The organism is Burkholderia sp. LFS061 (assembly GCF_047978125.1).
GTDB classification, from domain to species: Bacteria; Pseudomonadota; Gammaproteobacteria; order Burkholderiales; family Burkholderiaceae; genus Burkholderia; species Burkholderia pyrrocinia_C.
This window is the reverse complement of sequence record NZ_JBFPFS010000026.1, coordinates 1-101,842: the sequence shown is the minus strand read 5'-3', so window position 1 is coordinate 101,842 and position 101,842 is coordinate 1. Positions and strand designations below refer to the sequence as shown.

Annotated in this window: 86 protein-coding genes, 1 tRNA gene and 3 pseudogenes; 46 read left to right on the top strand and 44 right to left on the bottom strand. The window is 64.6% G+C overall.

All coding sequences use genetic code 11. The features are described from left to right. On the top strand, window positions 1-3,923 hold a 3,923-nt coding region (locus ACNQQL_RS22340; protein ID WP_347065729.1), incomplete at its 5' end, for a DNA translocase FtsK. A gap of 100 nt (window positions 3,924-4,023) precedes the next feature. On the opposite strand, the gene ACNQQL_RS22335 is transcribed toward ACNQQL_RS22340, so the two are convergent. After that, a complete protein-coding gene (locus ACNQQL_RS22335) occupies window positions 4,024-5,268 on the bottom strand; it encodes a lactonase family protein (protein WP_347065727.1) in 1,245 nt (414 codons plus the stop codon). Window positions 5,269-5,431: 163 nt separating this feature from the next. On the opposite strand from ACNQQL_RS22335, the gene ACNQQL_RS22330 reads away from it, so the two are divergent. Beyond that, a complete protein-coding gene (locus ACNQQL_RS22330) occupies window positions 5,432-7,261 on the top strand; it encodes a glycoside hydrolase family 15 protein (protein WP_347065725.1) in 1,830 nt (609 codons plus the stop codon). 211 nt (window positions 7,262-7,472) lie between these two features. Next, window positions 7,473-8,945, top strand: coding sequence for a polyhydroxyalkanoate depolymerase (locus ACNQQL_RS22325; RefSeq protein ID WP_204423998.1), 1,473 nt, complete (start codon window positions 7,473-7,475; stop codon window positions 8,943-8,945). A gap of 81 nt (window positions 8,946-9,026) precedes the next feature. Here ACNQQL_RS22325 and ACNQQL_RS22320 read toward each other — a convergent pair whose 3' ends face one another. Beyond that, window positions 9,027-9,659: a TetR family transcriptional regulator gene (locus tag ACNQQL_RS22320; protein ID WP_047898676.1), complete on the bottom strand. Its 633-nt coding sequence runs from the start codon at window positions 9,657-9,659 to the stop codon at window positions 9,027-9,029. Between the two features lie 156 nt (window positions 9,660-9,815). On the opposite strand from ACNQQL_RS22320, the gene rsxB reads away from it, so the two are divergent. After that, complete coding sequence (gene rsxB / locus ACNQQL_RS22315) at window positions 9,816-10,820, top strand: electron transport complex subunit RsxB (protein ID WP_347065737.1); 1,005 nt, start codon at window positions 9,816-9,818, stop codon at window positions 10,818-10,820. Further along, window positions 10,817-11,461 carry an endonuclease III gene (gene nth / locus ACNQQL_RS22310; protein ID WP_072440806.1) on the top strand — a complete coding sequence of 215 codons (645 nt, stop codon included), beginning with the start codon at window positions 10,817-10,819 and terminating at the stop codon, window positions 11,459-11,461. The genes rsxB and nth overlap by 4 nt, the downstream gene beginning before the upstream one ends. Before the next feature lie 80 nt (window positions 11,462-11,541). Here nth and ACNQQL_RS22305 read toward each other — a convergent pair whose 3' ends face one another. After that, window positions 11,542-12,471 carry a DMT family transporter gene (locus ACNQQL_RS22305; protein WP_347065722.1) on the bottom strand — a complete coding sequence of 310 codons (930 nt, stop codon included), beginning with the start codon at window positions 12,469-12,471 and terminating at the stop codon, window positions 11,542-11,544. Between the two features lie 300 nt (window positions 12,472-12,771). On the opposite strand from ACNQQL_RS22305, the gene ACNQQL_RS22300 reads away from it, so the two are divergent. Further along, window positions 12,772-13,206, top strand: a complete 435-nt coding sequence (locus ACNQQL_RS22300) for a DUF1841 family protein (RefSeq protein ID WP_034184813.1) — start codon at window positions 12,772-12,774, stop codon at window positions 13,204-13,206. 99 nt (window positions 13,207-13,305) lie between these two features. Here ACNQQL_RS22300 and ACNQQL_RS22295 read toward each other — a convergent pair whose 3' ends face one another. Further along, window positions 13,306-13,665 carry a c-type cytochrome gene (locus ACNQQL_RS22295; protein WP_021158558.1) on the bottom strand — a complete coding sequence of 120 codons (360 nt, stop codon included), beginning with the start codon at window positions 13,663-13,665 and terminating at the stop codon, window positions 13,306-13,308. A 40-nt stretch (window positions 13,666-13,705) separates the two neighbouring features. After that, on the bottom strand, window positions 13,706-14,065 hold the full coding sequence (locus ACNQQL_RS22290) for a c-type cytochrome (protein WP_347065719.1): 360 nt from the start codon (window positions 14,063-14,065) through the stop codon (window positions 13,706-13,708). A gap of 245 nt (window positions 14,066-14,310) precedes the next feature. Between ACNQQL_RS22290 and ACNQQL_RS22285 the strand changes: the two genes are divergently transcribed. From ACNQQL_RS22285 to ACNQQL_RS22265, 5 genes are all read left to right on the top strand, one after another. Next, a complete protein-coding gene (locus ACNQQL_RS22285; RefSeq protein WP_034184811.1) occupies window positions 14,311-15,153 on the top strand; it encodes an AAA family ATPase in 843 nt (280 codons plus the stop codon). Window positions 15,154-15,179: 26 nt separating this feature from the next. Further along, the gene (locus ACNQQL_RS22280) at window positions 15,180-16,355 is read left to right on the top strand and encodes a VWA domain-containing protein (RefSeq protein ID WP_347065717.1); all 1,176 of its coding nucleotides are present in this window, start codon (window positions 15,180-15,182) and stop codon (window positions 16,353-16,355) included. 57 nt (window positions 16,356-16,412) lie between these two features. Further along, window positions 16,413-17,624 (top strand): benzoate/H(+) symporter BenE family transporter, encoded by a 1,212-nt coding sequence (locus ACNQQL_RS22275; protein ID WP_347065715.1) that lies wholly within the window; start codon window positions 16,413-16,415, stop codon window positions 17,622-17,624. Window positions 17,625-17,804: 180 nt separating this feature from the next. Beyond that, the gene (gene tal / locus ACNQQL_RS22270) at window positions 17,805-18,758 is read left to right on the top strand and encodes a transaldolase (RefSeq protein ID WP_347065713.1); all 954 of its coding nucleotides are present in this window, start codon (window positions 17,805-17,807) and stop codon (window positions 18,756-18,758) included. Between the two features lie 240 nt (window positions 18,759-18,998). After that, window positions 18,999-19,451 carry a VOC family protein gene (locus ACNQQL_RS22265; protein WP_072440943.1) on the top strand — a complete coding sequence of 151 codons (453 nt, stop codon included), beginning with the start codon at window positions 18,999-19,001 and terminating at the stop codon, window positions 19,449-19,451. 89 nt (window positions 19,452-19,540) lie between these two features. Here the strand turns inward: ACNQQL_RS22265 and mctP are convergent, their stop codons facing one another. The 3 genes from mctP to ACNQQL_RS22250 form a co-directional block, all read right to left on the bottom strand. Continuing rightward, entirely contained in the window at window positions 19,541-21,091 is a 1,551-nt protein-coding gene (gene mctP / locus ACNQQL_RS22260; protein WP_204424008.1) for a monocarboxylate uptake permease MctP, read from the bottom strand. Continuing rightward, window positions 21,088-21,330, bottom strand: coding sequence for a DUF3311 domain-containing protein (locus ACNQQL_RS22255; protein ID WP_347065710.1), 243 nt, complete (start codon window positions 21,328-21,330; stop codon window positions 21,088-21,090). Before ACNQQL_RS22255 ends, mctP begins: the two co-directional genes overlap by 4 nt. A 199-nt stretch (window positions 21,331-21,529) precedes the next feature. Continuing rightward, complete coding sequence (locus ACNQQL_RS22250; protein ID WP_347065708.1) at window positions 21,530-22,447, bottom strand: spermidine synthase; 918 nt, start codon at window positions 22,445-22,447, stop codon at window positions 21,530-21,532. A 298-nt stretch (window positions 22,448-22,745) separates the two neighbouring features. Between ACNQQL_RS22250 and ACNQQL_RS22245 the strand changes: the two genes are divergently transcribed. Together ACNQQL_RS22245 and ACNQQL_RS22240 are read left to right on the top strand one after the other, a co-directional pair. Next, window positions 22,746-23,549: a hypothetical protein gene (locus ACNQQL_RS22245; RefSeq protein WP_072440944.1), complete on the top strand. Its 804-nt coding sequence runs from the start codon at window positions 22,746-22,748 to the stop codon at window positions 23,547-23,549. 189 nt (window positions 23,550-23,738) lie between these two features. Continuing rightward, complete coding sequence (locus ACNQQL_RS22240) at window positions 23,739-25,541, top strand: alkaline phosphatase D family protein (RefSeq protein WP_347065706.1); 1,803 nt, start codon at window positions 23,739-23,741, stop codon at window positions 25,539-25,541. A 100-nt stretch (window positions 25,542-25,641) separates the two neighbouring features. Here ACNQQL_RS22240 and ACNQQL_RS22235 read toward each other — a convergent pair whose 3' ends face one another. The 4 genes from ACNQQL_RS22235 to ACNQQL_RS22220 all read right to left on the bottom strand — a co-directional run bounded on the left by ACNQQL_RS22235 (window position 25,642) and on the right by ACNQQL_RS22220 (window position 30,241). Next, a complete protein-coding gene (locus tag ACNQQL_RS22235; protein WP_105391009.1) occupies window positions 25,642-26,118 on the bottom strand; it encodes a DNA-deoxyinosine glycosylase in 477 nt (158 codons plus the stop codon). Next, window positions 26,118-26,717: a chorismate--pyruvate lyase family protein gene (locus ACNQQL_RS22230; RefSeq protein ID WP_072440946.1), complete on the bottom strand. Its 600-nt coding sequence runs from the start codon at window positions 26,715-26,717 to the stop codon at window positions 26,118-26,120. Before ACNQQL_RS22230 ends, ACNQQL_RS22235 begins: the two co-directional genes overlap by 1 nt. A gap of 8 nt (window positions 26,718-26,725) precedes the next feature. Then, window positions 26,726-28,624: a molecular chaperone HtpG gene (gene htpG, locus ACNQQL_RS22225; RefSeq protein ID WP_072440822.1), complete on the bottom strand. Its 1,899-nt coding sequence runs from the start codon at window positions 28,622-28,624 to the stop codon at window positions 26,726-26,728. A 159-nt stretch (window positions 28,625-28,783) separates the two neighbouring features. Beyond that, window positions 28,784-30,241, bottom strand: a complete 1,458-nt coding sequence (locus ACNQQL_RS22220; protein ID WP_072440824.1) for a PLP-dependent aminotransferase family protein — start codon at window positions 30,239-30,241, stop codon at window positions 28,784-28,786. 231 nt (window positions 30,242-30,472) lie between these two features. On the opposite strand from ACNQQL_RS22220, the gene ACNQQL_RS22215 reads away from it, so the two are divergent. The 7 genes from ACNQQL_RS22215 (at window position 30,473) to ACNQQL_RS22185 (ending at window position 38,817) form a co-directional block, all read left to right on the top strand. Further along, window positions 30,473-31,165: a VOC family protein gene (locus ACNQQL_RS22215; protein WP_347065703.1), complete on the top strand. Its 693-nt coding sequence runs from the start codon at window positions 30,473-30,475 to the stop codon at window positions 31,163-31,165. A 46-nt stretch (window positions 31,166-31,211) separates the two neighbouring features. Further along, complete coding sequence (locus ACNQQL_RS22210) at window positions 31,212-32,120, top strand: DMT family transporter (protein ID WP_034184796.1); 909 nt, start codon at window positions 31,212-31,214, stop codon at window positions 32,118-32,120. Window positions 32,121-32,272: 152 nt separating this feature from the next. Beyond that, window positions 32,273-33,454 carry a PLP-dependent aminotransferase family protein gene (locus ACNQQL_RS22205; RefSeq protein WP_174418161.1) on the top strand — a complete coding sequence of 394 codons (1,182 nt, stop codon included), beginning with the start codon at window positions 32,273-32,275 and terminating at the stop codon, window positions 33,452-33,454. A gap of 44 nt (window positions 33,455-33,498) precedes the next feature. After that, the gene (locus ACNQQL_RS22200) at window positions 33,499-33,957 is read left to right on the top strand and encodes a RidA family protein (RefSeq protein ID WP_034208050.1); all 459 of its coding nucleotides are present in this window, start codon (window positions 33,499-33,501) and stop codon (window positions 33,955-33,957) included. 13 nt (window positions 33,958-33,970) lie between these two features. Next, entirely contained in the window at window positions 33,971-34,852 is an 882-nt protein-coding gene (locus ACNQQL_RS22195) for a PhzF family phenazine biosynthesis protein (RefSeq protein ID WP_347065701.1), read from the top strand. Between the two features lie 217 nt (window positions 34,853-35,069). Then, window positions 35,070-37,409 (top strand): EAL domain-containing protein, encoded by a 2,340-nt coding sequence (locus tag ACNQQL_RS22190; RefSeq protein ID WP_347065699.1) that lies wholly within the window; start codon window positions 35,070-35,072, stop codon window positions 37,407-37,409. Window positions 37,410-37,611: 202 nt separating this feature from the next. Next, window positions 37,612-38,817: a chromate transporter gene (locus tag ACNQQL_RS22185; RefSeq protein ID WP_347065697.1), complete on the top strand. Its 1,206-nt coding sequence runs from the start codon at window positions 37,612-37,614 to the stop codon at window positions 38,815-38,817. 54 nt (window positions 38,818-38,871) lie between these two features. Here ACNQQL_RS22185 and ACNQQL_RS22180 read toward each other — a convergent pair whose 3' ends face one another. Continuing rightward, complete coding sequence (locus tag ACNQQL_RS22180; protein ID WP_072440835.1) at window positions 38,872-39,318, bottom strand: multidrug/biocide efflux PACE transporter; 447 nt, start codon at window positions 39,316-39,318, stop codon at window positions 38,872-38,874. A 112-nt stretch (window positions 39,319-39,430) separates the two neighbouring features. On the opposite strand from ACNQQL_RS22180, the gene ACNQQL_RS22175 reads away from it, so the two are divergent. Then, window positions 39,431-40,315 (top strand): LysR family transcriptional regulator, encoded by an 885-nt coding sequence (locus ACNQQL_RS22175; protein WP_347065694.1) that lies wholly within the window; start codon window positions 39,431-39,433, stop codon window positions 40,313-40,315. Between the two features lie 48 nt (window positions 40,316-40,363). On the opposite strand, the gene ACNQQL_RS22170 is transcribed toward ACNQQL_RS22175, so the two are convergent. From ACNQQL_RS22170 to ACNQQL_RS22150, 5 genes are all read right to left on the bottom strand, one after another. Then, the gene (locus ACNQQL_RS22170; protein WP_047898700.1) at window positions 40,364-40,822 is read right to left on the bottom strand and encodes a CopD family protein; all 459 of its coding nucleotides are present in this window, start codon (window positions 40,820-40,822) and stop codon (window positions 40,364-40,366) included. Window positions 40,823-41,079: 257 nt separating this feature from the next. Next, window positions 41,080-43,401 carry a DNA topoisomerase IV subunit A gene (gene parC, locus ACNQQL_RS22165; protein ID WP_347065692.1) on the bottom strand — a complete coding sequence of 774 codons (2,322 nt, stop codon included), beginning with the start codon at window positions 43,399-43,401 and terminating at the stop codon, window positions 41,080-41,082. Between the two features lie 66 nt (window positions 43,402-43,467). After that, window positions 43,468-45,450, bottom strand: a complete 1,983-nt coding sequence (gene parE / locus ACNQQL_RS22160) for a DNA topoisomerase IV subunit B (protein WP_034184787.1) — start codon at window positions 45,448-45,450, stop codon at window positions 43,468-43,470. Between the two features lie 241 nt (window positions 45,451-45,691). After that, the gene (locus ACNQQL_RS22155; protein WP_347065690.1) at window positions 45,692-47,641 is read right to left on the bottom strand and encodes an ATP-binding cassette domain-containing protein; all 1,950 of its coding nucleotides are present in this window, start codon (window positions 47,639-47,641) and stop codon (window positions 45,692-45,694) included. Window positions 47,642-47,924: 283 nt separating this feature from the next. Beyond that, window positions 47,925-48,329: a DUF4399 domain-containing protein gene (locus ACNQQL_RS22150; protein WP_204424036.1), complete on the bottom strand. Its 405-nt coding sequence runs from the start codon at window positions 48,327-48,329 to the stop codon at window positions 47,925-47,927. A gap of 198 nt (window positions 48,330-48,527) precedes the next feature. Here ACNQQL_RS22150 and ACNQQL_RS22145 point away from each other — a divergent pair, with 198 nt between their 5' ends. From ACNQQL_RS22145 to ACNQQL_RS22135, 3 genes and pseudogenes are all read left to right on the top strand, one after another. Beyond that, a complete protein-coding gene (locus tag ACNQQL_RS22145) occupies window positions 48,528-48,710 on the top strand; it encodes a rubredoxin (RefSeq protein WP_006398668.1) in 183 nt (60 codons plus the stop codon). 132 nt (window positions 48,711-48,842) lie between these two features. After that, window positions 48,843-48,917 (top strand) — tRNA-Arg (locus tag ACNQQL_RS22140). A 154-nt stretch (window positions 48,918-49,071) separates the two neighbouring features. Further along, window positions 49,072-49,407 (top strand): annotated as a pseudogene (locus ACNQQL_RS22135) (Arm DNA-binding domain-containing protein); the annotation flags it as partial. Between the two features lie 156 nt (window positions 49,408-49,563). Here ACNQQL_RS22135 and ACNQQL_RS22130 read toward each other — a convergent pair. The 6 genes from ACNQQL_RS22130 to ACNQQL_RS22105 all read right to left on the bottom strand — a co-directional run bounded on the left by ACNQQL_RS22130 (window position 49,564) and on the right by ACNQQL_RS22105 (window position 56,819). Next, complete coding sequence (locus ACNQQL_RS22130; RefSeq protein ID WP_347065687.1) at window positions 49,564-50,454, bottom strand: hypothetical protein; 891 nt, start codon at window positions 50,452-50,454, stop codon at window positions 49,564-49,566. Between the two features lie 806 nt (window positions 50,455-51,260). After that, window positions 51,261-52,472: an MFS transporter gene (locus ACNQQL_RS22125; protein ID WP_416392690.1), complete on the bottom strand. Its 1,212-nt coding sequence runs from the start codon at window positions 52,470-52,472 to the stop codon at window positions 51,261-51,263. A 31-nt stretch (window positions 52,473-52,503) separates the two neighbouring features. Continuing rightward, window positions 52,504-52,932, bottom strand: coding sequence for a chromate resistance protein ChrB domain-containing protein (locus ACNQQL_RS22120; protein WP_347065733.1), 429 nt, complete (start codon window positions 52,930-52,932; stop codon window positions 52,504-52,506). Between the two features lie 120 nt (window positions 52,933-53,052). Beyond that, the gene (locus ACNQQL_RS22115) at window positions 53,053-54,231 is read right to left on the bottom strand and encodes a chromate transporter (RefSeq protein ID WP_347065685.1); all 1,179 of its coding nucleotides are present in this window, start codon (window positions 54,229-54,231) and stop codon (window positions 53,053-53,055) included. Continuing rightward, window positions 54,228-55,205, bottom strand: coding sequence for a chromate resistance protein ChrB domain-containing protein (locus ACNQQL_RS22110; protein ID WP_347065683.1), 978 nt, complete (start codon window positions 55,203-55,205; stop codon window positions 54,228-54,230). The genes ACNQQL_RS22115 and ACNQQL_RS22110 overlap by 4 nt, the downstream gene beginning before the upstream one ends. Window positions 55,206-55,460: 255 nt before the next feature. Beyond that, the gene (locus tag ACNQQL_RS22105; protein WP_347065681.1) at window positions 55,461-56,819 is read right to left on the bottom strand and encodes a right-handed parallel beta-helix repeat-containing protein; all 1,359 of its coding nucleotides are present in this window, start codon (window positions 56,817-56,819) and stop codon (window positions 55,461-55,463) included. 78 nt (window positions 56,820-56,897) lie between these two features. On the opposite strand from ACNQQL_RS22105, the gene ACNQQL_RS22100 reads away from it, so the two are divergent. Next, window positions 56,898-57,425 (top strand): hypothetical protein, encoded by a 528-nt coding sequence (locus tag ACNQQL_RS22100; RefSeq protein ID WP_347065679.1) that lies wholly within the window; start codon window positions 56,898-56,900, stop codon window positions 57,423-57,425. Between the two features lie 42 nt (window positions 57,426-57,467). Here the strand turns inward: ACNQQL_RS22100 and ACNQQL_RS22095 are convergent, their stop codons facing one another. Further along, the gene (locus ACNQQL_RS22095; protein ID WP_034184783.1) at window positions 57,468-58,208 is read right to left on the bottom strand and encodes an SDR family NAD(P)-dependent oxidoreductase; all 741 of its coding nucleotides are present in this window, start codon (window positions 58,206-58,208) and stop codon (window positions 57,468-57,470) included. A 115-nt stretch (window positions 58,209-58,323) separates the two neighbouring features. Here ACNQQL_RS22095 and ACNQQL_RS22090 point away from each other — a divergent pair, with 115 nt between their 5' ends. Continuing rightward, window positions 58,324-58,938 carry a TetR/AcrR family transcriptional regulator gene (locus ACNQQL_RS22090; RefSeq protein ID WP_072440861.1) on the top strand — a complete coding sequence of 205 codons (615 nt, stop codon included), beginning with the start codon at window positions 58,324-58,326 and terminating at the stop codon, window positions 58,936-58,938. A gap of 33 nt (window positions 58,939-58,971) precedes the next feature. Here ACNQQL_RS22090 and eco read toward each other — a convergent pair whose 3' ends face one another. After that, window positions 58,972-59,472, bottom strand: coding sequence for a serine protease inhibitor ecotin (gene eco / locus ACNQQL_RS22085; protein WP_347065677.1), 501 nt, complete (start codon window positions 59,470-59,472; stop codon window positions 58,972-58,974). Between the two features lie 143 nt (window positions 59,473-59,615). Between eco and ACNQQL_RS22080 the strand changes: the two genes are divergently transcribed. Next, complete coding sequence (locus tag ACNQQL_RS22080) at window positions 59,616-59,930, top strand: hypothetical protein (protein ID WP_072440865.1); 315 nt, start codon at window positions 59,616-59,618, stop codon at window positions 59,928-59,930. 206 nt (window positions 59,931-60,136) lie between these two features. Here the strand turns inward: ACNQQL_RS22080 and ACNQQL_RS22075 are convergent, their stop codons facing one another. Then, a complete protein-coding gene (locus ACNQQL_RS22075; RefSeq protein WP_034184779.1) occupies window positions 60,137-60,538 on the bottom strand; it encodes a hypothetical protein in 402 nt (133 codons plus the stop codon). A 117-nt stretch (window positions 60,539-60,655) separates the two neighbouring features. On the opposite strand from ACNQQL_RS22075, the gene ACNQQL_RS22070 reads away from it, so the two are divergent. Continuing rightward, window positions 60,656-61,036: a DUF5594 family protein gene (locus tag ACNQQL_RS22070; RefSeq protein ID WP_047898717.1), complete on the top strand. Its 381-nt coding sequence runs from the start codon at window positions 60,656-60,658 to the stop codon at window positions 61,034-61,036. A gap of 185 nt (window positions 61,037-61,221) precedes the next feature. Beyond that, a complete protein-coding gene (locus ACNQQL_RS22065) occupies window positions 61,222-62,589 on the top strand; it encodes an MFS transporter (protein WP_204424066.1) in 1,368 nt (455 codons plus the stop codon). A gap of 34 nt (window positions 62,590-62,623) precedes the next feature. On the opposite strand, the gene ACNQQL_RS22060 is transcribed toward ACNQQL_RS22065, so the two are convergent. The 3 genes from ACNQQL_RS22060 to ACNQQL_RS22050 form a co-directional block, all read right to left on the bottom strand. Next, a complete protein-coding gene (locus ACNQQL_RS22060) occupies window positions 62,624-63,220 on the bottom strand; it encodes an AAA family ATPase (RefSeq protein ID WP_347065672.1) in 597 nt (198 codons plus the stop codon). Continuing rightward, window positions 63,213-64,634 carry an alpha,alpha-trehalose-phosphate synthase (UDP-forming) gene (gene otsA / locus ACNQQL_RS22055; protein WP_347065670.1) on the bottom strand — a complete coding sequence of 474 codons (1,422 nt, stop codon included), beginning with the start codon at window positions 64,632-64,634 and terminating at the stop codon, window positions 63,213-63,215. Before otsA ends, ACNQQL_RS22060 begins: the two co-directional genes overlap by 8 nt. A 135-nt stretch (window positions 64,635-64,769) precedes the next feature. Further along, complete coding sequence (locus ACNQQL_RS22050; protein WP_175962816.1) at window positions 64,770-64,967, bottom strand: hypothetical protein; 198 nt, start codon at window positions 64,965-64,967, stop codon at window positions 64,770-64,772. A gap of 246 nt (window positions 64,968-65,213) precedes the next feature. Between ACNQQL_RS22050 and ACNQQL_RS22045 the strand changes: the two genes are divergently transcribed. Further along, a complete protein-coding gene (locus tag ACNQQL_RS22045; protein WP_083534159.1) occupies window positions 65,214-65,804 on the top strand; it encodes a hypothetical protein in 591 nt (196 codons plus the stop codon). Continuing rightward, window positions 65,801-66,295 carry a hypothetical protein gene (locus ACNQQL_RS22040; protein ID WP_175749798.1) on the top strand — a complete coding sequence of 165 codons (495 nt, stop codon included), beginning with the start codon at window positions 65,801-65,803 and terminating at the stop codon, window positions 66,293-66,295. Before ACNQQL_RS22045 ends, ACNQQL_RS22040 begins: the two co-directional genes overlap by 4 nt. A gap of 66 nt (window positions 66,296-66,361) precedes the next feature. On the opposite strand, the gene ACNQQL_RS22035 is transcribed toward ACNQQL_RS22040, so the two are convergent. Beyond that, the gene (locus ACNQQL_RS22035) at window positions 66,362-67,699 is read right to left on the bottom strand and encodes an AAA-associated domain-containing protein (protein ID WP_034184771.1); all 1,338 of its coding nucleotides are present in this window, start codon (window positions 67,697-67,699) and stop codon (window positions 66,362-66,364) included. 22 nt (window positions 67,700-67,721) lie between these two features. Next, window positions 67,722-69,479 (bottom strand): ABC transporter permease, encoded by a 1,758-nt coding sequence (locus ACNQQL_RS22030; RefSeq protein WP_072440878.1) that lies wholly within the window; start codon window positions 69,477-69,479, stop codon window positions 67,722-67,724. Window positions 69,480-70,010: 531 nt separating this feature from the next. Here ACNQQL_RS22030 and ACNQQL_RS22025 point away from each other — a divergent pair. Then, window positions 70,011-70,277, top strand: a complete 267-nt coding sequence (locus tag ACNQQL_RS22025; RefSeq protein WP_027786765.1) for a hypothetical protein — start codon at window positions 70,011-70,013, stop codon at window positions 70,275-70,277. Between the two features lie 42 nt (window positions 70,278-70,319). On the opposite strand, the gene ACNQQL_RS22020 is transcribed toward ACNQQL_RS22025, so the two are convergent. Then, complete coding sequence (locus ACNQQL_RS22020; protein ID WP_347065666.1) at window positions 70,320-71,636, bottom strand: ATP-binding protein; 1,317 nt, start codon at window positions 71,634-71,636, stop codon at window positions 70,320-70,322. Further along, window positions 71,620-72,345 (bottom strand): response regulator, encoded by a 726-nt coding sequence (locus ACNQQL_RS22015; RefSeq protein WP_009693256.1) that lies wholly within the window; start codon window positions 72,343-72,345, stop codon window positions 71,620-71,622. The genes ACNQQL_RS22020 and ACNQQL_RS22015 overlap by 17 nt, the downstream gene beginning before the upstream one ends. Before the next feature lie 224 nt (window positions 72,346-72,569). Here ACNQQL_RS22015 and ACNQQL_RS22010 point away from each other — a divergent pair, with 224 nt between their 5' ends. The 5 genes from ACNQQL_RS22010 (at window position 72,570) to ACNQQL_RS21990 (ending at window position 76,758) form a co-directional block, all read left to right on the top strand. Then, a complete protein-coding gene (locus ACNQQL_RS22010) occupies window positions 72,570-73,118 on the top strand; it encodes a Spy/CpxP family protein refolding chaperone (protein WP_347065664.1) in 549 nt (182 codons plus the stop codon). 430 nt (window positions 73,119-73,548) lie between these two features. After that, window positions 73,549-74,331 carry an ABC transporter substrate-binding protein gene (locus tag ACNQQL_RS22005; RefSeq protein ID WP_143155758.1) on the top strand — a complete coding sequence of 261 codons (783 nt, stop codon included), beginning with the start codon at window positions 73,549-73,551 and terminating at the stop codon, window positions 74,329-74,331. A gap of 229 nt (window positions 74,332-74,560) precedes the next feature. Then, the gene (locus tag ACNQQL_RS22000; RefSeq protein WP_034184766.1) at window positions 74,561-75,250 is read left to right on the top strand and encodes an ABC transporter permease; all 690 of its coding nucleotides are present in this window, start codon (window positions 74,561-74,563) and stop codon (window positions 75,248-75,250) included. Then, complete coding sequence (locus ACNQQL_RS21995; protein ID WP_072440885.1) at window positions 75,247-75,960, top strand: ABC transporter permease; 714 nt, start codon at window positions 75,247-75,249, stop codon at window positions 75,958-75,960. The genes ACNQQL_RS22000 and ACNQQL_RS21995 overlap by 4 nt, the downstream gene beginning before the upstream one ends. Before the next feature lie 18 nt (window positions 75,961-75,978). After that, a complete protein-coding gene (locus ACNQQL_RS21990; RefSeq protein WP_347065661.1) occupies window positions 75,979-76,758 on the top strand; it encodes an ABC transporter ATP-binding protein in 780 nt (259 codons plus the stop codon). Window positions 76,759-76,812: 54 nt separating this feature from the next. On the opposite strand, the gene ACNQQL_RS21985 is transcribed toward ACNQQL_RS21990, so the two are convergent. Continuing rightward, window positions 76,813-77,310, bottom strand: coding sequence for a GNAT family N-acetyltransferase (locus ACNQQL_RS21985; protein ID WP_347065659.1), 498 nt, complete (start codon window positions 77,308-77,310; stop codon window positions 76,813-76,815). A gap of 133 nt (window positions 77,311-77,443) precedes the next feature. Here ACNQQL_RS21985 and ACNQQL_RS21980 point away from each other — a divergent pair, with 133 nt between their 5' ends. Continuing rightward, window positions 77,444-78,370 (top strand): LysR family transcriptional regulator, encoded by a 927-nt coding sequence (locus tag ACNQQL_RS21980; protein ID WP_347065731.1) that lies wholly within the window; start codon window positions 77,444-77,446, stop codon window positions 78,368-78,370. Between the two features lie 556 nt (window positions 78,371-78,926). Beyond that, the gene (locus ACNQQL_RS21975; protein WP_072440952.1) at window positions 78,927-80,012 is read left to right on the top strand and encodes a porin; all 1,086 of its coding nucleotides are present in this window, start codon (window positions 78,927-78,929) and stop codon (window positions 80,010-80,012) included. Between the two features lie 140 nt (window positions 80,013-80,152). Here the strand turns inward: ACNQQL_RS21975 and ACNQQL_RS21970 are convergent, their stop codons facing one another. Together ACNQQL_RS21970 and ACNQQL_RS21965 are read right to left on the bottom strand one after the other, a co-directional pair. Continuing rightward, complete coding sequence (locus tag ACNQQL_RS21970; protein ID WP_006398637.1) at window positions 80,153-80,491, bottom strand: P-II family nitrogen regulator; 339 nt, start codon at window positions 80,489-80,491, stop codon at window positions 80,153-80,155. Between the two features lie 89 nt (window positions 80,492-80,580). Beyond that, window positions 80,581-82,302, bottom strand: a complete 1,722-nt coding sequence (locus tag ACNQQL_RS21965) for an NAD+ synthase (RefSeq protein ID WP_347065657.1) — start codon at window positions 82,300-82,302, stop codon at window positions 80,581-80,583. A 109-nt stretch (window positions 82,303-82,411) separates the two neighbouring features. Here ACNQQL_RS21965 and ACNQQL_RS21960 point away from each other — a divergent pair, with 109 nt between their 5' ends. The 3 genes and pseudogenes from ACNQQL_RS21960 (at window position 82,412) to ACNQQL_RS21950 (ending at window position 84,885) form a co-directional block, all read left to right on the top strand. Beyond that, on the top strand, window positions 82,412-83,590 hold the full coding sequence (locus ACNQQL_RS21960; RefSeq protein WP_347065656.1) for a GNAT family N-acetyltransferase: 1,179 nt from the start codon (window positions 82,412-82,414) through the stop codon (window positions 83,588-83,590). Window positions 83,591-83,687: 97 nt separating this feature from the next. After that, window positions 83,688-83,951 (top strand): annotated as a pseudogene (locus ACNQQL_RS21955) (helix-turn-helix transcriptional regulator); the annotation flags it as partial. Between the two features lie 49 nt (window positions 83,952-84,000). Beyond that, window positions 84,001-84,885 carry a GIY-YIG nuclease family protein gene (locus ACNQQL_RS21950; RefSeq protein ID WP_347065655.1) on the top strand — a complete coding sequence of 295 codons (885 nt, stop codon included), beginning with the start codon at window positions 84,001-84,003 and terminating at the stop codon, window positions 84,883-84,885. A gap of 111 nt (window positions 84,886-84,996) precedes the next feature. Here ACNQQL_RS21950 and ACNQQL_RS21945 read toward each other — a convergent pair whose 3' ends face one another. The 4 genes from ACNQQL_RS21945 to ACNQQL_RS21930 are packed head-to-tail and all read right to left on the bottom strand — an operon-like array spanning window position 84,997 to window position 90,161. Beyond that, the gene (locus ACNQQL_RS21945; RefSeq protein ID WP_124597700.1) at window positions 84,997-85,512 is read right to left on the bottom strand and encodes a hypothetical protein; all 516 of its coding nucleotides are present in this window, start codon (window positions 85,510-85,512) and stop codon (window positions 84,997-84,999) included. Beyond that, a complete protein-coding gene (locus ACNQQL_RS21940; RefSeq protein WP_347065653.1) occupies window positions 85,481-87,586 on the bottom strand; it encodes a hypothetical protein in 2,106 nt (701 codons plus the stop codon). Before ACNQQL_RS21940 ends, ACNQQL_RS21945 begins: the two co-directional genes overlap by 32 nt. After that, window positions 87,583-89,184 carry a hypothetical protein gene (locus ACNQQL_RS21935; protein WP_347065651.1) on the bottom strand — a complete coding sequence of 534 codons (1,602 nt, stop codon included), beginning with the start codon at window positions 89,182-89,184 and terminating at the stop codon, window positions 87,583-87,585. Before ACNQQL_RS21935 ends, ACNQQL_RS21940 begins: the two co-directional genes overlap by 4 nt. Beyond that, window positions 89,181-90,161 carry a site-specific integrase gene (locus ACNQQL_RS21930; RefSeq protein ID WP_347065649.1) on the bottom strand — a complete coding sequence of 327 codons (981 nt, stop codon included), beginning with the start codon at window positions 90,159-90,161 and terminating at the stop codon, window positions 89,181-89,183. Before ACNQQL_RS21930 ends, ACNQQL_RS21935 begins: the two co-directional genes overlap by 4 nt. 1,527 nt (window positions 90,162-91,688) lie before the next feature. On the opposite strand from ACNQQL_RS21930, the gene ACNQQL_RS21925 reads away from it, so the two are divergent. Further along, entirely contained in the window at window positions 91,689-93,716 is a 2,028-nt protein-coding gene (locus ACNQQL_RS21925) for an AAA family ATPase (RefSeq protein WP_347065647.1), read from the top strand. A gap of 157 nt (window positions 93,717-93,873) precedes the next feature. Here ACNQQL_RS21925 and ACNQQL_RS21920 read toward each other — a convergent pair whose 3' ends face one another. Continuing rightward, window positions 93,874-94,431, bottom strand: coding sequence for a hypothetical protein (locus ACNQQL_RS21920; protein ID WP_347065645.1), 558 nt, complete (start codon window positions 94,429-94,431; stop codon window positions 93,874-93,876). After that, entirely contained in the window at window positions 94,409-95,143 is a 735-nt protein-coding gene (locus ACNQQL_RS21915) for a hypothetical protein (RefSeq protein ID WP_347065643.1), read from the bottom strand. Before ACNQQL_RS21915 ends, ACNQQL_RS21920 begins: the two co-directional genes overlap by 23 nt. Before the next feature lie 764 nt (window positions 95,144-95,907). Between ACNQQL_RS21915 and ACNQQL_RS21910 the strand changes: the two genes are divergently transcribed. From ACNQQL_RS21910 to ACNQQL_RS21900, 3 genes are read left to right on the top strand one after another with little or no spacing between them, the layout of a single operon-like run. Beyond that, window positions 95,908-98,730, top strand: coding sequence for a type VI secretion system tip protein VgrG (locus ACNQQL_RS21910; protein ID WP_347065641.1), 2,823 nt, complete (start codon window positions 95,908-95,910; stop codon window positions 98,728-98,730). Then, the gene (locus tag ACNQQL_RS21905; protein ID WP_347065638.1) at window positions 98,727-100,319 is read left to right on the top strand and encodes a hypothetical protein; all 1,593 of its coding nucleotides are present in this window, start codon (window positions 98,727-98,729) and stop codon (window positions 100,317-100,319) included. The genes ACNQQL_RS21910 and ACNQQL_RS21905 overlap by 4 nt, the downstream gene beginning before the upstream one ends. Then, a complete protein-coding gene (locus tag ACNQQL_RS21900; RefSeq protein WP_347065636.1) occupies window positions 100,319-101,353 on the top strand; it encodes a PoNe immunity protein domain-containing protein in 1,035 nt (344 codons plus the stop codon). The genes ACNQQL_RS21905 and ACNQQL_RS21900 overlap by 1 nt, the downstream gene beginning before the upstream one ends. A gap of 68 nt (window positions 101,354-101,421) precedes the next feature. On the opposite strand, the pseudogene ACNQQL_RS21895 reads toward ACNQQL_RS21900, so the two are convergent. Further along, a pseudogene (locus ACNQQL_RS21895) lies at window positions 101,422-101,625 on the bottom strand (H-NS family nucleoid-associated regulatory protein); the annotation flags it as partial. Window positions 101,626-101,842 lie beyond the last annotated feature (217 nt).

The following is a 101,842-nucleotide window of genomic DNA, read 5'->3' as shown; positions in this document are numbered from 1 at the left end:
GCGCACTACAGCCGCGCCCGCCCGTGCGACCGGCGGCGGGAATCGGCGCGGCCGGCCTGCCGCCCGACACCGCGCGACGCCGCCCGGCATCGCAAACGCCGGTGCGCGCGCCACTCTATGCATGGACGGAAAAACCCGCGGCGCCGATCACGCCGGCGCCGAGCGTTCACGACACGCTGCGCTCGATCGAGGCCAGCACCGCGCAATGGGCCACGCTCGGCGGTTCGCAGTCGACCGATGCCGCGCACGCGGCGGCAGCCGCCGCAACCGTGGCCGGTATGGCAGCGACAGCCGCCAGCGTTGCCGCGCCGGTGTCGGCTGCCGTGTCGAACGGGTTCGCCTCCGCGACGCACGGCGTCGCAGCCCATGACGCCGGCGCCACGGTCGAACACGATGCAGCGCCCGCTTACGACGACAACGCGCCGATCATTCTGGATGCGTTCATGCCGGCAGCGTCCGGCGCGGCGCATGCTCCGGTTGCCGATACGGGCACCACGACGTTCGACGATGTCGTCCCGCAGACGCTGCCGGATACCGGCATCGACAATGCGGTGTTTTCGCATCACGGCGCCCCCGAGATCCGGCACGCCAACGATGCGCCCGTCGCGCCGGCATTCGGAATCGCACCCGCGCCGTCGTTCGACGCGCCAATCGACCTCGCTCCTTGGGAAGACCTCGCCAGCCGGCCGGTTTTCGCGTTCGACGGGTCGGCCGGTAGCCCGATCGCTGCGTCGCCGGCGGACGCGACGGGATCGGAGCCGACCGATGCGGCCTCCGCGCAACCGCAAGACGAGGCGGTTCACGACATCGCTGCAAGCAAACCGGTAGCGTCCGTCGATACCGATGACAAGTACGACGCGCAACCGGCTCCTGCGATCGATCGCCTTGCGCCGGCCCATGCGCCGCAGGGCATCGCCGATGCTCACGCCGACGGCCAACCCGCCGCGGAGATCGTTCCGCTTGCTGACCTCCCCGCTTCTTCGATCGCAGAATCGTCGGCACGCGCCGTTTCCGACGCCGTGCCGCTTGCGGCAGGGTCGGCACTGACTGCATCGCGTATCGCATCTGAAACCGTCGAGCCGAAAGCAGCCGAACGTCCCGCGCCGCTGTCGGCACTCGCGCAAGGCGCCACGCCCGCGACAGATTGGACGCGGACAACGTCGATTCCGCCGACGGCGCAACCTGCAACGGTAAATACGTCCGTCTTCGCAGGATTGCCGAAATCGCAGGCAGCTCAACCGTTTGCCGCAGCACCGACGGCTTCGGCCTCCGTTGCTTCGCCGCTCGGCGGCGGCGCCCACGGGGCGACCACGCAGGTACCTGCAGCTGCATCGAGCATGGCGCCCGACACCGCTGCGGCTGCACCGGCCGGTGTTACCGGTACTGAATCCGCTTCGCTTTCGCAGCTGGCCGCATCGGCATCGACCGTTCCATTGGCCGCGTCGACTTCATCGGTCGGCGTAACCGGCACTGCGCCCGCTTCGCTTTCGCAGCTGGCAGCCTCGGCACCGACCTTTGCACCGGCCACTTCGACTTCACCGGTCGGTGCAACCGGCCCGGCATCCGCTCCACTTTCACAGCCAGCCGCATCGGCACCGGCCGTCGCATCGGTAGTATCGGCGGCGCCGGTCGGCGTTTCGGGCGAGACTTACGGTTCACTCTCCCGCGAATTAACGCCCGCATCGACCGCTGTACCCGCCACGGCACCATCGACGGCCGGCGCGTCGGATTCGACATTCAGTTCGACCGCGCAAGCGCCTGCACCGGCGGCAACGCCTACGCCCGCTCCCGCGGCGCCCGTGAGTTTCGCGTCCGGCTCGATCGCCGCACAGCCTTTCGCGCCCGCATCGACTCTGTCGGCCAACCCGGCAGCCTCGTCGACCGGCACGACATTCGGCAGATCCGGCTCAACCACACCGCAGCCGGCGGCCAGCCCGCCGGTTCCGCCAGCCGCTTCCGTCGTAACGACATCGTCCTCGGGCGCAATCACCCCGATGACCACGACCGCGGCGGCCCCGGTTCAACCGGTCGCAAGCGCGCCTGTCATCGCGGCCGGATCGCTGGCGTCCATCGCGGCAACGACCGCGACGCAGCCCCTGCCGATCGCATCGGCGCCTGCGGCAACCGCAACTACGACGTTCGCTACACCGCCCGCCCCTGCCGCATCGTCGGCGAGCTGGTCGGTGCCGAATGTGTCCGCGACACCGACTGCCGCATCGATCGCAGCACCACAACCGGCAACAACCGTTCCCGGCGCGGGCCTGCCCACGCCGGCGACTGCCGCTGCCGCGCCGACGCTCCCCGTTGCCGCACCCGTCGGCGCAATCGCCACCGTGGCAACCGAACCGGCCGCGCCTGCCGCGGCCGACACAAACGCGGCCCCCGACACCCCCGCGCGCCAACCGCGCCCGAACGCGTTCGAATTCCACGCGCCCGCGTCGTTCAACGTCGAACTGCCGACGCTCGACCTGCTCGAGCCCGCGTCCGACGACGTCGAAATGATCACCGAGGAACACCTCGCGCAGACGGCCCAGGTGATCGAACAGCGGCTGCAGGAATTCAAGGTGCCGGTGGCGGTCGTCGGCGCGTCGGCCGGCCCCGTGATCACGCGCTTCGAGATCGAGCCCGCGCTCGGCGTGCGCGGCAGTCAGATCGTCGGCCTGATGAAGGACCTGTCGCGCGGCCTCGGCCTCACGTCGATCCGCGTCGTCGAGACGATCCCCGGCAAGACCTGCATGGGCCTCGAACTGCCGAACGCGAAGCGCCAGATGATCCGCCTGTCGGAAATCCTTGCCGCGCGCGAGTACCAGCATTCGCCGTCGCAACTGACGATCGCGATGGGCAAGGACATCACCGGCCACCCGGTCGTGACCGATCTCGCGAAGGCGCCGCACATGCTCGTCGCCGGCACGACGGGCTCGGGCAAGTCGGTCGCGATCAACGCGATGATCCTGTCGCTGCTATACAAGGCGACGCCCGAGGACGTGCGGCTCATCATGATCGACCCGAAGATGCTGGAACTGTCGGTCTACGAAGGCATCCCGCACCTGCTCGCGCCGGTCGTCACCGACATGAAGCTCGCGGCAAACGCGCTGAACTGGTGCGTCGGCGAAATGGAAAAGCGCTACCGGCTGATGTCGGCCGTCGGCGTGCGCAACCTCGCGGGCTTCAACCAGAAGATCCGCGACGCGGAAGCGAAGGAAAAGAAGATCGGCAACCCGTTCTCGCTGACGCCCGAGGATCCCGAGCCGCTGTCGAAGCTGCCGCTGATCGTCGTCGTGATCGACGAGCTGGCCGACCTGATGATGGTCGCCGGCAAGAAGATCGAAGAACTGATCGCGCGCCTCGCGCAGAAGGCGCGCGCGGCCGGCATCCACCTGATCCTCGCGACGCAGCGCCCGTCCGTCGACGTGATCACGGGCCTGATCAAGGCGAACATCCCGACGCGCGTCGCGTTCCAGGTGTCGTCGAAGATCGACTCGCGCACGATCCTCGACCAAATGGGCGCCGAATCGCTGCTCGGAATGGGCGACATGCTGTTCCTGCCGCCGGGCACCGGTTACCCGCAGCGCGTGCACGGCGCGTTCGTCGCCGACGAGGAAGTGCACCGGATCGTCGAGTACCTGAAGCAGTTCGGCGAGCCGCAGTACGAGGAAGGGATTCTCGACGGCCCGGCCGCCGACGGCGCGACGCAGGACCTGTTCGGCGAAGCGCCGGACGCGGAAGCCGATCCGCTGTACGACGAAGCCGTCGCGTTCGTCGTGCGCACGCGGCGCGCGTCGATCTCGTCGGTGCAGCGGCAGTTGCGCATCGGCTACAACCGCGCCGCGCGCCTCGTAGAGCAGATGGAAGCGGCCGGGCTCGTATCGGCGATGGGCATCAACGGCAGCCGCGAGGTGCTCGTGCCGGCCGCGGCCGACTGAGCAAGGCGGCCGCCCGGCCGCGATCGGCCGGCGCGGGCGCGCCGCGAAACCGGCCGCCCCGGAACACGAAGGGCGCTGCATCGGCAGCGCCCTTCGTCGTTTACAGCGCCGGCACCAGCTTGAAGTCGACCGGCTTGCCGACCGCGACCTTCTGCGGATTCGCGCCGAGCTGCCCCGTTTCGGCATCGCGGCTGAACACGTAGAACGTATCGCTGTCCTGGTTGCCGACGATCAGCCACTTGCCGGTCGGATCGATCAGGAACTCGCGCGGTGTCTTGCCGAGGCTCGACTGGCGGCCGACGTGCTTGAGCCGCCCGTCGGCCTTGTTCACCGCGTAGATCACGATGTCGTTCGCGTCGCCGCGGTTGCTTGCATACAGGAAGCGGCCGTCCGGCGACAGATGAATCGCGCCGCCGCCGACCTTGCCCTTGAAGCCCGGCGCCGTCATCGGCACCGTCTCGACCGGCGTCAGCTTGCCGTCGTGGTAGCCGAACACCTCGACCGACGCGTTCAGCTCGCTCGTCACATATGCGAACCGGCCGTCGGCGCCGAACACCATGTGACGCGGGCCCGAACCGGCCTTCACCGTCGTGTAGCGCGTGTCGGTCGGGCCGATCAGCCCGCGGCTGCCGTCCACCGTATAGCGGTAGCCGTAGAGCTTGTCCGCGCCGAGATCCTGCACGAACAGGTAACGGCCGTCCGGCGAAAACACCGTCGAGTGCACGTGCGCGCCGTCCTGGCGGCCCTTCACGGGCCCCGTGCCTTCATGGTGCACGGTCAGCACGGCCTGGCCGACCGCGCCGTCGTCGCGCAGCGGGAACACCGCGAAGCTGCCGCCCGGATCCGCCGCAACCGAATAGTTGGCCGTCACGAGGTACTTGCCGTCCGGCGACAGCGCGAGATAGCAAGGATCGTTCCCCTCCGACGACACGCGGTCGATGAAGGTCAGCGCGCCCGTCTTCGCGTCGAAGCGGAACGCGCTGACGCCGCCGCGCTGCGTCGCCGGCCCGTCGTCGCCGGGCAGTTCGTTGACCGCGTAGACGGTGCGACCGTCGCGGCTCGGCAACAGATACGACGGATTCACGGTCTTCGCCGACGACACCGGCGCGACGCTGCCGGTTTTCGTATCGAAGCGGTAAACATAGATCCCGTCGCTGCCGCCCCCCGTATAGGTGCCGACGAGCAGGTTGTAGACGCCGTCGGCCGGGGCGGGCGATTGCTGCGCAAATGCGTGGGTCGCGGACAAGGAAAGCACGATCGCGAAACCTTTTATCCAGTGAGCGAGCCTAAGCGGGAACCCTCGTGTCGAAGCGCGTGCGTCATGCTCGCGTAAACGGTTGGGCATTGAATCCTCCTTGCATCGAGTCGCTTCAAGTGTTGAGATAGGACGAAACGCCGGCCGTTCACGCGCTCCGCCGCCCGGCCGAGTATACGGGGCGCAGCGCCGGCACGTGAAGCCCGGGCGCCGCCGTCCGCATTGTGAACTCGAAACCAAGGATCGCCTGCCCATGCCCGCCCTGATCGAAGACTACGCCCTCGTCGGCGACGGCCACACCGCCGCGCTGATCGCAAAAGACGGCTCCGTCGACTGGCTGTGCTGGCCCCGCTTCGATTCGGGCGCCTGCTTCGCGGCGCTCGTCGGCACGCCCGAGCACGGCCGCTGGCTGCTCGCGCCGGCCGCCGACGCCGCGATCACGCACACGACCCGCCGCTATCGCGGCGACACGCTGGTTCTCGAAACCGACTACGAAAGCGCCGACGGCGCCGTCACCGTGATCGACTTCATGCCGCCCGGCAACGGCTGGTCCGAACTCGTGCGGATCGTCGTCGGCCGCCACGGCACGATGAAGATGCGCATGGAGTTCGTGTTGCGCTTCGACTACGGCTTCTCGGTCCCGTGGGTCACGCAACTGACCCGCGAGGACGGCATGAAGGCGATCGCCGGCCCCGACACCGTCGTGCTGCGCACGCCGGTGCCGCTCACCGGCAAGAACCTTCATACGATTGCGGAATTCACGGTGAGCGCCGACGAACGCGTGCCGTTCTCGCTCAGCTACGCGGCATCGCACATGCGGCTGCCGCCCGCGCGCGATCCGCTGTCGATGCTCGCGCGCACCGAGAACTACTGGCTCGAATGGTCGGGCCGCTGCCAGGTGCAGGGCCGCTACGCGGCCGCCGTGCGCCGTTCGCTGATCACGCTGAAGGCGCTCGCGTACGAGCCGACCGGCGGCATCGTCGCGGCGCCGACCACGTCGCTGCCCGAGAAGATCGGCGGCAACCGCAACTGGGACTACCGCTACTGCTGGCTGCGCGACGCGACGATCACACTGCTCGCGCTGATGCGCGGCGGCTACTACGACGAGGCGCGCGCATGGCGCACGTGGCTCGGCCGCGTGATGGCCGGCTCGCCCGAGCAGATCCAGATCATGTACGGGATCGCCGGCGAACGCCGGCTGCCGGAAATGGAACTCGACTGGCTGCCCGGCTATCAGGACTCGAAGCCCGTACGCATCGGCAACGGCGCCGCGAACCAGCTCCAGCTCGACGTGTTCGGCGAGGTGATGGCCGCGCTGCACCTCGCGCGCGTGGGCGGGCTGCAGGCCGACGACACGGTCTGGTCCGTGCAGTGCGCGCTGCTCGACCATCTCGAGAAGATCTGGCAGGAACCCGACGAGGGGGTCTGGGAAACGCGCGGCGGCCGCCGTCATTTCACGTTCTCGAAGGTGATGGCGTGGGTTGCGTTCGACCGCGCGATCAAGTCTGCGGAAATGTTCCGGCTGCCCGGCTCGCTCGACCGCTGGCGCGCGCTGCGCGAGCGGATCCATGCCGACGTATGCGACAACGCGTGGCACAAAGACAAGCAGGCGTTCGCGCAGAGCTACGGCAGCGACGAACTCGACGCGAGCGTGCTGCTGATGCCGCTGCTCGGCTTCCTGCCGCCGGAAGACCCGCGCATCGTCGGCACGGTCGAAGCGATCGAGCGGGAATTGCTGCACGACGGGCTCGTGATGCGCTACCGCACGACCGAATACGACGACGGCCTGCCGCCCGGCGAAGGCACGTTTCTCGCGTGCAGCTTCTGGCTGGTCGACAACTACGCGCTGCTCGGCCGGATCGACGACGCGCACCGCCTGTTCAGCCGGCTGCTCTCGCTGTCGAACGATCTCGGGCTGCTCGCGGAAGAGTACGACCCGGTTGCCGGGCGGCTCGTCGGCAACTTCCCGCAGGCGTTCTCGCACGTGGCGCTCGTGCATACCGCGATGAACCTGATGCACCACGAAGACGCAATGGCGCGCGCGGCCGGCCAGCCCGCACCGGCGATGGCCACGGGGCGCTGAACGAGGCGCGGGCGGCTTTTTCAGAGAACGTCAAATCGCAAAATTTTGATGAAAAATCGCGGAAATGTTGCATTGCAACATTCATCGTTGTCCGATATGATCGACACGATTGACCGGCCGCAGTGCAACATGGCCGGCCGCTGACCCCCACGGCACGCCGCGACGCCTCACGCCGCCCTTGCGCACCGTCCCCCACGCGGGAGTAGTCTGCATGCTTTACCAACTGCACGAATTCCAGCGGGCGATGTTGAGCCCGCTCACGGCCTGGGCCCAGGCCGCCTCCAAGTCGTTCGCCAATCCGTCCAGCCCGTTCTCGCTGATGCCGGGCGCGACGCGGATGGCCGCCGCGTACGAACTGATGTACCGGCTCGGCAAGGATTACGAGAAGCCCGAATTCAACCTTCACCAGATCGTCAAGGACGGCCACAACATCCCGATCGTCGAGCAGACGATCGTCGAGAAGCCGTTCTGCCGGCTGCTGCGTTTCAAGCGCTATTCGGACGACGCGGACGCCGTCACGCAGTTGAAGGACGAGCCGGTCGTGCTGGTCTGCGCGCCGCTGTCGGGCCACCACTCGACGCTGCTGCGCGACACGGTGCGCACGCTGCTGCAGGATCACAAGGTCTACATCACCGACTGGATCGACGCGCGAATGGTGCCGGTCGAAACCGGCCCGTTCCACCTGCACGACTACGTCGCGTACATCCAGGAGTTCATCCGTCACATCGGCGCGCGCAACCTGCACGTGATCTCGGTATGCCAGCCGACGGTGCCGGTGCTCGCGGCGATCTCGCTGATGGCGAGCCGCGGCGAGGACACGCCGCTCACGATGACGATGATGGGCGGCCCGATCGACGCGCGCCGCAGCCCGACGTCGGTGAACTCGCTCGCGACGCAGCATTCGACCTCATGGTTCGAGAACAACGTGATCCACACGGTGCCTGCGAACTATCCGGGAGAAGGCCGCCACGTGTATCCGGGCTTCCTGCAGCACACGGGTTTCGTCGCGATGAACCCGGAACGGCACGCGCAATCGCACTGGGATTTCTACCAGAGCCTGCTGCGCGGCGACGAGGACGACGCCGAAGCGCACCGCCGCTTCTACGACGAATACAACGCGGTGCTCGACATGGCCGCCGAGTATTACCTCGAGACGATCCGTGTCGTGTTCCAGGAATTCCGGCTGGCCGAAGGCACGTGGGATGTCGAAGGCGAGCGTGTGCGTCCGCAGGACATCAGGCACACCGCGCTGATGACGATCGAGGGCGAACTCGACGATATCTCGGGCAGCGGGCAGACGCACGTCGCGCACGAACTGTGCACGGGCATCCCGCAGGACCAGCGCCGCAGCCTGACTGCCGAGAAGTGCGGTCACTACGGGATCTTCTCGGGCCGCCGCTGGCGCACGATCATCTACCCGCAGCTGCGCGACTTCATCCGCGAGCATGCGCCGGAACCGAAGCCCGGCGCGACGAAGGTGCAGCCCGTCGCACCGGCGGCCGCGACGCTCGCGGCCGTGCCGGCCGGCAACGCGCAAGCCGAAACGACACGTGCCACCACGGCGAAGCGCGCGCGCGAGAAGGCAACGGTCACGGCCGCGGCACCCGCCAAGGCCGCACCGGCGGCGAAACGTGCCGGCAGCAGCCCGCGCGCAAAGGCCGTACGCACGCGCAAGGCCGCCTGACGCACCGCGTTCCGACGAAAAAACGCCGCCGTTGCCTGCGCACGGCGGCGTTTTTGCATCCGGCGGGCGCTGGTCGGCGCGTCAGCGCCGCAGCAGATACGCGAGCAGCACCTCGGTGTTCATCCGGACCATTTCCGCGCGCTCGTCGGTGTCGGTGAAGTCGCGGCCGAGCGTCGCGGCGAGCGTGAAGCGGTTCGACACGATGTAGTAGCCGAGCCCCGACAGCGTCACGTAGAAGCGCAGCGGATCGACGTCGCTGCGGAACAGCCCGGCCTTCTGGCCGCGCATCAGCACGTTGCCGAGCTTTGCGACGATCGGCGACATCATCTCGCGGATCCGCGTCGACTTGTGCAGGTAGCGCGCTTCGTGCAGGTTCTCGTTGTTGATGAGCCTGAGCAGCTCCGGGTGGTCGCGGTAGTAGTCCCAAACGAAATGCGCGAGCCGCGTGACGGCTTCGACCGGTGCGACGCCGTCGAGATCGAGCACGCGCTCGGCCTCGGTCAGCGCGGAGAACGCGTGTTCGAGCACGGCCGTAAACAGCTGCTCCTTGCTGCCGAAGTAGTAATAGAGCATGCGCTCGTTGGTTTCGGCCCGGCGCGCGATCTGGTCGACGCGTGCGCCGAACAGCCCTCCACTTGCGAACTCTTCGGCTGCCGCCATCAGGATGCGACGGCGCGTACCTTCAGGATCTCTTTTGATTTTTGGCTGATTCATGGTGGCGTTTTGCTATGTGAGCCGCGTGATCCGGACCGGCACCCCCACCGCCTCGGCGCCGGCCGCCGTGGAACGGGCGCGCCGCGTGCGGCCGCCCTCCTGCTGAGCCCCTGCAAAAAAGCGGTTCGATTATGCGCACAGACGGCGTCCAGCGCAATGCGGGAAATCGGCGATAATCGAGCTTTGGCAAACCTTTCCGGCCGCGCCCCGTGCGGCCGAGAGCCATTCGGCGCCGCTGCGCCCGTTGTCACCGTGACCGACTCCAAAACACTCGCGGATCGTATCGAAGATCTGCTTCCCCAGACGCAATGCACGAAGTGCGGCTATAACGGCTGCCGCCCGTATGCCGAGGCAATCGCCGCCGGCGATGCGAACTACAACCAGTGTCCGCCCGGCGGCGCCGAAGGCATCGCGCGCCTCGCCGGCCTGCTCGGCAAGCCGGTGATTCCGCTGAACCCCGTCAACGGCAGCGAGCATCCGCGTGCCGTCGCATTCATCGACGAAAGCCTGTGCATCGGCTGCACGCTGTGCATGCAGGCGTGCCCGGTCGACGCGATCGTCGGCGCACCGAAGCAGATGCATACGATCGTCGAGTCGCTCTGCACGGGCTGCGACCTGTGCGTGCCGCCATGCCCCGTCGACTGCATCGCGATGCTGCCCGTGACCGGGGATCGCACGGGCTGGGACGCGTGGTCGCAGGAACAGGCCGATGCCGCGCGCGAACGCCATGACCTCCGGCTCGCCCGCCAGCGCCGCGAACGCGAGGCCGCCGAAGCGCGCGCCGCCGCACGCCGCGCGGCCAGTGCCGGCGCTGCGAAGCCGGCCGCAGAACAACCCGCAGCGCAGCCGGGCACGCCGGCCACCGCACCGGCCGCCGACGATGCCGACGCGAAGAAACGCGCGATCATCGCCGCCGCGCTCGAACGCGCGCGCAAGAAGAAGGAAGAACTCTCCGGGCAAGGCGCCGGGCCGAAGAACACCGAAGGCGTGAGCGCGGCCGTCCAGGCGCAGATCGACGCGGCCGAGGCCCGCCGCAAACGGCTCGCCGAACAGCAGGCGCAGCGCGACGCCGAAGCCGCCGCGGCGGATGGCGACGACCACGACGCAGGCAACGACGACCAAGGCGGCCCGGCCGCACCGCCCGACCAGAACGCTCCATGAACGCCAGCAAAAGACACGCGATCTACGAAACGCTGCAGAGCCTCAATCCGCATCCGACCACCGAGCTCGAATACACGACGCCGTTCGAGTTGCTGATCGCCGTGATGCTGTCCGCGCAGGCGACCGACGTGTCGGTCAACAAGGCGATGCGGAAGATGTTTCCGGTCGCGAACACCCCGCGACAAATCGTCGCGCTTGGCGAGGAAGGCGTCACCGAGTACATCAAGACGATCGGTCTTTACCGAACCAAGGCGAAGAACGTGGTCGCGACGTGCCGGATCCTGCTCGAGCGCTACGACGGCGAGGTGCCGGCCGATCGCGAAGCGCTCGAAAGCCTGCCGGGCGTCGGCCGCAAGACGGCAAACGTCGTGCTGAACACCGCGTTCGGCCAACCGACGATCGCGGTCGACACGCACATCTTCCGTGTCGCGAATCGCACGGGGCTCGCGCCGGGCAAGGACGTGCGCGCCGTCGAGGCCGCGCTGGAGAAGTTCACGCCGAAGGAATTCCTGCAGGACGCGCATCACTGGCTGATCCTGCACGGGCGCTATGTGTGCAAGGCCCGCAAGCCCGAATGCTGGCACTGCGCGATCGAGCCGCTGTGCGAATTCAGGCCGAAGACGCCGCCGCCCAACGAATAAGCGTCAGGCGCGACAGAGGCGCATCGCGCCGGCCCGCCACGCAGGCTCCGTCACGACGTACACGCCCTTCCCCTCCCCGACTACGCGTTGGACGTCGCGGTCGTATCGTCGGCCGCCGCGCCTCCCGCGCGCACGAGCGCCAGCACGGCCGCAAGGATCGCGACGCCGCCCGCCCACTGCAGCGGCGACAGCGCTTCACCGAACAGCAGCGCCGCGAGCGCGACCGTCACGACCGGTTCGAGCGTCGACAGCATCGACGTGCGCGCGGCCCCGAGCCGCTCGAGCCCGGCGAAGAACGCGAGCATTGCCGCGACCGTCGAGACGAGCGCGATCGCGAGCATCGACGCCCAGCCGCCGGCCGTCGCGGGCCAGCGCGGCGGTGCGCCGAACGCCGCGGTCCGCACGACGGCGATCGCCACGAGCGTCGCGGTCGCCGACAGGCAGATGATCGCGGTGGTCGCGAGCGGATCGACGCCACGCGTCGCCTTCGTGCCGCCGACGATGTACAGCGAATAAATCACCGCGGCGGCCAGCGCGAGCGCGATCCCGAGCGGCTCGCCGTGCCCGCCGCCGACCATCAGCGCCGAACCGGCGACGCACAGCACGAGCGCGACGGCCTTCGCGCGCGTGAGGCGCTCGCCGAGCCACCACGCGGCCAGCAGCGTGACGAACGCCGGATACAGGTACAGCAGCAGCGCGACGAGGCTCGCCTGCGCGTGCTGCAGCGCGCTGAAATAGCAGAATGACTGGCCGACGTAGCCGAGCGCGCCCATCGCCACGAGCGGCGCGAGCGCGCGTCCGCGCGGCCACGCGACACGGCGGTGCCGCGCGATCGCGGCGAGCACCGCGCCGCCGATCGCGAAGCGCACGATCAGCAGCCCGAGCACGTCGACGCCGGCCGCGTATGCGTACCGGCCGAAGATCGCCATCGCGCCGAACGCGGCGGCGGACAGCGCGACGTAGAGCGTGCCCTGCAGGGCGGCGGACGATGAGCGGGCGGTGGCGGTCATGACGGAACGGATGAGAACGGCTCGGTGAAGGGAATCGTCGGAGTTTAGCGGCGCGGCGGCGGCAAGCCTAGGGCCTGTTCACGCTTACCCGTTTCGCCGACCGGTACGGAGCGGCCGCAACCGGCTGCGGATTCAACCGGCCATCGCCGCGCACCCGCACCGCCAGGCAGTCCGCCCCGCTGCCGCTTGCCGCGCCAACCGCTCCAGCCTGCCGCCGGGCCGTCTCCAGCGCCGTCCGCCGACCCGGCGTACAATGCGCGACGCGGCACGACGCCGCCCGAATCACGACGTTCCCCCACCATGTTCAATCCAAGCCGCGACGAAGTGCGTCGCTTTTTCACCGAGACCTGGCGCAAGCAGCGCGCGGGCGAGATCCTGACGCCGCTGGAAGCGATGGCGGCCGACTGGATCGTCGAGCATCCCGAGTACCACGCCGAACTCGACGATGCCGACGGCGCGGCCGCGCGCAACTACACGCCCGAGGAAGGCCGCACGAACCCGTTCCTGCATCTGTCGATGCATCTCGCGATCAGCGAGCAGTTGTCGATCGACCAGCCGCCCGGCATCCGCGCCGCGCACGACAAGCTGGCGGCGAAACTCGACTCGACCCACGACGCGCAGCACGCGATCATGGAATGCCTCGGCGAGACGATCTGGGAAGCGCAGCGCACCAACACGCCGCCCGACACCGACGCGTACCTGCAGCGCATCCTGCGCCGCGCGTCGCGCGACTGAGCGCCGCGGCGCCGGCACGCAGCCCCCGGGCCGCGGACAAAAAAATACCCCGCCTCGGCGGGGTATTTTTGCTGCGCGGGCCCGACAGGCCCGTCGCGCTTACTTCTTGAACACGAGATCGGTCTCTTTCAGCGATTCGATGTAGGCCGCGATGTCCTTCATGTCGCTGACCGACAGGCTCTGCACCTGCGCCTGCATGATCGCGTTGTTGCGGCCGATCAGCGGGTTCGTCAGCCCCATCTGGTACTGGCGCATCGCCCACACGAGGTAGTCGGCATGCTGGCCGGCGAGGCGCGGATATTCGGCGTTGATCGGCTTGTTCATCTGCGCGCCGTGGCAGGCCGCGCAGTTGTGCGATTCGACCAGTTCCTTGCCCTTCGTGATGTCCGCTGCGTGCGCGGTACCGATCGCGAGGCCGGCCGCCAGTGCAACCGCCGCCGTCTTGAATGCGTTGTTCATGAATGCTCCTGTCCCGCCGGAGAGATCGGCGGCGCGCGCTTTACTTGTAGGGATTGTCCTTCGTGTCGGCCTTCTGGGCGGCGTAGTAGGCCGCCAGATCCGCGATGTCCTGGTCCGTCAGCGAACCGGCGACCGCGTTCATCGACGGGAAGTGACGATCCTTCTTGCGGTAGGCCTTCAGCGCGTTCTCGAGGTATTGCTGGTTCTGGCCGCCGAGGACAGGCACCCGGTAGACCTCCGGGTACGCCGCGCGGTAGTCCTGGATGCCGTGGCAACCGATGCACATGGCGGCCTTGCTCGCCCCGTCCTTCGGGTTGCCGACCACACCGGCCGCCTGCGCGCTGCCCGCGAGCGCCACGAGCGCTGCGACAACGACGTGTTTGCCGACGAATTTGTTCATAGCTCTTGTAACCTAGCTTGAGGGGAAACTGGCGCCTAAGCGGCAACGGCCCGCGCCGTTTTGCTTATCGGATCGCCACGCAGGCCAAAAAAAACGGCCAGATTGTACCGCGTCGGCGGGGAACGCGTCCACCAGGCGCCCCGGTCCGCCCCGCCACAGCCCCGCTACGATACGCGGGCGCGGCCCAACCGCACAGCCCTTCTGACTTATACTGGGTTTTTTTCCCGAGAAAGAAGAGCGCCGCCATGCGTTTCGAAGGGTCCTCGCACTACGTCGCCACCGACGATCTGAAGCTCGCGGTCAATGCCGCGCTGACGCTGCAACGCCCGCTGCTGATCAAGGGCGAGCCCGGCACCGGCAAGACCATGCTCGCCGAGGAAGTGGCCGCCGCGCTCGACATGCCGCTGTTGCAGTGGCACATCAAGTCGACGACGAAGGCGCAGCAGGGCCTGTACGAATACGACGCGGTGTCGCGGCTGCGCGACTCGCAGCTCGGCGACGAGCGCGTGAAGGACATCTCGAACTACATCGTCAAGGGCGTGCTGTGGCAGGCGTTCGACGCCGAGCACCCGAGCGTGCTGCTGATCGACGAGATCGACAAGGCCGACATCGAATTCCCGAACGACCTGCTGCGCGAGCTCGACCGGATGGAATTCCACGTGTACGAGACGCGCGAGACGGTACGCGCGAAGCACCGCCCGCTCGTCATCATCACGTCGAACAACGAGAAGGAGCTGCCCGACGCGTTCCTGCGCCGCTGCTTCTTCCACTACATCCAGTTTCCCGACCCGTCGACGATGCAGAAGATCGTCGCGGTCCACTTCCCCGACATCCGCGAGGAACTGCTGCGCGCGGCGCTCGAGAGTTTCTTCGAATTGCGCGGCGTGTCGGGCCTGAAGAAGAAACCGTCGACGTCCGAGCTGCTCGACTGGCTGAAGCTGCTGCTCGCCGAGAACCTCCCGGCCGACGCGCTGCGCGGCACGGACGCGAAGCAGATCGTGCCGCCGCTCGCGGGCGCGCTGCTGAAGAACGAGCAGGACCTGAGCCTGCTCGAACGGCTCGTCTACATGAACCGGCACAACCGGTAATCGTCCCCACCCGCGAAGGCCCGGCCATGCTGCTCAATTTCTTCTACGCGCTGCGCGCAGCCAAGCTGCCCGTCTCGGTGAAGGAATACCTGACGCTGCTCGAAGCGCTGAAGGCCGGGCTGATCTCGCCGTCGATCGACGCGTTCTACTTCCTCGCGCGGATGACGCTCGTCAAGGACGAGCAGTACTTCGACAAGTTCGACCAGGCGTTCGGCGCGTATTTCCACGGCGTGTCCGCGCTGCCGTCCGAAGCGTTCGACATTCCGCTCGACTGGCTCGAGAAGCGCCTCGAGCGCGAGCTGTCGCCGGAGGAAAAGGCGCAGATCGAAGCGATGGGCGGGCTCGACAAGCTGATGGAGCGTCTGAAGGCGCTGCTCGACGAGCAGAGGGAACGCCACGAAGGCGGCAACAAGTGGATCGGCACGGGCGGCACGTCGCCGTTCGGGCATGGCGGCTACAACCCGGAAGGCGTGCGCATCGGCGGCCCGTCGAACGGCAACCGCACCGCGGCGAAGGTGTGGGAAGCGCGCGCATACCGCGACTACGACGATTCCGTCGAGATCGGCACGCGCAACATCAAGGTCGCGCTGCGGCGGCTGCGCCGCTTCGCGCGCGAAGGCGCAGCCGAGGAGCTCGACCTGCCCGGCACGATCCGCAGCACGGCCGCGAACGCGGGCTGGCTCGACCTGCGGATGGTGCCCGAGCGCCACAACAACGTGAAGGTGCTGATGCTGCTCGACGTCGGCGGCTCGATGGACGACCACATCAAGCGCACCGAAGAGCTGTTCTCGGCCGCGAAGGCCGAATTCAAGCACCTGGAATTCTTCTACTTCCACAACTGCGTGTACGACCACCTGTGGAAGAACAACCGCCGCCGCCACTCGGAGCGCACCGCGACGTGGGACGTGCTGCACAAGTTCACGCCCGACTACAAGCTGATCTTCGTCGGCGACGCGACGATGAGCCCGTACGAAGTGCTGCAGCCCGGCGGCTCGGTCGAATACAACAACCCGGAAGCCGGCGCCGTATGGCTGCGCCGCCTCGCCGACCAGTTCCCCCATCATGCATGGCTGAACCCCGAGCCCGAGCGGCTGTGGGAATACCGGCAGTCGGTCGCGGTCATCCGCGACCTGCTCGGCCATCGCATGTATCCGCTCACGCTCGCGGGCCTCGAAACCGCGATGCGCGCACTCAGCAAGTAACGCATCCAACCAGCAGACACGAAGGCCGCGTCCAGGCGGCCTCCTCCCGGAGATAGCATGAACCCCTCGCCCACCGCGAGCGCGGGCCGCGCCGGCGGCCGCCGCTTTTTCGCCGACACGTCCGTCTCGGCGCTCGTCGCCGGCTTCGTCGCGATGATGACGGGCTACACGAGTTCGCTCGTGCTGATGTTCCAGGCCGGCCGCGCCGCGCACCTCACCGATGCGCAGATCTCGTCGTGGATCTGGGCGCTGTCGATCGGCATGGCGCTGACGACGATCGGCCTGTCGCTGCGCTTTCGCGCGCCGGTCGTCGTCGCGTGGTCGACGCCCGGCGCAGCGCTCTTGATCGCGTCGCTGCCCGGCGTGCCCTACGCCGAGGCGATCGGCGCGTTCGTCGTGTGTGCGCTGCTGCTGACGGCCATCGGCGTAAGCGGCCTGTTCGACACGCTGATGCGCCGGATTCCGGCCGGCATCGCAGCCGCCTTGCTCGCGGGCATCCTGTTCGAGATCGGCATCGAGATCTTCCGCGCCGCGCAGTTCCAGACCGCGCTCGTGCTCGCGATGTTCTTCACGTACCTGATCGTCAAGCGGCTCGCGCCGCGCTATGCGATCGTAACGACGCTGATCGTCGGCACGGCGGTGGCCGGCGGCCTCGGCCTGCTCGACTTCAGCCGCTTCCACGTCGCGCTCGCGCAGCCCGTGTTCACGATGCCCGCGTTTTCGATCGCGTCGATCGTCAGCATCGGCATTCCGCTGTTCGTCGTCGCGATGGCGTCGCAGAACGTGCCGGGCATCGCGGTGCTGCGCGCGGACGGCTATCAGACGCCGTCGTCGCCGCTGATCGCGACGACCGGCCTCGCGTCGCTGCTGCTCGCGCCGTTCGGCTCGCACGGCGTGAACCTCGCGGCGATCACCGCCGCGATCTGCACGGGCCCCGAAGCGCATGAAGATCACGCGAAGCGCTACACGGCCGCCGTGTGGTGCGGCACGTTCTACCTGGTCGCCGGAATCTTCGGCGCGACGATCGCCGCGCTGTTCGCGGCGCTGCCGAAGGCGCTCGTCGTGTCGGTCGCCGCGCTCGCGCTGTTCGGCTCGATCATGAGCGGGCTCGCGAACGCGATGCAGGACGTGAAGCAGCGCGAAGCCGCGCTCGTCACGTTCATGGTCACCGCGTCGGGCCTCACGCTGCTGTCGATCGGCTCGGCGTTCTGGGGGCTCGTCGCGGGGATCGTCACGCAGGTGATCCTGAACGCGCGACGCCCGGCGTGACGCGGTTCGCCGCCCGCCGCGGCGGTTGACGTGCACACCGCGGGACGTCCCAAAACGTGCCCGACACGAATCGGGCCTAAAATGATGGATCGAAAGCGGCGCCCGGCGCCGCTTCGCTTCGCCGCCGCGCTCGCGCGGCCCGTGAGAACCCGGCGCCCCGCGCCCTTCTTCCGAATCGCCATGACTACCGCACTCGACCAGCTGAAGCAGTACACGACCGTCGTCGCCGACACGGGCGACTTCCAGCAGCTTGCGCAATACAAGCCGCAGGACGCGACCACGAACCCGTCGCTGATCCTGAAGGCCGTCCAGAAGGATGCGTACAAGCCGATCCTCGAGAAAACCGTCCGCGATCATCGCAACGAAAACACCGCCTTCATCATCGACCGCCTGCTGATCGCGTTCGGCACCGAGATTCTGAAGCTGATCCCGGGCCGCGTGTCGACCGAGGTCGACGCGCGCCTGTCGTTCGACGCAAAGCGCTCGATCGACAAGGGCCGTGAGCTCATCAAGCTGTACGAAGCAGCCGGCATCGGCCGCGAACGCATCCTGATCAAGCTCGCGTCGACGTGGGAAGGCATCCGCGCGGCCGAGGTGCTGCAGAAGGAAGGGATCAAGTGCAACATGACCCTGCTTTTCTCGCTCGTGCAGGCCGCCGCGTGCGCGGAAGCCGGCGCACAACTGATCTCGCCGTTCGTCGGCCGCATCTACGACTGGTACAAGAAGCAGGCCGGCGCGGAATGGGATGAAGCGAAGGACGGCGGTGCGAACGACCCTGGCGTGCAGTCGGTGCGCCGCATCTACACGTACTACAAGACGTTCGGCTACAACACCGAAGTGATGGGCGCGAGCTTCCGCACGACCAGCCAGATCACCGAACTCGCCGGCTGCGACCTGCTGACGATCAGTCCCGATTTGCTGCAGAAGCTGCAGGACAGCAACGAGACGGTTTCGCGCAAGCTGTCGCCGGAAGCGCTGCAGGACAAGCCGGCCGAACGCGTGGCGATCGACGAGGCGTCGTTCCGCTTCCAGTTGAACGACGAAGCGATGGCAACCGAAAAACTCGCCGAAGGCATCCGCGTGTTCGCCGCCGATGCGGTGAAGCTCGAGAAGCTGATCGACGCGCTGCGCTGAAGCGTGCCGCGCGTCAGCGGCTGTCAGCAGCACTGACAACAGCCGTCAGCAAGCGCGCCGCAAACGGCCGCGAACGTGATGTTCGCGGCCGTTTTATTTTTCATTCCATCGTCAAGCACGCGCACTACAATCCACGTCACGGGTGCGCCGGCCGCCTCTCGACGTGCCCCTTCCCAGTCAATCTTGCACGACGCCGAACCCGCGCCGACGCGCGGGCCCGGCTCATTACAGGAGACAACGATGCAAGTTCAACCGTACCTGACGTTCTACGGTCGCGCAGACGAAGCCCTTCGATTCTACGAAAAGGCGCTCGGCGCGAAGACGATGTTCAAGATGCATTTCAAGGATGCGCCGCCGAATCCCGAACACGCGATCACGCCCGAGATGGCCGACAAGGTGATGCATGCGAGCTTCACGATCGGCGACTCGATGATCATGTGCTCGGACGGCGACTGCAGCCAGCCTGCCGGCACGCACGCCGGCTATTCGCTGTCGCTGAACCCGGCGACGGTCGAGGAAGGCAAGAAGCTGTTCGATGCGCTCGCCGACGGCGGCGAAGTGACGATGCCGTTCGGCAAGACGTTCTGGGCGCTCGGCTTCGGGATGGCGAAGGACCGTTTCGGCGTGCACTGGATGGTCAACGTCGAGGATCTGTCGCAACGCGAGGAACTCGCGAAGCGCGCACAGGGCTGACGTAAAAAACACGCCCGCCACCTCACGGTGGCGGGCGTGTTCATTGTTGCGTCGCGCGAGCCGCGGCGGCGGCCGCCGCGCCGCCCGCGTCAGCCTTCGACGACGTCGAGATAATCCTCCGGCCGCGTGCGATCCTCCGCATGCGCCATGCCCAACACGCGCACCAGCACGCTCACCACGATCGACACCACGAGGTTCACGATCAGCGACCACACGGCCGCGTAGCCGGGAATCGCGAGGCCGAACAGGTGGATCGTGAAGATCGAGCTCGCGAGCTTCAGCGACACCGCCATCCACGTGCCGCACACGATGCCGGCCGCCCAGCCGATCAGCAGGCCGCGATGGTCGAGCAGGCGCGTGTACAGGCCGAGCACGATCGCGGGCAGCGTCTGGATGATCCAGATCCCGCCGAGCAGCTGCAACTGGATCGCGTAGGTCAGCGGCAGCCCGAGGATGAACGCGACCGCGCCAACCTTCACGATCAGCGAAGTGAGCTTCGCGACGTGCGTCTCCTGGTCGTGCGTCATGTTGCGGTTGATGAACTCGCGGTGGATGTTGCGCGTGTACAGGTTCGCGGCCGCGATCGACATGATCGCCGCCGGCACCAGCGCGCCGATGCCGATCGCCGCGAACGCGACGCCGACGAACCACGACGGGAAATACTCGAGGAACAGCGCGGGCACCGCGAAGTTCGGGCCGAACGCCTTGAAGTACGGCGCGTACTGCGGCATGTCCTTCACGCCCGCCGCAAGCGCCATGTAGCCGAGCAGCGCGAGCAGGCCGAGCACGAACGAGTAAGCGGGCAGCATCGCCATGTTGCGGCGGATCGAGTTGCCCGACGACGACGACAGGATGGCCGTGACCGAGTGCGGATACAGGAACAGCGCGAGCGCCGAGCCGATCGCGAGCGTCACGTACGCGCTGTAGCCGTTCAGGCTCGCCGCGTCCGGCGCCTTCAGCAGCAGCTTCGCGGGCGGCACGTGAGCGAAGATCTGCCCGAAGCCGCCGAGCTTCGCGGGAATCACGATGACCGCCGCGGCAATCGTGATGTAGATCAGGACGTCCTTCACGATCGCGATCATCGCGGGCGCGCGCAGCCCCGACGTGTACGTGTACGCGGCGAGGATCGCGAACGCGATGATCAGCGGCAGGTCGCCGACGAAGCCGGTCGTGTCGAAACCGAGCGCGCCGATCACCACTTCGATGCCGACGAGCTGCAGCGCGATGTACGGCATCGTCGCGAGGATGCCCGTCACCGCGATCGCGAGTGCGAGCATCCGGCTGCCGTAGCGCGCATTGACGAAGTCGGCGGCCGTCACGTAGCCATGCCGCTTCGCGATGCTCCACAGCTTCGGAAACACGACGAACGCGAACGGATAGATCAGGATCGTGTAAGGCAGCGCGAAGAAGCCCATCGCGCCGGCGCCGAACACGAGCGCGGGCACCGCGACGAACGTATATGCCGTGTAGAGGTCGCCGCCGAGCAGGAACCATGTGACGATCGTGCCGAAGCGGCGTCCGCCGAGGCCCCATTCGTCGAGATGGGCAAGATCGCCGCGCCGCCAGTTCGCGGCCAGGAAACCGATGATCGTGACGCCGATGAACAGCAGGACGAAGACGAAGGTTGCGCCGAGATTCATCGCGCACCTCCCTGCGGGCCGCTCGCCTTCCACGCGTTCCTGGTCTTGAAGTACACGAATGCGGTGATCGCCGCGCTAATGAAGACCCACAGCAACTGGTACCAGTAGAAAAACGGAAAGCCGAGCCATTGCGGATCGACCTTGTTGTACGACGGCACCCAGACCATCGCGATCAGCGGCAGTACCAGCAGCCAGAGCCAGCGCTTGGCGGCTCGGTTGGCGTCGGCATCGTGAGCCATGACGTCTCCTCATCTTTCCCGGTTATCGATCTTGTTGAGCGGGTACGGCGGCGAGAGGAGCGGCAAAACGGGTAGGCTGCGGCTCCGCTGGCTTCGCGCCAGTATAGGAGCCGCGAGCACGCGGTCAAGCGGGGGCGAACCCGAGGTGATCCGCCCCTTGTCGCGCGGTTGCACCGGCATGCCGCCGGTGCATGAAGCGTCAGATCGCGAACGACGCGTCGCGTGCGCCGATCGTTTCTTTCAAAGCTTTCACCCACTTGCGCGCGGGCAGCTTCAGCGTGTCCTCGATCAGCTTCGCGCGTGCGTCGAGCTGCGCGAACGGCACGTCGAGCGCGGGGCCCGAGAACGCGATCGCGATCCGGTTGCCGTCGTGCACTTCGGGCAGCGCGATCACGCGATGATCGAACGCCGCGTTCAGGTGCTTCATGTTGCGCACGAAGCTCGGATGATCGCCGAACAGATTGATCGTCGCGATGCCCGCGTCGGCGAGACAGCCGCGCACCGCGCGGTAGAACGCGACGCTGTCGAGCACTGGGCCGCGCGCGGTCGCGTCGTACAGGTCGATCTGGATCGCGCCCGTCGTGCCGCGATTGGCCGGATCGTTGACGAAATCCCAGGCGTCGGCTTCGTGCACGGCGAGGCGCGCGTCGTCAGGCGGCATCGCGAACATCGTGCGCGCGGCGACGATCACGGCCGGGTTCAGCTCGACGGCCTCGACCTTCGCGTGCGGCAGGAAGCGGTGCGAGAACTTGGTCAGCGCGCCGGTGCCGAGCCCGAGCTGGACGATCCGCTCGGGCGTTTCGAGGAACAGCAGCCACGCCATCATCTGCTGTGCGTATTCGAGTTCGATATGCAGCGGCTTCGAAATCCGCATCGCACCCTGCACCCATTCGGTGCCGAAGTGCAGGAAGCGCACGCCGCCCTCTTCGGAGAACGTGACGGGCGCGAAGCGCGGCTTGCGCGGCGCTTCGAGCACGGGCACGTCGTCGTGTTCGTCGATTTCCGGGCGGCGCTTCACGCGCGGCGGCTGGAGTTTTTCGGAGCCGTTGTAGGAGGACGGCTTGCCTTGCTTGAACGCACGCGCCTCGGCGGACGCACGCTTGATCAGTCGGGTCATGATTGAATCTCGTTGGGTGACGCTGGATGAGCGGACGAGAGGATAGCATTGGTGCGGGTGGGGGCCGCCGAGACGGATCGCCCCTTGCGCTCCGTCGACCGACCGACGTGCAACCGCGCTCGGCGTGAACGATAATGCATCGCATCGGCGTTAGAGGAAGTTGCCTGATGAAGACCGCCACCTTTCCGCCCGTCCACGTCGAGCCACTGCGGCTCGCTGCTACGACGAGGGACCACATGGCCTCGAACGACAAGAAGAGTTGCTGGAATGGCTCATACTGGAAAACCTGGAGGTTTCAATGGCCGATCACGACAGACAACATCCACTACGCCCGTTCCTGAAAAACTGGGTTTGGGAGCACGGTCGAATCGGGACTCGCTATCTCGACTGCGTCGATGGCGAAATCAAGTTCGATGAAGGCAAGAAATCGCATTTCGCTGCCGAGAAATATATCTACGTGCCCCTGGGTAAGAACGCTGACGACGATGCATCTGCGGATGGTCCTGCGATCCACGAGTCGGGACTCGCCCGCTTTTTGCGGGCTGCGCAGTTGGGCACGCCAGAGGAAGCCGGTTCCGTAGCGGAGGTTCAGCGCGCAGTGCAGGACTGCGTGGAGATCGGCATGTTCAGCGCGTATCAATGGGAGGCTCGAAAGGCATTTGCCCGCTACGCGCAGGAACCCATGTTCGAGGACGAGATCCGCGCGGCGGTTGTCGACGACATCCGGCGAATTTACGTCGGCATGAGAGAGCAGCTGGCGCTGTACGATTTCAGTGTGCTCTACGGCTTGCCCACGCCGCTGCTGATCAGCGATACACCCTTCATCGACTGGCGCGTGATCGCCAGTCCGGCACTTCCGTTCGTATCGCTTCCGCTGGGACCTTACTGCCTGCTGGTAGGCGCGCCGTCGGGCAGGAGTAGCCGAGTCGGCCCGGTGGTCTGGAAGGCCGCTGCCGCGATGGGTCCATTGAAGGACCACAACCGTCGGATCGAGGAGCACGCACGTCTGTGGCTGGTGGCGACCACCGATGACCAACTCGTCGCAGCACAAAGTCGCATTGCCGCGGCCATGGGCGCCAAGCAAGGCGATGCGAAGCCCTAACCTGTGGAGTCGAGTCGTGGCGCGGCAGCTTCGGGTTCGGTTTGTCTGTTGCCGCTCCTTTCGATTTCGCAACCGGCCGTTCGGCGCGGAGAAGTCGAACGGCACTGAAGGTTCGCGAGGCACGATCGCGTACTGCAGCATCGCGACGCGCCTCTCCCGGCATCCATAGTATGCCGATCGGGAGGATCGATGGATCGCCGCCATTTCCTCAAGTCGTCGACCTTTTTCACGATTGCGGCAGCCACCGGTACGCTTGGCGTTCCTCGGTCGGTCCCGTCTGCCGACACAGTGCGCAAAGGCCGGTATCGGTTCCCGCAGGGCATCGCCAGCGGTGATCCGCGCGATCGCTCCGTCGTGTTCTGGACGCGATGCGTGCCAGTCTTCGAGGACGCGCGGCACCGCGCAAAAGGCGTCGCGCACACGATACCGTTACGGCTCGAAGTATCGACGCGGCCGGATTTCTCGACTCTCGTCGCTAGCGTACCGTTGAGAGCACGCGCCACCTATGACTTCACCGTGCGCGCGAAGGTCACGGAGCTCTCACCGAATATCACGTACCACTACCGGTTCGTCGCCGGCGACGACGCGAGTGCCAGCGGCGTCGCGCGCACGGCTCCGGATGCCGATGAGGCCAACGACCGCGTTCGCTTCGCATGGCTCACCTGCCAGGACTGGAGCATCAATCACTGGCAAGCCATGAGCCTGCTGGCAGCCGAAAGCGATCTCGATTTCGTCGTGCATGTGGGCGATTACATCTATGAAACGGTTGCGGCCTCGAGACCCGGCGCGGTCGAGGCGGCGCATCCTCCGCTGCGCCTGCCTGACGGAGAACCTCTCGCCGATGGCCGCGTGTATGCCGATACGCTCGAAGACTATCGGACGCTCTACCGTACCTATCGTACCGACCCGCGCTTGCAGACGCTGCACCGGCGCCTGCCGATGATCGCGATATGGGACGACCACGAATTTTCCGACGACTGCTGGCAGGATCGTCAGGTCTACACCAACGAGGAAAGGCAGGAGACGCAGCGTCGCCGCAACGCCAGTCGCGCATGGGCGGAGTACATGCCGGTGGACTGGAGCGACGTGCGCTTCGAACCGGACAATCCGTCGTACACCAACATTCGCATCTATCGCGAATTTCGCTTCGGCATGCTGATGCATCTCGTGATGACGGACGAGCGGCTGTATCGCGACGACCATGTCGTAAGCGAGGCGGCTGTCGCGCGCACACACGGGCACGACCCGGTCAATGGCGATGACGCAGCCGGCTCGCGCTACTTCGTCAACCAGGATGTGCTGCAGCGCTTCGAGGCGCGGGATACCGCGCAGCTTGGTCGCGCGCCGTCGATGCTCGGCCCGGAGCAGACGCAATGGTGGAAGGCCACGCTAAAGGGTTCGCCCGCGACCTGGAAGGTGTGGGGCAACGAGGTGATGTTGAACCGTCTGTGGGCCGTGATGCCAGGCGCGCCGAAGACACCGGCAGCACGCCTCGTGGTCGATTGCGACGCATGGGACGGTTATCCGGCACACAAACACGAACTGCTCTCATACTTGAACGAACAGGGGATCCGCAACGTCGTCGCGATCAGCGGGGACCTGCATGCGTTTCAGTGCGGCGTCGTGCGGGACGACCCCGATCCTGCAAAAGGTACGCCCGTGGCAGTCGATTTCGTCTGCGCAGGCATCAGCAGCGCGTCCTTCTATTCCTACGTGAAAGCCGCATGGGGCGGCACGCCGCTTGTGTCGCTGGCCGCCACCCCGGCCAAACTCGACACCTTCCTGATGACGAACAATCCCGACCTGCGCTACGCCGACCACGACGCACAGGGTTATGCGTCGGCCACCGTCACGCCGGAGCGTTTTTCCGTGGTGTTCAACAAAGTGAGGCCGTTGAACCCGGACGGCACCGCGCCCGCGGATGCCCTGCTCGACCGCACGCGGCTGACCGTGCCCAAGGACTCGGTCGAGGTACGCGTCGAGCGCTTCTAGCTTCACGCTTCAGCGATGGCGCATGCTCGCGCAGCGCATCGAAGTCATTCGAACTGGTTGAGGTCTGGGCTGATTCGACACTCGGAGACCATCCGTGCAATCAGGATTCGACTTCGCGCCAACGCAGCAGCTTTTGCTCGAACGAAAGCGAAGCATTTGCCGGGCTCGAAGACGGCAGAACGAGCGTTTCGTAACCGGCGGCGCCGATCACTTCAGCAAACCGCCCTGCCGTCTTGCCGTTGAAGCAGACCTTCTTCAGCAACGGCGCATGCTCACGCAATGAGTCGAAGTCGTTCGGCTTCGCATTCCGAATCGCCGAATCGAGACTGCCTTCGCGATGGCACGCGGCGAGCACGTCCCAGATGCCGATGCCGTGCTTCAGCACGCGTTCGAGCCGCGCATCGTAATCGAGCGCGTGCAGTTCCGGCTCACGCAGAACCGCCCCCAAAAGCCGCCAGAACTGATTGCGCGGATGCGCGTAATACTGCGCGGCATCGAGCGATGCCTCGCCCGGAAAGCTGCCGAGGATCATCGTATGCGTATTCGGCCCGACCACCGGCCCGAAGCCCTGCAGCATCACGCGCCTCCGCCCTGGCCGCCCGAGCGCGGCCCGTCGCCATGCGCGTCGAGATGACGCCACAGCGCCGGCAGCATGCACTCGGTGACCATCAACGGTTTGCCGTGACGCTGGAACACCGAGCGCCGCGCCACGAACGCGTGCGGCGCTCGCGCGCCTGCGCCAAGCGCATGACTGGCAAGCGCATACAGCGGATGGCCCGCGATCACGCGCCGGCTGACGAGCGCCGAGCGCTCGACCTGCGGATCGCTGTACAGCAGCTCCGCCAGCGGCCGCGTGCGCAGCCGCCGCATCGCCTGCCATACGCCCTTGCTTGCGGCGAGCGGCGCGATGCTGTGCGCGGCGACGTACGGCGTACCGTCGACCGACAGGAGCACCTCGCGCACCCACATCGGTGCGCGCGGCGAACTGGCGAGCGCGTCGGGCTCGTCGAACCACGGACAGTCGACGGCCTCGCGCGTCACGCGCACGTTCACGCGGCCGAGCCGCGCGAGATGCGCGGTCAGCGATCCGCCGCGCGTCAGCCAGTCGCGCTGATCGAGCGTGCAGCCAGGCCGCGGCGTCTCGCGCCAGCCGGCCTGACCGCCGTCGAATCGCATGCGCGCGTTCACGCGGCGCGCGACAGCAGCAGCGCGTTGGTCCGCTTCACGAAGCTCGCCGGATCGTCGAGCATGCCGCCTTCTGCCAGCAGCGCCTGGTCGAACAGCAGATGGCACCAGTCGCCGAAATCCGCGCTGTCGGCGTTCAGCTGCTTCACGAGCGCGTGCTCGGGGTTGATCTCGAGGATCGGCTGCATCGCCGGCGCGTTCTGGCCGGCCGCCTTCAGCATCCGCTGCAGGTAGCCGCTCATGTCGTTGTCGTCCGCGACGAGGCACGACGGCGAATCGGTCAGGCGGAACGTGACGCGCACTTCCTTCACCCTGTCGCCGAGCGCTTCCTTCATCTTCTCGACCACGGGCTTGATCGCCTCGCCCGCCTGTTCCTGCGCCTTCTTCTCTTCGTCGTTCAGTTCGCCGAGATCGAGGTCGCCGCGCGCGACGCTCGCGAGCGGCTTGCCGTCGAACTCGTTGAGGAACGACAGCATCCATTCGTCGACGCGGTCGGTCAGCAGCAGCACCTCGACGCCCTTCTTGCGGAACACTTCGAGATGCGGGCTGTTCTTCGCGGCCTGCCACGTATCGGCCGTCACGTAGTAGATCTTGCTCTGCTCGGGCTTCATGCGCGACACGTAGTCGGCGAGCGACACGTCCTGCGCATCGGTGTCGCCGTGCGTCGACGCGAAGCGCAGCAGCTTCGCGATGCGCTCGCGGTTCGCGTGATCCTCGCCGAGGCCTTCCTTCAGCACCTGGCCGAACGCGCCCCAGAACGTCTTGTACTTTTCCTTGCCGGCATCCTCTTCCGCGTTCGCGAGCTCTTCGAGCATCGACAGCGCGCGCTTCGTCACGCCTTCGCGGATCGCCTTCACGTCGCGGCTTTCCTGCAGGATCTCGCGCGACACGTTCAGCGGCAGGTCCGCCGAATCGACGACGCCCTTCACGAAGCGCAGGTATTGCGGCAGCAGTTGCTCGGCGTCGTCCATGATGAACACGCGCTTCACGTACAGCTTCAGGCCGCCGCGATAGTCGCGGTTCCACAGGTCGAACGGCGCGTGCGACGGCACGAACAGCAGTTGCGTGTATTCGCTGCGGCCCTCGACGCGGTTGTGCGTCCACGTGAGCGGATCCTGGTGGTCGTGCGCGACGTGCTGGTAGAACTGCGTGTACTGCTCGTCGGTGATGTCGCTCTTCGAACGCGTCCACAGCGCGCTCGCCTGGTTGACGGTCTCGTCCTCGTCCTTCAGGACCATCTCGCCCTTTTCCTGATCCCATTCTTCCTTCTGCATCAGGATCGGCAGCGCGATGTGGTCGGAGTACTTCTGGATGATCGACTTCAGGCGGTGCGACGACAGCAGCTCGTCCTCGCCTTCGCGCAGATGCAGCGTGATCGTCGTGCCGCGCTGCGCGCGCTCGATCGCGTCGATCGTGAAATCGCCCTCGCCCGCGCTTTCCCAGCGCACGGCTTCGTTCGCCGGCAGGCCCGCGCGGCGCGTCTCGACGGTGATCCTGTCCGCGACGATGAAGCCCGAGTAGAAGCCGACGCCGAACTGGCCGATCAGCGCCGCGTCCTTCTGCTGGTCGCCGGACAGTTTCGTGAAGAATTCCTTGGTGCCCGAACGCGCGATCGTGCCGAGGTTCGCGATCGCCTCGTCGCGGCTCATGCCGATGCCGTTGTCGTCGATCGTGATCGTGCGCGCGGCCTTGTCGTAGCCGATGCGGATGCGCAGGTTCGGATCGTTCTCGTACAGCGCGTTGTCCGCGAGCCCCTCGAAACGCAGCTTGTCGGCCGCGTCGGACGCGTTCGACACCAGTTCGCGCAGGAAGATTTCCTTGTTGCTGTAGAGCGAATGGATCATCAGGTGGAGGAGTTGCTTGACCTCTGCCTGAAAGCTCATCGTTTCATGTGCCATGGATATTGTTTCCTCTTACTTGAACTTGAATGGTGTGGCGCAGGCGGTCGGCGCGCGATGCCGCGAGGCCCGCGCACGGGCGACCGCCCGGCGCCGGCGGTTCGCGCGCCTATCTGGGGCCGGTGCGCCCGATTTCAAGGGCCGGCGTGCCGCGCCGCGTCACGACGCGCGCCGCACCGCCGAATCGATATAGCGCGCGAGAAACCCCGGCAACGCCGGATCGCCGCAGTTCGCGACGTTGAAGCGTGTCCACGTCGACGGCGACTGCTGCGGCGAAAACAGGCTGCCGGGCGTCAGCAGGAACCCCTCTTCGTGCGCGGCGGCCGCGAGCGCGTCCGAATCGACGCCCGTGTCGGCCCACAGGAACATCCCGGCCGCCGGCATCGCGAAGAGCCCCAGCCCGGTGCGTTCGAGCATCCGCGCGGTCTTGTCGCGCACGCCGTCGAGCCGCGCGCGCAGCCGTTCGACATGGCGCCGGTAATGCCCCTCGGTCAGGATCTTGTAAAGCACGCGCTCGTTGAGTTCGGGCGTCGTCATCCCGACCAGCATCTTCTGGTCGGTGACCGCCTTCGCGATCTCCGGCGCGCACGCGACGTAGCCGACCCGCAGGTTCGCCGCGAGCGTCTTCGAATAGCTGCCGAGGTAGATCACGCGCTTCAGCTGGTCGAGGCTCGCGAGCCGCGTGGCCGGATAGCTCGGCGGGCACAGGTCGCCGTACACGTCGTCCTCGACGACGAGGAAGTCGTACGCCTCCGCGAGCTTCAGGATCCGGAATGCCTGCGCGGCCGACAGCGACGTGCCGGTCGGGTTCTGCAGCACCGAGTTGATCACGAGCATCTTCGGCCGCCACATCTGCACGAGCGTCTCGAGCGCGTCGAGATCGGGGCCGTCCGGCGTGTACGGCATCCCGACGAGCTGCGCGCCCTGCGACGCGAAGCGGCCGAACATCTGGAACCACGCGGGATCGCCGACGATCACCGCGTCGCCCGGCCGCACATAGATCCGCGAGATCAGGTCGATCGCCTGGGTGATCCCCGATACGAGCACGAGCTGGTCGGGCGTCGCGCCGATCTCGACTTCGGCGAGGCGCGTCTGCAGTTGCTGGCGCAGCGGCAGGAAACCCTGCGCGGTGCCGAAGCCGAGCATCTGCGCGCCGGACTGGCGCCCGAGCGCGCGCAGCGCGCCGGTGATCAGCTCGCCGTCGAGCCAGCGGCCCGGCAGGTAGCCGAGACCGGGCCCCTTTTCCGGGCTGACGGTGTGCAGCATGTTGCGCAGCAGCCAGACGACGTCGATCGTGTTGTGCACGGGCGCGGCTTCGGATACGCGCGCCACGTTGTCGACCGGCTGCGGGCCGGCCGTGCGCTCGCGCACGTAGAAGCCGGAGCCGCGCCGCGAGTCGAGGTAACCCTGCGCGACGAGGCGCTCGTACGCCTCGACGACGGTAAAGCGCGACACGCTCTTGTCCAGCGCGAGCTTGCGGATCGACGGCATCCGCATGCCGGGACGGAACACGCGCTCGTCGATGCGCCGCCGGGCCCACTGGACCAGCTGGTCGACGAGCGTGAGCGTGGCCGTATCGTGCGGCACGGGAATCTGGGCGAGGGGGACGGTGGACATGAGGCGGCAACTCCAACTGTACCGAAGGCTATCGCGCCGATTGTACCGTTACTGTGCCGGTGCCGACGATTACAGTTGACCGCAATGGCGACCGTGCGGCCGCCGTTCCGGCCCCGCCGCACCTGGAGCCGCGCCGGCCGGCCTGATCCGCGGCCCGTGCGCCGGCCGGTCCGGCAACCGCCCGGCGCAACGCCCGCCTACCATGACACTTTCGCTCCCCGACCGACGTTCATGCCAGCCCGTTCCCTGACACTCGACCATCTCGTGATCGCCGCGCGCACGCTCGACGAAGGCGTGCGCCATGTCGCCGACGCGCTCGGCATCGAACCGGCCGGCGGCGGCCGCCACCCGCTGATGCGGACCCACAATGCGCTGTTCGGCGCATGGGGCGGGCTCTACCTCGAAGTGATCGCGATCGACCCCGATGCCCCCGCCCCGGACGACGGTGCAGGGCCGCCGCGCGCGCGGCTGTTCGGGCTCGACGATCCGGCGATGCACGCCCGGCTCGCGCTGGGCCCGTTTCTCGCGCACTGGGTTGCGCGCGTCGACCGCCCGCGGCAGCTCGCGCTGTGGCAGAGCCAGTACCCGGCCCGCATCCCGCCCGTCGTCGCGATGCGACGCGGCGACCTGAGCTGGGGCCTCACGGTGCCCGACGACGGCGCGTTCCCCGCATGGCAGGGTGCGGGCGACGGCCTCGTGCCGTCGCTGATCCAGTGGGACAGCCCGCACCACCCCGCCGAATCGCTGCCGCAAGACGGCGTCGCGCTGAAGTCGCTCAAGGGCGTCCACCCGCGCGCGGAGGTCATCCGCGAGCAGCTCGACTGGCTCGGCGCCGCCCACCTGCTCGACCTGGAAACCGGCGACGGCCCGCCCGCGCTGGTCGCCGAATTCGATACGCCGCAGGGCTCACGCTCGCTGCGCTGAAAGCCCGTCCATTACAACCACCCTGCAATTCGGAGACACCTTCGACATGAATTCGCGCGAAACCCGGGGCATGCTGCTCGGCCTGATCGGCGTGATGATCTTCAGCCTGACGCTGCCGATGACGCGCATCGTCGTGTCCGAACTCAATCCGCTGCTCAACGGGCTCGGCCGCGCGCTCGCCGCCGCCGTGCCGGCCGGCCTGCTGCTGTGGTGGCGCCGCGAGCCGCTGCCGACGCGCGCGCAGCTGAAAAGCCTCGCGATCACGTCGGCCGGCGTGATCATCGCGTATCCGGTGTTCTCCGCGTGGGCGATGAAATCCGTGCCGGCCTCGCACGGCGCGGTCGTCAACGGGCTGCAGCCGCTGTTCGTCGCGTTGTATGCGGCATGGCTGTCGCACGAGCGGCCGTCGAAGGCGTTCTGGGCCAGCGCGGTGGCCGGCAGCGCGCTCGTGATCGCGTTCGCGCTGCGCGACGGCGGCGGCACCGTACAGGCCGGCGACGCGCTGATGCTCGTCGCGGTCGGCATCGGCGCGCTCGGCTATGCGGAAGGCGCGCGCCTCGCGCGCCAGATCGGCGGCTGGCAGGTGATCTGCTGGGCGCTCGTCGTGTCCGCGCCGTTCCTCGTGCTGCCGGTCGGCTGGCTCGCGTGGCTGCAGCATGCCGCGCATCCGGGCCCGCTCGCGCTGCGCACGTGGCTCGCGTTCGGGTACGTGACCCTCTTTTCGCAGTTCATCGGCTTCTTCGCGTGGTACGCGGGGCTCGCGATGGGCGGCATCGCGCGCGTCGGCCAGGTGCAGTTGCTGCAGATTTTCTTCACGATTGCATTTTCCGCGCTGCTGTTCGGCGAAACGGTCACGCCGTCGACGTGGCTGTTCGCGGCCGCCGTGATCGCCACCGTGGTGCTCGGGCGCCGCTCGGCGGTCGCCACCGCCGCGCAACCGGCTCGCGCCGGCTGAACAGGTGCGCCATAATGGCTGTTTTGCCTGATCGGTTTTGCCCACCCAGCCGCGAAGGCTCGACCGCGCTCGCGCATGCCCACCCGGCAGCGTCGAAGCGATCCGCCCGAACGACCTTTCTTGACTGACCACGATATCCGAACGAGGAGACTATGAATCCGAGCGACCTGCATCCGCCGCACTGGCAGCTTTCCGAACGCGCCCGCAAGCTGACGAGCTCTGCGATCCGCGAGATCCTGAAGGTCACGGAACGCCCCGAGGTCATCTCGTTCGCCGGCGGCCTGCCCGCCCCCGCGACGTTCCCGGCCGAGCGCATGCGCGCCGCCGCCGACCGCGTGCTGCGCGACGCGCCGGCCGCCGCGCTCCAGTACAGCGCGACCGAAGGCTACCTGCCGCTGCGCGAGTGGATCGCCGAGCGTTACAGCGTGCGCGTGTCGCAGGTGCTGATCACGACCGGCTCGCAGCAGGCGCTCGACCTGCTCGGCAAGGCGCTTATCGATCCGGGCAGCCCGATCCTCGTCGAAACGCCGACCTACCTCGGCGCGCTGCAGTCGTTCTCGCTGTACGAACCGCGCTACGTACAGGTGCCGACCGACGAGCAGGGCCTGCTGCCGGAAGGCCTCACGCCCGAACTCACGCAAGGCGCGCGCCTCCTGTACGCGCAGCCGAACTTCCAGAACCCGACCGGCCGCCGCCTGCCCGTCGAGCGCCGCCGCGCGCTCGCCGCGTTCGCGCAGACGAGCCCGTTCCCGGTGCTGGAAGACGATCCGTACGGCGCGCTGAACTACCGCGGCGAGCCGCTGCCGACGATGCTGTCGATGGCGCCCGACCACGTCGTGCACCTCGGCACGTTCTCGAAGGTGCTCGCACCGGGCCTGCGGATCGGCTACATCATTGCCCCCGAGGAACTCCACTTCAAGCTCGTGCAGGCCAAGCAGGCCACCGACCTGCACACGCCGACGCTGACGCAGCGCATCGCGCACGAAGTGATCAAGGACGGCTTCCTCGACGAACACATCCCGACGATCCGCGAACTGTACAGCGCGCAATGCGACGCGATGCTCGGCGCGCTGGCACGCCACATGCCGGAAGGCGTCACGTGGAACCGCCCGGAAGGCGGGATGTTCATCTGGGTGAACCTGCCCGCGCAGATCGACAGCATGAAGCTGCTCGCCGCGGCCGTCGACAACCACGTCGCCTTCGTGCCGGGCGCGCCGTTCTTCGCGAACGACGCGCAGCAGAACACGCTGCGCCTGTCGTTCGTCACGGTGCCGCCCGAGAAGATCGAGGAAGGCGTAGCTCGCCTCGGCAAGCTGCTGCGCGAGCGCCTCTGATCCCACCCTTTTCCTGTCACGACTCTCTACGAGGAATCGAACGCATGGCTAACGTCTACGACAAACTGAAGTCGCTCGGCATCGAGCTCCCGACCGCCGGCGCACCGGCTGCCGCCTACGTGATGAGCGCGCAAAGCGGCAACACTGTCTACCTGTCGGGCCACATCGCGAAGAAGGACGGCAAGGTCTGGGCCGGCAAGCTCGGCGCGGATCTGCAGACGGAAGACGGCAAGGCGGCCGCGCGCTCGATCGCGATCGACCTGCTCGCCACGCTGCACGCGCACACCGGCGACCTGAACAAGGTCACGCGCATCGTCAAGCTGATGAGCCTCGTCAACTCGACGCTCGACTTCACCGAACAGCACATCGTGACGAACGGCGCGTCGGAGCTGATCGCCGAAGTGTTCGGCGATGCGGGCAAGCACGCACGCTCGGCCTTCGGCGTCGCGCAGATCCCGCTCGGCGCGTGCGTCGAGATCGAGCTGATCGCCGAAGTCGCGTAACGGGCGCAGCGCGATGCCCGGTCATCTCGTCCGCTTCAAGCAGGTCGACGTGTTCACGTCGGTACCGTTCAAGGGCAACCCGCTCGCCGTGGTGTTCGACGCCGATTCGCTCGGCAACGACGACATGCTCGCGATCGCCCGCTGGACCAACCTGTCGGAGACGACGTTCGTCTGCACCCCGACCGATCCGGAAGCCAACTACCGCGTGCGAATCTTCACGCCGGGCGGCGAACTGCCGTTCGCCGGCCACCCGACGCTCGGCACCGCGCACGCGTTCCTGGAAAGCGGCGCGCGGCCGCGCACGCCGGGCCGGCTGATCCAGCAGTGCGGGGTCGGCCGGGTCGCGCTGCGCGAGCAGGCCGACGGCTGGGCGTTCGCCGCGCCGCCGGCACGCGTCACGCCGCTCGACCGTTCGGACTACGCGGCGCTGGCTGCCGCGTTGCGCAGCGACGCGCTCGACCTGGATGCGCAGCCGTGCGCGGTCGACAACGGCGCGCCGTGGCTGGTCGTGCGGCTGACGTCGGCCGACGCATGCATCGGCCTGTCGCCCGATCCGGCCGCGCTGGAAGCGATCACGCACCGCTACGGCACGCACGGCCTCGCGGTCTATGCGCCGCACGCCGACGGCGGCCCCGCCACGTTCGAAATCCGCTGCCTGATGACGGGCGGCAGCTTCGGCGTCGGCGAGGACCCCGTCACGGGCAGCGCCAACGCCGCGCTGGCCGGGCTGCTGACGCGGCAGGAACGCCGCCCCGGCAGGTCGTATACGGCCCGCCAGGGCACGGCGATCGGCCGCGACGGCCGCATCTTCGTCAGCTACGACGAGGACGGCACGACGTGGATCGGCGGCCACACCGTCACGGTCGTCGACGGCACGTTCCGGTCACCTGACTGACATTTCGCGATGTGCGATGGCGCCGGCCCGTCCGGCGCCCCTCCGATTCGCCCAACTATCGCAAAAACCCTCCAGCCAGTAATATCGGGCCTAATCCGTTGTTTCGGAGGTCTGTCGATGGTTGCGCATCCCGCGAACGAACAGACGCCGGGGCGACCCGAACCATAGCCGGCCATCCCGACGGATGGCGCACGCGAGCAGGACGCCACCCTCTTCGATGAGCTCCGCCCGGTCCAACCCTACGCCGCCTACCCGGCCGCTGCGCGCGCCGCGCAAATCGCGCCGGCGTGCGCTATTCGCGATCCCGCTGCTCGGGATGCTGGCGCTTGCGCTGCTGTGGGCCGTGATCGTCGCGCGTCTGTCGGTCGAGAAGGACAGCGCGTACAAGGAAGCGGCGGCGTCCGCGGCGATCCTGTCCTCCGCGCTCGAGCAGCATACGGTCAAGGCGATCCACCAGGTCGACCAGATCACCCGCTTCGTCAAGTTCGAGTTCGAGAAGTCGCCCGCGCGCTTCAATCTCGCGAGCACCGTCGAGAAAGGCGTCGTGCCGAGCGATACGCTGATCCAGGTGTCGCTCGTCAACGCCAGGGGCATCCTGTTCGCGAACACCGCCGAAATCCATCCGCAGCCGATCAACCTGTCCGATCGGGAGCACTTCAAGGTCCACCTCGCGCACAACGACGACCGCCTCTATATCAGCAAGCCCGTGCTCGGCCGCGTGTCGAGCCACTGGACGCTGCAGATGACGCGGCGCCTGAACAACCCGGACGGCAGCTTCGCGGGCATCGTCGTCGTGTCGGAAGACCCGAGCTATTTCACGAACGACTTCTACAACAACGCGGCGATCGGCAAGGAAGGCGTGATCGCGGTCGTGTCCGACACGGGCGGCGTGCTCGCGCGGCGCACGGGCTCGCTCAGCAACGCGCCGGGCGCGTTTTCGGCATCGGGCGTCTACCCGATCGCCGAGCGCGTGACGGGCACGATCATCGACCCGATCGACGGCGTGACACGCATCGTGTCGTACCGCCACCTCGACGGCTACCCGCTCGCGGTGATGGTCGGGCTGTCGCAGACCGAGGAATTCGCGGATTACTACCACACGCGCAACGTCTACCTGCTGATGACGAGCTTCATCACGCTCGCGATGCTCGCGTTCTTCGGCGTCGCGACGGGCCTGATCGGCAAGCTGCTCGGCCGCGAGCGCGAGATGACGCAGCTCGCGGAATTCGACCTGCTCACCGGCCTCGCGAACCGCTATGCGACGCTGCGCGGGCTGCGCAACGACGTGTCGATGCCGACGAGCCTGTCGCGGCTCGGCCTGCTGTTCATCGATCTCGACAACTTCAAGACCGTCAACGACACGCTCGGCCACAACGCCGGCGACATCGTGCTGCAGATGACCGCGTCGCGCCTGTCCGATGCGGTCGGCGACGAAGGCTCGCTCGCTCGCATCGGCGGCGACGAGTTCGTCGTCGTGATGAAGGGCGACGACGTCGAGCGGCGCGCGGTGCGCCTCGCCGAAGCGATCATCCGGATGTTCGCCGAGCCGTTCGACGTGCGCGGCAGTTCGTTCGTGCTGCATGCGAGCATCGGCATCGCGCTGCACTCCGTCGCGAACGAGAGCGAGATCGACCTGCTGAAGAAGGCCGACCTCGCGATGTACAGCGCGAAGGACGCAGGCAAGAACTGCTACCAGTTCTATGCGCCGCACCTGTCGCACCGTGCCGACCACCTGATGCGCTGGGAACAGCAATTGCGCGTCGCGCTCGCCGAGGGGCAGCTGTTCCTCGCATACCAGCCGAAAATCGACCTCACGCACCGCACCATTACCGGCTTCGAGGCGCTCGCGCGCTGGGACCACCCCGAGCACGGGATCATTTCCGCGAACGAATTCATTTCGATCGCCGAATCGACGGGCCTGATCGTGCCGATCGGCGACTTCGTGATCCGCACCGCGTGCGAGCAGATCGCGCGCTGGCGCGACGAGGGCCACGACACGCTGACGCTCGCGGTCAATATCTCGCCCGTGCAGTTCTGGCGCGGCGACCTGATCGAGACGATCTCGAGCACGCTGCAGGAAACCGGCATCGACGCGAACCGGCTCGAACTCGAGATCACCGAAACCGCGATGATGGAATATCCGGAACTCGTGTCCGAGAAGATCGTCGCGCTGAAGAAGCTCGGCATCCGGATCGCACTCGACGATTTCGGCACCGGCTATTCGTCGCTGTCGTACCTGCACCGCTTCTCCGTCGACACGCTGAAGGTCGACCGCTCGTTCGTGCAGGCGATCCCGACCGATCGCAGCGTGTGCGTGATGGTGTCTTCGATCGTGCATCTCGCGCGCTCACTCGGCCTGACCGTCGTCGTCGAAGGCACGGAAACCGAGGAGCAGATCACGTGGCTGTCCGCGCTCGGCGAGATCGAGGCGCAGGGCTTCCTGTTCTCTCGCCCGGTGCCGGCCGACGCGATTCCCGCGCTGATCGCGCGCTTCGGCGTGCGCGGCGGCCATCCGAACGTCATCGCGCACCGCGCGACCGGCAGCACGGGCGCCTGAGCGCACCGTGGCCCGGCCGCGGCGTGCGTTGCGCACTGCCGCAATTATTTCGTTTTCCGATCCGATTGTTTAGTTCATTAACTAGCGTTTTCGCGCATGGCGATGTCACGATGCGCGGCGGACAATTGGGAGGGCCAACGTATCGGCGGGCCGCCGGCACGCCCACATGCACGAGATCCGGCCCTGCGCCAACACCACAATCATGACAACCGTCGAAGTCGAAGCGACCGCTCGTGTCGAAGAGGCACCGGCATCCCTATGGACCTTGTTCAAGGTCGTCGCCGGCATTTCGGCGATCTCGTGGGGCGGGCTTTCGATGATGGCGCAACTCGAACGCCACTACGTGGAACGGCTGCAGCGCATCGAACCGCACGTATTCGGCGATCTCGTCGCGCTCGCGTGGCTCGTGCCGGGCCCCGTCGGCTGCAATGTTGCGGTGCAGGTCGGCCAGACGCTGCACGGCCGCGCCGGCGCATGGGTCGCCGGCCTCGCGAGCGTGCTGCCGTTTTCCATCCTGATGACGCTGTTCGCGATCTTCTATCGCACGCCGCTCGTGCGCTCGCTTGCCGCGCCGATGCTGATCAATCACTTCGGGATGGTGCTCGCCGCACTGATCGGCGTCACGTGGGTCAAGCAGTTGCGCATGCTCGCGCGCACGCGGCTCGAACAGGCGATCGCCGCGCTGTCGACGATTCTGCTCGCTTTCGCGCATAGTCCGGCTGCTTTCGTCGGGATTCTTTTCGCTGCGTTTGCAGCGGGCTGGCTGACTGGGCCGACGCAACGCGACGCGGTCGATTTCACGCTGTCGAGACGCGACCGCAACCTGCTCGTGCTGCTCGGCGTGCTCGTCGCGTTGTTCGCCGTGCCGCTGCCAGGCGATTACCAGGAGCAACTGCTGTGGCCGCGCCTCGCGGGCGCCGGCATGACGCTGTTCGGCGGCGGCTTCTCCGCGCTGCCGGTGCTCAAGACGCTGTTCGTCTCGCCGGCCACGGGCATCTCCGATCACGACTTCACGCTGGCGTTCGCGCTGTCCCCCGTGGCGCCGGGGCCGCTGCTGAACGTCGTGCCGTTTCTCGGCTACCTGACCGACGGCTGGGTCGGCGCGCTGCTCGCCACGGCCGCGCTGTTCATTCCGTCGGGTTGTCTCGTCGTGTTTGCTCAGAACCACCTGTCCCGGCTCAAGCGCCATTCGCGCTTCGAGCACGGGATGCGCCTGCTGCGCGCGGCGACGACGGGCTTTCTCGTCGTCGCCGTCGTGAAGATTCTGCATCGCGAGCCGGCCGACCCGATTTACTGGCTGACGGGCGCGTTCGCGACGCTGTGCTTCACGCGCCTCAGGGTGCCCGTCTATGCCGTCTACGGCGCGGTCGCGGTTGTCTGCGGCGTGTGGCTGTGGGCCGCGCGCTGACGGGCGGCCGTCACTCTACCGGACTCGACCGGCACTCACCGGCACCAGGCGACTTCACCCCGCCTGCACCGCGACCCGGCGTGCCATCCAGCGGGCGCGCAGCGCGTCGTACGCGAGGTTGAAGCAGAACGTGTACGGCAGGAAGAACAGCACGATGCCGAGGTCGAGCAGCAGCGCCTCGACGAGGCTCACGTTCAGCCACCACGCGGCAACCGGCACCACCATCGCGACGAGGCCGAGCTCGAAGACGACCGCGTGTGCGATCCGCATGCCGAGCGTGCGCGACAGCCCCGCGCGCCGTTCGAAGCGGTCGAACAGCGTGTTGAAGGTCATGTTCCACGCCATCGCGATCAGCGACACCATCACCGTCAGCACGCCGACGTGCGATACCGGCATGTCGAGCAGCCACGCGCCGATCGGCGCGCACAGCGCGATCGCGACCAGCTCGAACGTCAGCGCATGCAGCAACCGTTCCGTCACCGTTTTGTTCATCTGTTTCATGGTTCCCTCCGATTCGTTACGTCATTCATGTCGGTCATTTTGATCGGCGCAACCGTATGAATCCAGTTTGATATCATCGGTTTTACCGATACTACAAAGTCTGGAGCGCCACATGCGCCACGCCCCCGAAGCCCTGCTCGCATTCGCCGAAGCCGCGCTGCTCGGCTCGTTCACTGCCGCCGCGCGCAAGCTCGGCAAGCGCCAGTCGACCGTGTCGGAGGCGATCGCGAACCTCGAGATCGATCTCGGCGTGCAGTTGTTCGACCGCTCGACGCGCGCACCGACGCTGACCGACGCCGGGCGCGCGCTGCTGCCGCAGGTGCAGCGCACACTCGAGGCCGGCGCGGCGATCGACCGCACGGCCGCGCGGCTCGCACGCGGCGAGGAAGCACGGCTGACGCTCGTCGTGTCCGATACGTACCAGTCGAAGCGCTACGAGGAAACGTTGATGGCACTCGAACGGCGCTTTCCGGCGCTCGAGCTCGAATGCCAGATCGCCGAGCACGAAGACGTGCTCGACCTGATCCAGCAGGGTCGCGCGCAGCTCGGGCTGATGGCCGCGCGCGCTGCCTACCCGGCCGATATCGGCGCGGCGACGGTGGCGGAGGAATCGGAGATCGGGCTGTTCGTCGGGCGCACGCATGCGCTTGCGGAATACGGCGGTACGGAAGTGCCGCACGCGGCGCTGCGCGACGTGCGCGAACTGCGCCTCAACACCTATGTGAAAACGGAAGGCCGCAGCGCCGACGACCGGATCGTCGTCGGCACGCAGCACTGGCTGGCGCCGAGCTACCTGATGCTGCTGGAGATGGCGGTGCTGGGGTTCGGCTGGGCCGAACTGCCGCGCTGGATGGTCGACCACTTCGCGCGCGATCGCCTGTGCGAACTGCGCGCACGCGGCTGGCCGCGCCGTGTGCGGGTGGATGCGGTATGGTCGCGCAACCGCCCGCTCGGCCCGGCCGGCGCCTGGCTGCTCGACGCGATGCTGGCCGCGTAGCGGCGCATGCCGGCGCGCCCGCGGTTGGCGCCGGCATGCGCCTGAAGATCAGAAGCCGCGCGACAGCACGGCCGCACCGACCGTGACGACACCGAGCACGAGATTGACGACGACGAGCAGGCGCACCGCGTTCACCGCACGCGCGCCGTCCGGCCAGTTCTGCGCCTGCACCGCGCGGCGGATGCGCGGAAACAGCGCGAAGCGGATGTGCCCGAAGATCAGCATCATCACGACGCCGAGCCCGGCCATCGCGTGCAGCGACCACGTCGCGTGCGCGCCGCCGAATTCCACGAGCAGGAAGCCGCCGGACAGCAGGATCACGATCACGGAACCCGCCACCCAGTTGAAGAAGCGGCCGAACACGCCTTCGATCAGCGGCAACCGGAGCTGCGGCGACAGGTCGGACAGTGCCGGACGCAGGCAGAAGTTCGCGAAGACCATCCCGCCCACCCACACGGCAACGGCCAGCAGATGAAGAAACAGCGCGACGGCAACAGCGTGGGACATGGCGACAATCCTGTGATGGGGTGGGTGCTGCGAACGGCCGCGTCGCACGCGGCACATCGAACGTCGTTCGACCGGCCTGTCGCCGCGCGGTTCAGGCCCCAGGCGCGATTTCACAATATTTTGCAAGTTCCGCGTGACAGCGCCACGCTTGCTTACCCGAATCACCCGAATCCGCGGTCCCAAAGAAAAGGCCGCACGTCCGCCGAAGCGGAAGTGCGGCCTTCGATCGCGGCCGAACCGGACGATCGTGCGCGGCGTCAGCCGAGCAGCGGACGCAGCTCGTTGACGACCTTGAGCTTCGTGTCCGGCGCGCGGCCCTTGCGTGCGCGCTTGCCGATATGCGGCGCGAGCCCCGCATACGACAGCGTGTCGTCCTGCGCCTTGCCGCCGCGGCCGGTGCCGATCAGCACGACGCCCGCCGGATCGATCGCGAGCGCCTGCACGAGCGTTTCCTTGTCGTCGAGCGCCATCAGGATCACGCCGCGGCCGCCGCCGGACAGCGTCTTCATCTCGTCCATCCCGAACACGAGCAGGCGGCCGCCGCTCGACAGGCACGCGACCTGCGTCGCGTTCGGCAGCACGGGCATCGGCGCGAGCGGCACCGCGCCCGTATCGATCGTCATGAACGACTTGCCGGCCTTCACGCGGCTCACCATGTCGCCGACCTTCGCGAGGAAGCCGAAGCCGTTGCTCGATGCGAGCAGCAGTTGCTGGTCGGCCGGCGCCGCATAGTAGTGCATCAGGTGCGAACCCGATTCGAGTTCGATCAGCGACGTGACCGGCACGCCGTCGCCGCGCCCGCCCGGCAGCACCGACACGTCGACCGAATACACGCGGCCGCTGCTGCCCCATGCGATCAGGCGATCGGGCGTGCGGCACTGGAACGCCGCATACAGATGGTCGCCGGCCTTGAACGTGAAGCCGGCCGGGTCGAGCCCGTGGCCCTTCAGCGCGCGTACCCAGCCCTTCTGCGACACGACGACCGTCACCGGCTCGTCGACCACCTTCGCCTCGAACGTCGCGCGCTTTTCCTGCTGGATCAGCGTGCGGCGCTCGTCGCCGTACTGCTTCGCGTCGGCCTCGATCTCCTTGATCATCAGCCGCTTCATCGCGCTTTCGTTCGCGAGCAGTTCCTCAAGCTTCGCCTTCTCGTCGCGCAGCGCTTCGAGTTCCTTCTCGATCTTGATCTTCTCGAGCCGCGCGAGCTGGCGCAGCCGGATTTCGAGAATGTCCTCGGCCTGCCGCTCGGAGAGGCCGAACGCGCTCATCAGCGCAGCCTTCGGCTCGTCCGACTCGCGGATGATGCGGATCACCTCGTCGATGTTCAGGAAGACGATCATCCGCCCTTCGAGGATATGGATGCGGTCGTCGACCTTCGCGAGACGATGGCGCGTGCGCCGCGTCATCGTCAGCTGGCGGAACTTCACCCATTCGTCGAGGATCGTCAGCAGGCCCTTCTGGCCCGGCCGGCCGTCGGCGCCGATCATCACGAGGTTCAGCGTCGCGTTCGATTCGAGACTCGTGTACGCGAGCAGCGTGTTCACGAATTCCGTCTGGTCGATCGTGCGCGACTTCGGCTCGAACACGAGCCGCACCGCCGCTTCCTTGCCCGACTCGTCGCGCACCGCGTCGAGCAGGTCGAGCATCGCCTTCTTCGTGTTGAGCTGTTCGGGCGTCAGCGTCTTCTTGCCGAGCTTGAGCTTCGGGTTGGTCAGTTCCTCGATTTCCTCGAGCACCTTCTGGCCCGACGTGCTCGGCGGCAGCTCGGTGACGACGAGCTGCCACTGGCCGCGCGCGAGATCCTCGATCTTCCAGCGCGCGCGCACCTTCAGGCTGCCGCGGCCCGTTTCGTAGGCCGCCGCGATTTCCGTGTCGCTCGAAATGATCTGGCCGCCGCCCGGGAAATCCGGGCCGGGGATCAGGTTCATCAGCTCCGCGTGCGAAAGCTTCGGATTGCGGATCAGTGCAACCGCCGCGGCCGCCACTTCGCGCAGGTTGTGCGACGGGATTTCCGTCGCGAGGCCGACCGCGATGCCCGACGCGCCGTTCAGCAGCACGAACGGCATGCGGCTCGGCAGCGTCTTCGGTTCGTCGAACGAGCCGTCGTAGTTCGGCATGAAGTCGACCGTGCCCTGGTCGATCTCGTCGAGCAGCAGCTTCGCGATCGGCGTGAGCCGCGCTTCGGTGTAACGCATTGCCGCCGCGCCGTCGCCGTCGCGCGAGCCGAAGTTGCCCTGCCCGTCGATCAGCGGGTAGCGCAGCGAGAAATCCTGCGCGAGACGCACGAGCGCGTCGTATGCCGACTGGTCGCCGTGCGGGTGGTATTTACCGAGCACGTCGCCGACCACGCGCGCCGACTTCACCGGCTTCGCGTCCGGGCCGAGGCCCATTTCGTTCATCGCGAACAGAATCCGGCGCTGCACCGGCTTCTGGCCGTCGCACACGTCGGGCAGCGCGCGGCTCTTCACGACGCTGACCGCGTAGCTGAGATACGCCTGCTCCGCGTAGTTGCCGAGCGTCAGCGCGTCGCTCTCGGGCGCGTCGGGGCTGGCAAAGAGATCGGAAGTGTTGTCGTCCATCTGAATTCCGTATTCGTAAGTGGCGTGAGGCCGGGCCGGGCGTCATGCCCGGCCGCGCGCAGGGGGCTAGATATCCGCTTCGACGTCGTTGCCCTTTTCCTCGAGCCAGCCGCGCCGCGCGGCTGCCTCGCCCTTGCCCATCAGCATCGTCATCCGCGCGACGGTCGCGTCGAAGTCGAGCTCGCCGAGCTTGATCGGCATCAGGCGGCGCGTGTCGGGGTTCATCGTCGTGTCCCAAAGCTGCTCGGCGCTCATTTCGCCGAGCCCCTTGAAGCGGCTGATGCTCCACTGCGTCTCGCGCGCGCCGTCCTTGCGCAGCTTGTCGAGGATCGCTTCCAGCTCGCCGTCGTCGAGCGCATAGAGCTTCTGCGCGGGCTTCTTGCCGCGCGCGGGCGCGTCGACGCGGAACAGCGGCGGCCGTGCGACATACACGTGGCCGCGCTCGATCAGTTGCGGGAAATGCTTGAAGAACAGCGTGAGCAGCAGCACCTGGATGTGCGAGCCGTCGACGTCCGCGTCCGACAGGATGCAGATCTTGCCGTAGCGCAGGTTCGACAGGTCGATGGTGTCGTCCGGGCTGTGCGGATCGACGCCGATCGCAACCGAGATGTCGTGCACTTCGTTGTTCGCGAACAGGCGGTCGCGCTCGGTTTCCCAGGTATTCAGCACCTTGCCGCGCAGCGGCAGGATCGCCTGGTACTCCTTGTCGCGGCCCATCTTCGCGGAGCCGCCCGCCGAATCGCCCTCGACGAGGAACAGCTCGTTGCGCTCGATATCCTCGGTCTCGCAGTCGGTCAGCTTGCCGGGCAGCACCGCGACGCCCGAGCTCTTGCGCTTCTCGACCTTCTGGCCCGCGCGCGTGCGCGCCTGCGCCTGCTTGATCACGAGTTCGGCGAGCTTCTTGCCGTGCTCGACGTGCTGGTTCAGCCACAGTTCGAGCGCGGGGCGCGAGAACGACGACACGAGCTTCACCGCGTCGCGGCTGTTCAGGCGTTCCTTGATCTGCCCCTGGAACTGCGGATCGAGCACCTTCGCGGACAGCACGAACGACACGCGCGCGAACACGTCTTCGGCGAGCAGCTTCACGCCCTTCGGCTGCAGATTGTGCAGCTCGACGAAGCTTTTCACCGCCTGATAGAGACCGTCGCGCAGCCCCGATTCGTGCGTGCCGCCTGCCGGCGTCGGGATCAGGTTCACGTACGACTCGCGCACGAGCGAGCCTTCCTCGCTCCAGGCGACGACCCACGACGCGCCCTCGCCCTCGGCGAACGTATCGTCACCCGAACGCGAATCGGCGAAACGCTCGCCTTCGAACAGCGGGATCAGCAGTTCGCTGCCGTTCATCTCGTCGAGCAGGTAGCCGCGCAGGCCGTCCTCGTACTTCCACGTCTGGCGCTCGCCGGTCTTTTCGTTGACGAGCACGACCTCGACGCCCGGCAGCAGCACGGCCTTCGAGCGCAGCAGGCGCTGCAGTTCGCCGAGCGGCAGGTTCGGCGAATCGAAGTACTTCGGATTCGGCCACACCTGCACGCGCGTGCCGGATTTCTTCTCGCCCCGGCCCGCGCCCTGCGTCGCCAGCGGCTTCACGACGTCGCCGTCGGCGAAGCCGAGCTCGGCGATCTTGCCGTCGCGCCAGACCGTTACGTCGAGGCGCGTCGCGAGCGCGTTCGTCACCGACACGCCGACGCCGTGCAGGCCGCCCGAGAACGTATACGCGCCGCCCGCGGCCTTGTCGAACTTGCCGCCCGCATGTAGGCGCGTGAACACGATCTCGACGACCGGCACGCCTTCTTCGGGGTGCATGCCGAACGGGATGCCGCGGCCGTCGTCCTCGACCGACACCGACTGGTCGGTGTGCAGCGTGACCGTGATCTGCTTGCCGTAGCCGCCGAGTGCCTCGTCGGACGCGTTGTCGATGACTTCCTGGATGATGTGCAGCGGATTCTCGGTACGGGTGTACATGCCGGGCCGCTGCTTGACCGGCTCGAGACCCTTGAGCACCTTGATCGATGCTTCGCTATAGGCCGCGCTGGGTTTCTTCGTTGACATAGGCGCTGAATTTCGTCATTCATCGGGACGTTGTCCACACCTCGTGTGGATAACGTCGTGGACAAAACGTTGAGTTCCGTAAAAAAGCGAATCGAAACAACGGTGTGCTTGGACTGCTCCGAAAGCGGGCGCGCGGCGTGCTGCGCTACCCGGGACGCGCGGTATTTTACTGGTTCCGCGTGGCACGCCAATCGCGAGATTGTCGCGCGGCCATCGCCGGCCGCGCGGCGCGCGACGCGCGTTATGCCGGCTTGCGCTTCGCCTCGAGCGTTTCCCACCGTTCGAGTGCGGCGAGCAATTCGTCGTCGATCGCCGCGAACCGCTCGGTCAGGCGCGTGCCTTCCTGCGGATCCTTCGCGAAAATCGAGCCGTCCTCGAGCTGCGCATTGATCGTCTTCTGCTCTTCTTCGAGCGCGGCGATCTTCTCCGGCAGCGAATCGAGTTCGCGCTGCTCGTTGAACGACAGCTTCACCGTGCGCTGCGCATTGCGGCCCGCGGCGCTCTTCGCCGGCTCTTCCTTGACGGGCGCCGCTTCCTTGACCGCGCGCTTCGCGGCTTCCTGCTGCGCGAGCTGCTCCGAGCGCTCGCTCTGGATCTGCCAGTCGGTGAAGCCGCCGACGTATTCGCGCCACTTGCCGTCGCCTTCGGCCGCGATCACCGACGTCACGACGTTGTCGAGGAACGCGCGATCGTGGCTGACGAGCAGCACCGTGCCGTCGTAGTCGGCCAGCAACTCTTCGAGCAGTTCGAGCGTCGGGATGTCGAGGTCGTTGGTCGGTTCGTCGAGCACCAGCACGTTGGCCGGACGCGCGAACAGGCGCGCGAGCAGCAGCCGGTTGCGCTCGCCGCCCGACAGCGACTTCACCGGCGAACGCGCGCGTTCCGGCGCGAACAGGAAGTCGCCGAGATAGCTCATCACGTGCTTGCGCACGCCGCCGATCTCGACCCATTCGCTGCCGGGGCTGATGGTATCCGCGAGGCTCTTCTCCTGGTCGAGCTGCGCGCGCATCTGGTCGAAATACGCGACCTGAAGGTTCGTGCCGGTGCGCACCGTGCCTTCGTCGGGCTTCAGCTCGCCGAGGATCAGCTTGAGCAGCGTGGTCTTGCCCGCGCCGTTCGGGCCGACGAAGCCGATCTTGTCGCCGCGCATGACCGTCGTCGAGAAGCGGTCGACGACCGTACGGCCGCCGTAGCGCTTCGTCACGTCGGTCAGCTCCGCGACGATCTTGCCGGACTTCTCGCCCTGCGCGACGTCGAGCCTTACGTTGCCCTGCGAATTGCGGCGCTCCGCGCGCTCGTGACGCATCTGCTCGAGCCGCGCGACGCGACCGACGCTGCGCGTGCGGCGCGCCTCGACGCCCTTGCGGATCCACACCTCTTCCTGCGCGAGCAGCTTGTCGAACTTGTCGTTTTCCACGCGCTCGACTTCGAGCTGTTGAGCCTTGCGTGTCTGGTACGCGGAGAAATTGCCCGGGTACGACAGCAGCCGGCCGCGGTCGAGCTCGACGATGCGCGTCGCGACGCGGTCGAGAAACGCGCGATCGTGCGTGATGAACAGCAGGCCCGCGCGCTGCGCGACGAGCAGCTCTTCCAGCCAGCGGATGCCGTCGAAGTCGAGGTGGTTGGTCGGTTCGTCGAGCAGCAGCACGTCGGGCTGCAGCACCAGCGCGCGCGCCAGCGCGACGCGCTTCTGCATCCCGCCCGACAGCGCGTCGACGCTCGCGTCGCCGTCCGGCATGCCGATCTGCGCGAGCGTCATCGACACGCGCGTGCGCCAGCTCCATGCGTCGTGCGCGTCGAGCGACGATTGCAGCGCGTTCATCCGCGCGAGCAGCGCATCGTGCTCGGCGCCTTCCGGTATATCCGCGAGGCGGTGCGCGATCGAATCGTATTCTTCGAGCAGTTCGCGCGTGTGCGTGAGCCCCGACGCGACCGCATCGAACACCGTCGCGCCCGGCTCGAATTCGGGCTCCTGCGGCACGTAGACGGTCACCAGTTCCTGCTGGCGCGTGACCAGCCCGTCGTCGGGCTTCGCGAGGCCGGCGACGATCTTCAGCAGCGACGACTTGCCCGCGCCGTTGCGGCCGATCAGGCCGACGCGCTCGCCGGCTTCCAGCGAGAAATCCGCGTGATCGAGCAACGCGACGTGACCGAACGCGAGCTGCGCGCCGGTAATGGAATAGAGCGACATGGGGAGACGGCGGAGAGAGAGGAATCGGAAGCGCCCATTGTACCGGTCGCGGACGCCACCACCGGTATGTCCGGACGGACTAGCCCTGCGAGCGGCACTCGAACCGCGTCGACGCGGTGCGATGGAGCGGTGCCATGTATGGCTTGCGGCCGGTTTCCGGTGCCGGATGCCGGCCGCGGATTGCGCGGGACCGGGTGAACGGGCGAATGCCGGCCCGATGCCCGCGGCCGGTCGACCGGCCATCCCGCGCATGGCGCATCGGGTGCCGGCGCGGGATGCGCGGTTACTTCACGTTGACCGTGATCGTCGAACTCATTTCGGGACCGTACGAACGGTGCGCACCGTCGCCGAGCTGCAGCGTCAGCGTGTGCGGGCCGGGCGGCAGCTTCACATCGGTTTCGGTCTGGCCCTTGCCGAAATGCAGAGAATGGTCGGACGCCGGGATCACGTCGCCCTTCGGCACCGGCTTGCCGTCGATCAGCAGGTGATGGTGGCCCGTATTCGGCGTCATGTCGCCGGCCGGCTTGAGCGCCACGCCTTCGAGACCGAACTTCACGTGCACGGGGCTGGACACCGTCGCGCCGTCCTGCGGCTCGACAAAGAACACGCGCGCTTCCGCGCGCGCAAGCGTCGACACGGCCAGCGCCGCGACACAAACCGCACCCGCGATCCACTTTCTGTTGAGCATCGTTTCCTCCTTCAGATTGACAGGCCCACGAAGCATACACTGCAAGCCCGCCGCACGCGATGTCACCCATTGTTCGCAATGCGTACGTTTAAAACGACGTTGCGCAGGCGTTCGGCGAAATTCCGGTAACATTGCGCCTTTCGTCCGCCGGCGAGGCTGCGGACGGCATTACCGAGTTTTCATTATCACGAGCGCTACATGAGCGAAGTAACCGAATACCAGAGCTGGGTCTGCCTGATTTGCGGGTGGGTCTACAACGAAGCGGAAGGGCTGCCCGACGAGGGCATCGCGCCCGGCACCCGTTTTGCCGACATTCCCGCCGACTGGCGGTGCCCGCTGTGCGACGTGGGCAAGGAAGATTTCGTCGTCGTCGATTTCTGATCGCGGCTGACCGCGCGATACGCGCGTCGGCGTGCAATCCGCCCGCCGATGCGCCGCGCGTTTGCTATACTCTGCGCGCTGTCCACACCGCCGTCCGGTTCGCGTTTTTCGCGCGATCGCCCGGACATGGCTCTCCCCGTAGTTCAATGGATAGAACAAGCGCCTCCTAAGCGCTAGATACAGGTTCGATTCCTGTCGGGGGGACCAGCCAAGCCCGAAACCATCCCCAAGATTCACAAGAAATCCCCCGCTCAGGCCCGTCTGGCGGACCTCTATCTCCCGTCGTTACCCAAGATTGCTCAGTGACAGCCGGAGAAAGTGTTGGTATTTTTGTTGGTATCAGCCGATACCAACAACACAGATACCAACAACGCCTCTCACTGACGTGCAGGTACGGAACGCGAAGGCCAGCGCAGCCCCGTACAAACTCACGGACGGCAACGGGATGTTCTTGCTCGTCCAACCGAACGGCGCGAAGTACTGGCGCTTCTCATACCGCTTCCTTGGCAAGCAGAAGACGCTCGCCCTCGGCGTCTATCCGGCCGTCACGCTCGCGACGGCACGGAAGAAGCGCGACGAGGCCCGCGAACAGATCGCGGCCGGCGTCGATCCGGGCGAAGCGAAGAAGGATGCGAAACGGGCGGCCGAAATCGCGGCGGCCAACTCGTTCGAAGCGGTAGCCCGCGAGTGGTTCGACATTTCGAACAACACGATGCTCTATGCGCTCTATCGCATGGGCTACAAGTCGCGGATGTCCGCGCGAGAACCCTGGGCTCGGCGCAATGCAGCAATCGTATTGCCAGGGCCGGGCACCGAGGTTAGTCGGAGGTCAGCAGTTCGTCCTTCGAGCGGTTCAGTTTCGATGAGCACCCGTGGCACGCCGCCACACTCCTTCCAGCATCGCGGGCACCCATTGTTCCGCCGGACAGCGACTCCAAGTGTTGTCCAGGAAGATCATTGATTCGTCACCACTTGCTTGCCGGGCTTTTTCCAGCTCCAAAAACAACAGAGTATTTGGCGAATACGGGCAGCCGGCCAATGTCCCAGCCGATGTCGGCTGACGAAGGACGACACCCGGAGCGTAAAGGCAGCGACGTCCCGCCGCCTCCGGCGTGACTGTCTGACGCGTAGAAGCGTCGTGATACAGAGAACGCATCTGATGCATGCCTTTGACGACGTTATGTATCGCCACGCTGATCGCATGTACCCCAGCGAGGTCTCCGTTTACCATCGAAGCCAACAAGGACTTGGCTCGTGTCACCTTGCCTGTCAACCTCCAGACAAGATTGCGGAGCGTATTACCCGGCGCAAGTGCTGATGCAATCACTTGCGCAGCGGCCCAACTCGCCGCTCCGGATTCAAAGGTGGGACTAAATATCCGTCCGATGACCTGTTGCACCAGCGGGCCGACCGCGACTTCTGCGTCATCTCCTCGAACCCACTGAGCCAACGGTTCCAGCTCCGACGGTCCCTCGCTGATTTCCTGCGCGACGGCGTTCAGCCTTTGCCACAAAACGTCCTGTTTACTTGCGCGGTCGGCTGATTTTTGGGCACTCATAGTCGGAAACCGATGACCCTCGAATGACAACACCGCGAGTATCCGACTGATAAGCAGGCTGTTGAGCAACGGCTTGCGACGCTTAAAACCACGGTCGAACGTGTCGTCGTTCGCAATTCGAAGGATCTCCTCAGGCTGATCCACCTTGATGACATCGACGAAGCCTGGAATATGTTTGTGTTCCACGTAAACCTACCCCGCAAATAAAAAGAGCCTTACGACGCGTCCGCTCCGGCGAGCCTTGAATTATTGGCCATTCCTGTCATCAGCGACGCTCGCGTATGACGCCATGCCTAGCGCCACAGCAGAGCAAGATAAAGCTCTGGCAAAACACTTTGGCCTCGATGGTTTCATTGCCGCGACGGACCACTGACCAGTTGCTCAAAAACCTCGAAAGGCAACATATACTAAATCTAAATTTCGGGTGCAATCGCCATTCCGGATTTCGATCGCGTACGAACACTGAGCCTCTTCCACAGAGCCCTTGATGCGTGAAGTCGCGTAGCGTCATACGCCATCCAGACATGTTTGCGCTTGAACGCATCAGCATTCATGAAAGTGTCGCACGACTTCATTCGGTGGACTGGTTCGGCCTCGGGAACAGTCACTTGCGCGTGAGTTCAGACCGGCCGTTCGCGGCCGAACTGAGTCAGACGATCTGGCTCTGTCTGTTTGTCTAGTCCAGCCTCGTAGGCCCCCTTTCAGATGCACATATGCGCGATAGTTCCGGAGCGGCAAGCACGCCATGCACCGACGATACGTCCGCGATCCGTGCGATCGCGCGTAGCGCACGCGTATCGAAAGCAATCACTTCCCCCGTCGCCGAGGCGAACGATAAAAAGCAGGTTGCGGCTTGTATCGAGACGTCGTCGCCCGCAGCACAAACACCGTGAGCCTTCCATCGACATGGGTTGACAGGAAGCGCGCAGGTTTCGCATCAATGCATCGCTTTGCATGGATCCTCGCTTCTTTGTCGTTCGACCGAGGCAGCATTACCGCGCCCGGTCGTCGTCTGGTTTGACCTGTCGAAAAGCCGCCAGCAGCGACAGGTCATACGCGATCTTCAATGCGCCGCATACGACCAGCGGGGCACCGAGCCAGCCAAGACCGAACAAGCCGCCGGCCAACGTCGGTGCGACAGCGGCTGCGAGGCTGCGCGGAACAGACGTAAAGCTGGCAGCTGCCGGGCGCTCCGAAGGCGTGACGACCGCCATCACGTAGGCGGTTCGCGTCGGCACATCCATTTGCGAAAGTGCGCTGCGCATCAGCAGCAGCGCTAACGCAAGCGGCAGCGACGGCGCGAAAGCGGCGCCAATCAGGCAGACGCTCGACGGGATATGCGTGAACACCATGGTGTTCAGCAGGCCGATCCTGCGCGATAGCGGCGCGGCCGCAAGCTGCGAGCCGGCCGAGAGCAGGCCTGCCCAGAAGAAGAATTGACCAGCAGCGGCGATCGAGAGTCCGAAGCGCTGCATCAACCACAGCGACAACAACGAGTTGACGACGAGACCGCCCGCGAACGCATCGATGCTGAACAGCATCGCAAGCCGCACGACAATGGGGCGCGACGGGCCGAGCGGGGGCGCCGCCTTCGACGCACGGGCATCGGCGCGCGGCAATCGCCGATACAGCATGAAGACGATGACGCCCGTCACCGCATAGACGAGAAACATGCCGCGCATCGCGCCGAGCGCCGTGATTGCGGTATGCGACGCAACCCAGATCGGCAGTCCTGCCGTCAGGGAACCGACCGCCGCCGATACGGCCCCGACGAGGCTGTATCGTGCAAACAGTGCAGTGCGAACGTCGCCGCCGGCGGCTTCCGCCAGACGCGACTGTTCGAGCGGCAGAAACAGGCTGACATCGCCCGAACTCGGATTGAGCGTGCCGACGAAGGCGACGACGAGCAGCGGCCACAACGTGGCGAAGCTCACGAAGCCGATGCCCGTTGCGGCCATCAACGCCGCCGCGAGCGTCAACATGCGCCGCTGCGTGAAGCGGCTCGCCAGCATGCCGACTGCGATCGTCGCGATCGCGGAGCCCATCAGCGTCGTGGTGCTGATCAAGCCGACGTCCAGTTGCGAAAACCCGAGCGACAGCAGATACGCAGGCAGCAGCACGGCAATGAAGCCATCGCAGAAACCGCGCATGCCGCGGCTTGCGAGGATGAGCCATGCGGCCCGGTCCGCGCCCGCCGGCAGCATCCGACCGGCAAGCGACGACGCGAACCGGCTGCTAGGCACGTGCCTCACGCTGGCACCACGCGTAGAGCGCGTCGTACATCACCATGCCGTGCCGCAGTTGCTCGTGATCGTCTGCGAAGTTCGTGGAAAGGCCGATCGAGATCGCGTACAGGCCGGTGGTTTCCGGCGCGAGATCGAGCCGTCCGGTATCCGCGCCGCGCACGATCGCGGCGAGTTCGAGCAGCGCCGGGTCATTCAGTCGATACTTGTCGAGAAACGCATCGAAGCTGCAACGCTCGCCGTGGTGGCCAAGCTCGACGCCGGGCACGTCGTAGGGAACCGCGCCCGTTTCGTCCGCCAATCGCAGTACGTCCGCGCCCGGAACGTAGAGAAATTCCGGAGCGTCGTCGATAAACCGGGCGATCAACCATGGGCATGCGATGCGATCGATCTTCGGTCGTTCACGCGTAATCCACTTCATGGCGCTTCTCCTGTCTAGCGAAGTGGGTACGCCGACACCACCGCACGGTCGGTCGTCTTCCTCGCTCACCACCGAACGAATGTCGTCCGGTGCGTCTTGATCGCCGCCGCACCATGCAAATCAATGGTGGAGCAACGGGTAGGCCACCAGCCCGAAGAGTGCCGCCGCAGTGACGATTACCGGTTCCTGCAGCTTCTTGAAACGCCACAACAGCAGAACGGTTGCAATGGCGAGAACAGCGGTTGGAGTGTCGACGATCGAGCGCTTCGCGATGACGAGGACGGAGCCCGTAATCGCACCGACGGCAGCCGCCGTGATGCCGTCGACGAACGCCTTGACGCTCGGCAGATGGCCGTACTTCTTCACGTAGGGTGCGGGAATGACCGTGAACAGATAGCACGGCAGGAACGTACCGAGCGCTGCGACGATCGCGCCGGGCAGCCCCGCCACCAGATACCCGATGAAGCCGACCGTGATCACGACCGGGCCGGGCGTGATCATCGCGACCGCGACCGCGTCGACGAACTGCTTGTCGTTGAGCCAGTGATGCTCGGTCACGACGCCGCCATACAGGAACGGCACGATCGCGAGCCCGGAACCGAACACGAACGCACCCGCTTTCGCGAAGAACGCGCCGATCTGTACGAGTTGCGGGAAATCGATGCCGCTCAGCATGCCGCTGGCCGCCGGTAGATTGGCGCCGGCGAGCGCATTCAACCCGCTCTTGTTCAGCCATTTGGGCGGAGCGCGCCACAGCCAGCCGATCAGCCCGGCGGCGATGAAGAGCCACGCGATTTCCGATTCAGTCACGAACGTGACGATCACGAGCGTCAGGAAGATCGCCCAAAGCAGCTTGTCGTTGCCGACGGTTTTCGTCGTGAGCTTGTACGCGCTCATCGCGATGATGCCGACCACGGCGGCCCCGACGCCATAGAAGACCGCCTGCATCCACGACAGCCCGCCGAAGTGCGAGTAGGCAAACCCGAGCGCGAGCACCATCAGGAACGATGGCAGCACGAACGCGAATCCGACGAGCGTCGCGCCAAGGAGGCGATAGTGGACGAACCCCAGATAGATCGCGAGCTGGGCAGCCATCGGCCCGGGCGCGAGCTGTGCGAGTGTGATGCCTTCCTTGTAGTCCGCTTCCGTGATCCACCCTCGCCGCTCGACGAGATCGCGGCGCATGTATCCGGCGAGCGCGACGGGGCCGCCGAAGCCCAGCGCACCGAGTCGCAACATGTATCCGACCAGCTGGCCCAGCGAGTAACCCGGCGCGTTTGTCGTCACCGTCGTGGTCATGGCCGTCCCCCGGTTTCGTTCTTTCCGTTCGATGCGAAGTGCGCATGGAGCGAGTCAAGCACCGCGCTCATCTGTTCCAGCAGCTGATCGTCGTTTTCCGTGCGTTGACGCGTGCCGGCCATCACGGCCTCGAAGCCGATCGCCTCGGGCACGGCGGGACCGCCTACATCGAGCGAATGCACGATCTCCCCGAGCCGCAGCAGTGCCGAATCCTGATCGAGCCCGAAACTCGCGAGCAGGACCTCGAACGTGACGCGTTCGCCGACATGGGTGAATGCAGCACCATCGAAATCGAAGCCCAGCGCGTCAGCCGGGCAATCGGAAGACGACGCGAGCCAGATGAAGTGCGCACGCGGGTCGATGAAGCGGCGGATCAGCCACGCGCTGGCGACGCGATCGACCCACATGCGCTGTCGCGTCGCCCACTTGCGCCCCTGGTACTCGTCGATCGCGAGCAGGCGTATGGCGCGCTCTGCGGCGTGCGGCTCGCCCGGCGACAGCACGGTGTCGACAAGCGCGACGAAATCCTGCAGCGCGACTTCGGCACGTGTGGCCGCGTCGTCCGGGAAGTAGTCGATCGCCCTGATAGCGTCGAAATCCTTGCGTACGCGGCGAAGCAGGCGCGTGAGTTCCGTGGCGGACTGTCCGGCAAGCGTCTTGCGGGCTTCGGTCAGTGTCTGGATGAAGGCGGCGTAATCCTCTCCGCGATCGAAGAGCATTCGGAATTCCAGCTCCTGCGACGCGTCAAGACTCGGCGCGCGTAACAGGTGAGCGGTGCCGCCGCTTTCGGCAATCACGCCCGCGAGTTCGCGCAGCGCCCCTTCATGCTCTTCCGTGCAGGGCAGAAGGTAGATGCCGTCGCGCAGCACGGCGCAGCCCTTCGCCTTGAGCGCGCGCCAGACCCGCATGCGGGCCGTAGCGTTCTGGGTGGGAAGGGTCAGAACGAGGATCGACCAAGCAGAGATAGCATTCATGTATCAAATGCTACTTCGTTGTAGCTACCTCTACAAGCCTGCCTTTGATGATGAATCCATGACCACGGGAACGGATCGGTTGCTGTCGTTCGACCTACCCTGCCTATGCTCCATCGCCGGTTGGCATTTCTGTCGGCATCGATGGTCGGATATCGCCGCAAGACCCTTTACAGCCGAGAGATCTGCCGGAACCGCGCACGCAGAACGCCATCAGGCGACCCTACCCGCCCGCACGCCGAACCCCGCCCCCGCTCCTCACATCACTCCCGTCCGCACCTGCGGCATAAGACTCGCATCCGCCCCCGTCACGGTAAACGCGCCCGTCGCCGACGCACCTGACGGTCGTGCCAGCACGCTGCCATCGCCCAGCCGGTTCGCGTCGACGACGATCTGGCTCGCCGCGCAACCGCTCGACAACAGCGACACCGGTGAGCCTGCGATCGACGAGAACGTATTGCCCGTCACGCTGAACGAGCACACGTTTCCATACGCGCGGAAACCCGCATAACCGGAGCCGGACACGCGGTTGCCGGTCACCGCGACGTCCGCGACCGTTCCCGTCCACGTGTCGAGCTCGATCGCCGCCTGCTGCGTCGGCTGCAATCCGTTGTTCACACTCGAATTCTGGATGTTGGACACGACATTGCCGGCGATCACGACGTTCGACACGCCGTAGGTCTTCCAGCTGTCCTCCTGTGCAACCAGGATGCCCGCGGCCTTCTGCACGCCGTCGACCGTATTGTTCGAGATCGTCACGGCCTGGCCGCCGACCACCGAAATGCCGCGCCCCCACGCGTTGCCGGACACCGCGTTATGGTCGATCAGCACATTGCTGTTGACGCGACCGTCGCCGACATAGCTGACGACGGCGATCAGGTCGTCGCCGCTGCCCGTCACCGTATTGTTCTGCACGAGCACGTTGGTCGAACCGTAGGTCGTATGGATGCCATCGGCAAGCGTCGCACGAATCGTATTGCCGACGATCGCGACGCCGCTGCCGCCGAACACGAAGATCCCGCCACTGGCGCCGCCGTCTATCGTCACGCGAAGCACCTGGACGCCCGCGCCCGTCACCTCGACCTTGGTCGAAGCCGGCGTCGTGAGCCGCGTCGTGCCAGTGCCGGCCAGCGTCACGCCCACGAGCGTCGAACCGGTGCCGCTCATCACGATCGTCTGGTCGGCCGGATTCGTGGCGGCCAGCGTCGCGCCGTATCCGGAAATCACCACCTGGGGCACGGTCACCGCGAGCGAATGCCCGACGACGTAGCGGCCCGGCGCGATGACCAGGCGCTGGCCGGCCTTCAGGCTGTCGAATGCCTTTTGCATCGCGTCGGCCTGATCGCTGCCGTCGGCGGCCGGAAAGACCGTTACGTCAGCGACGAGAACAGGATTTGCGCCGGGGGTGGGTGAAAGCGTCGCGCCGGGCGTCGTGCCGGCCGGACCGGCCGCCGGCGCCGGGCTGACGGGATTCGTCGACGAGGGCATCGTGCCGGATGCCGCGCTGGCAGGCTCGGCGGCGGATGCAGGTGTGCTCGCAACCGTCTGCGTTGCCGGCGCGGCATTGTTGTCGCCGCCGCCGCACGCGGTGAGGCCAAGGCAAAGCGCGGCAAGCATCACTCGATCGACTGTACGCATACGATTTCTTGCGAGCCCGAGGTGGCCTCATCGTAAGTACGCCCGGCGTTTTTGTAAATGAACTCCTTCGCCCGACCGGCGGCGCTGTGCGCCTCACACGCACACCGTTGGCGGTCCTCTTCGATTCATCTCCATGACATGCGACATGTGATCGCACTTTTCCCGATCGCCACGGACACGCACCGGGCATTGCGTAGAATCCCGAACCTTTGTATGTACAACGGCCCCAAGGACCCGACCATGATTCGAACGATCGCGGCACTGGCCGCGCTTTCGACCCTGACCTGCACGGCGAACGCCGCCGATACCGGCACCACATCCGGCACCGCGCACGCGAAGCAGCGCTACGTCAGCCCGGGCATCGCCAACATCACCGGCGCGGCAGCACCGCGCCCGGAAAGCGCTTCCCCCGACGCACGCTGCAGGGAACTGGCCGCCGGCATCGATGCTGTCACGCATGCACCCGACCGCGGCCAGAAGGTCGTGCGCGGAATCGGCCCGGACGGCAAGCCGCGCAACGAACTGCAGGCTTACGACAAGCGGGCCAACCTGGAAACCGAGCATCGACGGCTCGGCTGCCGATAACGAGCGCAACGCCGCCCGGCCAAATCAGCCGGGCATCGGCATTTACGCGTTCGCGCCGCCATCGATCGTCAACCCGGTCCCGTTGATCGACCGCCCTTCCGGCCCGACGACGAACGCAACGAGCGCCGCCACGTCATCAGCCTTGCCGTACTGCGGAATCGCCATCCGCGAACGCTGCGCACCGGCATGTTCGCCGTCGGCCGGATTCATGTCGGTATCCGTCGACCCCGGATGCACGATGTTGACCGTGATGCCGCGCGGCCCGAGATCGCGCGCGAGCCCCTGCGTCCAGCCGATCAGCGCGGCCTTGCTCGCCGCATAGAGGCTCATCCCCGCATCAGGCACGCGCGTCGCGAGGCAACTGCCGGTCGACACGATGCGCCCGCCCTCCCCGAGATGCCGCGCCGCCGCCTGCGAAGCGACGATCACCGCGCGCACGTTCACGTTCAGCGTCGCGTCGATATCGTCGAGCGTGAGGTCGTCCAGCGCGCCTGCACGGAAAATTCCTGCGTTGTTCACGAGGATGTCGAGACCACCGAACGCTTCCGCGGCACGATCGACCGCGTTGCGGACTGCGACCGGATCGGCACTATCGGCCTGGATCGCGACGGCGCGGCGGCCCAGCGCCTCGATGCCGGCGACGACGGCCTGCGCCCGCTCGGCCGATTTTTCGTAAGTGATCGCGACGTCCGCGCCATCGGCCGCCAGCCGTTTCGCGATGGCCGCGCCGATGCCGCGGCTACCGCCCGTGATAAGTGCACGCTTGCCCTGAAGTCGATTCACGTTCGTTCCTTTCTCTATTTATGTAACGGTCAACACAGAATGTGGCAAGTTGCGCGGCGCTGTCAATTGAATTATTTTATCGATCGATACAGATATCGACGAAAGGATGGATGCAATGGCTGAACGGGGCCGACCGAGAAGCTTCGACAAGGAGGCGGCGCTGGATCGCGCAATGGAGGTGTTCTGGCGGCTCGGCTACGAGGGTGCGTCGATGGCGGACCTGACGGCCGCGATGGGCATTGCGTCACCGAGCCTGTATGCGGCGTTCGGCAGCAAGGAAGCGTTGTTCCGGCAGGCGCTCGAGCACTACCGCGCAACGGAGGGACGGGAAATCTGGGACGGCGTCGAACAGGCCGGCAGCGCGCACGACGCCATGCGGAACTACCTGATGGATACCGCGCGCGTGTTCACGCGGCGGTCGAAGCCGGCCGGCTGCCTGATCGTGCTGTCGGCGCTGCACCCGGCCGAGCGTTCCGACACCGTCCGGCAAACGCTGATCGCGATGCGCGAAAGCACGGTCGAAGCGTTGCGCGAGCGCCTCAGGCAAGGTGTCGCGACCGGCGAGATCGCGGCGCACGCGAACCTCGACGCAATCGCGCGGTACTACGTGACGGTTCAACAGGGGATGTCGATCCAGGCGCGCGACGGCGCGAGCCGCCGCGATCTGGAGGCGATCGCGCAGGCCGCGCTCGCCGCGTGGCCGGCGCTCGTCGGCGCGAGCGGCGTCTAGCCGCAGGACGCCGAAGCCGCGCGAGCCGGCACGTTACTGCTTCTCCGCCTGTTGCACGTCCTTCGACGCATGCCACACGCGATAGCGCACGTCGAAGCCGTCCGGCACATACACGACGAGCGGCAGGCGGCTGTTGTAGCGCAGCAGCTGGCCGTCGCCGCGCACCTGCACGAACCGCTGCTGCGGCGCCTGGCCCGGGCACGCCATCAGCGTCGATGCCGGCCCCTTCACGTCGGTAAGCCGGTAGTACGTGTAACCCCAGCCCTTCACGTCCTCGGCGGTCAGCTCGCCGCCGAACCACTGCTGGTTGCAGTCGGTCTGCAGCGTCTTGCCAATCATCAGCTCGACGCGTGCATCGCCCTCGTTCTCGAGCGCGGGCAGCGCGATCACGGCGCGCTGCTGGCCGGCCGCTGCTTGCGGAAACATCTTGATCGACTCGGCCGGCACGGTGGGCGCCGATGCGGGGGCGGCCACGCACGCGGCGGCAGTCGTGACGCAAAAAGCGGCCAGCGCGGCCCGGATCGCGAATTTCATCGATGTGCTCCTGAAAAACAAATGAGCCCCGGATGCTAACACTTTCGTCGCGAGACCTTACGACGCTGTAATTTGACGACACAATTCCGAACAGCCGGCAATCCCCGCGCGCGGTACTTATAGAGCAACCAACGGAGAACATCATGCTGAAGCTCATTGCTGCCGCCGGCGTCGCGACCCTGCTGGCCGGCTGCGTCGTCGCTCCCGACGCCGGATACGGATACGGCTACGGACAGCCCTACTATTCCGATCCCGGCTACGCGTACGGCCCTTCCCCCGTGTACGGCACGGTCAACATCTGGGGCGGTGGCGGCGGGCGCGACTGGGATCGCGGCCGGCGCGACTACCATCGCTGGGACGGCGATCGCGGCAACGGCTGGGGGCGCGGCGGCGGACGCCGCGGTGACTGGAACGACGGCGGCGGGCGCGGCGAAGGCGGCGGCGGCCATCGCCACTGACGCACATTTGCAACCGTTTGTATCCGCGCACGGCCCGCCGACGGCCGGCGCGTCACGCGGACGAACGGACGGGCGCGGAAAAACAAAGGCCCTCGCGTAAAAGCGAGGGCCTTTTGTCGTCCGGTCCGGCAAAGCAAACTTCAGTGGGTGCCGGCCAGCCGGCACCGAACCCGATCACGCGTCGCACACCCGCCTGCCCTGCCTGCTTACCAGCCGGCCGGTTGCGCGTAGCCGCGCGACACCGGCGCACCGCACACATACGCGCGCTGGTAGCGGTCGTAGCAATAGTTCGGGCCGTCGTCCTGGTACTCCGCCTGCTGGTAGGTCGGATAGGCAGGCTGCTGGTACGCAGGCGCCTGATAGTACGTCGGCGGCTGATAGGCCGGTGCCTGGTACACGGGCGCCTGGTACGCGACGGGCGGATTCATCGCGGACGTCACGATCGCGCCCAGCACCGCGCCGCCGATCAACGCGCCGATGACGGCGCCGCCGTCGCGGCCATGCGCTGACGCCGGGCCCGCCACGGCGAGCGAACCGGCGAGGACACACACTGCGGCAATCTTTTTCATGATGGACTCCCACGCGAAGTGGTACTGGATGCGATGCATTGTGGCGGCACGCGGCCGTAATAGATGCAGCAAGTGGTAACGCGCCATTACGCGTATCACGCGCGCCGAAACGCGTCACCGCCGTGCTACGATTTTCGGCACACAGGAGACGCCTTCATGCAGCCCGAAACCGCCCGCCGTTTCGATACCGAATTCGCGCCGCGCATCGCGCAGGCAATCGCCGCCTTCTTCGCCGATCACGTGCTGACCGACGTCGTCCCGTACGGCGGGCACGGGCACCCGACGCGCGTACAGATCCGCAGCGCGCCGCACGAGCATGTGAGCGGCTTCGTGCATCCGCTGAATCTCGAACTGACCTGGGACACCGACGAAATCGAGCGGCTGATGGAGCCGGACGGCCCGCAGCGCTTCGAGCACTACCTGGCCGCGCTGCCGAAAAAGCTGGGCGCGTGGCAGGGCGCACGCGACATCGATCTCGCGTCGCGCACGCAGGCCGACCCGCTCGTGCGGCTCGGCGGCCTCGACTTCGAGGGCTGAACGCCAGCGCCGGCCGGCAGCCGCGCGCGCCGGCGTCGCGTAATGCGGCCCGGTGATACACTCGAGCGGCCCCGGTCCGGCGCAGCCGCGCGGGCCGGGCCGTTCATCGCCGCCTCCGCCCTTTCACATGGTTGCGCACGCAACCGGAAACCGGGCGCGCGGACAACCACGCTTTCGCTCCCGTCATGAACGCCGATACCGGCCTGCCGCTTCCGCAACGCTACTGGGCGATCGTCTGCGTCGCACTGGGCATCACGCTCGCCGTGCTCGACGGTGCGATCGCGAACGTCGCACTGCCGACGATCGCGCGCGACCTGCACGCATCCGACGCCGCGTCGATCTGGATCGTCAACGCGTACCAGCTCGCGGTCACGATCACGCTGCTGCCGCTCGCGTCGCTCGGCGAGCGCATCGGCTATCGCCGCATCTACATCGCCGGGCTCGCGCTGTTCACCGCGGCGTCGCTCGGCTGCGCACTCGCCGGCTCGCTGCCGATGCTGGCCGTGATGCGCGTGATCCAGGGCTTCGGCGCGGCCGGCATCATGAGCGTCAACGCGGCGCTCGTGCGGATGATCTACCCGTCGTCGATGCTCGGGCGCGGGCTGTCGATCAATGCGATGGTGGTTGCGCTGTCGTCCGCGATCGGGCCGACGGTCGCGTCCGCGATCCTGTCGTTCGCGTCGTGGCCGTGGCTGTTCGCGGTCAACGTGCCGATCGGCATCGCCGCGGTACTCGGCAGCCTGCGCGCGCTGCCGGCCAACCCGCTGCACGACGCGCCGTACGATTTCCCGAGCGCGCTGATGAACGCGTGCGTGTTCGGCCTGCTGATCACGGCCGTCGACGGGCTCGGCCACGGCGAACGCCATGCATACGTCGCGGCCGAGCTGGCCGTCGCGTTCGTCGTCGGCTACTTCTTCGTGAAACGCCAGTTGTCGCAGCCGGCGCCGCTTTTGCCCGTCGACCTGATGCGCATCCCGATGTTCGCGCTGTCGGTCTATACGTCGACGGCGTCGTTCACGTCGCAGATGCTCGCGTTCGTCGCGCTGCCGTTCTGGCTGCAGAATTCGCTCGGCTTCTCGCAGGTCGAGACCGGCCTGTACATGACGCCGTGGCCGCTCGTGATCGTGTTCGCCGCGCCGCTCGCGGGCGTGCTGTCCGACCGCTATTCGGCCGGCATCCTCGGCGGGATCGGACTCGCGCTGTTCGCGGCCGGGCTGCTGTCGCTCGCGACGATCGGCGCGCACCCGGGCACCGTCGACATCGTGTGGCGGATGGCGCTGTGCGGTGCAGGCTTCGGGCTGTTCCAGTCGCCGAACAACCGCGCGATGCTGTCGTCGGCGCCGCGCGAGCGCAGCGGCGGCGCCGGCGGCATGCTGAGCACCGCGCGACTGACGGGCCAGACGCTCGGCGCCGCACTCGTCGCGCTGATTTTCGGGCTCGCGCCCGATCGCGGGCCGACGGTCGCGCTCTATGTCGCCACGGCCTTCGCGGCGCTGGCCGCGGTCGTGAGCATGCTGCGCATCGCGTCGCCGCGGCCGGACGCGGCGGCCTGACACCAACGCGCGCCGCACAAGGCGCACCGGCGCGTCAGGCGGCGTCGAGCGCGTCCATCACGAAGCGCACGCGCGCCTTCACGCTCACGCGCGGCAACTCGATCAGCCGGTACCCGTACGCCGTATAGCAATCGACCATCGCGTCGTAGGTACGCACGGCTTCCGCAAAATCCTGCCGGCGCTCGGTGTCCTGCGCATAGATGTCCGGCCAGGGCGGCGCGATGAACACGCGCCGGTGATAACGGAAACGGCGCGCCGCGGCTTCCACGTGCGCGGGCACGGCCAGCCCCGTCAGCCGCAGGTAGCCGACCACGTCCGGCACACCGCGGTCGAAGAACACGGGCCCGCGCGCGTCCCGCGCGAGATGGTATGAGCGCATCTCCCAGCTCAGCATCAACTCGGCGAACGCTGCCGGGTCGCGCCACGGCAGCGCGTGGCCGTCGACGGCCACCTGGTCGCGGATCACGCCTCGCCCGGCCTCCTGCGAGCGCGTGAAACCGGCGCGCTCGAGCGCGTCGAGCAACGTGCTCTTGCCCGAGCCCGGGCCGCCCGTCACGACGAAGAAACGGCCGGTGGCATCGCCGGTCGCGTCGTCGCCCTCGGCCCCGGCTCCGTGCACGAACTCACGCATGCGCGACCCGCCGGCCCGCGCGCTGCGTGACCGATACGGCCGCCGCGACACTGCGCAAGTCGGCGACGAACGTATCGCGCCAGACCGACAGGTCGTTCTCGCGCAACCGCGCGAGGTTCTCCTCGTGACGCGCCTGCCGCTCCGCGAGCGGCATCGACAGCGCGCGCTCGAGCGCCTCGGCCATCTGCGACAGGTCGTACGGATTGACGAGAAGCGCGCCGGTCAGCTCGGCCGCCGCGCCCGCGAACTCCGACAGCACGAGCACGCCCGGATCGGCCGGATCCTGCGACGCGACGTATTCCTTCGCGACGAGATTCATCCCGTCGCGCAGCGGCGTCACGTAGCCGACCTGCGACATCCGGAAGAACGCCATCAACAGGTTGCGCTCGTACTTGCGGCTCAGGTACTGGATCGGCGTCCAGTCGAGCTGCGAAAAACGGCCGTTGATTCGGCCGGCTTCGCCTTCGAGCGTTTCGCGGATGTCCTGGTAGGTCTGCACGTCGGAACGCGTCGGCGGCGCGATCTGCACGAGCGACACGCGCCCCTGCCAGCCCGGAGCGTTCGCGAGCATCCGCTCGAACGACTGGAAGCGCTCGACGAGCCCCTTCGAATAATCGAGGCGGTCGACGCTCATCACGAGCTTGCGGCCGTCGAGCGCCTCGCGCAGCATCTTCACCGGCTTGCGCGCGCCGTACTGGACGGCCGCCTGCGCGATCGCGTCCGGATGCACGCCGATCGGATAGGCGGCGACCTTCACGACGCGGCCGTGCGCGTGCAGCATCCCGTCCTCGCTCGCCGCGCCGATCCCGCGCCGCTCGATGTAGTCGGTGAACGCCTGCTTGTCGGCATCGGTCTGAAAGCCCGCGACGTCGTACGCGCACATGAACTTCACGAGTTCCTCGTGCGGCGGCACGAGGCGCAGCATGTCGGGCGACGGAAACGGGATGTGCAGGAAGAAGCCGATCGGGTTCTTCACGCCGAGCTCGCGCAGGAAATGCGCGAACGGCAGCAGATGATAGTCGTGCACCCAGATCAGGTCGTCGGGCCGCAGCAGCGCGGCGAGCTGCTTCGCGAGCATCGCGTTCACGCGCAGATACCCTGCGTACTCCTGCCGGTCGAAGCGCGCAAGATCGCCGCGGTAATGGAACACCGGCCACAGCGTCGCGTTCGAGAAACCGCGGTAGTACTGGTCGTAGTCGCGCCGGGTCAGCCCGACCGTCGCGTAGGTCACGTTGCCGTCCCGCCGGATCGCGGGCTCGGCATCCGGCGCACCGACGATCTCGCCGTTCCAGCCGAACCAGACGCCGCCCGTTTCCTTCAGCGCGTCCATCACGCCGACGGCGAGGCCGCCCGCGCTCGGGCGCGTGTCCTCGCCGGCGGCGACACGGTTCGATACCACGATCAATCTGCTCATGCGGCTTCCCCTCCTCGATTCGATTGGCTGGCGCGGCGCGCGCGCCAAGGCGGACGCGGCTGCCCGAAGGCGGCCGCGCGGCGATTCAGTTCCGAGAAATGCAATGAAATGCGGCAGCGGAATGCGACGACGGGATCAAGCGTCCTGTTCCTGGCCGAGGTCGCGTTGATAGTCGAGCCCTTCCGGACGGGCGCCGCCCTGGTTATGATCGCCGTCGGACGGCGTCTCGCCGGGCGCACCGGCAGGCGGTGCGGGTGGTGCGTCGGTCTGCGGACGCGGGTGGTCTGCCCCCGCGTCGGATGGCCGGTGCGAAAACCGTTTCGAACGACGCATGGCTGGGTGTCTCATATGCGGTGCGGCTCGAAGCCGTCGTAGAAACATTCCATAACAAAACAGTCTAGGTCGGTTCCTCGCACGCCAAGGTAACAATTACCTTCAATTTGTAACGTTTCGACCCCTCGTCAGCCACCTGTCCGAAAATAGCGCCGCGCGCACGCGCGACATGCCGTCCGGCGATTTGTCAAAGCTTTGCATTTTTCCTATGACAATTGCGAAACAATGACGCGGCATGGGGCGCGCATGCGTCGCCGCTCACCCAGACAGGACTTGCATTCAGGGATGAACATTCGTTTCGAATCGTCGCGCCGGACCGTGCCGGCGCGCGTCGTGCTGGCCGCACTCGCCACGGCCGCACTGCTGTCCGGCTGCAACTCGCTGTACAGCGAAGGCGCGACAGCCGGTGCCGGCATCGCGGGCGCCGCGATCGCTTCCAAGGTCACCAACAACGCCGCCGTCGCGACGGGCATCGGCCTCGGCGCCGTGGCCGGCGCGCGGGCGGGCGTCCAGTACTCGCAGCGCGTCGCGCACCGCTACACGCAGGAACAGATCGCGAAGGCGGCCGGCCCGCTCGACGTGGGCGGCGTCGCGCCGTGGTCGACGCACCACTCGTTCCCGATCGAGGACGACGAACAGGGCCGCGTGACGGTCAGCCGGACGATCAGCGTCGGTCCGCTCGACTGCAAGGAAATCGTGTTCGCGGTCGACACGCCCGCGAAGCCCGACAAGGCCGCGCAATCGGCGTTCTACGTCGCCACCATCTGCCGCGACGGTCCCGTGTGGAAATGGGCGTCGGCCGAACCGGCAACCGAACGCTGGGGCGCGCTGCAATGAGCGTCGCGATCCGTATCGCGGCGATCGGCGCGCTTTGCGCGGCGGCGGCCACGCTGTCGGGCTGCGGGTCGGTCGGCGCGGCGAGCGGCGCGCTCGCCGGCGCGGCGACGGGCCTCGTCACCGCGAACCCGGCGGTCGGCGTCGGCGTCGGGATTGCCGTGCAGGCCGCGACCGACGAGGCCGTCAACCGCACGATGAAGCAGCTCCATCAGAACCAGCAGGACGCGATCGCGAAGGCGGCCGGCAGCCTGGCCGTCGGCGAAGTGAAACCGTGGAAGGTGAAGAACACGCTGCCGCTGGAAAACGGCGAAGGCGAGGTGCGCGTCACGCGCGCGTACTCGTCGGCGCTCGCGCTGTGCAAGGAATTCGCGTTCTCGGTGAAGGACGGCGACAAGGCCGACTGGTATTTCGCGAATGCGTGCCAGCAAGGCACGCACTGGAAGTGGGCGTCGGCCGAACCGGCCGTCGACCGCTGGGGCAATTTGCAGTAACGGGGCGATGCGCCGCATGACGCGCGGCGCACGCGGCTGCCGGGCCGCACGGCCCGGCACGATCGATCAGGACTCGACGTCCTCGAGGCTGAAGATCTCGGTCTGGTCGTTATACGAGAAGATCTCGCCGTAACGGCCCCAGTCGATCACCGCGTCGAGCGTTTCCTCGGCCGCGCCGTCCGACAGGGAATCCTCGAGCTCCTGCTCGAAGCGCACGCGCGGCGCACGATGGCCCGGCCGCTCGTTCAGCACCTTCTTGATCCGTGCGGCCAGCGGCACGTGCTTCAGCAGGTGATCCGCGAACATCAGCTTGCGCTCCTGCGTGCCGAACTCGGCGAACACGCGCCCCGGCGGCGTCAGGAACACGTCGCCTTCCCGCACGTCCGCAAAGCCGAGATACTGCAGCACTTCGGCGATCGGGAACAGATCGTCGACTTCCAGATGCAGCGTGCGCGCGATTTCCGGCATGTCCGCGCGGCCGTGGTACGGCGCCATCGCGAGCGTTTCGATCAGGCCGGCCATCAGGTTGGTCGATACCTGCGGCAGCCAGCTGCCGAGCTCGAGCCCCTTCTTCGTCGCCTCGCCGGTCTGGCGGGCCGTCATCTTCGCGTAGATATCGTCGACGAGCTTGCGGAACGCCGGATCGAGCCGGTTGCGCGGGTGCTTGAACGGCACCTTGATCTCGGCGATCACGCGGCCCGGATTCGACGACAGCACGAGGATCCGGTCGCACATGAACACGGCTTCCTCGATGTTGTGCGTGACGATCAGCACCGACTTGATCGGCATCCGCCCTTGCGTCCACAGGTCGAGCAGGTCGGTACGCAGCGTCTCGGCCGTCAGCACGTCGAGCGCCGAGAACGGCTCGTCCATCAGCAGGATCGTCGGATCGACGACGAGCGCGCGCGCAAAGCCGACGCGCTGGCGCATGCCGCCCGACAGCTCGCGCGGGTACGCGTTCTCGAAACCGTCGAGACCGATCAGGTCGATCGCGGCCAGCGCGCGCTCGCGCCGCTCGCGCGCGCCGACGCCGAGCGCCTCGAGGCCGGCCTCCACGTTCTGCAGCACGGTGAGCCATGGGAACAGCGCGAAGGTCTGGAACACCATCGCGACGCCTTCGGCCGGGCCGCGCAGCGGCTGGCCGAGGTAGGTCACTTCACCGCCGGTCGGCTCGATCAGCCCGGCGATGATTCGCAGCAGCGTCGACTTGCCCGAGCCGGAGCGGCCGAGCAGCCCGACGATCTCGCCTTCGCGCAGCGACAGGTTCGCGTCGTCGAGCACGAGCAGTTCGCCCTGCGTCTTGTTGAAGCCGCGGCAGACGTGATCGACGCGCAGGATTTCCTCGCCGAGGCGCGGCGGCTGGGACGTCTGGACGGGGGCGTTTACAGCATTCGGATTGTGCATCGCGTTTCGCTCTCAATCGGTCTCAGTCGAGCCGCAGCTTCGCTTCGGCGAAGGCATACAGCGGACGCCACAGCAGACGGTTGAACAGGGTGACGAACAGGGACATCACGGCGATGCCCAGGATGATCTTCGGAAAGTCGCCGGCGGCGGTCGTTTGCGCGATGTACGCGCCGAGGCCGTGCGCCTCGATCCTGGTGTTGCCCCACTGCACGGCTTCCGACACGATGCTCGCGTTCCACGCGCCGCCCGATGCGGTGATCGCTCCGGTCACGTAGTACGGGAAGATGCCGGGCAGGATCGCCTGCCGCCACCATTGCCAGCCGCGGATGCGGAAGTTCGTCGCCGCTTCGCGATAGTCGTTCGGGTAGGACGTTGCGCCGGCGATCACGTTGAACAGGATATACCACTGCGTACCGAGCACGATCAGCGGCGACAGCCAGATATCGGGGTTCAGGTGGAAGCGCGCGATCACGATCACGAACACCGGGAACAGCAGGTTGGCCGGGAACGCGGCGAGGAACTGCGCGAGCGGCTGCAGCTTCTCGGCCAGCCTCGGGCGCAGCCCGACCCACACGCCGATCGGCACCCAGATCACCGATGCGATCGCGATCAACACGACCACGCGCAGCAGCGTGATGAGCCCGAGCATGATCACATGGCCGACCTCGGCCATCGTCACGCCGGTCGAAACGAAACTGACGACACGCCACACGATATAGGCCGTGCCGATCAGCACGAGGGCCGCCCATGCGATGTCGACCGTGCGCGACGCCTTCTTCTCGACGCGCGGCAGCGTGAAGCGCATCGCGCCCGACAGCGGCAGGCGCAGCGGAATCCGCGCCGCCTTGGCGAAGAACCAGCCGGCCGGCACGAGCAGTTGATGGATCAGGCGCGTGCGGCGAACGAGGTCGAGCAGCCACGATTCCGGCGCATTGCCCGAGCTCGTGTTCTCCATCCGGAACTTGTCGGCCCACGCGACGAGCGGGCGGAACAGGAACTGGTCATAGGCGAGGATCACGACCGTCATCGTGAGGATCACCCAGCCGATCGCGCCGAAGTTCTTCTCCGAGATCGCCTGCGCGAGATACGCGCCGATCCCCGGCAGCGTGATCGTCTGGTTGCCGACCGTGATGGCCTCCGACGCGACGACGAAGAACCAGCCGCCCGACATCGACATCATCATGTTCCAGATCAGGCCCGGCATCGAGAACGGCACCTCGAGCTTCCAGAAGCGCTGCCAGGACGTCAGGTGGAAGCCCCGCGACACTTCATCGAGATCGCGCGGCACCGTGCGCAGCGACTGGTAGAAGCTGAACGTCATGTTCCACGCCTGGCTCGTGAAGATCGCGAAGATCGCCGCAAGCTCCGCGCCGAGCACACGGCTCGGGAACAGCGCGAGGAAGAACGTGACCGTAAACGAGATGAACCCGAGCACCGGCACCGACTGCAGGATGTCGAGGATCGGGATCAGCACCATGCCCGCACGGCGGCTTTTCGCGGCGAGCGTGCCGTAGACGAGCGTAAACACGAGCGCCGCGACCATCGCGGCCAGCATCCGCAACGTGGTGCGCAACGCGTATTCGGGCAGGTTCGACGGATCGAGCGAGATCTTCTGCGTCTGCAGCACGCCGATCGGCGCCATCGTTTCGTGGAAACCGACGACCGCCATCGCGATCAGGCAGATGATCAGCGGAAACGCGATGAAGTCCCACCGGTTCGGCAGAACGCGCCACGCGGACGCGTTGGCGGTCCGGTTCGGATTGAAGAATCCGACGTCCATCAGGCGCCCTCCCCGGTAAGGCCGAACGAAGCCGGCAGTCGATGTTGATTCATGGCAAAGCGCACGGGCGCGGTAATTCGATTGACTGACGATCTCGCGCGGGCGCAATGCGCCGTGCGTGCAAGCTGCGCCCCGCGCGGTCGCGGTCGAGTCGGCCCGCGACGGCACGACACTACACCAACCTGTATTTCAGGTACAACCGTCCGGCGACGGCGCGACGGCGCCCCCCGCGCAGGCGGCGCACGGATCGTGCCCGGCGCGCGGGCGGACGGCGGGTGCACGGTACGGAGCAGCCCGGCCGCAGTCCTTCGGCCGGCATGCAGGCCCGAATTATGCCGTGATCCGGGCCGGCCGTGAACCCGCCAGCGGCACGCGGGTGCAAACCGTGCCGGGCATCAACAGCCGGACAAGGCGAAGCGGGTATGATCGGGGCTAGCCCCCAGGGTCTGTTGCGGCCGTTCTCGTGGCAACGCATGCGCGCTCCATACGTAAACAGACCTCGGGGATCGATCGACGAGCGGGAGGAAGGGAATGGCAGGAAACTTGGTGATCGTCTGCCGCGATCAGGATGCCGACGCGTTCTACGAACTGATGCAGGAGTACGGGTCGTTCCAGACGCGGCTGTCGTCGACGGCGTGGTACCTGAACATGAACGTCGTGCCGGAATCGCTGCAGGAGGAAATCCTGGAGCGCCTCGGCCGGTATACGACCGTCTATATCTTCGAGGCCACCAGCGTGACCTACAACACGATCGACAGCAACGCGGCCGAGACGCTCGGCACGCTGTTCGGCGAATGATGCCGCGCGGCGCTTGCCGGCCCGGGCAGGCGCCGTAGCCGCTTACGCGGCCTGTGCGTGGTGTTCGTCCTTCGGCACGACCTCGAACGGGAACGTCATCGCGACGCGCAGGCCGCCTTCGGGGCGGTTGCCGATGTCGCAGGTCCCGCCCAGCCTGAGCACGAGCCGCTCGACGATCGCAAGCCCGAGCCCGCTGTGGCCGTTGCCGCCGCGTGCGGGGTCGAGCCGCACGAACGGCCGCGTCGCGACCGCGAGGTCGCGCGGCGCGATCCCGCCGCCGCTGTCGCTGACCGCCAGCACGTAGCCGGTCGGCGTGCGCGCCGTCTCGACGAATACGGGCGGCGCGCCGTACGCATGCGCGTTGTCCAGCAGGTTCGACAGGATCCGGTCGAGCGTCGCCGTCGGCAGCCGGAAGTTCGGATCGGCGTCGAGCCGCGTCTGGACCGTCGGTGCGTTCGGCGCGACCGCACGATAGCTGCGTGCGATCCGCTCGCACGCCTGGTCGACCGGCACCGGCTCGCTGCGATCGGACCCGCCGTGCGCAAACACCAGAAACTGGTCGACGATGTGCGACATCGAGTCGACGTCGCGCACGACGCCGTCGCGCAAGCGCGCGTCGTCCATCATTTCCGCGCGCAGGCGCATCCGCGCAAGCGGCGTGCGCAGGTCGTGCGCAACGCCCGCCAGCATCACCGCGCGGTCGTTGTCGGCCTGCGACACCTGCTCGACCATCTGGTTGAAGCCATGCGTGAGCTGGCGCAGCTCGCGCGGGCCGCGCTCGCGCAGCGGCGGCACCGGCTGCCCGCGGCCGAAGCGCGCGACTGCGCGCGCGAGCGAGCGCAGCGGCTGCTGCAGCTGCCAGGCCGCGAACAGCGCGGCGATCACGCCGGCCGAGAAGATCGTGCCGAGCCACAACAGCATCCGATCCAGCGAGCGCGGCGGACGCAGCGGCTGCACGGGCACCACGATCCAGTTGCGGTCGGTCGGCTCCTTGACCCACAGCACCGGCGGATGGCCCGGCGCGCCGATCTCGACGCGCGTACCGGGCGGCATCCGCTCGCCGACATCGTCGCGGAACCGCTTGAGTGCCGCCGGCAGGTTCGACAGATCGCCGTTCGGCACGTCGGCGCTGTCCGGCGTCACGAGCCGCACGCGCGACGGCAACGGCTGGTCGGGCGTGCGTTCGACGTGCTGGCGCACCGCGTCGACCAGGAACGCGGCCTCCTCGACCGCGTAGCGCGTCTGCATCTGGTTGCGCTCGAGCCGCATCGCGAAAAACCACGCGAAGTGCGACAGGAGCAGGACGCCGACGACGAGCAGCGCGAGCCGCCCGAACAGCGAATCAATGGGTTTGCGCATGGGCCTCGCCGTCGGGCACGAACACGTAGCCGCGCCCGCGGACCGTCTGGATGAAGCGCGGCGTCGACGGATCCGTTTCGAGGATGCGGCGCAGGCGCCACACCTGGACGTCGATGCCGCGGTCGGTGCCGTCGTACTCGGGCCCGTGCAGCAGCTCGAGCAGCCGCTCGCGCGTGAGCGTGCGCAGCGCATGGTTCACGAAGATCTTCAGCAGCGCGAATTCGCTGCTCGACAGCGTCGCCGGCTTGCCGTCGACCGACAGCGTGCGCGCCTGGAAGTCGAGCACGAAGCGGCCGAACGCGAACGGTTCGCGCTGTTCGGGCGCGGCCGCCGACGGCGTCGCGCGGCGGCGGCGCAGCACGGCCTGCACGCGCGCGAGCAGCTCGCGCGGGTTGAACGGCTTGCCGAGGTAGTCGTCCGCGCCGAGTTCGAGCCCGACGATGCGGTCGACGTCGTCCGCACGCGCGGTCAGCATGATCACGGGAATGTCGTCGCCGGCCGCGCGCAACTGGCGCAGCGCGGTCAGGCCGTCCACGCCCGGCATCATCAGGTCCAGCACGATCAGGTCGGGCCGCTCGCGCTCGAGACGCTTCTCGAGCGTCGCCGCGTCGTGCAGCACGGACACTTCCATCCCCTGGCGCACGAGATAGTCGCGCAGCAGGTCTCGGAGTTCTTGGTCGTCGTCGACGATGAGGATCTGGGTAGTCATGGCTCGAAGTTTACCGCGCGAGGGCGGGGTCGAAGAACGAAACAAAGGGATGAAAGGGTTACTGCGGGTTACCGCGCAAGGGAACTGTAATGCGCGGTAACCGGGCCGCCGCCCCACGTAACACCGGCCGGGGCCGGCATCGCTAACCTGCTTCTTACCGGATGCGGTACACAGCTTTCCCCGTACCGCATCGCCGGACCCTTTGGATACAAGGAGTTTCTGAAATGTATAAGAAGACTTCCCGCGTGGCCATCGCGGCCGCCACTGTGCTCGCTCTCGCATTCGGCACCGCGCATGCCGCGCCGCCCACCGACATGCCGCCGCCGGGCGGCCCCGGCATGCACCAGATGCACGGGCACGACGGCGGCCCGTTCGGCGCAATCATGAAACTGCACGACCAGCTGAAGCTCAACGCGTCGCAGGAACAGCAATGGCAGACGGCCGTCAATACGATGAAGCAGAACCGTGATGCGATGCGCAAGAGCCACGAGCAGATGCGCGAGCAGTTCAAGGCGCAGCAGAACCAGCCGATCCTCGACCTGAACGCGATGCACGCCGCGCGCCAGCAGGCCGAACAGCAGAACGCGCAACTGCGCGAACAGACGTCCGCCGCGTGGCTCGCGTTCTACAACGGACTGAACGACCAGCAGAAGACCACGGTCAGCACGGCGCTCAAGCAGCAGTACGCGCAGATGCAGCAGCGCCACGAGAAGATGAAGGAGCGCTGGGAACAGCATCGTGCGGCCAAGGGCGCATCGGCGCCGGTGCAGTAAGCCGGCAAGCCGCTCCGCGGAGTGGCGCCGAAGGGGACGCAGGCTCCGGCTCGCGTCCCTTTTTTTTGTTTCACACGACGTCGAACAGCAGCACCTCGGCCGCGCGCGAACGTGACCGCGTCCACGCCGCAATCCATCGGCCGCGCGCCGGATCGTTGCATCCGCGACCGCAATTGACGCAATACCCGTTGAGAATACCGCGATTGCCGCAACAGCCGAATCAAAGAATCGAAGAATCGATCGATCGCGCCGGATTGCCGTTTTCCGGGTATCGCGTTCGGGTAAAATACCGCCCTTTTGGCGTTCGCCCGTCCGGCGGCCGCCATCGCCAGAACGCCGATCGGCGAATTTTGGCCGTCTAGAATACGCCGCGGCGCCCGGTCCGACCGGCCGCGAGCGCCCCCGGAAAGTCAGCAACAGAAGGATGGAAATGAAGAAGGCCGCCCTGTGCGCCGCCCTCGCCCTCGTGGCGGGCAGCGCCTTCGCGAAGGAGTGGAAGACCGTGCGGATCGGCGTTGATGCCAGCTACCCGCCGTTCGAGTCGACCGCGCCGAGCGGCGAGATCGTCGGTTTCGACGTCGATCTCACCAAGGAGATCTGCAAGCGGATCAACGTGAAATGCGTGTGGGTGGCGCAGGACCTCGACGGAATCATCCCGGCGCTGAAGGCGAAGAAGTACGACGTCATCGTGTCGTCGCTGACCGTCACGGACAAGCGCCGCGAGCAGATCGACTTCTCCGACAAGGTGTACGACGCACCAGCGCGGATGATCGCAAAGACCGGCTCGCCGCTGCTGCCGACGGTCGCGTCGCTGAAAGGCAAGCGCGTCGGCGTCGAGCAGGGCTCGACGCAGGAAACCTACGCGAAGGCGTACTGGGAACCGCAGGGCGTGACGGTCATTCCTTACCAGAATCAGGACCAGGTCTATACCGATCTCGGCTCGGGCCGCCTCGACGCGACGCTGCAGGACGAACTGCAGGCCGACTACGGCTTCCTGCGCACGCCGCGCGGCAAGGGCTTCGCATTCGCCGGGCCGGAAGTGAAGGATCCGAAAACGATCGGCGACGGCACCGCGATCGGCCTGCGCAAGGAAGATACGGACCTGAAGCTCAAGATCAACAACGCGCTGGCCGACATGCACAAGGACGGCACGTACGACCGGTTGTCGCACAAGTACTTCTCGTTCAGCGTCTATTCGGCTTCGGCCCGCTGAGCGCCGACAAGAAGAAGCAACGGATGCGGGGGCGGCCCTGCGTCCGGGCAGTACTGGCAGTCAACCACGCGCCGCCCGCCCCCTTGCCCGCCGCTCGCGCGACGGGCTGGCCCGGCACCGTTGCCGGGGCGGACGGTCATGATACGCACGGGGCGTTCCGCGCAGCTTGGCGGGCGCGTCTTTCGCGGCGCACCGCGTGCGCCCTCAGGGACCACACCAGGGACCACATATGTTTCTACAAGGTTACGGCCCGCTGATCCTCGCAGGCACCTGGCAAACCGTCAAACTGGCGGTGCTTTCGCTCGCGCTGTCGTTCCTGCTGGGTCTGCTCGGCGCGGGTGCGAAGCTGTCGCGCAATCGCGTGACGCACGGCATCGGCACCGTCTACACGACGCTGATCCGCGGCGTGCCCGACCTCGTGCTGATGCTGCTGCTGTTCTACAGCCTGCAGATCTGGCTGAACATCGCGACCGACGCGCTCGGCTGGGACCAGATCGACATCGACCCGTTCCTCGCCGGCGTGCTCGTGCTCGGCTTCATCTACGGCGCGTACTTCACCGAGACGTTCCGCGGCGCGTTCCTGTCGGTGCCGCGCGGCCAACTCGAGGCCGGCAGCGCGTACGGGATGACGAACTGGCAGGTATTCACGCGGATCATGTTCCCGCAGATGATGCGCTTCGCGCTGCCGGGCATCGGCAACAACTGGCAGGTGCTCGTGAAGTCGACCGCGCTCGTGTCGATCATCGGCCTGGCCGACGTCGTGAAGGCGTCGCAGGACGCCGGCAAGGGCACGCTGCGGTTCTTCTTCTTCACGCTGATCGCGGGAGCGGTCTACCTCGCCATCACGACGATCTCGAACTTCGTGCTGATGTGGCTCGAAAAGCGCTACTCGACCGGTGTCCGCAAGGCTGACCTATGATCGAACTCATCCAAGAATACTGGCGCAACTATCTCTACACCGACGGCTATCGCATCACCGGCGTCGCGATCACGCTGTGGCTGCTGGTCGTGTCGATCGGCCTCGGCTTCTGCCTGTCGGTACCGCTCGCGGTCGCGCGCGTATCGAAGAGGAAGTGGCTGTCGAGCGCCGTGTGGCTCTATACATACGTGTTCCGCGGCACGCCGCTCTACGTGCAGCTGCTGCTCTGCTACACGGGCCTCTACAGCCTGCAGGCCGTGCGCGGCACGCCGATGCTCGACGCGTTCTTCCGCGACGGGATGCACTGCACGCTGCTCGCGTTCACGCTGAACACCTGCGCGTACACCACCGAGATCTTCGCGGGCGCGATCAAGGCGACGTCGTACGGCGAGATCGAAGCCGCGCGCGCGTACGGGATGACGCCGTTCACGATGTACCGCCGCGTGATCCTGCCGTCGGCGCTGCGCCGCGCGCTGCCGCTGTACAGCAACGAAGTGATCCTGATGCTGCACGCGACGACGGTGGCGTTCACCGCGACCGTGCCGGACATCCTGAAGATCGCCCGCGACGTGAACTCGGCCACCTACATGTCGTTCCACGCGTTCGGCATCGCCGCCCTGCTCTACCTCGCGATCTCGTTCGCGCTCGTGTGGCTGTTCCGCCAGGCCGAGCGCCGCTGGCTCGCGTATCTGCGCCCGCAAGGCAAGTAAGTTTCCGCAGGACTATTGATGAATTCCCAGACCCAGAAGCTTTTCGTCGACGATCTCCACAAACGCTACGGCAGCAACGAGGTGCTCAAGGGCGTGTCGCTGAAGGCGAACGCCGGCGACGTGATCAGCGTGATCGGCTCGTCCGGCTCCGGCAAGAGCACGATGCTCCGCTGCATCAACTTCCTCGAACAGCCGAACGCCGGCCGCATCTTCGTCGACGGCGAGGAAGTGCGCACCACCCTCGACAAGGCCGGCGCGCTGCGCGCGGCCGATCCGAAGCAGTTGCAGCGCGTGCGTACCAAGCTGTCGATGGTGTTCCAGCACTTCAATCTCTGGTCGCACATGAACGTGATCGAGAACGTGATGGAAGCACCGGTGAACGTGCTCGGCATCCCGAAGAAGGAAGCCGAGGATCGCGCGCGTGTGTATCTCGAGAAGGTCGGCCTCGCGCCGCGCGTCGAGAAGCAGTATCCGTCGCACCTGTCGGGCGGCCAGCAACAGCGTGTCGCGATCGCGCGCGCGCTGGCAATGCATCCGGACGTGATGCTGTTCGACGAGCCGACGTCGGCGCTCGACCCGGAGCTGGTGGGCGAAGTGCTGAAGGTGATGCAGAAGCTCGCCGAGGAAGGCCGCACGATGATCGTCGTCACGCATGAGATGGGCTTTGCGCGCAACGTGTCGAATCACGTGATGTTCCTGCACCAGGGCCGCGTCGAGGAAGAAGGCGTGCCGGCCGAGGTGTTTGCCAACCCGAAGAGCGAACGCCTGCGCGGGTTCCTGTCGGGCAGCCTCAAGTAACGCACGCAACGCACGACATGCGAACGGGCGCCCCGCGGGGCGCCCGTTTTGCGTTTACGTGGCGCTCACCGGCGCGCCGTCGGCGAACGCGCGCAGTTCGTCGCCCGCGAGCCGGTAACGCACCCATTCGCTCTGCGGCGCGGCGCCGACGCTCTCGTAGAAACGGATCGCCGGCTCGTTCCAGTCGAGCACGCTCCATTCGAATCGCCCGCAGCCCGATTCGACCGCGATCCGCGCGAGCGCCTTCAGCAGCCGCAACCCGGCGCCCGCGCCGCGAAAGCGCGGCGACACGTACAGATCCTCGAGATACAGCCCCTGCCGGGCAAGCCAGGTCGAATACGAGAAGAAATACACGGCGAAGCCGGCCGGCTCGCCGTCGACCTCGCACACCAGCGCGCGCGCCGGTGAACCTTCGCCGAACAGGCTGCGCTCGAGCGACGCTGGCGTCGCGATCACTTCGTGTTCCGCCTTCTCGTAGACGGCCAGTTCGGTAATGAAACGCAGGATCAGCGGCACGTCGGCGACGGTAGCGGTACGGATGTCGATTTGCACGGGTTGAGCCCTCCTCCGGCCCGGACTTGAAACGGAAAACGGCGCCGCGCAACCGCGCTGGCGCCGATCAGACCGTCATGCTACGTTCATGCCATGCCTGCAGGAAGTGCAGTTTCTTCATCTTGACCTGAACATGATGCATCCCGACCTGCGCCGTCTCGACCTGAACCTGCTGCTCGCGTTCGACGCGCTGTACCGCCACCGGTCGGTCGCCGCGGCCGCGCACGAGCTCGCGATGAGCCCGTCCGCGCTGAGCCACGCGCTCGCGCGGCTGCGCGACGCGATCGGCGACGCGCTGTTCGTGCGCCTCGGCAACGAGATGCAGCCGACCGTGCGCGCCGACGACATCGCCACGTGGGCCGGCGACGCGCTCGACGCGATGTCGAAGGGGCTCGCCCGCGCGCGCCGCTTCGATCCCGCGCAAAGCGATCGCACGTTCGTGTTCGCCGCGACCGACTACACGGCATTCGCGGTGCTGCCGGCGTTCCTCGCGCGCATCCAGCATGTCGCGCCGCGGCTGCGGATCCGCGTTGTGCATTCAGACCGAAAGATTTCCGTCGACGAACTGGCGGCCGGCCGCATCGATTTCGCGCTCGGCTACAACGAGGAATCGACGGCCGACGCGCCGGGTATCGAGGATTTCGACTGGTTCTCCGACGACTACGTCGTGATCGCAAGCGCCGCGCATCCGGACATCCACCGGCGGCTGACGCTCGACCAGTACCTGGCGGCCCGCCACGTGGTCGTCACGCCGTGGAACGAAGCGCGCGGCGTCGTCGACTACGTGCTCGACCGGCTCGGCCTCGCGCGGCAGGTCGCCGTGCAGTTGCCGACCGTGCTCGCCGCGCCGTTCGTGATCGCGGAATCCGCACTCCTGATGACCGTGCCGAACCGCGCCGCGCAGGCGCTGCGGCACGCGGCGCCGATCCGCATCTTCCCCGCGCCGTTCGAAATCCCTCGCTACACGCTGAAGGTCTATTCGCACGCGAAGCATGCGCGCACCGATGCGCACCGCTGGATTCGCGCGCAGCTGCTCGACGCACGGCCGGGCCCGGGCTGAACTCGATACGCCGCAGCCGCACGCCTTATGCGGCGGGCGTTGCAGGCACGGACAGCGGCATCCGGCGGCCGCCGATTCATTACGAAATACTTACCAATTTCGCGTCTTTCGCGTTTACGCCCGCGCCCCTGCAACGTCAATAGTGGCAATCCTTGACCCATGTACGCGGAATTCATGTCTCCCTTGTGCGACAAGGGTTTTCCGGTAATTGCGAACCCCTATGCCACCTGTTGCGCACTGTGTTGCATGGCAAATTGGCGACAGGTGTTAGTCAAACAACGATTTCCATCGCCACAAAATTGTATTTTTGCTAAATTAGTAACCAAAGTAGCAAAACGAAGTTCGTGAAATGTAGTTTAGCTTCACGACACAACAAGGAGACCCCGCAGGCCGACCCGGCTGCGCGGGACCGCTCAACGGTTTTCCGTCTGCTTGCCCGCGTGCCGCGCTTACCGGCCCTGCACGAGGTCTCCCTGGTTATCCCGCTTTTGCCCGGCGCTCGCGCTCCGGGCATCTCGTGCAGTCTGGGTTGACTTTTTGACAGGGTATGGAGGAGATGATGAAGAAAGCTTTGGTCGCGGCCGCGCTGATGGCTGCTGGGGTGGTGACGGCGCACGCGCAGAGCAGCGTCACGCTGTATGGCCGCCTGGATGCAGGCATCGAGTACATGAACGGCCTGCAAGACGGCCACCGAGTACGCGCTGAAAGCGGCGACTGGGGCACGAGCCTGTGGGGCTTGAAGGGTAGCGAGGACATCGGCGGCGGCAACAAGGTCCTGTTCCACCTCGAAGGCGCGTTCAACACGATGAACGGCGGTCTCGGCACGTCCGGCTCGATCTGGGATCGTTTCGCGACGGTCGGCATCTCGAACGACCGCTACGGTACGCTGCTGTTCGGTCGCGAACTCGCGATCGCGAACGGCGTGTGGGACTTCGATCCGCTGGGCCAGTCGAGCTGGTCGTCGGCATCGCTCGTGCGCGGCCGCAACTGGAACAAGACCAGCAACAACGTGTCGTACCAGTCGCCGCAGTTCTACGGCTTCGACTTCTACGGCCAGTTCGCGTTCTCGAACTCCACCAGCTTCAACGGCAACACGACGGCCGGCCAGCCGGGCCGTGCAGCCGGCGCGCAGATCACTTACACGAACTCGCTGTTCCAGTTGCGCGGCATCTACGACGAAACGCGCGACAGCAACGGCCGCTTCTCGGACGTGTTCAACTACTCGCGTGAATACTTCGCGGGCGCGAACGTGTTCCTCGGCCAGTTCAAGCTGCAGGCCGCCTACCAGTCGTCGCACGCGGACGGCAGCGGCGGCCCGGCAGTCAACAACGGCATCACCGGCACCCAGCAGGTCTGGGGCGGCGTGACGTGGCAGGCCACGCCGGCGGCGGCGCTGATCGCGGCCGTGTATCACGTGAACGCGAACCACGGCGGCGGCAACGCGAACATCTACACGGTCGGCGGCACGTACAACATCTCGAAGCGCACGCTGTTCGACGTGCAGGTCGCGACGGTGCGCAACAGCTCGACGGCCAACTTCAGCCTGAACGCGAACGGCGCGGGCACGGCCGTGTCGACCGGCAACCCGCATCCGGGCGGCAGCCAGACCGGCGTCTACGCCGGCATCCAGCACCTGTTCTGATCAGGCGCCGTCCAAAGAACGATTCGACAACACTTTCCACGCTGCTGCGAGAGGCGCGTATCGGTGCGGTACCCAACCGGGTATCGCACCGTTTTTTATTGGCGGGCCGGTTTCGCACGGCCCACTGACGAATACGGTGCTCAGACGGCCGCTTCGTTCTCTTCGCCGGTGCGGATGCGGATCACGCGTTCGACATCCGACACGAAGATCTTGCCGTCGCCGATCTTGCCGGTGCGCGCCGCACCGATCACCGCGTCGATCACCTGGTCGACCTGCGCTTCCGCGACGACCACCTCGATCTTCATCTTCGGCAGGAAGTCGACCACATATTCGGCGCCGCGATACAGCTCGGTATGCCCCTTCTGGCGACCGAAGCCCTTCACTTCCGTCACGGTCAGGCCCGTGAGACCCACTTCGGCGAGCGCTTCGCGGACTTCGTCCAGCTTGAACGGCTTGATGATGGCTGTGATGCGTTTCATGATGGTTGTCCCTCAATGCTCGTTTGGATGAAAAATCGCGATCCCGATTGTAAGCCGTGCAGTAAGCCGTGCGGCAAGCCGCGCACGGGTCAGTCGAGACGCTCGGTAAAGCGTGACGTGATCGGATAGCGCCAGTCGCGCCCGAATGCGCGATGCGTGACGCGGATGCCGATCGGCGCCTGGCGGCGCTTGTATTCGTTGATCTTGATGAGCCGCGTCACGCGTTCGACGTCGGCCTGCGCATAGCCGGCCGCGACGATCTCGGCGAGCGGCCGGTCTTCTTCCATGTACATCCGCATGATCGCGTCGAGTACGTCGTACGGCGGCAGGCTGTCCTGGTCGGTCTGGTTCTCGCGCAGCTCGGCCGACGGCGCGCGCGTCAGGATTCGCTCGGGGATCACGTTGCGCAGCACGTAGTCGGCCGTCTCGTTGCGATAGCGGCAGAGCCGGTACACGAGCGTCTTCGCTATGTCCTTGATCACCGCGAAACCACCGGCCATGTCGCCGTACAGCGTGCAGTAACCGACCGCCATCTCGCTCTTGTTGCCGGTCGTCAGCACGATCGAGCCGAACTTGTTCGACAGCGCCATCAGCAGCGTGCCGCGGATGCGCGCCTGGATGTTCTCCTCGGTCGCGTCTTCAGCGAGGCCCGCGAACTCGCCCGCGAGCGACGCGCGGAATGCGTCGAACATCGGCGCGATCGCGATCTCGTCGTAGCGCACGCAGACGCGCCGCGCCATCTCCGCCGCATCGGTGGTCGAGATGTCGGCCGTGAAGCGCGACGGCATCATCACCGCGCGCACGCGTTCGGGCCCGAGCGCATCGCATGCGACGGCCAGCACCAGCGCCGAATCGACGCCGCCCGACAGCCCGACGAGCACGCCGGGAAATCCGTTCTTGCCGATGTAGTCGCGCACGCCGGTCACGAGCGCGCGGTACACCTGCGCATCCGTCGATAGCTCGGGCGTGATCGCGCCGGGCAGCGGTCGCGCGCCGTCGAATTCGACGATCGCGTGCCCTTCGTCGAACTGCGGCATCTTCGCGACGAGCGCGCCCTGCGCGTCGAGCACGAACGAGCCGCCGTCGAACACGAGCTCGTCCTGGCCGCCGACGAGGTTCACGTACACCATCGGCAGCCCGGTCTCGCGAATCCGCGCGCGCAGGATGTCGATGCGCACCGCTTCCTTGTTCATGTGGTACGGCGAGCCGTTCGGGATCAGCAGCACCTGCGCGCCGGCCGCCTTCGCGATCTGCGCGGCCGACGCGTGCCACGCGTCCTCGCAGATGATCACGCCGTATTTCACGCCGTTCAGCTCGAACACGAGCGGCTCGGCGTCCGTCGCGAAATAGCGCTTCTCGTCGAACACCTCGGCGTTGGGCAGATCCTGCTTGCGGTAGGTGCCGACGATCTCGCCGCCGACGATCAGCGACACCGCGTTGAAGGTGTCGGTGGGTGGCACGCCGCGCTCGATCGGGCGGTTTGCATTACCATCGACGGCTGACGCGAGCGGAGCCCCGCCCGGCGGATCGCCGCCCACGCCGCGCAACGGATGGCCGACCAGCACCGCGAGCCCGTCGAACGCCTTCAGCGCGTCGGCGAGCGAGTCGAGCGCGGCGGCGGCCGCCGCGTAGAACGCGGGCCGCAGCAGCAGGTCTTCCGGCGGATAGCCGGACAGCGCGAGTTCGGGCGCGACCATCAGGTGCGCACCATCGTTGTGCGCAGCGCGCGCGGCTGCGACGATGCGCGCGACGTTGCCGGCGAAATCGCCGACGGTGACGTTGATCTGGGCGAGAGCGAGTCGGGTCTTCATGACGGGATCGGCGCAGCCCGGCGGCGCGCCCTGAACGGCTGACGAAATCGTCCCGGACGCGGGCCACGGCGGCACGCATCCGGCAACATCCAACGGTACGGATTCACGCTTGAAACACGAACGCATCGATTATCGCACGGGCATCCTGTCGTCCCCCGCGGAGGTGCCGGCCGAAGAATGGAACGCGCTGCTCGCGCGCGACGCGCAGCCGACGCCGTTCCTGCGCCACGAATTCCTCGACGCGCTGCACGTCGCGCGCTGCGCGGTCGACGACACCGGCTGGTCGCCGCACTTCGTCACGCTGACCGATGCGGGCACCGGCCGCCTCGTTGCCGCCGCGCCCGTCTACGCGAAGCAGCATTCGTACGGCGAATACGTGTTCGACTGGGCGTGGGCCGACGCGTACCAGCGCAACGACCTGCCCTACTACCCGAAGCTGCTGTGCGCGGTGCCGTTCACGCCGGTGCAGGGCACGCGCCTGCTCGCGGCCGACGACGACGCGCGCCGCCGACTCGCGGCCACGCTGCTCGCATTCGCCGAGCAGAGCGACGTGTCGTCGCTGCACGTACTGTTCCCGACGGGCGACGAAGCGCGGCTCCTCGAATCGATGGGGATGATGCTGCGCGAAGGCGTGCAGTTTCACTGGATCAACGACGGCTACCGCCACTTCGACGATTTCCTCGCCACGCTCGAGCAGAAGAAGCGCAAGAACATCCGCGCGGAACGGCGCAAGGTGCACGATGCGGGCGTGACGTTCCGGCGGCTCACCGGCGACCGGATCACCGACGCCGACTGGCGCTTCTTCTCGCGCTGCTACCGGCAGACCTACCGCGAACACTATTCGAGCCCGTACCTGAACCTCGACTTCTTCCGCACGATCGGCGCGACGATGCCCGAGAACCTGCTGCTCGTGATCGCGGAAGCCGACGGCCAGCCGATCGCGAGCGCGCTCGCCATCTATCGGCGCGGCGAGCACGGCGGCGGCACGCTGTACGGCCGCTACTGGGGTGCGATCGAGCACGTGCCCTGCCTGCATTTCGAAACGGCCTACTATCAGCTGCTCGAATTCTGCATCGAGGCCGGGCTCGATACGTTCGAAGGCGGCGCGCAAGGCGAGCACAAGCTCGCGCGCGGTTTCCTGCCGACCGTCACGCACTCCGCGCACTGGCTCGCGCACCCGGCGTTCTCGGATGCGGTCGCGCGCTTTCTCGAACGCGAGACCGAGCAGATTCACGCGTACGTCGACGAACTGCGCGAACACGATCCGTTCCGGCGCGGCACCGAGTAGCGCGAGACGGGAAGTGCACCGGGTCTGCCTGGCGCATGACGTGCGGGTCGCCCGCAAGCGATACCGCCTGCGCCGGCGACGGCGGATCGCGACGACGCGGCATGTGTGCACGCGCTTTGCGATGTCGCGCTGGACGCTGCGCCGGCGGCTGCATTGCGAAGCGGTCGACTTCCGCACGCTCGTCGCTCACGCGCGGCTCGGCGAGGCGCGCGACCTGCTGCTGAATACGCAATTGCCGATCGGCGAGATCGGCGTGCGCGTCGGCTTCCGGTCCACCAGCGCGTTCACGCGTTTCTTCACGCGCGAACTCGGCGCGGCGCCGAGCCGCTTCCGCGACGGACACGGCGATCGGTGGCGTTGACGCACGCCTTTTCTGAGACACTGGCGGCTTCGCATCCCGCCGCCCTGCCATGTCCTGGTTTCTGTATCTGATCGAATGCGCTGACGACAGCGTCTACACGGGCATCACGACCGACGTCGCCGCGCGCTTCGACGAGCATGCCGCCGGCAAGGGCGCGCGCTACACGCGCTCGCGCAAGCCGCGCGCGGTGCTCGCGTCGTTTCCGCTGCCCGACCGGTCGAGCGCGTCGCGCGCCGAATACTGGGTGAAGCGACTCACGCCCACGCAGAAGCGCGAGCTGGCGGCCGGGTTGCGGACGCTGGAATCGGTGCTGCCGGTTGGTGTGGCGGTCGACGGGAGTGGTGAGGTTGCCGGGTTGAAGGCGGGTGCGCGCGGACGGAAGAAGGTGAAGGCAAAAGCGGAGAACGTCGATAGCGCGACGAAGACGGCTGAAACGGAGCAGCCTGCCGCGAAGACCGCAAAAGCCGGAAAAGCCGAGAAAGCCGAGAAAGCCGAGAAAGCCGAGAAAGCCGAGAAAGCCATCAAGTCTGCGAAAACCGCGAAGACCCGACAAGCCGCCAATGCTCCAAAGGCGGCAAAAGCCGTGCCGATCGCGAAGAACGCGAAGACCGGCGGCGATGCGGTCGTAAAAAAGACCTCGTCGCGCGGCACACCGGCAAAAAAAGACCAACAGGCCGCGTCCCCGTCGTCGAAAAGAAAAACGTCGGCAGCCAGCAGCAAACCCGTCACGAACGGACGCGACGCCGTCGCGCCCGCACCGGTTCGCCGCCGTCCGTCGGCCACGAAATCCGCCGAAGCCACCGAAATCTCCGTTGTCCGTCGCCGCGCCAAACGCGCGAAGGACACACCGAATATCACCACCCCGCCCGCGCCCGCATCGCCTTCCGCACGCAAGAAAACCGCGCGCGCAAAACAAAACCGCGCGGCCTCCTGAGGAGACACGCGCGGTTTTGCGTTTCACACGAACCGGCCGTCCGCCGGCGCGCCGCTTAGTACTTCTCAGCCGGGAGAAATATCCGAAAGATTTGCATAGCACCATGTTTTTTCACGTCTTTTCGTCCGTATCAGAGTTTTCGTCACGCTCGCGAATCTTTCGCTTTCCGCGCTCCACTGCTGGCCGAGTCGCTGCAGTTGCCGTCCGGTAGGATGCCCGCGCACCGCGCAGCGTTGCCAGCGTCTCCCCGGTATGCCGACGGCCTGCCGACGAGATAGGTGCAAACAATATTTGGGGGTCGATTCCAAGTTCATCCGCATTGTGGATTACACGTTGCCACATTGTTTGCCACTCATCCTCGGCTGCCTGCAACCGCTCATTCTCAACCTTCAACCTTGCAAACTCATCTTGCACCGAGTCCAGACGGTCTCGAAATCGATTTACACAACCTCTCTGTCGGGTTTTCGCAGCGTCAAAAGCTTCCCGAATCGAAACTTTTGCCGCAAGTGCTGGCCGACTAAAATTCGTCAACTTTTCAATGTTCGACCAGTTTAAAGGTGTTCTTGGCCTCTTAACTTCCCATTCTTCTAGAATGTCAATCGCGGCGCGGATGTCCACTTCGGTCATCTTCCGATTCGGCCTGATTCGCCTCCCATTTTTTTTCGCACGTTCGTTCATCGCAGCCCCTCTTTTCCAAGTGTGTCAAAGCATCGCGGTATGTTTGTAATTTTTTAATTTGGTGCTCAAGTGCGGATGATGCGTTATACAAGCTCTTCTTCACATTCTTCGTCAGCACCTCTATTTGAATCACCGTAATTTCTATGGCAAAAGTAAGAAACTCCCTCTTCTCAAGCTGCGAATCAAGCAGCAAGTCCTCGCAACCAGAGTCGCAGTCATAGTGCAACGAGCAAGACGCCTGCGAGAAATCTCGCGTACACATTCCAAATGGAGTAAGGTGAATCGTTCGAACACGAGCCTCGAGATAAGCCTCGGCCATTTTTTTGGGAGCCTTCCCGAGCGCCTCAGGAAGTTTTCCCTTGAAGCGCGGAGTCATTATCAGAGGCCTGATTTCATTTGCGCGTTCGTAAGCCGTTTTGCTCTGATAATTAGCATTCTGACTCTGCTTGCGCCCAAACCATTCGGCTTGAGCGAGTTCAGATAACCCTCCTTTCTCGAGCAAGTCATTGATGAAACGGCGCAAGCCATGCATCTCCGTTTCAATAGGTATACCATCATCACCAGCAATCCCATAGTCATCAAACCCAGAGCGAGTGTATTTTCGGCTGCAGAGAAAATCCGCAAGCACGAAAGGCTCCAATGGAATGACTGCATAACGGAGCTTCGTATTACTTCCTCTCCTCAACTCATTCGGAAACGTTATTCCGACTATTTCCGATAGGTAAACCGGTGAGCCGCTTTGCTGACGCAAAACCGGAGTCTTCAGCACCTCCCTCGCAAGCGCCACATAGAGGTCACGTCCCCGGACGAGATGCGCGTGGCCCCTCATTCCAATCGGCTCGACCTGGCGTGCTTTGCAGAAATCGCGCCCCGACTTCCCCAGCTCAAAATATAGCTCGACCTCTTTATATGTCAAACTCTCGGGCAAAGGCACTGGCAGATGCGGTTGAAATCCATTATCCTCAATCTTCTTTGCAATATCTCTCGCCTCAGAGGTAAGTTCAGCGAGCTCTTCGAATATGTCTTGAACGAGCTCAATCCAAATTGTTGGCACCACCTTCCTGTTAAGGCCCATGTACACCAACTCCTTCCCACCCACCCCTACCTCACTTATAACTGGGCAATTTCCCTCCGGACCTCGCCTCTTTAAGCGGAAATAACACAGAAACAAAGTCCCTTCAGAGTCTTTCCGGAGAGCGTTAATTGGAAGCGTCAAAACTTCGCGACTTCGCAACCCAAAAATAACCGCAAGAGAACAAAGACAAATAAGGAATCTATCGCGCTTATTTTCACGCGGAATATTCTGATAGAGTTCGCCGATTGCCCGCACAACATCTTTCGAAGCAAATCTCGCGGATTTCACCGACTGACTGCTTGCATCCGGATTCGCAAGTTCGTCTACTGTGTCCATTCCTTCCGCCGAAATACGTGTCCGGAAGTTCAATCTCGTCTTCGTCAGTCCATTTTCGTCAAGGAACTTTGAAAATCCCTCGATGGCTATTGCACGAACATACGCAGTACTATGAGCATAATCATTCAGCAACCTCTCCGCGGTTTCGAAGTGCTTCCTCGTTATCAGCTCGACCTCGTATCCCACGTCTTTCAACGCCGGCCCCAAAATTCTCAAAACATCAAAGTTCCGCCTCATCATTTGACGCCCCGTTCCATTGACGAACTGCAACAGCACAATATAGGCCTTGCCGAGCTCCATGAAAGAAAATGCACCGCTGATAGAAAAGTCATTCCCGGAGACTATGTCGCTGAAGTTGAGCGAGACGACTTTCCTACGACCAATCTCCTCGTTATTGTCAACAGAGAAGGCATGATAATGTCCTTGAGTATCAAAGTTCGCACCGACGTCCCAGTTAGGCGCATCCCAATCACATACAAGCGGATTTACAGCCTTTGCCCTCTTTATTATTTCCACGAAATTTACATTTGGGTCGTTCGACACATTTGCGAGGAAACGTAGAGCATTGTCTTTCAATCGACGGCACTTCTTTGACATCTGCCCTTTCTTCATTTTTTATAATCCTTATGGGCGCACTGCTCTATAACATGAAGAATTCTTCGTTTCAAAACCATCAAATTTTCCACAGCATTTTTGAATCCCTCGACCAGAATGATACGAGCATCAACTTCAGCAAGTGCTCGATGGTGTGGACCTTCGAAAAACGGCTCGTGTTTTGGGCACCCATAACACGCAAGCGGAATATCAAGTTCACACGAAGCAGTCTTTCTGTTACACGCCCCGGACTCGTCATCGCCCGAGTTCCTACCAGGCATCTCGTCACCCCCCGGCGGCAAAACAATGACTCGAGAACTATTCTTTTCTTTTTCCCATTTTCGCTTCCGAACAGGTCGATTAAAGAAGCCAAGCAACTCCTTCCCTTCCCCTGCAAGAGCGTTATCAATAGCCTCCAACATGTCAGAGCTATACGAATAATAAACCTCAACTGTTTTCGTATTTGAATGGTCTAACATATATGCCAACTCAGACCGAGACATGCCCATACGGGCACAGGAAGTACCAAGCGTGTATCGGAGCCTACGAGGCGTCAGATGAAGCAATTTATTTTCAACTCTCGACGGAACCTGTAGACGCGAAACAAAAGTGTGAAGCAATCCGCCATACTCACTCGAGTCCATTGACAACTCTGTGAGCGTAAAATCCATATCAGCATGCGGGATAGCTTTCAGATTCACAAATAGAGGTCGGGCCACACCTTTCCGTAGACCCAATTCATCGTTCGACCTAATCAAGGCTAATACAGACTCCATTACCTCGCGCTGACAATAGAGTTTCGCCGTCTTATGGCGTCCATGTCTGGTTCCAGTTTTTTTTATACGAGGCATGTCAACTAGCCAGCCCTCGTCTCCTTCCGACACGTTCCCGAGTACATTGTAAAAATGACCCTCGAGCAACAAACAATAGCTTCTCGGATTTCTTCCAAAAGCCATGCAGAGCCGCAAGGCCGCTCGTTCTTGGACGCTGCGGTGTTCCTGAGAAGTATCCGCTTCCAATGCAACATTCAGCGCGTGAATTTCCTGTAAACTCAACGGACCGACATCTGGGTCGAGACTGTGGACGTTGAGTCCAGTAGGGTTTTGCGGAATCGGTACTTTATAGAGTGTCAGACAAAATTCGGCACTAAAACCTTCATCCTGCCAATTGTCTGTGCAGTATGAGTACCATGAGCGAATACGCCAAAATCGCCACAATCTTTTCTCACTGCGCAACGCATCAATTGTGTTGATAAGCCACTTCTCCACTAATGTCCTGAATTCGGCCGCACTCGTTCCAAATGCGCTTTCCCACAACTGCTCAGGTACCTTGCGGATGCAATACGAAAAATCTATAAGGATGTTGGCCAAGTTTGAAGGTGAGTCGCTGCGTGCGTGATGAGCCACGTAATGTTGTATCGACCTCCGCAACGGCCCGTCGCCGATTGGAAGCGAAGACCAGTCAAGGAACACATAACGATGGTCATCATCGAATCTCCAAACATCTCCGTCTATCAGGACGTATCTTCCCGCCCTGTCGAGCAACGGGCCGACCACTGGCTCAATTTCTAACGTGGTTCTGAGATTTAATTCCCGCTGGATAGGCCAGTTCTTCATATCTTAAAAATATTCGATTGATGCTTTCGAGTGTTTTTAATTCTCGATTCTTCGGTGTTACGTTTGTTATAGGTATTCACGGTCATCTTACTTTTCCAACCATTGGCGCTCATCAGCATTGCAACTGTCTCACCTTCGGAGTGTCCTTCTTCAATCAGCATGGCCTCCAATCCAGTCGTAAATGTGTGTCGCCCTATATGCGGATGGATTCGTATTCCCATTGGTTCGCTCAGACCAGCAAACACCTCGTTGATGCTGTATATACTTAAGGGCGCCCCATTTCGGCTGTTAACAAACAAATATGGATGCGTCAGAGCCTGCGGAGTAAGTGGTCTGATTTCTCGGATGTAATCTTCAATCGACTGCCATAGGCAAACATCTATCGGGATAGCCCTGGCGAGCGACTTGACAACAGGTTGTCGCAGCCGTGGGTCATCGGCATCATCGGGCCTCCGCATAACACGGATGAAGGGCTCATGCTTGACTAAAACAACGTCGTCGACACGCAGATTTCCCAACTCTCCCCGGCGTATTCCGCTTTTGAATAGCAAGTGAACCATTGTCTCGTTTCGGCGTTTGCAGATGTATCCACGCCAAGGATTTACCGGAGATGATGGGGAACTGATTTCGAACAACCGCAGTTGCTCCTCCTCGCTAAGGGCAAACCTTTCTTCCGGGTCCTGCGAGCCAAGTCGCTGTGAGTCTAAAAATCGCTGAAGGGAATCTACTTGTGCCCTGCAGCGAGTCACCTCGGATGAGTTTCCGCCTCCCCCGACAACGTAACCCTCCAGCGCCTGCACCATATAGTCTTCCAACGTCGCCAATCTGGAGTTAAATGTGTCATTTGATACGTAGAGTGTTTTTGGGCTTCCACTCGCCGAAAAAGAGCGAACTTTCAGCCATGGCAACAAGCTATTTCGAACTCTAGAAAGATTCGGGATTTGACCACTCTGCAAAATTTCCTCGAAATCTGGCATGCACGCGCGAACCCACCAAAATATGTGACAAAGTTGCCATGCAACCGTCACCAGCGTCGCAGCCGAGACTCGCACTCTCAAAGACAGGAGATATCTGTTTGGTTCCAAAAGAGGTAGTCGTGTATCTCGGAATATGAGGATTGGGAGTCGTTCCATACGACCATCGCTCACGGTCCGCCGCCTGTCATTTAGGGCAATTGGATTTCCCCCGTCGACCATAACTGCTCTGCATTTGGTATAGGTTACTCCACCATGGACATCCTTTTTTTCAGTAGCGTACATAGCCTGCCCCGTGCAGCGATTTCATGAACATTTATTAAACAAACCACCCCATAAATTTACCAATACTCAAAAAAATCACTCAATCTAAAATTAGTTTATCTCGCAGCACTATTCTCATCCATTTTTGACTCTGTAACCCACACCCCAAATAAGTGAAGAGCTCAAGCAATCGTCCACTATCCTTTTAACCAGAGCAGGATTCTCGACGAAGCCCCTCTCAGCACCAGCGTCTATATGCCCTTTGACCGCGCACTCTGGAATCAACATTTCAACTCGTGCTTGTACGGCAGAAAGATAAATCATCAATGCAGGCGAGCGGAGCACAATTGCCGGTTAGCGCTGACATGACTTGACGGAGAGTAAGACAGTGGCAGGCCTGTGGACTAGGCAAACTCGAAGAGAATCTGACTCCGCGATTTGACGCTTTCAAAACTGTCGCTGTCGTTGGGTGATACTGTCAGTTCATGTTTGCGAGCAATCACTTACCTGCAGACAGGCTCACCGTCGATAGGGAAGCGATAAGTCGAGCAGTCTGAACGGCTTTTAGGGTGGGTGGATTCTCCTCATAAATCACATAAACTGCATCAATTTTTCTTTTCTGTGCAGTCGAATTCGACGGGGCTCAGGCGCGCCGGCCTGCATCGGCATTTTCACCATTACCACCGTCCTCGGTTGGTCCATGCTGGGGCCAATCGCTTCGGCAAGCCGTTCGCAGCGACCATCGGTCCGAAGACGTCGAACATACAAATCGTAACCCCCGAAGCAATAGCAAGGCCGAGGACTCCGTGACGATGACGAAGCGCAATCACGGGACCTTCATGCGGAAATCTGGTGCGACGACGGCCGTATAGCAATACCAATAGCTAGGCGAATTTCGATGCGCCGCGCACCCGTTTGCTTAGTGTGAGGCCGAGCCCGAAACTACCAACTCAACTCCATACGTACCCATACAGGTAAGGCACTTGTTGGGGAATTCACATCTCAGCGAGTGGGCCATCTTGCGACCGCCCCGGCGCACTCAGTCGTTCAAACAGCCAAAGTGATACATCAGTGTCCAAAAGTCCCGCAACAAAGACAGAATTCCAATTGTTCTTGCCTCCATGCGATTCATCGGTCAGCGCGAGTTCCTCCGTGATGATTTCGCGTAGCCGCCCGATATCATTCTATGTGTTGCGTGTCGAAGCACGTCCTTTTTCGGTGAACCCGCTCAGGTAATATATGGGAACTGCGCAGCGGAGACCACGCATGAAACTCGATTCCTTTCGGGTACGAAACTATCGTTCCATCAACGACAGCGGGGACATCTCTGTTTCCCGCATCACCGCGCTCCTTGGACGAAATGAAAGCGGCAAATCCAACCTGCTGCGGGCTCTCCATAGTCTGAACCCTGTTGATGGGTTCAAGACACTGAGCCCGATAAAGGACTTTCCTCGGCATCGGAGACTCGAAGAGTGCACCGAGAGCACGGAAGTGCTGTCCACGACCTGGCTACTGGAAGAGAAAGATAGAACTGCGCTGCAAAGGATGATTCCCAGAGCAGCCGATGTAAGGTCCGTGGTTATCGCACGCACCTACAACGGAACACAAAGAGCGGTAAGCTTCCCTGAACTGGGTGATATCGTCTTCGACGAAGGCGATATTCGAACTAAGTACAAAAAGGTTGCCGCTGGTGTCCGTGCGCTGGCCGCGAAGCGAGAAAGCCCTACTGCACTCGAAGAGGCAGCAGACGCGTTCGAGGCAACCATGAGCCCGACCGACGAGCATGAAGCATGGTCCGCCTCTGCTATACAGGCAACGAAGGCTCTGAGAACGGCTCTCGCCAGCGAAGATTCTGACCTAACGGACAAGCAGGAGGAGTTGCTCGCCGAACTGGAGACATTAGCTGAATCAATCAGGGACGACAATGCCAAACTGGCGGCAGCTGAAAAATGGGTTCTCGAAGCTCTTCCCAAGTTCATCTTTGTGGATGAATATCCGGAACTGGCCGGCCATCAGGACATTGCAAGCTACTTGCAAAGGAAGTCGAATTCCCAGCTCACCGAAGCTGACCGGAACTTCGAGAAGCTATGCAAGGTCGCTGGGCTGAATCCTGCATCACTGCACCAACTCTTGGAGCAGAACGACCACGAAACTCGAAACCAACTGGTTAATCGAGCGAGCGCTGTCGTTACCTCTGAGGTTCGGCGGCTTTGGAAGGATAGACCGCTCAAAATTCGATTCAATCTCGATGCACGCTTCCTAGAGACAATGATTTCAGACCCAACGTCCACCTACGACGTCGAGGTCAATCTCAACGAGCGAAGCCGCGGCTTCCAGTGGTTTTTCGCGTTCTATGTGACGTTCTCGGCAGACACTGACGGAGGTCATGCTGAGAATGCCGTACTTCTTCTGGATGAACCTGGTCTATATCTGCATGCAAAATCGCAGTCAGACTTGCTACACCATTTTGAAGTTGACTTTACCAACCAAATTCTTTACACGACTCACTCGCCGTTTATGGTGCCAACGCAGGCGCTTGATTCGGTCCGCACCGTCAACATCTCCGAACAGGCTGGAACCACTGTTACCAACGACCCCAGTGGCGACGCGAGGACGCTATTCCCGCTTCAGGCCGCATTAGGCTACAACCTTGCTCAAAGCCTCTTCGTAGGTCCTAACAATCTTGTCGTAGAAGGCGTTACCGACTTCTGGATACTCAGCGCGGTCAGCGCCTACTTGGCGGACAAGGGCCGTACCGCGCTCAGCGCTGACCTCACCCTGACGCCCGCGGGCGGTGCACAAAAGGTCTCCTACATGGTCACCCTGTTGACATCGGAGGCACTTAACGTACTCGTCCTGCTCGACAGCGAGAAAGACGCCAAGGCAACGAAAGATGAACTGCTGCGTGCGAAGCTTATTCGTGACAAGAATGTCGTCTTTGTTGCGGAGGCAATTTCCCCTTCCCCCAACGAGGCCGATATCGAGGATTTGTTGGACCCGTCAGTCTACGAAGGCCTTGTGCGTGAGAGCTATAGCACCGAGCTAAAGGGCAAGGCGCTAACGCTAAACAACCATGTGCCGCGAATCGCAAGGCGCATAGAGCAGGCCCTCGAGGAGCTCGGCATAGGTTTCCACAAAACGCGGCCGACGCGTTTATTCCTTACGAAGATAGCAACGGAGCCAGACAAGGTTCTAACGGAACAGAGCCTGAAGCGGTTCGAGGAGTTGTTCAAAATCGTCAACAGTCGCCTGAAGGCCCACGTAGAACGGAACGAGAAACCTTTCGGAAGCTGATATTCCGCTTGCCCCATTGCATCTATAAGGATGCAATGGGGCTTCGAGCATCAACGACAAGATTTAGGGTCTCCCGTCGGGATTTATCAAAAAACCCGACGGAGACGCAGCAGGAAGGCATCGCACTGATGTACCTTCGAAGCACGCCAGATGCGCATCATTTGACCCAGACTGGAATGTGGTATCCCTTCCCATACACATCATTCTCAACCCGTATACAAACGATGGTTTTTCCGGTTTTCAGTTGGCATGTTCCGACGTCGAGCCGGCCACCGTGGCTGTTGAGGGTATCAACGGTTTGCTGCAGGCTGGCCCTTTCCTTTTCGAGCTGACGAACCTCGTATGCAGTAATTCCATACCAAATCCCCATTGCAACCAACGTGGCAAGAATTGCGGGCAGAAATACAAAGAATGTCGCACTCTTCCTCGCACGTTGAAACGCATCTGCCGCTTCAGCTGCTTTCATGTTCGCGTCCGTCACTTTCTTGACGAACTCCGCGCGCACGGTTTCCAACGTGCTCGCAAGGTCCGCCTTGACGGTCTTAACGACATTCTCGCCTAACTCATGCCCCTGCTTTTCAAGCGCTCTCGATACGCGGTTCATTTCATCGATGGCTTCAGCCGTCAACTTCTGGTCGCGGATGGCGTGCTCTAGTAGGGTCCCAAGAGTATCGTAGAAAATTCTCTTGCGTTCAGCGGGAGAAGCTTGGTCCATCACGTTCCATTTCCCTCGTTAACGAAATACCTCGCACCTTTGCCCTCACGGCATTCTCACGACGCTGTTCTATGTCTTTTGCCTGCATCCGCTCGAAGTACACCTCTCGGACCAGCCTATGGTTCAGCAGTAGGTCCCGAATATCGGCAACAGGCACATAGCGGATGCCATGTTCTTTGGTGTAGTTGACGATGAGACCACCCGATGCTCCTTGCAGACCACCGTGGGAGACGGCAACCAAATTGATGTATTCCTCATAGGCGGCCCGCGTTTCTGCATCAATCTCCTTGGAAACAGCATCTAGAGCGGTAGCGTTCGTGAACTTCTCGATGGTTGTACCAACGACCCTCTTGTCTGCAAAGTCAAGGTAAGGAACGACACGCGATACTAAGCTCGCCGCTTCCTCCGATGTCTCGATGTACCAGTGAATCTCTCGTGAAATTGCCTGCATGTAGGCATCGTCGACCAATGTTCTCGACAATATTACGCGCTTGGTCGCCTCCTTTTCGGAGTCATTCTTGCTACGTTTGAACTCCAATAGCCGCGTGACACCAGCATTTGCGAACATGAGGTCGCCAAGCGCTCGGTCAATCGGCGTCTGCTGAAGCAAATTGATGCACATTGGCCGCACATCGGCTGTACTAACCTGACCGATGGCAAGCCCGAAGCTATAAAGAAAGTTACCAATCACAATGTTCTCGTATGGTTCCATCAGGCTCCCATGTCCAAAGTAGAGTTATACATATCGGCTACCGCCATTCGATTCTCGTTAGGAAAAATCCTACCTATGCAATCAGGTCAACGGCAGTACTACGTCTATTCTTTAGCCCCTTAGAGCGCGCAGACCAACTACCAGTTGTGAGACGCAAGCTGCGCAGCAGCCTCTCGACAAGCCGCCAATGTTGGACAGACGGAGCCTTGTCCGCACCAACTTTCTCCACCGCCTCGCGGGGCTGCCTCAGTAATTTCCCGCGGAGCAGAGAAGCGCCTGGCCGTGATGTAACTGAGCGAACTGCCTTCCTCTAGGCGTGGCGTCACCGCATATTGCCCAGGCAAAGCTCGCAGCGTTACGCCTTGCTCCATTCATACCTTGTGTTCCATTCTGTCTGGGTTGCACAAGCGCTCCGCCGGACTCAGCAACATGGCGGCAACTGCTAATCGCCAAATCATCGCGTCCGCAATCGAAGGCGGACGCAACCTGTATAAAAAACCAGGCTGTATGCGCGGACACGTACTGCTCGCTACGCCCTGTATAACAGGGGTTTCGCAGTACTGCACTTTCCGCAAAAAGTACAGCAGATTTGGGGCCAGATTCCCCAAAATTTTCTCACTCCTGCTGAGAAAGCGCGAGAAAACGGGAGAGTTCTCACTCCATACCTTTCGGGGCACACAGTTGCGTCTGTCATATTGCCTGCATAGGGTCTTCCCTATATGATTTTGCTCGGCCGTGAGAGAGGCTAGGACAAGGAAAATCAAATGGGAGCGCAGGACCTTATCGCGTTGATAAATTCGGGGTTACTCCAGTCCGACCGGATTGTGAAATTGGATACCCCGGTCGGGCCGAATGTGCTGCTGCCACATATCGTGGTGGCTACTGCGCGCCTGGGTGGCAATTTCGAGATTGCCGTCGATATTATTTCGACGCAGGATTCAATCGAGCTGAAGTCCCTTATTGCGCAGCCCGTCACACTTTGGATTCAGCAGTCCGACAAGACGTATCGTCCGCGACACGGGTATGTTCACACGGCACGCCGACTGGGTGCCGACGGGCGGCTCATCAGCCTGCAGCTAATTTTCTCGTCGTGGCTTCACTTCCTGAAGTTCCGCAAGGACGCGCGAATATTCCAGGACCAGACCGTCGAAGCCATTCTGGAAACGGTGTTCCAAGGCCATCCTCAGGCGGTTGGGGCGTACCGAATCGAGGTGAGCAAACCGTCACCTGCACGCTCGTTCTGCGTGCAGTACGAAGACGATTGGAACTTCGTGCACCGGCTGATGGAGTCAGAAGGCTGGTTCTATTACTTCGAGCATGCCGGCGACGGTAAATCTCACACCCTCGTCGTCACAGACGACCTGTATTCACTCAAGCCGCTTGAGCCGGAACAGGTCCGGTTCTATCGTGCCGGCGTCACGCGCCAGCCCGACGCGTTCATGTACTGGTCGGGCACGCGGACCTTACAGAGCACGTCGTATTCGACGAGTACGTTCGACTATAAGAATCCCGAGGCACGCAAGGAAAAATCGTTTCCTACCGTCACGAACCAGGGCGAGCTTCCGCAGCAGGCCGAGGTCTACGAGTACACGGGGCCATACACGTACCTCGATGATGACCGCGGCGACCGGTTGACCAAGCTCAAGCTCGAGGAATGGGAGTCGCGCGCGAAGCGATTCCACGGTGTAGGTAGCGTACCGAGTATCGACGTCGGTGGCTGGTTCAGTTTGTTGGACCACCCGGAACACGACCGCGATAGTGCCGAGGACCGCAAGTTCGTCGTTGTCGAAACTAACTGGTACATCCGCAACAATCTGCCGGTTGGGGAAACGCGCCCCTATCCGCATGGCCTCGATGCCCGTCTTGCCGAGGTTCGTGATGCTCACGAGGAGTCGGCAACTGCGTTCGCGGTCAATGATGCTTCAGGCAGCGAGGGCTTCTTCCTCGTTGAGGTCGAAGCCCAGCGCCAGAAGGTGCCGTTTCGCAGCCCGTTCGAACACCGTAAACCCGTCATGCATCTTCAGACGGCGATGGTCGTCGGCCCTGGCAACGAGGAGGTCTACACCGATTCGCTGAACCGTATCCTGGTGCGCATGCACTGGGACCGACGTGAGGGCATCGGAGCGACATGCTGGGTGCGCGTTTCCTATTCCGATACTGGCGGCGGCTACGGCAGCGTGCACGTGCCGCGCGTTGGCGAAGAAGTGGCCATCGAATGGCTTGGTGGTGATTGCGACCGTCCCATTGCAACAGGCCGCGTCTACAACGGTGCAACGCAGCCGCGCTGGCATTCGAACGGCATCCTGTCAGGCTTCAGCTCGAAGGAATACGGCGGCAACGGTTACAACCACCTCGTGATGGACGATGCGACCGGGCAGAACCGGCTGCAACTGTTCTCGTCGCAAGGCAGTTCCATGCTTCACCTGGGATACCTGATTGCCCAGGACGGCAATGTCCGCGGCAGCTATCTCGGCAGCGGCTTCGACCTTCGCACCGATGCGTACGGCGCGATTCGCGCCAATCGGGGGCTTTTCCTCACGACCCATCCTGGTTCGGGTGCGGCGCACCAGCAGTTGGAGGTCCGACAGGCCCAGCAGCAACTCACCAGCGCTCACAACTTGGTCGAGTCGCTGTCCGATGTCAGCGCCCTTCACCAGGCCGAAAGCCTGAAAGCTGGCCACGACGCGCTCAAGGCTTTCACGGACGCCACGACCGACAACGTTCAGGGGCAAGACCAGGGGAGCGGCGGCCGCACGGCGGGAGGCGGCACGGGCGCAGCCAACGCGTTCAAAAAACCTATTCTTCTGGCCGCAACCCCGGCGGGCATTGCACTGTCGACGCAGCAGTCGGTGCACTTGGGTGCGGACGAACACGTGAACGTGGTCAGCGGCCAGAGCACCCACATCGCGGCCGGAAAATCGCTGCTTGCGAGTGTCGCCGAACGCATCAGCCTGTTCGCCCAGAACGCCGGGATGAAGCTCTTCACTGCGAAGGGCAAGGTGGAAATCCAGGCGCAGTCGGACAACATCGAAGTGACCGCGCAAAAAACGGTAAAGGTGCTATCGGCGACCGAGAAGGTCGAAGTGGCCGCGAGTCAGGGCATCCTGCTGACCTCAGGTGGCGCGTATATCCGCATTCAGGGCGGCAATATCGAGATTCACGCTCCGGGCAAGATAGACATCAAGGGAGCGCAGCATGCGTTCGCCGGCCCCACAAGCGCACCCTACGATTTGCCGGCCCTGCCCAAGGGCGACCTGCACAACAAGCTCGAACTGAATCTCACGGACGACAACCTCAAGGCTTTGCCTCAAGCTCCCTACAAAGTCGTGTTTGAGAACGGGACGACTCTGGCTGGCAATCTCGATGGAAACGGCCACGCGGTCCTGCGCGACGTACCAGACGGCACCGCAAAAGTCTTCTTCGGGGAGGACGCCCGCCCATTCACGCCCCAGCCAGTCCCTGCGCCCACGGAGCTCGCGCAGCCTGATGTTCTCAAAGAACTGCATGCAGCCGGGCACGGGGGCATTACGGAGGAAAACCTCTACAGCCTGTTCAACAAATTTTCTGGCCGGCCGGATGTGAAATGAACGAAAGCGACCAACAAGCAATTGAAGAAGCCGTCAAAGAGATTGGCTGGTCGATGGCCACCAACGCTGTCCCACTGTTCTACGTCGCGCAGAACGTGTACGACACCACGGAGAGCGTCTGGACTGTATGGAATGCTCGCGAGAGCGTGGACGAGATGACGAAAATCGAGGCCGGCATCGACCTGGTGTTTGCCGTCGTGGGCTGGGTCCCTGTCGTCGGCGCCGGTGTCAAGCGTACGTTCCGACTCGTCAATCACAAGTCTGAAATCTATGGCCCGCTGCTGTTCGACATTCTGCGTCTGGTGCTCCAGCAAGCGCACATCCAGACCAGTCCGGATGCGCTGATTGACAAGCTGTTCGACGCCACCGGCGTCAAGAAGTACCTGACTGAGGCTCGCGAGCACATCCAGAAATCATGGCTGTATCGTGAGATGCCGTCCGCGATGCAGGCCACGTTTATGCAGGCGCTGACCTTCGTCGAAACGAACCTGCCGTACTGGCTCGCGCAATTCGTCCAACGCAAGCTGCTCCACTGGCGCAAGAAGCAGCCGAATTCGTCGGCGGTCAGCACGCTGGATGAGCATCGGACCACCGAGAAGCCTGGCGCGAAGGGCGAAGAGGCGAAAGCCGGTCATGACCGCCCGGTCGAGACACCCTCACGGGGAGTAGTGAATGCCAAGCTCGCTGTAACCGACATCACAACAAGCGTCACCGGCATTCTGGGCGAACACATCGGCGACTATTACTGTTATGAGAAGCTCAAGTGGGGCAACGGATGGAAAGACCACGACAAGGGGCTGAGTGGCAAATGGAGTGAGCAACCCGGCCTTCGGGTCATGGGGAAGCTCAACGACAAGGGCAAGCTGAACAAGCTGTTCGACTTCAAAGCGCGTGGGCACGGTATCGATGGCGTCTGGCGTGCTGCACCCTTCAGCAATCAAACGAAGGACTTCGCTATCGTCGAAATCAAGGCATCGACAACGACACGAAAGCTGAAAAACCCAGACGCCAAGCCCAGCATCGCGAGCAAGCTCGGAACGATTAAGGAGAAAGTGCGCCCTCCTGCTCAGGACCTTCTCGAGCCACCTGAAGATAACGGGCCGGCGTTACCTACCAAGGGAAGTGGTAAGCCAGGAGGTGGAGGCAAGCCGGCGACTGGTGGCGGCAAGCCCTCGCCGGGTGGCGGAAAACCAACGCCAGGCGGCGCCTCAAATGAGAGTAGTCCTCCGAGAAAGCAACAATCTGATTCTCCGACGCCGACAACGGAAACAATTCCAACGGACAAGAATGCTCCAGCCGGACCTAGCAGCGCAAAAATCGCCAGGGTTCAAATGAGTCACGAATGGATTGAAGCAAGGCTTCCCGGGGCAGTTTCGGACCAGCGTCTGGTAGACACCATCCTGAGGTCAGGATACTCGCGACATCTCTTGTATGTTCCGTTTTATCTTCCGTCCGCGGTGCAGCACGTCGAAGCGCTAACCACGGGCGCTGAACACGAACATGCAGACCACGACCTCCCCTTCACCCATCACTACAAGGACGGAGAGGTTGAGGAAGCGGTCAAGCTCAAAGCGAGCAGGATAAAATAGTGCAGGGCAACGAGATTATTGATATGAGCGAAGACTTCGATTCGAAGCGACGACAGCGTTTCCTTGGCGAAGACTACTTCACGTGGCGCTTGAGCCTCTTGGATGAAGGCATCACGTATTGGTCCGAAAATACTGCTCCAACCGGCAGCACCGAGAACGAGCGGAAGGCGCTGACGCAGCGCTACCTCGTTTCCGATATCTATCGACGCTTCCTGCTCATGTACACAGGTGGCGCGGATATCGAGCGAATGCGTAGTGAGCTCGAACCAGTAGTCGACGCATATGAACGGTACACGAAAGCCCAACGCCTGAACCGGCAAGACGCCAGCGAGCCGCCACTGGTTTTTGAGGAAATTGGCGAGTATGAGACGGTAATGCAGCTAATTGGCTTTTGCTATCTGCTGCATCGACGCGACTTGCTTCCGCGGATTGTCGAGATGTTCGACCCCTCGTATCGGGGGAAAGACACCTTGTATGAGGACCTGCTGGCGTACGAACTCGAAGGCCGAATAAACGTAGATAGCTGGTATCACGACGTACCGTACCGGCCCCTCGTTTTCAGTCTATATCGCGAAACGAAATCGGAGTCAGTCGACGACCTGACAGAATACCTCGATGCGTGGTATCGAGGCATGGCAGCCGCTCCGTGGCACGACGGCCACCTCGAAGCCCAGAAGAATGCCAAGGGTACCTATGTCGGCTACTGGGCTGTAGAAGCAGCAGCTGTCGCATTTCTGCTGCAGCTAGACGACAGCTCTTTCCGCGACCACCTGTTGTACCCGAAGGACCTCGCTAATTTCGCCCGCAGCTTCGACGCATCAAAGGAAACGACGCCGACGTTTCAAGTTGGCGCCGCAACGACGGTGCGTACAGGCCAGACGTGCCCGGAGACGGGAATTTGGAAAGCGCAGGGACACAACGTGCCCGGCGTGATGGTGCACCAAGGCGAGCGCATGCCGGAAGTGTTCGCTCCGGACCGGTCAGGTGCGTACCGTTCCCAACCTGCGCTCTGGGAGTATGAACGCCAGGCCTGACGTATAGACGAGTCCTCCAAGCCGCACGCACAAATTTTGATGCGTGCGGTCTTGCCGAACTTAACACCTTACTTTGCGATGAGGAAACGGTCGCGATTCTTTGCGTCGCGAATCCAGAGCGGAGCACGACCGCGCCCAGACCACGTTTCGCCAGTCTTCGGATTCTGGTATTTCGGCTCCGCAGCCGCTGCTGAGCTCTCAGCCTTCTTTGCGCGCTTGCGACCGAAAATCTGGTCTTCAGTGATGCCGTACTCGGCGACAAGTTCGCGAACCGTAAGCGGCTAGCGAACCCATCTTGAGTTTGACCGAGACGCTTGGGAGTATCGTGTCCACCTAACGAATAAGCGGACACGTGAACACTATCGAATCGGAATCACTCCCGGAGCGTCGTCGTCGGCAACGCTACAGCGAGGAGTTCAAAGCGCGTGTGGTTGCTGCCTGCCAGGGAATCGGCGTATCGGTTGCGGCGGTCGCGCTGGAACACAGGCT

Bases quoted from the DNA above. Each gene is read 5' to 3' on its own strand.
- ACNQQL_RS22285 (WP_034184811.1), top strand. From the start codon at position 14,311: ATGCGTTTCGAAGGGTCCTCGCACTACGTCGCCACCGACGATCTGAAG.
- ACNQQL_RS22185 (WP_347065697.1), top strand. From the start codon at position 37,612: ATGACAACCGTCGAAGTCGAAGCGACCGCTCGTGTCGAAGAGGCACCG.
- ACNQQL_RS22175 (WP_347065694.1), top strand. From the start codon at position 39,431: ATGCGCCACGCCCCCGAAGCCCTGCTCGCATTCGCCGAAGCCGCGCTG.
- htpG (WP_072440822.1), bottom strand. From the start codon at position 28,624: ATGGCACATGAAACGATGAGCTTTCAGGCAGAGGTCAAGCAACTCCTC.
- ACNQQL_RS21935 (WP_347065651.1), bottom strand. From the start codon at position 89,184: ATGAAGAACTGGCCTATCCAGCGGGAATTAAATCTCAGAACCACGTTA.
- otsA (WP_347065670.1), bottom strand. From the start codon at position 64,634: ATGAGCAGATTGATCGTGGTATCGAACCGTGTCGCCGCCGGCGAGGAC.
- ACNQQL_RS22170 (WP_047898700.1), bottom strand. From the start codon at position 40,822: ATGTCCCACGCTGTTGCCGTCGCGCTGTTTCTTCATCTGCTGGCCGTT.
- ACNQQL_RS21970 (WP_006398637.1), bottom strand. From the start codon at position 80,491: ATGAAACGCATCACAGCCATCATCAAGCCGTTCAAGCTGGACGAAGTC.
- ACNQQL_RS22005 (WP_143155758.1), top strand. From the start codon at position 73,549: ATGAAGAAGGCCGCCCTGTGCGCCGCCCTCGCCCTCGTGGCGGGCAGC.
- nth (WP_072440806.1), top strand. From the start codon at position 10,817: ATGAACGCCAGCAAAAGACACGCGATCTACGAAACGCTGCAGAGCCTC.
- ACNQQL_RS22010 (WP_347065664.1), top strand. From the start codon at position 72,570: ATGTATAAGAAGACTTCCCGCGTGGCCATCGCGGCCGCCACTGTGCTC.
- ACNQQL_RS21910 (WP_347065641.1), top strand. From the start codon at position 95,908: ATGGGAGCGCAGGACCTTATCGCGTTGATAAATTCGGGGTTACTCCAG.
- parC (WP_347065692.1), bottom strand. From the start codon at position 43,401: ATGGACGACAACACTTCCGATCTCTTTGCCAGCCCCGACGCGCCCGAG.
- ACNQQL_RS21975 (WP_072440952.1), top strand. From the start codon at position 78,927: ATGATGAAGAAAGCTTTGGTCGCGGCCGCGCTGATGGCTGCTGGGGTG.
- ACNQQL_RS22295 (WP_021158558.1), bottom strand. From the start codon at position 13,665: ATGAACAACGCATTCAAGACGGCGGCGGTTGCACTGGCGGCCGGCCTC.
- ACNQQL_RS22025 (WP_027786765.1), top strand. From the start codon at position 70,011: ATGGCAGGAAACTTGGTGATCGTCTGCCGCGATCAGGATGCCGACGCG.
- ACNQQL_RS22015 (WP_009693256.1), bottom strand. From the start codon at position 72,345: ATGACTACCCAGATCCTCATCGTCGACGACGACCAAGAACTCCGAGAC.
- ACNQQL_RS22190 (WP_347065699.1), top strand. From the start codon at position 35,070: ATGAGCTCCGCCCGGTCCAACCCTACGCCGCCTACCCGGCCGCTGCGC.
- ACNQQL_RS22155 (WP_347065690.1), bottom strand. From the start codon at position 47,641: ATGTCGCTCTATTCCATTACCGGCGCGCAGCTCGCGTTCGGTCACGTC.
- ACNQQL_RS22070 (WP_047898717.1), top strand. From the start codon at position 60,656: ATGCAGCCCGAAACCGCCCGCCGTTTCGATACCGAATTCGCGCCGCGC.
- ACNQQL_RS22145 (WP_006398668.1), top strand. From the start codon at position 48,528: ATGAGCGAAGTAACCGAATACCAGAGCTGGGTCTGCCTGATTTGCGGG.
- eco (WP_347065677.1), bottom strand. From the start codon at position 59,472: ATGAAATTCGCGATCCGGGCCGCGCTGGCCGCTTTTTGCGTCACGACT.
- ACNQQL_RS22235 (WP_105391009.1), bottom strand. From the start codon at position 26,118: ATGCTGCAGGGCTTCGGGCCGGTGGTCGGGCCGAATACGCATACGATG.
- ACNQQL_RS22050 (WP_175962816.1), bottom strand. From the start codon at position 64,967: ATGCGTCGTTCGAAACGGTTTTCGCACCGGCCATCCGACGCGGGGGCA.
- ACNQQL_RS21940 (WP_347065653.1), bottom strand. From the start codon at position 87,586: ATGAAGAAAGGGCAGATGTCAAAGAAGTGCCGTCGATTGAAAGACAAT.
- ACNQQL_RS22195 (WP_347065701.1), top strand. From the start codon at position 33,971: ATGCCCGGTCATCTCGTCCGCTTCAAGCAGGTCGACGTGTTCACGTCG.
- rsxB (WP_347065737.1), top strand. From the start codon at position 9,816: ATGCGGGAAATCGGCGATAATCGAGCTTTGGCAAACCTTTCCGGCCGC.
- mctP (WP_204424008.1), bottom strand. From the start codon at position 21,091: ATGAATCTCGGCGCAACCTTCGTCTTCGTCCTGCTGTTCATCGGCGTC.
- ACNQQL_RS22320 (WP_047898676.1), bottom strand. From the start codon at position 9,659: ATGAATCAGCCAAAAATCAAAAGAGATCCTGAAGGTACGCGCCGTCGC.
- ACNQQL_RS21905 (WP_347065638.1), top strand. From the start codon at position 98,727: ATGAACGAAAGCGACCAACAAGCAATTGAAGAAGCCGTCAAAGAGATT.
- ACNQQL_RS22255 (WP_347065710.1), bottom strand. From the start codon at position 21,330: ATGGCTCACGATGCCGACGCCAACCGAGCCGCCAAGCGCTGGCTCTGG.
- ACNQQL_RS22065 (WP_204424066.1), top strand. From the start codon at position 61,222: ATGAACGCCGATACCGGCCTGCCGCTTCCGCAACGCTACTGGGCGATC.
- ACNQQL_RS22120 (WP_347065733.1), bottom strand. From the start codon at position 52,932: ATGAAGTGGATTACGCGTGAACGACCGAAGATCGATCGCATCGCATGC.
- ACNQQL_RS22075 (WP_034184779.1), bottom strand. From the start codon at position 60,538: ATGCATCGCATCCAGTACCACTTCGCGTGGGAGTCCATCATGAAAAAG.
- ACNQQL_RS22290 (WP_347065719.1), bottom strand. From the start codon at position 14,065: ATGAACAAATTCGTCGGCAAACACGTCGTTGTCGCAGCGCTCGTGGCG.
- ACNQQL_RS22115 (WP_347065685.1), bottom strand. From the start codon at position 54,231: ATGACCACGACGGTGACGACAAACGCGCCGGGTTACTCGCTGGGCCAG.
- ACNQQL_RS22035 (WP_034184771.1), bottom strand. From the start codon at position 67,699: ATGCACAATCCGAATGCTGTAAACGCCCCCGTCCAGACGTCCCAGCCG.
- ACNQQL_RS21920 (WP_347065645.1), bottom strand. From the start codon at position 94,431: ATGGACCAAGCTTCTCCCGCTGAACGCAAGAGAATTTTCTACGATACT.
- ACNQQL_RS22150 (WP_204424036.1), bottom strand. From the start codon at position 48,329: ATGCTCAACAGAAAGTGGATCGCGGGTGCGGTTTGTGTCGCGGCGCTG.
- ACNQQL_RS22275 (WP_347065715.1), top strand. From the start codon at position 16,413: ATGAACCCCTCGCCCACCGCGAGCGCGGGCCGCGCCGGCGGCCGCCGC.
- ACNQQL_RS22325 (WP_204423998.1), top strand. From the start codon at position 7,473: ATGCTTTACCAACTGCACGAATTCCAGCGGGCGATGTTGAGCCCGCTC.
- ACNQQL_RS22245 (WP_072440944.1), top strand. From the start codon at position 22,746: ATGGCCGATCACGACAGACAACATCCACTACGCCCGTTCCTGAAAAAC.
- ACNQQL_RS22040 (WP_175749798.1), top strand. From the start codon at position 65,801: ATGAGCGTCGCGATCCGTATCGCGGCGATCGGCGCGCTTTGCGCGGCG.
- ACNQQL_RS22330 (WP_347065725.1), top strand. From the start codon at position 5,432: ATGCCCGCCCTGATCGAAGACTACGCCCTCGTCGGCGACGGCCACACC.
- ACNQQL_RS22045 (WP_083534159.1), top strand. From the start codon at position 65,214: ATGCGTCGCCGCTCACCCAGACAGGACTTGCATTCAGGGATGAACATT.
- ACNQQL_RS21925 (WP_347065647.1), top strand. From the start codon at position 91,689: ATGAAACTCGATTCCTTTCGGGTACGAAACTATCGTTCCATCAACGAC.
- ACNQQL_RS22265 (WP_072440943.1), top strand. From the start codon at position 18,999: ATGCAAGTTCAACCGTACCTGACGTTCTACGGTCGCGCAGACGAAGCC.
- ACNQQL_RS22280 (WP_347065717.1), top strand. From the start codon at position 15,180: ATGCTGCTCAATTTCTTCTACGCGCTGCGCGCAGCCAAGCTGCCCGTC.
- ACNQQL_RS22105 (WP_347065681.1), bottom strand. From the start codon at position 56,819: ATGCTTGCCGCGCTTTGCCTTGGCCTCACCGCGTGCGGCGGCGGCGAC.
- ACNQQL_RS22200 (WP_034208050.1), top strand. From the start codon at position 33,499: ATGGCTAACGTCTACGACAAACTGAAGTCGCTCGGCATCGAGCTCCCG.
- ACNQQL_RS22250 (WP_347065708.1), bottom strand. From the start codon at position 22,447: ATGACCCGACTGATCAAGCGTGCGTCCGCCGAGGCGCGTGCGTTCAAG.
- ACNQQL_RS21965 (WP_347065657.1), bottom strand. From the start codon at position 82,302: ATGAAGACCCGACTCGCTCTCGCCCAGATCAACGTCACCGTCGGCGAT.
- ACNQQL_RS22335 (WP_347065727.1), bottom strand. From the start codon at position 5,268: ATGCCCAACCGTTTACGCGAGCATGACGCACGCGCTTCGACACGAGGG.
- ACNQQL_RS21990 (WP_347065661.1), top strand. From the start codon at position 75,979: ATGAATTCCCAGACCCAGAAGCTTTTCGTCGACGATCTCCACAAACGC.
- ACNQQL_RS22210 (WP_034184796.1), top strand. From the start codon at position 31,212: ATGAATTCGCGCGAAACCCGGGGCATGCTGCTCGGCCTGATCGGCGTG.
- ACNQQL_RS22080 (WP_072440865.1), top strand. From the start codon at position 59,616: ATGCTGAAGCTCATTGCTGCCGCCGGCGTCGCGACCCTGCTGGCCGGC.
- ACNQQL_RS22300 (WP_034184813.1), top strand. From the start codon at position 12,772: ATGTTCAATCCAAGCCGCGACGAAGTGCGTCGCTTTTTCACCGAGACC.
- ACNQQL_RS22110 (WP_347065683.1), bottom strand. From the start codon at position 55,205: ATGAATGCTATCTCTGCTTGGTCGATCCTCGTTCTGACCCTTCCCACC.
- ACNQQL_RS21995 (WP_072440885.1), top strand. From the start codon at position 75,247: ATGATCGAACTCATCCAAGAATACTGGCGCAACTATCTCTACACCGAC.
- ACNQQL_RS22060 (WP_347065672.1), bottom strand. From the start codon at position 63,220: ATGCGTGAGTTCGTGCACGGAGCCGGGGCCGAGGGCGACGACGCGACC.
- ACNQQL_RS22230 (WP_072440946.1), bottom strand. From the start codon at position 26,717: ATGCGATTCGACGGCGGTCAGGCCGGCTGGCGCGAGACGCCGCGGCCT.
- ACNQQL_RS22180 (WP_072440835.1), bottom strand. From the start codon at position 39,318: ATGAAACAGATGAACAAAACGGTGACGGAACGGTTGCTGCATGCGCTG.
- ACNQQL_RS22100 (WP_347065679.1), top strand. From the start codon at position 56,898: ATGAACTCCTTCGCCCGACCGGCGGCGCTGTGCGCCTCACACGCACAC.
- ACNQQL_RS22305 (WP_347065722.1), bottom strand. From the start codon at position 12,471: ATGACCGCCACCGCCCGCTCATCGTCCGCCGCCCTGCAGGGCACGCTC.
- ACNQQL_RS22240 (WP_347065706.1), top strand. From the start codon at position 23,739: ATGGATCGCCGCCATTTCCTCAAGTCGTCGACCTTTTTCACGATTGCG.
- ACNQQL_RS21930 (WP_347065649.1), bottom strand. From the start codon at position 90,161: ATGCCAGATTTCGAGGAAATTTTGCAGAGTGGTCAAATCCCGAATCTT.
- ACNQQL_RS22220 (WP_072440824.1), bottom strand. From the start codon at position 30,241: ATGTCCACCGTCCCCCTCGCCCAGATTCCCGTGCCGCACGATACGGCC.
- ACNQQL_RS22205 (WP_174418161.1), top strand. From the start codon at position 32,273: ATGAATCCGAGCGACCTGCATCCGCCGCACTGGCAGCTTTCCGAACGC.
- parE (WP_034184787.1), bottom strand. From the start codon at position 45,450: ATGTCAACGAAGAAACCCAGCGCGGCCTATAGCGAAGCATCGATCAAG.
- ACNQQL_RS22030 (WP_072440878.1), bottom strand. From the start codon at position 69,479: ATGGACGTCGGATTCTTCAATCCGAACCGGACCGCCAACGCGTCCGCG.
- ACNQQL_RS22000 (WP_034184766.1), top strand. From the start codon at position 74,561: ATGTTTCTACAAGGTTACGGCCCGCTGATCCTCGCAGGCACCTGGCAA.
- ACNQQL_RS22020 (WP_347065666.1), bottom strand. From the start codon at position 71,636: ATGCGCAAACCCATTGATTCGCTGTTCGGGCGGCTCGCGCTGCTCGTC.
- ACNQQL_RS22125 (WP_416392690.1), bottom strand. From the start codon at position 52,472: ATGCTGCCGGCGGGCGCGGACCGGGCCGCATGGCTCATCCTCGCAAGC.
- ACNQQL_RS21945 (WP_124597700.1), bottom strand. From the start codon at position 85,512: ATGACCGAAGTGGACATCCGCGCCGCGATTGACATTCTAGAAGAATGG.
- ACNQQL_RS21950 (WP_347065655.1), top strand. From the start codon at position 84,001: ATGTCCTGGTTTCTGTATCTGATCGAATGCGCTGACGACAGCGTCTAC.
- ACNQQL_RS22215 (WP_347065703.1), top strand. From the start codon at position 30,473: ATGCCAGCCCGTTCCCTGACACTCGACCATCTCGTGATCGCCGCGCGC.
- ACNQQL_RS21980 (WP_347065731.1), top strand. From the start codon at position 77,444: ATGATGCATCCCGACCTGCGCCGTCTCGACCTGAACCTGCTGCTCGCG.
- ACNQQL_RS22090 (WP_072440861.1), top strand. From the start codon at position 58,324: ATGGCTGAACGGGGCCGACCGAGAAGCTTCGACAAGGAGGCGGCGCTG.
- tal (WP_347065713.1), top strand. From the start codon at position 17,805: ATGACTACCGCACTCGACCAGCTGAAGCAGTACACGACCGTCGTCGCC.
- ACNQQL_RS21915 (WP_347065643.1), bottom strand. From the start codon at position 95,143: ATGGAACCATACGAGAACATTGTGATTGGTAACTTTCTTTATAGCTTC.